We start from the raw sequence: 104,003 nt of genomic DNA on the forward strand, positions 1-104,003 counted from the left end.
GCCATTTGGTGGTCAGTGGAAATGCAAATGCTTGGTCAACGGGAATGCTTTTGGCGGTCAAATAGCGTGCAATTTTGCACCCACGCACAACCTTTCCTCCGTTTGGCCCTATAAGACCGCTCATTCTCACTGGCGACTTGCGGGGCTCTGATTCCTGGAAGAATAGAAGTCACGTCGCGACATACAGCTATCTCAGTCAATATATAAACCTTAAAAGTCGATACCAAACCGTTAAGGATGTTCATGTCAATGGGTCTTTGCTCAACCATTCAAGTTGAACTGGAGAACTCATCACTTGGCACATAAACATCCAACCCAAGCCCAAATCGGGCGCATGATCGCGAAACACCGGACCTAGCGTAATCTGACCCAAGAAGAGGTGGCTGAGCGCATGGGGATCGGCAGTGAAGCCATATCGCTCCTGGAGCGGGGTGTGGTGGAGCTTTCCGTGGTCAAGCTGATGCAGTTAGCGGATATTTTCGACTGCAGGATGGATGAACTGCTGACGGAGTTGAGCAATCGTCTCAATGACCAGGGCCAGATGATCGCGGGTCTGCTGAGCGGTCTGAAAGAAAGCGCCCCTGCCTTTATCCTGGCTACTGTCGAACAATTGGCTACTCATTTATGCACTCGCATTCGATATAGGGGCTGCCGAGGGGGGACGCCTTCTGCCTTGACGTCGTCCCACCCTCTCTGCTGTAGTGCCGCAGGATCATCGCCAACGGCGACCCAAGACCGACTCGCTCCGGGCAGCTCGGTCGAACTCTTAGAGTTCGGAGCCTTCTCTTCTGCGGGATGTCGTTCCCGTTTTGTGCTCGACCTGATCGTAGAGGCAGATGACCACTGTTGCCCTAGGGCAACAGTGGTCATCTGCTTCGGCGATCGTATTCAGTCCCGGAGCTCGCCGGGGAAACACTGGGCACCTTTTGTGCGCGGATGCGTGCCAGCACGTTCTGACCCAGGCCACGACAAGGGTCGGTTGGCGAATCATGGCGCAGTTAGACCAAGTTTTGCGAGGAGCTTGTGACTGCATAAGACCGCCAAAGGTGGCTTTTCTGTTCCTCGCCTGGCACCCCGCCAGGCCCACTCTTCACTTTCTTCAGTCCAGTGACTACCACTGTATTCCGGCCATAAAAAATCGGGTTGCAGCGTCTTGACGCTCCCCTGTGACAGGCTTATACAAAGGGCGTGGTTCGCTGTCGTTGACGGCCCAGCCCAGGTAGCTTGAACCTTCAAGGCTACGCCACATTCGTGGTGGTTTACCCAAGTGCGATCAGCGTTCGGAGGCTCGCACGGTTACCGCTTCAGCGGTGATGAATGCCCACTACCGCAAGTTCGCGGATCACTACCGCGGATTTTCTTCTGCTTCACCGCTATTCCCCAGACACATCGTTCTGATCGTCATCGGCTTGCCGGTGACGAGTCGCTCATCGCTTGCCTTCACCTTACCCACCCTGACGGGGGCTCACTTCCCCGTCAGGGACTGTGCGTCACCGTTTTCCCTTGAAACAGGAGAACCACCATGGTCCACGCCAACCACTCCCAAGAAGCAACTACATACTTCAATCTGCACACTGTCGGTATCGGTTACCTCAACCGTGTTCGTGAAGTACAAGTCCGCCGCGGCCAGCCGTTCATGGCCTGCGATATCGCCGCCCTGCACGGTGCCACCGATGCGGTCGAGTACACCCGCTTTGACTGCAAAGTCGCTGGGGGTGAAGCTGAACGTTTGATTCGTCTCTATATGGACGCCGTCAACGCCGAGAAAAAGGTCTTGCTGTCGTTCCGTATCGGCGATCTGTGGATCGATCCATTTCTCTACGAGAAAGGCGATAAACAAGGCCAACCGGGCGCCAGCCTGAAAGGTCGTTTGCTGTTCATCGACTGGATCAAGGTCAACGGCACGTTCGAGTACAAAGCGCCCGCCAGGCAGGAAGCAACAGCACCTGCAGAGCAAGCGCCGATCAATGAACCCTCTCCAACGTCGGTTGATGCCGAAGCTGAGGAGACCGAATACCCAACAGAGGCTCGGGTTGAACCTGAATCTCTACCCGCTCCACGCACGGCCCACCGTGATGCCACCCCTACCGTTCAGTCCGCCTGAACAAGCCACGATGTTCCTCATCAAGGCGCTCTCTCGAGCGCCTTTTCTGTAATCAGCACAGGAGAACCTACATGGAATCCTTCTGGCTTTGCGACGACTGCCTGTTCGCGGCTGCTTACGAGGACTACAGCACGTTATCGCTCTACTACACGACGGATGAAATCGGGAAGCGTATCGCCGGTATCCATCGTGGACTGGTTCGGTTATTGCCCTTCAGTGCCGACTTCGATCCCGAAACCGGCAGGGGAATCAAAGCCTTTTCCCCATTGCCCTGCGACGGTTGTGACTCACCCCTGCACGGTCAACGCCACCGATTCACTCGGCTGTAAACAGCGCGCAATCGGCTAATGCCGGCGACTCTCTATCCACCTCGGGGACACCACGCCCCTCGGGTGTGTACCCCTGATTGTTCCCTTCGGAGGTACCACCATGAGCACCCAACTCACACTCATTGAAACCTCGGATTTCGAGGCTGATCGTATCGCCCAAGAAAACCAGCTGATCGACGAAGCACTGCATATTCTAGATCGCCGGCTGTTCACCCGCGGCCCGAACCTAACATCGCCTGACGCTGTGGCCTCATACCTAAAACTGCACCTTGCGCAACAAGAGCATGAAGTCTTCGGTGTCATTTTTCTCGATGCCAAGCACCGGGTGCTGGCGTTCGAAGTGCTCTTTCACGGCAGCATTGATGGGGCCAGCGTTTACCCCCGCCAAGTCGTTAAGCGCACCCTAGTGCATAACGCTGCGGCCGCCATTTTTGTTCACAACCACCCCTCAGGTTGTACAGAACCCAGCCAGGCGGATCGCGCCTTAACCGCACGGTTGAAAGAGACTTTGGCCTTGATCGAAGTGCGCGTACTGGATCACTTCATCGTAGGTGAAGGTCACCCTCTCTCCCTTGCCGAACATGGCTGGCTTTAACCCTTACAGGCGCCTTCGGGCGCCTTGTTCATTTTCGTGGTCCAGAGAGTCACTATGAACTGCCCTCTCTTGAGATCAGAGTTGATCTCAACCGAGATCTGTAACGTTTGGCGTCCCTTTAATGGAGTCATTTGCGTTCGCTAGAAACGTTGAAATTGCCTGCGCCAATGCGTCGTAAAAAGCCTCCACTGGCTCGACACCCTGCGCACGCAGACTGCCGTGCAGCAAGCCTTTGCCCAGGTAGAGGCTGACTGGAACATGGTCAGCCTCAAGTGCATCCCGGTAGGCGTAGCCTTCGTCACGCAGAATGTCGAACTCGGCGACACCAATGAAAGCCGGTGCGAGCCCTCTAAAGTTGTCGGCCATCAGCGGCATTGCCGATGCCTCGCTACGCATTTGAACCGTAGGGAGGTAGCGTTCGAAAGAACCTGCCAGCCCCGTAGTCGACAGCAACGGCGCGTCGGTATAGAGGGTCGCCGAAGGCTGGAAGGTTTCGGTGGTCAATACGGGATAAACCAAGGCCTGCCCCAGAGGCTGTTGCTCGCCCTTGTCACGTAACGTCATGCACAGTCCCGCTGCCAACGTACCTCCGGCACTGTCGCCACAGACCACCAGTTGTTGGCGACTCAAATCATCCCCTAACTCGCCGGCCCGCAAGGCATTCCAGACCATCAGGCTGTCGTCCAGCGCCGCAGGATAGGGATGCTCGGGCGCCAAACGATAAGCCACCGCGACAATAACCAGGTTCAGCCGTTTGGCCAGCGCATAAACGAACCAGTCGTGGGTATCCAGGTGGCCTAGATCCCAGCCGCCGCCATGCAAGTAAAGCAGTACCGGCCAAGCTTGTTTTGGGGCAGCGCCCGAAGGCTTGTAAAGACGAATCGGCAGATTGCCAAGCGCCGTGTCGGTGATCTGCAGGCCCTGAGGTTTGACCGGGGTGAAATGCCGACAGCCTCGTAGAAACGCCTCACGTCTGGCGTTGAGGCTGGCGTCGGCAGCCGCGAAGCCTTGGTTGACGCGCACAAACTCCTGCATCTCGAGAGACAAAGGATAACGCTCACGTTGAGACACGCTCATGGGACGGATGGCCTGTGTAATGAGTAAGGGGGGAGTCGTATTCGACTGTTCTTTTAACCACGCCAGTCAGTGCACCTGGCCACCAAACCGTTCAGCTCTGGTCGAACACGAAACAGACGCCCCGACGCAGGGGCGTTGCCCAGGGTTTCCATGGTCAGGTCGTGACGAGAACTGGTGATGTACAACATGTCTTTTTCCGGCCCGGCAAACGCCAGATCGGTGGGGCTTGGCACCGGCAAACCGATCGTCCGGTCGAGCCCGCCGTCTTCGCTGAAGCGCACCAGGCTCCAGCCATCGCGCAAGGTCGTCCACACGCCCCCCTGATCATCCAGCGCCAAGCCGCTCAAGCGTCCCGAGCCTTTGGGTAGAGACGCGAACCGTCGCACCGAGCTTGCCCCCGTCTGCATGACAAACAAGGTGCCGGAGTCGGGGCCTACGGCAAACAACGACTCGCCTTTGGCATCCCAGCAAAACGCGCTGATGCGCTCTTGAAATTGCCACGACGAGCGCAGTTCGCCTTGGGTATCCAGCTCACCGAGCGTGCAGCCGCCGGCGTTGCTCCGACACGCCCAAAGCGCGCCAGAGGGATGACTGGCCAGGCCAAGCAGTTGCTTGCCGGGCCAGTTGACCAAAGGATGCTCCTGCCCTTGCTTGTCGAGCAGAGACCAACCGTTGGCATGGGCGATCAGCAAACCATCGCGATGCAGTTCCATGGCACAGATCGGGGCGTCGAGTCGCGCAAAGATGCGTTCACCCAGCGCGTCGAGCACCCAGATTGCCGGGGCCAGGGTGTCCGCCCAATACAGTCCTTGGCTCGCTTCACACCAACGGGGAAAAGCGCCATTGAATGACCAGGCGCCCTCCACCAACTCGACTTCACTGTCGGCGATGCGCACGCTGGACTCACTCAACTGCGCCCCCACCCGCCGCGCCGCATCGGCCAGTTCCGGGCCCAGCAATTCAAGACGATCGAGGGTCAGCCGGTAAGCGGGCCCGGCAACACTCAGCGCGCCGCGAACCTTGCCCGCGTTGTCACGAATGGCAGCAGCGACACAGCGTACCCCCAGCACTATTTCCTCGTCGTCGATAGCGTAGCCACGGGCCCGGGTGATTTTCAGTTCGGTGTGCAAGCGACGCCGGTCAATGATGGTCAGCGGGGTAAGCGCGGTGAGGGTCAGCCCCTTGAGAATTTCTTCGCGACTGACTTCGTCCAGCGCCGCCAATATCGCCTTGCCCTGTCCCGTACAATAGACCGGCTTGCTCTGACCCAATGCTGCGGCCGAGCGCTGTGTGTGCGCTCCGTCACAACGCTCCAGCGACATGACCTGATTGCCATCCAGTACCGCGAGGTAGGACGTTTCGCCGGTCAGGTCGCGTAACGAGCGCAACTCGAAACTGGCGGCGGCCACCAGATCCGGCATCAGGTAGGCGTTGCGCACCAGTTCCAAATAGCGGAACCCCAACCGATAAACCTTACGCAGCGGATCGCGGCGAATCATGCCGCGCTCGATCAAGCTAGCAATGATCCGGTACAGCGTGGTGCGTGGCAGACCGAGCTGAGCGCCGAGATCGGCCTGGGACAAGCCATCAGGCTGTGAACCAATGGCTTCAAGCACATCCATGGCTTTTTCGAGGGCGCCAGTGCCTTCAGAGGACGTAGTCATCAGAAATTCCCACTCGTTGGAACAAACCGGTCTGCGCAGAATAAACGTCGTTTTCCGCGAGTCAATTAAGTCTTAGCATCGAATCCACCCTGAGACCAAACACCGAAGATAAGTCCCAAATTGCGGGAATAAACATCCAGATGCGCGCTGCATTTGAGCGGCATGACTCAGCCAGGAGAACAAGAATGACGCAGATTCACCAATACGCTGACGCGTATGACAATTCCGCGAACCGCAAGGTAACGGTCAGCGATGAAGTGCTGACCATGCTCGCCGGCTGCAGCAGCGGCTCGCTGACCACCCAATTGTTCAAACTCGGTTTCCGCCAGCCGGCGCTGGTCGGCCTGCGCGCCCTGAGCAAAAACATCAAACCCTTCGCCGGGCGCGCCTACACCATGCGGTTCATCCCGGCACGGGAAGACATCGACACTTACGGCACCATGACCACCAAGCCTAATGGCGACAACCTGCAATGGCAGGGTGTAGAGCAGGTTCAGCCGGGGGATGTGCTGGTCATCGACAGCCAAAATGATCCGCGTGCGGCCTCGGCCGGCAACATTCTGGTAACCCGTCTGCTGGCTCGCGGCGCCAAAGCGATCATCACCGACGGAGCCCTGCGCGACGGCAGCGAAATCGCCGCCCTGCCGCTGCCCGCCTATGCCCGGGAAATTACCGCCACCACCCGTATCTCGTACCACCATGTGGCGGACTTGCAGGTGCCTATTGGTTGCGCAGGCGTCGCGGTGTACCCGGGCGATGTCATCGTCGGCGATGCGGACGGTATCACCGTGGTTCCCGCCCACCTCGCGGAGGAGCTGGCCGAGTACTGCTCGGTCCAGGACGATCTGGAAAACTACCTGGCCATGCGCATCGCCTCTGGCGAGGCCTTGTGGGGTGTTTATCCGCCAGGTCCGGAGGCCATCGCCGCTTACCATGCCTGGATCGCTGACGGTCGCAAACCGATTCCGAGCATCATCGCTCAGCAGGAGGGCAACTGATGTCAGCCCCCGCCGAACACCCATACGCCGCCCTGATCCGCCGCTACTTCGCTGCGTGCAATGCCGCCGATCACGACGAACTGGTGGCCTGCTTCACTCCGGACGCCGTGCATTACTTCCCCGCCGGCTTGCCGGAAATCCCTTGGCGCAGCGCCGAAACCATCGCCGCCAAGTGGGTCTGGTGTGTGGAAAATCTGGGCTCGCAATGGACCATCGAAAAAATTCTGGTCAGCCACGACAGCCACGAAGCGGTGATCGAATGGACCCACTGGAAAGGCAAGCTCGGCACGGCCTTGCGTGGGGATGAGTGGTACATCTTTGACCCGCACAGCGGACTGATCAAAGAGATCCGGGCGTACTACGCCTCGCCTGCAGACAAGGAAGTCGCCATCAATGAACTGGTGGACTTCGACTATCGAGCGCGCGGCTACCACCTCAACCCTCTCAATGGAGGCTTGAAATGAGCACGTCAGAACTGATTCAGATCGACCAAGTGGTCGCGCAAGCCGCCGACACAGCAACCTTCTGGGCACAATCCAGCCCTCAGGTTCGCGCGGCACTGCTCGAAGGTCTGGCCGCAGCGCTGGAAGGCCATCAAACGCGATTGATTGCGCTGGCTGATGAGGAAACTCACTTGGGCACGGCACGCTTGACCGGTGAAGTGACCCGCACGGCTTTCCAGCTCCGCGGGTTCGCCACTGAAGTGTTGAATGGCGTGCCTTATGCCCGTGTTGATGATCAAGCGGTAGCAGGCACGCCTCCAGTCGGTCGGCCACGGCTGACCCGCGTATCCGAACCGCTGGGGCCGGTGGCGATGTTTTCTGCGAGCAATTTCCCCTTTGCCTTCTCGGTGCTCGGAGGTGATACCGCATCTGCATTAGCCGCAGGCTGCCCGGTGGTAATCAAAGCCCATTCCGGCCATCCACAACTGTCGCGCGCCGTGTATGAGATCGCGTTTGGCGTACTCGCCGAACAAGGTTTACCGCAAGGCCTTCTAGGGCTGGTCGAAGGCGCTTCGCGGGCCGCCGGAGTTCGCTTGGTGGAACATCCGCAGATTGCTGCAGTGGCCTTTACCGGGTCCTTTCAGGGCGGCAGCGCACTGTGGAAAGCGACCAACCAGCGACCTCGGCCGATTCCGTTCTTTGGGGAGCTGGGCTCGATCAACCCGCTGGTGGCCCTTCCGCAGATTCTCGAACGTGACGGTGAACATCTGGCCAAAACGCTGGCGGGCTCAATCACCATGGGCTGCGGTCAGTTCTGCACCAGCCCGGGTGTGATCGTGTTGCTGGAGCACCCTGCCAGCGAGCGTTTCATCAAGCAACTGACAGACGCTTTGCAGCCTTTGCCAACGCATCCCATGCTGACGCCGAGCATGCGTCGCGGTTTCGATCACGGCATTGCCAGTCTGGAACAGGCCAGTGCCGCGCACTCACTGTTTACGCCTCACGCCAACGGCGAAGGCCCGGCACCACGACTGTTCGAAATAGCGGCGCAGGCATTTATCGAGAACGCCACACTACGCGAAGAAGTCTTCGGTCCCGCAGCCGTAGTGGTCAAAGTCGCCTCCATTGAGCAAGCAATCGAGGTGATCGAGGCGATTGGCGGAACATTGACAGTCACCCTGTGGGGTTTCGACAACCCCGACGAGCCGACCCGAAGCCTGTACCGCGCCGCCCGACGCATTGCCGGTCGGGTGTTGTTCAGCGGCGTGCCGACCGGTGTTGCTGTGACTCACGCACAACACCATGGCGGCCCATGGCCGGCGTCGACCCAACCGCAAACCACATCGGTCGGTTATGCCGCTCTGCAACGCTTTTTGCGGCCGCTGGCACTGCAAGACGCGCCGGCCTGGGCACTCGAAGAATAAGGAGCAAACAGCATGATGAAACACATTGTGATGTTCCGTCGTTTGCCCGACGTGAGCACCAACCTTGAACTCGAAGCCCGCCTGGTCCAGTGGATGCACGGCCTTCAAAAGGACATCGATTTCGTTCGCGACTGGAAAGTCTCGGCCAACGAACTGGACCGGCCAATTTGCTGGGACTACCTGCTCGAAGCCACGTTCGATGATGCCGAAGCGGTCCAGCGCTACCTGCCCCACCCTGCCCACGTGGCATTGGTGGCAGAGCTGAAAAAATACTTTGAATGGGCTGCCATCGATTACAGCGATTGACCTGTCAGTAGTCGCCAGAGCCCTCATCGGATTTCACCGAATGGAGGCTGATTCAAACGGACGTTCTCAAAAAGAACGTCCGTCGAGCGGATCGAACGAACACTACAAAAACAATAATCGGCATGCTCCAGATGCCGGCCGGAGATTCAACATGCACAAGAAAAAGAACTACCGCTGGACGATCCTGACGATGCTGTTCATCGCCATGATCATCAACTACGTGGACCGTGCTGCGCTGTCCATCGCCATGCCCTTCATCACCCAGGAGTACCACCTCACGCCTTCTGAAAAGGGCATGATCTTCAGCAGCTTTTTCATCGGTTATGCGCTGTTCTGCTTCGTCGGCGGTTATTTGGCCGACCGATACGGTCCCAAACGCGTACTCACCTACGCCATGAGCAGCTGGTCGATCCTCTGCGGTTTGACCGCACTGGCCTTCAACTTCTGGTCGCTGCTGATTGTTCGCGCGCTGTTCGGTGTGGGTGAAGGCCCGGTATCCACCACGGCCAACAAAACCGTGAACAACTGGTTCCCGATCAAGGAACGGGCGCGCGCCATCGGTATCAACCAGGCGGGCGGCCCTCTGGGCGGTGCATTGGCTGGGCCGATTGTCGGTTTCCTCGCTCTTTGGCTGGGCTGGCGCGTGGCCTTTATCGTGATGGCCGCCATGGGCTTGATCTGGGCTGTCTGCTGGTTCCGTATGGCAACCTCAACGCCCCAGGAACACCCGAAAGTCAGCGCCGAAGAAATCGCCCTGATCAACGCCGCACGCGATGTCCCGGTCATGACCGCTGCAGAAGCGCCACGTACGCCGGTGCTGGAAATCATTTTACAGCGCTCGGTACTGGTTACCGGCGTGTCGCTGTTTTGCTACAACTACATCCTGTACTTCTTTATGACCTGGTTCCCCAGCTATCTGATCGACGCCAAAGGCATCGATCTGAAGTCCATGAGTATCGTCACGGCGCTGCCCTGGCTGGTGGGCACCGTCGGCTTCCTGTGTGGTGGTGTGCTGATCGACTACATCTACAAGCGTACCGGCAAGCAGTTGTTCTCGCGCAAAGTCGTACTGGTGACCTGCCTGCTGATAGCAGCGTGCTGCATCGCACTGACCGGCCAGGTCGAAGACGTGACACAAAGCGTGGTGGTCATGACCGTCGCCATCGGCTTCCTGATGCTGACCGCCCCCGCCTATTGGTCGCTGATTCAGGACGCCGTGCCGGATCATCAAGTCGGTACCGCCGGCGGCTTCATGCATGGTCTGGCCAACCTGTCGGGGATCGTCGCACCAACCGCCACCGGGATCATCATCCAAACGTCCGGTACCTATGCCAGCGGCTTCGCCCTGGCTGGTGGACTGGGCATTCTCGGAGCGCTGATTGTGGCGATCTTCGTCGGCCAGCCAAAATCCTTGACCCCATCCCTTTCGCCGGCCTGAACCCTCGCTGAGCAATGCGCAAACACATTTGAGGAGCGAAACATGCAAACCATCCTGATTACCGGTGCCGCAGGCATTGTCGGCAAGGCACTGCGCCCCTTGTTGCGTGAGCACTACGCCCTGCGCCTGTTCGATCGCCTGCCGATCACCGACCTGGCGGAAAACGAAAGCGCCTTTTGCGGTGACCTGACCCGCACCGCAGACATCCTCGAAGCGGTCGAGGGTGTCGACGGCGTCCTGCACCTGGCTTGCGCTCACGGCACCGATATCCATTTCGAGAGCACCCTCAAGCCCAACTACAACGCGACTATGCAATTGCTTGAGGCCGCGCAAAAGTCCGGGGTGAAACGGTTTATCTTCGCCAGTAGTCATCATGTGCTGGGGCAATATCGCACTGATGCCGCCGAGTCGTTCGACGATTTGCCCGTGGCACCGGACAGCTACTACGCGCTGAGCAAAGTGTTTGGCGAGGCGTCCTGCGCAACCTATGCCCAACGCTACGACATGGCGATCTGCGCGATTCGCATCGGTAACGCCGACCCTCTGGTCAGCGATGCCCGCCGGTTGCGCCTCTGGGTCAGTTCCCGTGACCTGGCGCAGTTGGTGTGCATCGGCATGGAGCACCCGCAGATTCGTTACGAGGTGCTTTACGGGGTCTCCGAAAGCCCACAGCCATTTTTCAAAAACACCCGAGCCAGGGAGCTGGGCTATCGCCCGCTGGACAATGCCAAGGACTTCATCGCTCCCAGCTACCTCGACTACGACGCCATGTGCGCGCAAAGCTCCGGCCGAGACCTTCTCGGTGGGGCCTATGCGGTCAGCCCACTGGCCAGCTGCCTGGAGTCCGCATGATTATTCGCAAGGTTGATACTTTCATTGTCGAAATCCCTTTTCACGACGGAGGCAAAGGCCAAGGCATCACGCCCACCACCTGGCGCACGCTGGAAAATGTGCTGGTGCGCATCGAGGATGATCAGGGGCATGTAGGCTGGGGTGAAGCGTTTGGTTACTTCACTGCAGATGCCACCAAGGCCACCATTGATCGATTAATCGCACCAGTGCTGGAGGGCAGCACGGTCGAGGACATTGGCGCCTGGAACCTGAAGACCCAACGTCAGCTGCATCTGTTCGGCCGCTACGGCGTGACCATGTTCGCCATTTCCGGGGTGGATATCGCGCTTTGGGATCTGGCGGCCCAGCGTCGTGGCGTGCCGCTGCACCGACTCTTTACCAATAGGCTGCGCAGCCATGTGCCGGCCTACGCGAGCCTGGTACGCTACGCCGATGGCGACGTCGCACCCGCCATCTGCAACCAGGCACTGGACATGGGCTTCAAGGACATCAAGCTGCATGAGGTCACCTTGGGAGAAATCACCCAATGTCGGAACGCGATTGGCTACGACGTACCGCTGTCCACTGATGTGAATTGCGGCTGGTCGATTGCCGATACCCGCGCCTGGTTGCCGAAGCTTGCAGAACTGCAGCTGGCCTGGCTGGAAGAACCGATCTTCCCGCCGGAGGATTTCGCGACCTTGAACAGCTTGCGCGGCCAAGGTGTTTCGCTGTCTGCCGGCGAGAATTGGTGCAGCGCCTTCCAGTTTGAACAGGCACTCAAGGCCGGGGCGGTCGACTCGGTGCAGCCGAGCGTGACCAAAGTCGGCGGCATCAGTGAATGCTTGCGCATTGCCGAACTCGCACGGCAGTACAACACCCCAGTCTTGCCGCACTGCCCTTACTTTGGCCCCGGTTTCCTCGCCACCTTGCACCTAGCGGTCGCGCAAGAACAGGTTGCACAGATCGAGTACCTGTTCGTCGAACCGGACGCCTGGTTGTACGACATCCAAGGCATGCGTAAAGGCCATTTGTTCGAGATTCCGCAAGGCATTGGCCTGGGCCAGCAGATGGATCAAAGCGTCTTCGATCGCTTCCGTCGCGCGTGAATCAGGAGCAGACAATGTCGACCCGCTTTCAGCAACTGACCCTGCAAAACGCCGAACTGAGCCTGCAATTGCTCCCCGAGCACGGCGGCCGAATCGGTCGCCTGCAAGTGCGCAAGCATGCCCTGGAAATTTTGCAGCCGATCGATGCCTCTCAGTCGCTGGACCCACTGAACTGGCCCAAGGGCGGCGCCTATCCGCTCATCCCCTACTCCAATCGAATTGCTAACGCGCAGTTGCGCTTCGAGGGTCGGGACTATGCGCTGCCCGCTCATCCGCAGGCTTTGCCGCACACCTTACATGGCATCAGCCATACCCAAGCCTGGCAAGTTGATAGCCAGTCGACGACCCAGGCTAGCCTGAGCCTGGACTACAGCGGCCCACACTGGCCATGGCCGATTCGGGCCGAGCAGCATTTCGAGCTGAACGGCGGCAGTTTGCGGATCCGGCTTGCACTGTTCAATAAAGGGGAAACACCGATGCCGGCCGGTTTAGGTCTGCACCCGTATTTCCTCGCTCACCCGCAACTGCAAGCCAGTTTGAGTTGCACTCGCCAATGGCAGATCACAGCGGATTACCTGAGCACCGGACAGCACCTGACAGGTGACGTGGCGATGCAATTCGACAGTCAGTCCTGGCAAACCGAGACCTATGCCCATTACCTGTCGCAATGGGCCGGCAAGGTCGATCTCGACTATCCGCAGGGCCGCCTGCGCCTGACAGCCAGCCCTGAACTATCGCATCTGGTGGTGTTCGCTCCAGCAGGCTCGCCTTATCTGTGCATCGAGCCGGTTTCACACCTGGCGGATGGTTTCAACCTGCAACCGCTGCTTGGAGAACTGAGCGGCACCCAAGTCGTGGCGCCTGGGGAATGCTTCTCGGCCGACCTGTGTTTCGAATGGATCGAGCCCCCACAACGGCCCGGATAACCTCTCAGCCTGACCTTCAACCGTTAACTGACGCCTATCTGCCCGCCCGAGAATCTCGGGTGGTGAGTTCACTCATCTCTAAAAAGAACAAAAAAATGAAAATCAAACCCTCATCGCCTCACGCCATGACCCTCTGCATGACACTCTGCGCCATGCCATTGGCGGCCCATGCCGATTTCGTCAGCGACAGCAAAGCCACCGTGCTGATGCGCAATTTTTACTACAACCATGACCTTCGGGATTCAAAAGCTCCGGCTCAATCGAAGATCGAGGAGTGGGCGCAAGGCTTCATTCTCAAGGCTGAATCGGGTTACACCGAGGGCACGGTCGGATTGGGTCTGGACATGTATGCCGGTCTCGGGATCAAGCTCGACTCCTCGCCCGACCGCAGCGGCTCGGCCCTGCTCCCCGGCGCTTACAATCGCGCAGGCGGCCCACGCAATGCCGACCCAAGCGCTGTTGATGAGTATTCCGAGGCGACCGGTGCGCTAAAAATGAAAGTATCGAAAAGCGAACTGAAGGTCGGTGGCCTGTTCCCAAAAATCCCGCTGGTGTCTGCCGGTGACGCGCGCCTGCTGCCACAGTTTTTCGAAGGCGCGATGCTCAGCGTTCGCGAGTTCGACCATGTCGATATCGATCTCGGCCAGATGCGCGCGGTCAACTATCGTGAATTCAGCGGCAGCCGCAAGATGCAAACCGGTAACTACCTGTCGGTAGAAAGCGACCGTTTCAACTACCTTGGGGGGACCTGGCGGATTGCGCCGAATGCCTCGGTTGGCGTGTGGGAAGGCGAACTGAAAGACGTTTATCGTCAGACGCTCTACACCACCACCCTCAACCAACCGGTAGGCGCCTGGAAGCTCGGCGCCGTGGTCAATTACCTTGCCTCCAGCGAAGCCGGCGAAGAACTCGCAGGCAAGCTCGACAGTCGCATGGCGTCGACCCTGCTGTCTGCCAATCTGGGCCCACAAACATTCCGTTTTGGTTTGCAGTACAACGCGGGCGATAGCGCCTTGCCATTTCTTCACGACACCGACCTCCCCGGTGTGGCCAACGCAGTCCAGGTGCTGCGTTTCGATCGCGCGCAAGAGCGCTCATGGCAGGCACGTTACGACTTTGACTTTGCAGGCGTCGGCTTGCCAGGCCTGGTGGCAATGGCACGTTATGTTCATGGCGATAACTTCAAGATTAACGGACAAGACGGTCAAGAATGGGAACGTAACATCGACCTCAGTTACACCATCCAGGGCGGCACCTTCAAAGACCTGTCGTTCAGATTGCGTAACGTCGAACTGGTCGGTGATGCGACAGGACGTCGCGATGAGAATCGCTTTATCGTTTCCTATGCATTGGCGCTGTTTTGATCCTTGATATGCCCCCAAGTCGATCATTTGATCAAATCATGGAGGATGAATCGAACGCTCTCTTCTAAAGCGATTAGCTATGACTCGGTTTTATCACTGAATCACTCCATCACCTCATGTCAGGTTCTGCACTGAATCTGACATGAGGTTTTTTCCATGGAGCGTTTTTTCACGCCTGCCTGCCTGCTGGGCTTGTTGAGCGCCTGCACCGCGCAAATCCCCACCTCATTGCCGACCAATCCAGAAATCGACAGCGGCTCCAATCGACCCTATCTCTCGAAAGGTAAAGCCGAAGGAAGCTATCCGGGAGAGCTCCGCTATGGCCGCTATACGCTGGTCAGCACCGAGCCCACCACGGAACAACGAGATCTTCTCGCCCAAATCATCGACGTGAGTATCCCGTCCAACCTGAATCCTTCGGTACAGGAGGCAATGCACTACGTGCTGCAGCGATCGGGTTATTCACTCTGCCCTGCCGCCGATCCAGTCAAGGTACTTTTTACCCGGTCTCTGCCCGCAGCCCATTACCGGCTTGGCCCGATCTCTTTGCGCCGCGCGTTGCAAGTGCTGGCTGGCCCCGCCTGGCAACTCACGACCGACGAAGTCAGCCGTTCGGTTTGCTTCGAACAGCAGAAAATGGTTGCCGGGGTCGTGCAGGTCACACCCGTCTTGCCTCATCAGTCGGAGGCACGCCCGTGAAAGCCTCGACGTTTCAAAACTTCATTGTCGGACTTCTTTGCCTGGTAATTGCCGGCCTGAGTGGTGGTTTGTATAACCAGTATCAGCGCGTGGCCGAGCTACAGAGCACGAACACGCAATACCAACAAGCCCTGGACACCCTGCAACGTGATGCAAACGCACTCAAGGATGCACAGGAAAAACTGCAGTACGCGCTGAAAGACCTGAAGCAGGTGGTCGATTCCGGTGAGCAACAGACCAATACCCTCGATCCGATGCTGGATCAATGGGCACAAGAAATACAGGAACTGCACGACGGTCTGGCAGACCGCGCCACCGTGGCAGACCTGACATCGCTACGCGCACGTTTTGAGTACGTCGAGCAGCAGTTCCTGGACCTCAAGACCCAGCCATCCCCCCCACCACCAACGTCTTCCGCGACCAAGCCGAAACAGAAGACTCGCCCCAAACCCGTCCCGCTCTCGCCACCGTTCTCAGTGTTGAGTGTCGAGTCCCGCGGGGGTGAGCGTTTTCTGGCGGTTGCACCTCATGACAGTCGCTCGCTCACGGATGTCCGGCTGCTTCATAGCGGTGAGCAACTCGGCGCTTGGCGCCTGAAAGTGCTGGAGCTGAACTCAGCCATCTTCGCGGTGGCCGCTCAGCCAGACCAGACCGTGCAAGTCCCTTGAGCAGCAATCATGAACAGAGCGCCACTCCTCCCCGTCGTTTGTCTGGTTTCGCTGCTGACCACGGGTGTTGCGATGGGTAACCCCATCACCACACAGTCACGGATCCAGGACACACAGTCCGCTCCGCTGGAGAGCTCTCACTCTGAGCAGGCTGCGAGCTGGGGTCTGACGGAGCAGGAGTGGACGCGCTTTGAACAGATCCAAGCTGGCCCGCGCGGTTTCTGGAGCCCGAACCTCGATCCGTTGACCGCACTCGGAGTCGAAGCTCAGACCGACCAAGAGCGCCAGCGCTATGCCGAACTACAGGTAGCGCTGGAAGCCAAGCGCGCCGAGCGCGAGTTGGCCTACCAAAACGCTTACACCGCGGCCTGGGCCAAGCTGTTTCCTGGGCTGCTGCCGATCCAGGGCATGGCATCCCCGTCCCCCGCCAGCTCAGCGATCGCGCCGCGCCAAGCCCTGTTTGTGGAGGACCACTGCCCCGCGTGCACCGCCGAAGTGCAGCGTCTGCAAAGCAGTGACACGGCGTTCGATATCTACCTGGTGGGCAGCCAAGGCGAGGATGAACGCATCCGTAGCTGGGCTCGGCAAGCAGACATCGATCCGGCCAAGGTCCAACGCCGTCAGATCACCCTGAACCATGACCGTGGTCGCTGGTTCAGCCTGGGGGCTCCGGGGCCATTGCCTGCCACATTTCAACAGGTGAATGGACAATGGCAACGCCTCGACTGAGTGGTATTGCGCTCCTGCTGACGGTGCTTGCCGTCCAGGCTGACGAACTTCCGCCTCCTGCCTACCAACTGGCGGCGCACGACGCCGACATCCCTTCTACGGTGCTGTTCGCCATTGCCTTGCAGGAGAGTGGTATCCGCGTCCGTGGTCGATTGCTGCCCTGGCCTTGGACCTTGAACATCGCCGGAACTCCCTACCACTTCGCCACTCACCAGGCCGCCTGTCACGCCTTGCTCCAGGCGCTCAATCAGTATGACGCCAAGCGGGTCGATGCCGGACTTGGGCAAACCAACCTGGGCTACCACGGACAACGTTTTTCCAGGCCCTGCGAAGCCCTCGACCCCTACCGAAATCTTGCCGTGACCGCCACGCTGTTGCAGGAGCATCACATCGCCACCGGTGATTGGGTGTTGGCTGCCGGACGCTATCACCACCCGGCGGGAGGTATACCCGCCGCACGTTACCGTGCCGGCTTCTCCCGGCAACTCGAACGGTTGCTGGTTTCCTTCAAACAGGGCACACCACCATGAAACGAATCCCCATTGCCTGTTATTTCATCCTGCTCTTGGCACCTTTCGCCCAGCCGGAACTGACCGTAGCTGAGGATCAGCTTAGTGACTTCACCCGGCCCAATTTTCAAGTTTCCAGGCCACCCATAAACAACAAGATCCAGCCTGATCGGGCCATGCATGCGGACCTGTCCACGTTCGCCAATGAAGCCTGGATACTGCCCGTCCGCAGCTCTCACTTGAGCCCAGGCCCGGTCAAGCCTCGTTCCCTGAAAATGCCGGGGTTGCAGCCATTTTTCCTGGTCGGTGAGGATCCTCACTCACTGGTTTGGTTGCGTCAACGCGCGGCTAAACTGCAGGAAATGGGTGCGGCTGGCCTCGCCGTCGAAGTGGCCGATACTGAAGCCCTGGCCCGGATTCGAGCAGCCGCTCCGGGCATCACCATTTTGCCGGTCAACGGCAACGACATTGCCACCCGCCTACAGATTGAGCACTACCCCGTCTTGATCACTGCCACCTCACTGGAACAGTAAGTCCAGGTCATGGCCGAGCAAGCAATGGAGTCCAAGCTCCGGCCAGCGGTGGAGCTGTATACCGTAGCGATCTGCATCGCCGCCGCGGTGTTGTGCGTGTACTCGCCCTGGGCTGTGGCCCTGTCACCCGAGATCGGTCTGGTTGCCGCGCTGGCCTATGCCCTGTTCGGCCTGATCCGACTGCAACAAGCTTGGGAGGTGCTGCGCTATCGGCGCAATATCCGTCGGCTGCCCCGCTATGAGCTGACCAGCCGACAGATTCCAGTCAGCCGCAAGCTTCTGTTCATGGGCCGAGGCTTTCGCTGGACCCGCCTGCACACCCAGCGCTTGGTCGAGGCCCAGGATCCGGCAGTCGCCCACTATGTCGACCAACCGACCCGTTACCGCCTGGCACGTGGACTCGAACGGCGCCTGGAACATGCACCGTTTCCACTCTCGTCACTGGCGCGTGTCACTGCCTGGGACAGTGCCTTCAATCCGTTGCGCCCTTTGCCCCCGGTCGGTGGCTCGCCGCTGTTGCACGGGGTCGAGCCCGACGAAACGGAAGTCAGCCTGCCGCTGGGCGAACGGGTCGGGCATACCCTGGTGCTGGGCACCACCCGCGTCGGCAAGACACGACTCGCCGAGGTTTACATTACTCAGGACATCCACCGCATCGAACACGAGGTAGTGATCGTTTTCGATCCGAAGGGCGACGCTGACCTGCTCAAGCGGATGTACGTCGAAGCCAAACGGGCCGGTCGGGAAAAGGAATTCTATGTGTTCCATCTGGGCTGGCCGGAGATCTCCGCGCGTTACAACGCCGTGGGACGTTTCGGGCGCATCTCGGAAGTGGCGTCGCGCATTGCTGGACAGCTCAGTGGTGAAGGTAACTCTGCGGCCTTTCGTGAGTTCGCCTGGCGTTTCGTCAACATCATCGCCCGCGCCCTGATCGAGCTGGGCCGACGCCCGGATTACCTGCAGATCCAACGGCATGTCGTCAACATCGACGCCCTGTTCATCGAGTACGCCCAGCAGTTTTTCGCCAAGACCGACTCAAAGGCGTGGGAAGTGATCGTCCAGCTTGAAGGCAAGCTCACTGAGAAGAACATTCCCCGGCATATGATCGGGCGCGAAAAGCGAGTGGTGGCCATAGAACAGTACCTGGCGGTAAAGCGGGTATTTGATCCTGTAATGGACGGACTGCGTTCAGCGGTGCGGTATGACCGCACCTACTTCGACAAAATCGTCGCCTCGCTACTACCGCTGCTGGAGAAACTCACCACCGGCAAGACCGCCCAGTTACTGGCTCCCAACTACACCGATCTAGATGACCCACGGCCAATCTTCGACTGGATGCAGATCATCCGAAAACGCGGCATCGTCTACGTCGGTCTGGATGCGCTGACCGATGCCGAGGTCGCTGCCGCCGTGGGCAACTCCATGTTCGCCGACCTGGTCTCGGTCGCGGGCCATATCTACAAACATGGTATCGACCATGGTCTGCCTACATCGAGCAGGAGCACCGACAAGCTGCCGATCAACCTGCACGCTGACGAGTTCAATGAGCTGATGGGCGATGAATTCATCCCGCTGATCAACAAAGGCGGTGGCGCTGGCATCCAGGTGACGGCCTACACCCAGACCCTCAGTGATATCGAAGCGCGCATCGGCAACCGCGCCAAGGCCGGTCAGGTGATTGGCAACTTCAACACCCTGCAGATGCTCCGCGTGCGCGAGACCGCCACTGCTGAACTGCTCACCCAGCAGTTGCCCAAGGTTAACGTGCTGACCAAGACCTTGGTGTCGGGCGCCACCGACACCTCCGATCCAGAGGCCAACACGGACTTCACTTCGTCCTCACAGGATCGCGTCAGCAGCACCAGTGTGCCGCTGATCGAGCCTGCACACATCGTCAGTTTGCCCAAGGGGCAAATGTTCTCCTTCCAGGGCGGTGGCCAGCTCTGGAAAGTCCGCATGCCTTTACCTAAACCCTCTAGCGACGATGCCATGCCCAAGGACCTGCGGGAACTCACCCAGCTAATGCGGGCCAACTACAACGCGCAGGCGGGGCAATGGTGGAGCGCGAGTGGTGGCGGCCCAACAATTAACTTCGATTTAGATCTGGTGCGATAGCCCTACTCTGACTAGGTTTCGATTAAGCAAACACACATTCGGAAGGCGTCGGGACGGCATCAACTCTGCGGCGCGCAATGGAGTGAACGATGGCGACTTCCACACAAAACACGCCGCCACAACCGATCCAACATCCAGGGCTAATTGTCTCAACGATTAGCCTGATGCTGCGCATCATTGGTTTGCTGGTCGCCTCATTGCTGTTTTCGATCCTCATCGAATTCGTCGGTCTGTTGCTCTTCTGGAGAGATCAAGGCTGGCTGCATAGTCAGGCCATGCTAAGCAGCGAACTGGGCTGGCTCAGCGAGCACTTCAAATCGTCACTCATCCTCCAACAACCCGGGCAAACGATTGTCCAGTGGCTGGATTTCCTCAATCAGTGGCTGCTGGTCAAGACCGGCTTTGCGGATTTTGCCCTGCAGGCGCGGGTGTCGAGCCAGGGCAACGGCGTCTGGAGCTGGATCAACCAGCTCTACGTGAGCATTGAGGATTTCGTGCTGGTCGCGGTATATGTGACCTTCACTTTCGTCGTGCGCCTGACCATACTGGTCCTGGCCACCCCTCTGTTTCTGCTGGCAATGTTTACTGGTTTTGTCGATGGACTGATGCGCCGAGACCTACGAAAATTTGGCGCTGGGCGAGAAAGCAGCTTTGTCTACCATCGTGCTAAACGAGCCGTGATACCACTACTGATCGTGCCCTGGGTCATTTACCTGTCTCTGCCCTTTTCGCTCAATCCCACGGCCGTATTTTTGCCTTGTGCGGTGACGCTCGGCATCACTACGGCCATCACGGCAACTACATTCAAGAAGTATCTCTGATTCGGAAAAACCAATGTTTCATTTACATATCCCGATGCTTGGATAGTTATCCCGCGACCGAAAACTGATACACCACACGAATGCATATTAAGCTGCTAAAGGTCATTCTCAAATCCCACTATGAGTTAGAGCATCAGGTGAAATGCAGACGTCCAAGATTGGGAGGAGTATTAAGGATCTAACCACCAATTAATCTTCCGCAGGACTGGGTCAAGACTTGCATTCAGGACTTATCATTCTCATCCAGAAAAAAGGGCCTTTACAGGCCCCTTGTCATCAACTCGATTTCACTGAGTACGCCACGAGTCAACAACGTCTGCGCCAAACTCGGCTTTCCATTCCTTCAGTCGACGATGATTTCCTCCCTTGGTTTCGATCACCTCTCCAGAGTTCGGATTTTTGTAGATCTTCACTTCGCGAGCCTTACGGACTGCCTTTACGGGGGCGGCTACGGGTGTCGAGGTCCGACGGCCAGCTTCTGGATCCAGGATGCCAATGATGTTCTTCAAGCTGAAGCCGTACTCGCCAAGCAACGCACGTAGCTTGCTCTCAAATTCCATTTCTTTTTTCAGACCGGAATCACTTTTCATCGACTCGAGCTCTGCTAGCTGTTCGGCCAGTTGTTGCTCAAGCTTGCGAAATTCAGCCAAACGAGACATGTGAAACTTCCTTCAGGTTAGGGGAACGAGGAAACGAACATTCCCATACTAAGCGATGATCAGCTCTTCGTCACCCATGCAGCTTTCAAGCACGAGTTAATCTACTCATGCGGCATGAACGACGCATTATTAATGGGGAAGGATTGCTAAACTGGGCTCTCTTTTTCGCCCAATCAACAGCTGGCGTATGTGTGAGCAAACTTCTTCCGCACGGCTGCAAAAAAGCGATACATCCCATGTCACGTTTAATACTGAATAGTTCAACCTCTAACTTGATGCTGGCTCCATCTCCACGTGGGCCAGCATCATGTCGACTACCGTCTTTCGCTGTTCTTTACTCCTTTCACTGGCCTTCGTTCATGGCAGCAGCTATGCGACATCAACTGATGAGCAGATACAGCTCAGCCTAGTTCAGCAGCAACTCGATACTATCGAACGCCTTGCGACACAAGCGGAGACAACCAGCACGTCTGAACTAGACGAGCGCTATCGTTTCGACTACCCACGCCTGTCTCAGGACATTCAGCGCATCCGCCAAGGTGTACAGGACTATCTCTCTCCTTCCCGCGCTCAACCCCGCGATCCCACTGAACTGGTCGGCGATTACCGCCTCGACACTCCGTCCACGGAGCCTTCGCCATGAGCATGACTGACGCCCAGATCGCAGCCTTCCAAAACGCCTCTGGCTTTTCGGCGCAGAGCAGTTCGACGCTGTGGGTTTCCCTGGTTCTCGTCCTGACTTTGCTCTGGTGCGCCTGGGTGATGTGGACGGCTTACCGGGGCTGGGCCGCCGGCAACGTGCGCTTTGGAGCCTTCGGCGGCAGCGCCGCTCGCGTACTACTCACCTTGCTAGTTTTGATGTTCTTCACCCTGTCCTAATACCGGAGATCACCGTCATGCTTAAGTGGCTTGTCCCCCTGCAAAACAATCTGTGTGATCGTGCGAGCCAGCGCTTGATCGGTCTTCTACTGGTGCTCGGTCCAAGCCTGGCTTTTGCCGAGCTACCGACCATGGAAGCGCCTTCACGGGGTGAAGGTTCCGGGTTGATCGAGACCATCAAAAACTACGCTTACGACGGCGGCATCCTGCTCGGTTTACTGATCGCCCTGCTCGCTTTCTTGGGTGTGGCCTGGCATTCCCTGACCGTCTACGCCGACGTGCAGAACCAGCGCAAGACCTGGAAGGACCTCGGCGCGGTGGTTGGCATCGGAGCCCTGCTGGTGGTGATCATCATCTGGTTCCTGACCAAGGCTGCCGCGATTCTGTGAGGCTGGCATGAACGACACTATCGAACGCCTTGTCGACGGCACCTTGGTCTTTCTGCCTGAGCGACTCAATCGTGATCCCGCCGTATTACGCGGTTTGACCAATGATGAGATATGGGTAGCGCTTGGCACCGGCGCCCTCATTGGCCTGCTATTGGGCGTTCCTCTGGCGTTCGCCACCGCCTCCATTGCTGTGGCACCGACAAGCATGATCGCAAGCATGGCGGTGGTGTTATTGGTCGGAGGCACTCTACTGCGTCGGGCCAAACGGGCTCGCCCCGAGACCTGGTTGTACCGCAAGCTCGAATGGATACTCGTCAGCCGTTGGCGCCTGAGTCGCGGGAGTTTGATCCTGCACTCCGGCGCATGGACGGTCCGTCGTTCGCGTCGGCTGCGTCCTGCCCTGCCCCGGTGGCAGCGATGAGCCGATTTCGAAACAAGGTGGATGCCCAGCAGGCCCATATCTTCAGCCTGCGCCTGGCAGTGGTGATTCTGGCTCTGATCTGTGCCGGACTCTGGTATGGCTGGCGCTCGGCACCGACCGATCTGACCGTACACGTGCCACCGGATCTGCGCTCGGGCAGCACTCGCAAGTGGTGGGATATCCCCTCAGAGAATGTCTATGCCTTTGCCCTGTACATCTTTGGCCAACTCAACCGCTGGCCCTCGGATGGCGAGCTGGATTATCGACGCGCCATCTATGGCTTGCAGTCCTACCTGACACCCGCCTGCAAAGCCTTTCTCGACGGCGATTATGAGTACCGCAAGGCTGCTGGCGAGCTGCGCCAGCGGGTGCGTGGCGTCTACGAAATTCTGGGCCGTGGCTACAGCGAGGATCCAGAACTCAGGGTCAAGCAACTCGACCGCGACAGCTGGTTGGTCAAGCTCGACCTCAACGCCGATGAGTATTACGCCGCCGAACCGGTGAAACGGGTGGTGGTGCGTTATCCATTACGCGTAGTGCGTTTCGACCTGGATCCCGAGCGCAACAAGTGGGGACTGGCACTGGATTGTTATCAAGGCACGCCGCAAAAAATCTCCCTGCCTGGAGTTGAGCCATGAAGTGGATGTCTACCCAGGGACTCACCGTCGCACTGATGCTATGGGGAGCTGCAGCGCAGGCCGTCGAGCTGATGCGCTGGGAACGCCTACCCCTCGCGGTCCCGTTGGTGATCAATCAAGAACGAGTGGTCTTTATCAATGAGGATGTTCGAGTCGGCGTACCCTCAACCCTCACGGGCAAGCTGCGCGTGCAATCAACTGGCGGCACGCTGTACCTGCGCGCGTCGCAAGCCATTGCCCCGACCCGACTGCAACTGCAATCGGTCGCGACGGGCGAGATCATCCTGCTGGATATCGCGACCACACCTGGTGATCAACCACTGGAGCCAGTGCGTATTCTCAAGAATGCTCAGGTGCAGGCTACCGAGACGGAATCTAGCAACGTCCCTGTTCCAGATCGTACGCCGATCCCAGTCGCTTTGACGCGCTACGCCGCACAGAGCCTGTACGCGCCGCTGCGCACTGTAGAATCCCTGCCCGGCGTACACCGCGTACCGCTCAAGCTGCGCAGCGAACTGCCAACCCTGCTGCCAACCGAACACGTGTCCAGCACACCTATAGCAGCCTGGCGACTCGGTGATTACTGGGTGACGGCGGTGAAGTTGCGCAATCGTGGTTCAGCGACGGTGCAACTCGATCCGCGTCGGCTTCAGGCCAAGCTGTTCGCTGCGGCCTTCCAACATGCTTTCCTCGGGCCCGTCGGCAGTGCTGAGGACACCACGATCGCCTACCTCGTCACTCGCGGTGCCGACCTCGAACAAGCCGTGCTGCTCCCGCCCGTTGCGCGAGGTGCTGACGATGAAAGCTAACGCCTTGCTCAAATGGCTGGTACCGGCTGCGCTACTGGCCGTGGTGGTGATCATCCTGAAAACCTGGGTCGTGGGGAGTAGCACGCCCTCCCCAGAGCACCCAGTTGATCAGGGCAACCTTCAGTTATCCGCCGAGCAAGCCAAGTCGCTCGGCATTGCTGGCGATACCCCACGCGATACGGTCGCCACCCTGGTCGGTCAGGTGAAGGCCATGCGCAGCGACATGCTCGGGTTGAAGAAACACAACGATTCACTGCAGACGGAGAACAACCGCCTGCGCGAGCGGGAAAACAGCGTCGATTCGCGTATCCAGACCGCGCTTGGCAGCGTGACCCAGCAGGTCGACGAAGGCCGCCGACAAGCCAACGAGGCCCGACTCAAAGCGGAACAAGACAGCCGCCAGGCCCGTGGTCTGCTGACGCAATTGCAGGAACAGTTGTCGGGGCTGACCGGCAAAAGCAAGGACATGCCGATCGGATTGGGGCTTGAGCCTGGCGATGGGGCTCAGTTCGACGGGCAACATTCTGCCAATGATGCGCTGCAGTGGATTGAACCCTCGGATGCTCCGCCCACCGACGCCCGAGGCAAAACCAAGACCTCCTCCGCACTGAGTCTGCCTACCGCCTTCAACTCACTGGAGGGCTTGAAAGATAACGCTATTGATCGCAGCCAGAAACAGCTACGTGCGGTCACCCAGGGTGAACGTGACCTGACACGATCCGCTGATCGTACCGAAGGTGCGAAGCCGGTCTACACCATTCCTGAAAACGCGACATTGATGGGCTCGGTCGCCATGACCGCACTGATCGGCCGAGTCCCGGTAGACGGCACAGTGAATGATCCCTATCCCTTCAAGGTGCTGGTCGGCCCCGAGAACCTGACCGCCAACGGCATCGACCTGCCGGACGTCGCAGGTGCCGTAATGAGCGGCACGGCGTCCGGTGACTGGACTCTGTCCTGTGTGCGCGGGCAAGTCGAGTCAATCACCTTTGTGTTTACCGATGGCACTATCCGCACGGTGCCTCAGCCAAAGGTGGTAGCCAGCCGTAATGCCTCCAACACCCAGAGTTCAAGCACCGACAAGATCCGTGGCGGACTCGGCTACCTGTCCGATCCGTATGGCATTCCTTGCATCACCGGCGAGCGCCGCTCGAACGCCCAGCAGTACCTCGGCAGCCAGAGCCTGATCACTGCGGCTGGTGCGGGTGTCGCCGCCTTGCTCGGGGATGAGCAGAACAACAGCAGTGTGATTAGTTCGGGTGGCAGTACCCTCGGGGTTACCAGCAGCAGTGGCAACAGCGCGCTGAATTCAATTCTCAGTGGTGGGGTCAGCGACATCCGCGAGTGGGTCAACAAACTGTATGGCGAAGCCTTTGCTGCCGTGTATGTGCCACCTGCAGCACACGTCGCCCTGCACCTCGACCATGAGATCACCATCGACTACGAGCCCAAGGGCCGGAGCGTTCGCCATGAAAAAGACCATGCCTCCCTGCCTGACCTGGATTAGCGTGCTCTGCTGGGTCCTGACGGGGTGTTCCACCGACAAGGACACGCTTCTGCCCCATGGCGAGCAAACCATGCTGGACATCTGGAACGGTGCTGGTTCGCAAGGCACTCAGCAGCAACTGCTGGATGCTCGGCAGCAGCTACGCCGTCCGATGGCCCAGGCAGATAGCTCCATTTCTTTTCAGGAACCGTACACTCGCACCGCGGCGAACGAGATCCACAACCTGTTCCCTCGCCTGCCCAATCCCGATCTGGTGCTGTACGTGTATCCGCATTTGAGCGGTACCGAGCAGGCACCGGTCCCGGGTTACTCGACCGTCTTTCCGTTCTACCAACGTGTGCAGTACGCATTGCCTGGTGAACGTCAGGAAGACTTGTAGTGCGTACCGGCGATTCGGGCAACCGCACTGCCGCGTGGAAAGCCTGGCGCAATTCATTACGCCCTCGCGCCACGTTGGCCGATGAAGCCGCACTGTATGCGCATAACCCCAGCTTCACCGATCACCTGCCCTGGGTCGAGTACCTCGACACCGAACAGTGTTTTCTGCTGGATGACAATCGCTCGGTGGGTGCGGTGTTCGAGTTGCTGCCCATCGGCACTGAAGGGCGCGAACCCGATTGGCTGATGGCGGCCCGCGACGCCCTCGAAGACGCCCTGCAAGATAGCTTTGACGAGTTGGATCAAGCGCCTTGGGTGGCGCAGTTTTTCTGCCAGGACGACAACGACTTCACCCCCTACCTGACCCGGCTCACTGACTATATTCAGGACAGCGCGCGAGGCACGGTCTTCACCGAGGCGTATTTGGAGCTCAGCCGCCGTCATCTAAAGGCCATCGCCAAGCCCGGTGGTCTGTTTGAAGATAAGGTGGTTACCCGCCTACCCTGGCGCGGTAACAACCGGAGGGTGCGCCTGGTGGTCTATCGCTGGCTTGAGTCAGATGCGCAGGAGACGGAACTCACTCCGGTGCAATCCCTGCATCAGGCTTGCGAACGTGTCGCTGCTTCATTGCAGGCATGCGGGGTGCAAACGACGCGAGTCGATGGCAGAGGTCTTTATGCCTGGTTAGTACCCTGGTTCAATCCTGCGCCCACGCTCACCAATGATGCACCCGAGGAGTTCTACCGCCGTGTGGCCTATCCGGAGTCGGGTGACAGTGAGTCGCTGGATCTGCCCTTTGATCATGACTTTACAGAGCGACTGTTCTTCAACGAACCGCGTTCGGATGTCCAACGCGGACTCTGGTATTTCGACGACCAGCCCCACCGGGTCATGGTGGTGGACAAGCTGCGGCGGACACCATCGATTGGTCAAATCACCGGAGAAACCCGCAAGGGCGACGCGGTGAATGCCCTGTTCGACCAGTTACCCGTAGGTACGGTGATGAGTCTGACCTTAGTGGTCAAACCACAGGATGTACTCGAGGATCAGTTGAACCGCCTGGCCCGCAAAGCCATCGGTGAAAACCTGGCCTCGACCCAGACCCGCCAAGATGTTGAAGAGGCTCGTGCGATCATCGGTCGCCAGCACAAGCTGTACCGCGGCACCCTGGCGTTCTACGTGCGCGGTCACGATGAGCAGCAATTGCACCTGCGCTCTGTCAGCCTGGCCAACGCGCTGCTGGGGGCGGGGCTGCAACCGGTACGCGAAGGCGATGAAGTCGCCGCCTGCAACAGCTACCTGCGTTGGTTGCCGATGGCTTACAACCCGACCCGCGACACGCGCAACTGGTACACGCGCCTAATGTTCGCCCAGCACCTGGCGAACCTGGTTCCGGTCTGGGGCCGCAGCACCGGCACCGGCCACCCGGGCATCACCCTGTTCAATCGTGGCGGCTCGCCGCTGAGCTTCGATCCGTTGTCACGCCTGGACCGGGCCATGAACGGTCATCTGTTGTTGTTTGGGCCCACCGGCGCCGGCAAGTCGGCCACATTGGTCACCCTGCTGATGCAGGTCATGGCGGTGTACCGCCCTCGCCTGTTTATCGTCGAAGCCGGCAACTCATTCGGCTTGCAGGGCGACTACTTCGCGACACAGGGCCTGTCAGTCAACAAGGTCCAATTGAAACCTGGTGCCTCGGTCAGCCTCGCCCCCTTTGTCGATGCTTGGCGTCTGGTCGAGCAGCCAGATCAGGTGGCGAGTCTTTCCGTTGATGAGTGGGACGATGAAGCGGTAGCCAGTCACGAGGACCAGCGCGATGTTCTCGGCGAACTGGAAATCACCACCCGGTTGATGATCACCGGCGGCGAGGCCAAGGAAGAAGCCCGCTTGAGTCGAGCCGATCGCAGTCTGATCCGCGAGTGCATCCTGGATGCGGCGCAGACCTGTGTCGCAGCGGACCGCCAGGTACTGACCCGCAATGTGCGCGACGCCTTGCTGCAGGTCGCCGCCGACCCGCACTTACCGGAAAAACGCCGCGAGCGCGCCCAGGAAATGGGCGAGTCCATCGACTTGTTTTGCCAGGGTTTCGAGGGCGAACTGTTCGATCGCGAGGGCACACCTTGGCCCGAGAGCGATGTGACCATTGTCGATCTGGCCACTTACGCGCGGGAGGGCTACGAGGCACAGATGTCCATCAGCTACATCAGCCTGATGAACACCGTGAACAATCTCGCCGAGCGCGATCAGTATCTGGGCCGGCCTATCATCATGGTCACCGACGAAGGACATATCATCACCAAAAACCCACTGCTGGCGCCATTCGTGGTCAAGGGGACGAAGATGTGGCGCAAGCTCGGCGCGTGGTTCTGGTTGGCGACGCAAAACCTTGCCGACTTCCCCACTGCTGCGCAGACCATGCTCAACATGATCGAATGGTGGATTTGTTTAAACATGCCGCCCGCGGAGATTGAAGAAATCGCTCGCTTCAAGAAACTCACCCCGGCACAAAAAGCCCTGTTGCTTTCCGCTAGCAAGGAGCCGGGCAAATACACCGAAGGGGTCGTGCTTTCGAAAAAGCTCGAAACGCTGTTTCGGGCTGTGCCGCCCAGTCTTTACCTTGCCCTGGCCATGACCGAGCCTGAGGAAAAGGCCGAGCGCTGGACACTGATGCAGAACAACGGTTGCTCGGAATTGGAGGCGGTTTACCAGGTAGCTGAACGGATCGATAGAACGCGAGGAATAGAGCCAACATAAGGGGAAGAGGCTCCCGGCTTTGGCCGCCCCGGCTGTTAGCCGTTGGACACCTTTTCAACGTAGGCATCCATGAACCAGTCAGGGACCTCATCAACCTTGAATTCAAGGTCAGTCCCATCCGTAACTTCGGCAAGCAGCACCAGGTCAGCTCCGGAGTTATCGAAGATGTAGGCCCGGTTCGAAGCGGCAATGGCAGCAGGCAGTAAGCTCAGGCAACGGCCGTAGCGCTGGACAATTTTTTCTGTGGGAACTGGGTGCCCACCTGCCGCTACACGGTTCCTGACCCTGTTGATATTGATGTCGGGATCTTCAGTTGCCACGAAGTAGAGGTACGTGCGATATCCAGACGCTCTTGCCTTGAGCATAAAAGCGATTTTATCGTCGCTGGACATCACCGTTTCGAAGGTGAAAGACAGCTGCTCTTCGAGAAGTTTGTTCCGGATGAAGTCAGAAAGCACCGAGGCAAAATAGGAGTTCATCGCGACCGTCTGGAAATTCAGGCCGTTGCTACTAAAGCCTATTTTGGCCACCTCCTCATCGAGCTGGGAGGACTTGACCAGTCGATGTTCCCTAAGAAAAGCAAGGACTTCATCGCCCTCAGCTTCCAATTGAAAATCACTGAATTCCAGACGACCGCTCTCTTTGGCAGCCTTCTCGATTTCATCCGGGTTAATGTAGATACCAATCAGGTGGGAAGGGATGGCACTTTTCATCGTGCTCTTGCCGGAGCCGTTGGGTCCAGCAAAAACCCTCAACCGGGGAACCGTCATGAGCAGCGGCGCACCTTAATTACTCCACCCAGAGTTACTTTGTGCTTGGGTTTTGCCACCCGAATGACCTTGTGCTTACCATCGGCAGTCGTTTCAACAAGCATGCCGTTCATGACTTCCATCACACTGCGGCCGGCAGCCAGCGCGTTGATATAGGCAGTATTGATGGCGCCTTCAGCCATGACCGGGATCTTATCCTCCAGTCGACTCACCAGATCGTCACTCAACACTCTTTCAGCTTTCATATCGCGCTCCACGTTCTCAGAGCGTGCAGAATCTGCACTTAATCAGAATCTTAGCTACGTAAACCTGTTTGTAACAGGGCGAAAGCTACTTCTGTCAGCCCCCATTCTAGAGGAATGGCGTCTGGAACCATACCTTTCAAGAGATTTTCCCGTTCGATGCATAACCGGCGGCATTTGAGCTAAGTACCGCCCTCGCCCAATTGAGGAAAGTGCGATCCCCTGACGAGTCTTTCAGCCGTTGGACAAAACGTGCAGCTAGAAGCGACGATCGTTCTTAAACTGCAATCAGTTGGCCTGTACCGATATCGCCAGGTTGAATGCGAACGGACGATCAATACGATGCAATCGCCTATGAGCAACAGGGTTACTGTGGCACGCTCCGAAGCCGCTGCTGAATCCTCAACAGGAATGCGGCTTCAAACGCATCTTGGCAATCACCGATAGGAAAGGTCTTGCGTGTTTGTGCCAGCTCCCACCACAGTGGAATCTCGCCGGGCGCATCAAGCCAAGCCTGGGCGCATTGCACACCACGTTCGATCATTGGGGCGAATTCGTTGCCCCAAGGTGTCAGAAGACTTGGGCAACCATCCGCCGCAGGAATTGCAATATAGTTTTCGTCCATACACACCCTAGATTTCTGACTTTATTATTAGACGCTGGACCCAGCCTCGAAATCATAACGAAACCAAATGAATGCTTGATAACAGACTTCAGCATCAAATGGCCTAGATCACACCAATGTAGACTATATCCCGTGGATTGAGAGTCCCTCAAGGCGCAATTTGCGCGCATGACTCAAGACTACGAACAGCTTCGTCTTCATCTGGCGGAAAACATCCGCTTGATGCGGCGCGTGAAAAACCTGACCCAAGAGCAACTGGCACTCATGGCCGAGGTGGATCGCACCTACGTCAGTCAAATCGAACGATGCACGGGCAATCCGTCGCTGTTGGTCCTGTGCAAGCTCGCCAATATTTTCGAAATTACCGCCGATCAGTTACTTGTGGATTCCGATATCCTGCGCAGCGCCCTTCACGTCAAATAATAGTCTCGCGTCTCACAAATCCGATAGATCCACCTTCATAATTTCCACTGACAGTCTTCACTCCCTAACCGAACCTGCCCAGGCCATACACCGAGAGCCTGGATCATGCCTGTTGCCTGCTCGTCAATCCCGCCCACAAAGCTACGGCCCTTGGCGCTGAGCGTCCTGCTGGCATGCGGCCCAAGCATGGCGCTGGACACCGGTAGCATCACGTCCTCCGTGCTTTCTCCAAACTGTCTCGAATACAGGGTTGTCGGCATTTGTTTCTGGCTCCTCTGCACGCCCGTCGGCTGCAAGGTCAAAACCTCAACCAAGGTTCGTCATTTCATTCCGGAGCTCGTTGTCTCAAGCTACGCCACCACCGGCAACAACCCCTGGAACGAGATGGCGACCCTCTCCTCTCCTATCAGTGGTGCGGAGGGTGGCGGCAACCTGATCACGTCGAACACCCGCCGCGACAACCTATCCCGCTTCAAGAACGTCGATAGCATCGGCCATCCAGGTGGTTGGGCCGCCACGCAACTGGCCTCGCAGTCCGGCTATTCCTGCGCCAGTGGCGCCACCGCGCTCATGCCCTACTACTTGAGCACCCTGGACTCACTGGCCTGGCGTTATGGCATCCCAGAAGGTTTCTATCCCGAGTCGCTCATGCCGGGGATCCGTGAAATAGGTAGTCAGACCTCGGGAAACATGTGGGGCAATGTCTATCCCCGGCAGGGTATTCTGGTACAGCCCGACGATTTCAAGGCAGCAGCAGTCATGGCGCAACGGGCCGGCGATGTGATTACCCGCAACTGGCAGCCGCATGTGTATGTACCGCTCACACCCGCCAAGCACGACGGCTACTGGCCGCCTGGCCCGATCGTTGAAAACGACGCTTCGACCCACAAATGGCAATTGCTCTACCCTCAGGTTCAGCCCACGTGCGCCATCTTCCCCAGCGATCCGGCACAGAGCGTGGATGGCGGCTACGCCTGGTCGCTGTGGCGTCCTTACAGCTGCTGCAAACGTGAGGGGCAGACCTTTCTGTTCAGCATCGACTTCGAAGGCGGTGCATCATGAGTCGGCTTATCACACGACCATGGTTGGGCGTGCTGAGTCTGTTGCTCTGTGGACTGCTCGCTTTTGACACGCATGCCCACGCCGCCGAAGGCGATTACCGCCTGGGCACTCAAGGCGAAGTGCTCGACGACCGAGTGATGTACACCATCGGTGGCGGCTCGGCAGTGGGCTCACCGAGCTCGCTCTACCGACCCAGCGGTCTCGGTGTCGGCGGGTCATGGCGAGCAAACATGATGTGCGGCAACATGAGCCTCACCAACACCCTGCAAAACCAACTGAATGGCGTCACCGAAGGCTTCCAGCAGATCATGGGCAGCATCGTGCAGAACGCGACCCAAGCCGTGATGTCGCTGCCAGCGTTGATCATCCAGCGCGCCAATCCCGGCCTCTATGAGTTGTTGAGCAACGGGGTGATGCAGGGACGTATCGACTTCGACCGCTCCAAGCTGACCTGCCAAGCCATGGCCGAAAAGATGGCGGACAAGGTCGGTCAAGCCGGCTGGGGCGCGCTAGCCAAGAACCAGGAGATGCAGAGTAATCTGGAGCAAACCGGCGGTGATGCAGTGGCCACGGTGAAAAATACCGAGTCCCATAACGGCAATAATGGGGTGTCCTGGGTTGGCGGTTCGAAGGCTGGTGGGAATGGGCAGACACCCATTCGGGTGACCTCCGACGTAGTGCGCGCGGGCTACAACTTGCTGCATAACCGGACGGTGGATGACAGTACGTCGATTAGTAGTAGTGACTGTTTGGGTGGAGCCATTTGCCAGACATGGGCTTCGCCCCAAGAGGAATCCGAATGGGCCGTTCGCGTGTTGGGCGAGAACGAAGTCGCGACCTGCGACACCTGCGAAACCCTGCGTGCTACCGCTGGCAGCGGATTGACGCCACTGATTCAGGAGGCCTACAGCGAGCGGCTGAAAACCTTACAAGGAATGCTGTCAGGTTCACTGCCGCCTACTCCTGACAACCTGGCTAAAGCCTCTAGCCCGATGCTGCCAGTGACCCGTGGCGTGATTGAAGCCTTGCGCGACGATCCCGACCAGGATCTGTTGACGCGACGCCTGGCCAGTGAGACTGCTCTGTCCAGCGTGCTCGACAAGGCACTGCTGCTACTGCGCACGCTGCTGGCGGGTAGTCACGAACCGAACATCGCCTCCGCCGAGCCGGCACAGGCCGCCTTGACGAAAAACATCGACGCCTTGGAGAGCGAAATCCGCCTGCTGCAGACCGAACTGCAGGTCCGGCAGATGCTGGCCACCAATACCGCCAGCCTGGCGCTCGATCGGCATACCGGTGGTGCTGATGCTTCGCGTACCGTCAAGCAAGGCGACCCCGAGCCCGGTCGACTCAATGATGCTGATGCCAGGCGCAAGTGAGCCATGAAACGCTCACCGCTATTCACTTTGCTTGTGAGTTTGAGGATTGCCGCGGTGGTGATTTTAACCGCTGCGCTGGTCGCATGGATCGGCCGCACTGCGCTGGGTAGTTTCGAGGTCTGGCAGCAGGCATTCGAATCCGTACGGCCCTATCTGCGGTGGTGGCGTGCCCTGCTCTACAGCGCCCTCTTTGCGCTCTGGTGGGATCTGCTTCGGCGCTACCGACATCGACCACAGGATCGACTGCGCGTGAAGAGCATCGGAGCAATAGGGCTCGCGCTCTTTACCTGCGTCGAACTCACCCGATTGTGAGGCCACCACGATGCTCATGAGCACCAACAGCTACCTGGAGTTTTACCTCTCCCTGCTGGCCTGGATCATCAACAACGGCCTTTGGAGCGTCCTGTCCGATACCGGGCTGTTTGCCGCGCCCTTTGGTGCAATCATTTTGCAAGAATGGTTGTCGGCCCGTCAGCAAGGCGCGGATGAAGGCAACAAGGGTCTGCTATCGGTGCCGCGGATCGAGAACCGGCTGTGGCTGGCCTATATCGTCGTATTGTTCGGCTGCGCGCCCGTCTTTCCGTTGAGCCTCACCTCAATAGCGTTCGATGACGTGGCGAGTCAGCGCTGCGGTGTCAGTGTGGCCAAGCCAGCGGAAACTGCTTGGGGAGCGACCTTCAATACCATCGGCGAACGCTCCGCTAACGTGCCGATCTGGTGGTTTCTGGTGCATACCTTGAGCAAAGGCGTGACTGCGGCAGCTACTGCCTCTATCCCCTGCGCACCGGATATCCGGCAGATGCGCATGGAGATCGACAGTTCGCGCATCGACAGCCAGGTACTGCTGCAGGAAGTCGCCGACTTCACTCGCGACTGCTATGGCTATTCCCGTTCTCGACTGTTCACCAACCGTCCGCAGCTGGACAAGGCACAAAGTCACGACGCATCTTGGATCGGCTCAAGCTATTTTCTCGACACGCCCGGCTACTACGATACGGATCATTCACACACACCGCGAGTCAGCTGGCCGTATGACGAAAGCCGCGATGTTTCCTTACCTCGGCTGGAGAATGGCGCGGGCTACCCCACCTGCAAGCAGTGGTGGAGTGATAGCGGTGTCGGGTTGCGCGAGCGCTTGATTGAGCAGGTCGATCCTTCGTTGCTGACTCAGCTGAAAGGTTGGTTGACTGGTCATTCGAGCAACGAGATCGAGGATGCCACCCTGCGTGAGCTGGTCAGCCCGCGCCAGCAATCGATGTCCATGTCGCCCGGACAGGTGTACCAGGACTATGGCTCCAGCGCTCGCGGCGGCTCGATCAATCAGGGGCTCAATAATCTGGCCACCAATACCGGGTTGGCACTGGGTTCCTTCAGCAACTTCCCGGCGATGAATGCGTTACGCGCCGCGCTACCGATGGTGCAGGCTTTCCTGATCATGGGCGTCATCATCAGCTTGCCGCTGATTCTGCTGGTCAGTACCTACCAGCTGAAGACCGCCATGACCGTGACATTCGCGCTGTTCACACTGCACATGCTGAGCTTTTGGTGGGAACTGGCACGCTGGGTCGACTCCAGTATGCTCGACACCTTGTACAATCAAGTTTCGGCTTCCAATCAGGTGCTGTTGTCGCTGCCCACATCCGGCTTCATGGATGGGACGGTCACCGCGCAGGTAATTGAGTATGTGATGGGGGCGATGTTCATCGTGCTGCCGATGCTGTTTCTAGGGGCCATGAGTTGGGCAGGATATTCAGTTGGCAACGGAATTCAAGGCATGTTGGCGAACGGTAGCAAAGCCGCAAGTGATTCAGCGAGCAAAGGTACGGATCAAATATTGGGTGCTGCTAAGCGCTCAATTAGATGACTTGCTGTCACCTATATAATGCCCATTGTCGTCAAAGTCACCGATGTAGAGATCAGCACCTAGATAGTCTGGCCCTGGATTTTCCTCTTGATTATCGGAACCAATAAAGTCCCTGAACCATAGCAAAGTGATGACAGCCAGCGTCATCACAATAAAAGTAACCAGCCAAACACTGACAAAGAGCAGCCCCCCAACCAACGCCAATTTGGCAGTCAGGAAGCTCCCGCGAACAAGTAATTTACCTGCGGGCATACCTGCCGTCACCGCACGCTCAGCCACGCGGGACTCAAACGCTATCAACTTGAGATACCCGCGTTTTATCGACATGCCACAGGCATACGCCCAGCGGTGGGCACGTGAGTTCTGATCCGATTGCTGAGTCGGCATGGTCTCGCCCTCTTCTGAGCGTTTTCATGGTTGAGACAGGAGTAATAGCCTACTACTGAAAGCAGCCCATGCCTGACCGCTTATCAGTTTGCCCAGCCGAAAAACCCTCACTGGACAACGTAAGACAAACCTCGCAACACAGCTTCTCTGCGGAGGTTACCCCACATAAAACGCTCCACTAAATACAAGTACGGATCGCTATTATCGACAACACCCTGCCGTGGGCGACGTCACTGCGTAAGCTGGCTGCCGCTAATACTGCAAACTGTAACACCCCCGTCACCACCCCAATTGCTTATTAAAACCAAGGGCGTCGTAGTAGTCATGCTGCGTGAGAATCTTGCCGTTCTTGAGATGTATGAAACTAACGCCCTTAAAGCTGAGACGGCGCTGAGTGGCCGGGGTCTCGGTACTCCAGGGGCCGGTATTGGTACCGTTGAATTCCCATTCGAAGGCAATGCTCTCGCCGTTGACAATCGGCTCGCCGAACATTTTCCATTGCAGATCTGGCACTGCCTGCATGAACACTTCAATGACCTGAGTCTTGGCGTTTTCGCGACCAACCTGAGGTGTGCCCACCGAGGCGTCGAGGAACTCAACGTTGTCAGAAAAGTACTCGGCCGCGGCATCCGCATTATGAGCATTCCAAGCCTTCATGTAGTCATGGACCACATCAAGGGTTGTGTTTTGTCCAGCCGCAAAACTTGCATGACTGGCCAAAACCAGAAGCAGCCCGAACAGTAGTGAGTGGATTCGAAACATCATAGCCTTCAACCTTGTTGTCAGAAGATGGGGTTGCCTGCCGCGTTCAGCGGCAGGCATTGATGTCAATTAGCGGTTTTTCCAAGCATCCGAAGCTGGGGCCCTGCCCTTTTCATAAGGACGAAACAGGGTCATGTATAGGACACCGACGAGGATGACGATGGCACCGACAAGTGCGATGCCGTAGTTCACGTACCAGGGCGCATCCGGGGTACGCGGCCAGGACATATTGACGATGGCGAACATGCCATAGCAGAGGGCAGCGATGTTAACTACCCAACCCCACCGTCCCATGGTGAACTGGCCTTTGGGTCTCCACCCACGGATACGGGCGTACAATGCACCGCCAACAATCATCTGGAACGCCAGGTAGATACCGATGGCGGCAAAGCTCACCACCAGCGCAATAGCGTTCTGAAGGTAGAAGCCGACACACACAATGATCGCCGGCAGCACGCCACACACCACCAGGGCTGCGGTCGGAACGTGCGTCGTAGGCGAGAGCTTTTTCAGCACATTACTGCCCATGAGCATTTCGTCTCGAGCATAGGCATAGAGCAGACGACTGGCAGATGCCTGCAAACTCAGCACGCAGGAAACAAACGAAACCGTAATCACCGCCATGACGACCCGAGAGCCAACAGGACCGAACGCCGCGCCGAATATCGTGGACATCGGGTCCTTGTCTTGTCCGGAAATAACTGCGGCCATGTCAGGCACTGCCAGGATCAATGCCAAGGCCGCAAAGATCGAGGCGGCGCCGCCGATCCAAATAGTCATCCGCATGGCCTTTGGAACCTGGCGGCTAGGATTTGGAGTTTCCTCGGCTACATCGCCGCAGGCTTCAAAGCCGTAGTAGAGGAACATCCCCGCCAACGAGGCTGTAAGGAAGGCTGGCCAATAGGCCCCGTCGATGGAAATGTCAAAAGTGTCGAACAATACGCTCAAGGACTGGTGGCGTTCGAAGATCAGTAGGTATCCACCGATCAACAAAGCCCCGACCAATTCGCAAAGAAAACCAAACATCGCCACCCGAGCTAACAGCTTGGTACCACTGAGATTCAAGACCGTCGCCGTGGCCGTCAGAAATAGCGCGACCAACGTATTAGTCACCGGCGACGACTCGAAACCTAGAAGGTTAGCGATGTAGGGACCAGCACCCAGCGCGACGGCGGCAATGGTGACGCATAGAGAGATGGCATAGATCCACCCGACCATCCACGCCCACTTTTTGCCGACCAGACGACGGGCCCAAGGATAGACGCCACCGGAAATCGGGTATTGAGATACCACTTCGCAAAAAATCAGACACACCAGCATCTGGCCGAACCCCACCAGCAGGTAGGACCAAAACATTGGTGGCCCGCCGGCGGCCAAGCACAGGCCGAACAAGGTGTAGACCCCTACCACCGGGGACAGATAGGTAAACCCAAGGGCAAAGTTTTGCCACAGACTCATACTACGTTCGAAATTCGAGGTGTACCCAAGAGCACGGAGTTGCTCCGCGTCTTGGTCCACAGCCGCTGTGGGACTTATTGAGCTGTTCATTCCAACATCCTTCAAAAAGGAATTTGTTTTAGTAGGCGTTGATCGGACGGTGCAATCCCGCCCGTAGCGCGGTTAACTAGGGGTGCCTCAGAGTTGTATCCAGGTGGCCTTGATCTCGGTGTACTTATCAAAGGCATGTAGGGATTTGTCACGGCCATTACCGGACTGTTTAAAGCCGCCGAACGGCGCCATCATGTCACCGCCGTCATAGAGGTTGACCCAAACACTCCCGGCACGAAGTGCGCGGGCCATGTTGTGGGCTCGAGACAGGTCAGCCGTCCAGACGGCTGCTGCCAGTCCATAAGGGGTGTCATTGGCGATGCGTATCGCATCCTCGGCTTCGTCAAATTCGATCACTGACAGTACAGGACCAAAGATCTCTTCCCGGGCGATTTTCATCGAGTTGCTGACATTGTCGAACAGGGTCGGCTCGACATAACTGCCGCCGGTTTCTGCCAGTACCGCATGTCCACCCAGCAATAGCCGCGCACCTTGTACCTGACCCTCTTGGATGTATTGCAGCACCCCTTCCAGATGACGACCGTCCACCAGTGCACCGACATTAGTATCAGGGTCGAGCGGATGTCCCGGCTTCCAGCCCTTCATGGCCTCGACAACCATTGGTACAAAACGCTCCTTGATTGACGCCTGCACGAGCAAACGTGAACCGGCGGTGCAAACCTCGCCCTGGTTGAAGGCGATGGCTGCCGCTGCAGCTTCGGCCGCCACCTGCAGATCAGGGACATCGGCAAATACAATGTTGGGACTCTTGCCGCCGGCCTCGAGCCAGACCCGTTTCATGTTTGACTCACCCGCATAAACCAGTAATTGCTTGGCCACTTGGGTAGACCCGGTAAACGCCAAGGTATCAACGTCACCGTGCAAGGCCAACGCCTTGCCCACGGTGTTGCCATAGCCCGGCAGAACATTGAGGACACCCGCTGGCAGACCCGCCTCCAGAGCAAGCTGTGCGATGCGGATAGCGGTCAGCGGAGAACGCTCCGAGGGTTTGAGGATCACCGAGTTACCGGCAGCCAGCGCCGGCCCCAACTTCCAGGACGCCATCATCAGTGGGAAATTCCACGGCACGATAGTAGCGACCACCCCGACCGGCTCCCGGGTAACCAGCCCGAGCTGATCGACCGAGGTCGCTGCCACCTCATCGTAGATCTTGTCGATTGCCTCACCGCACCAGCGGATACTGTCAATGGTCCCCGGGAGGTCGACAGACAGCGAATCGGAAATCGGCTTGCCCATGTCCAATGTTTCCAGCAGAGCTAGCTCTTCGGCATGGGCCTGCAACAATTCGGAAAATCGCACCATCACGGCCTTGCGCATTGCAGGTGCTTGGCGTGACCAAACGCCGGACTCGAACGCCGACCGGGCGCTGGCTACCGCCAAATCGGCATCCGCCGCATCGCAACTCGCGACCAGGGCAAGCACACACCCATCGATAGGACTTATGCACTCGAAGGTTGCACCTGAACTGGCCGACACATATTCGCCATTGATAAAGGCTCGCCCTTCGATGCTCAGCGCCTTGGCTCTGGCTTCCCACTCTGATCGGGTCAACTGACTCATGGTTAAAAGTGCTCCTGGGTTCGGATGGATGCGATCTCAAATCGCCTTAAACCTATGGAACCATATCTTTTAATCCATGAGAACCCCAAAAAAGCGGGTTTAAGGTGATTTTTTTGACTTTTTATGCGTTAAAACTCTAGAATCACCACACGAACATGCACAAAAATAACATTAAATATGAAATAGAATTTTAAAAGAAACACACATCCGGACGCGCTTGACGCTACATCGGACTATTGCCACAGGCGTAAAACGGCGCCGCCCATGAATGAATCAACCATGAGCCCTACTTCAAGCCTCATACGCCTTAACCAGGAAGGTAAAACGGAGTCTGTTACCCGTCGCCTGATAGAAATGATCGATCTGGGTTTGTTCACAGAAGGCGAACAGCTCCCCAATGAAAGTGTCCTGGCCACACAACTCGGCGTTGCCACGGTCACACTGCGGGACGCGTTGGCGGTCTTGCGCGAGCGCGGGGTTATCGAAACCCGTCGCGGACGCAGCGGCGGGAGCTTCATCTGCGCCGCGCCGCAAACCTCAGATCAGTCTCTGTTCGATCAACTTCGTGAAATCAGCACGCTTGAACTGCGCGACCTCGCCGATGAACACGCTGCCATTTCAGGCGCGGCCGCCCGACTAGCGGCTCAGCGCGCCGGGCCTGAGCAACATGCAAGACTGAGCAGCTTTGTCGACGCTCTGGCCAACGCTCAAGAGCGGCGAGACCGCCGACGAGCCGACGCCAGATTCCATATCGAAATAGCCGTGGCAGCGCAGTCTGTGCGCCTGACTCACAGCGAAGCGCGCTTGCAGGCGGAACTTGGGGAACTGTTATGGCTGCCGTTTGCCGGTCAACCGGATCCACAGACCATCGAACGGGAACATAGAGCTATCCTGGAAGCCATCGTAGCGAACGACGCCAATCTGGCGGGCGCCCTGGCAGAAGCACATGTAACAAGAGGCGTTCGCCGCTTAAGCACCCTACGACTACAACAAATGGCAGAAGGCGACTTATGAATGGAACGAAAATTGCTGAATTACTCGCTCGCTATGCAGCACGGCGTCGCATACCTCGCCGACTGCAGGCACCGCATTGTCTTCTCTGAGTCATGAGGTAGAGCCATGGCTAACGAAATGTCAGCAAACGAGTTGTCCCAATGTGCCACGTTGATCAACGCTTCCATTAGTAACGTATTCAAGGGGCTCAACGATATGAGCGCCCAAGTATTGAGCATTTGGGAACATCTGTGTTGCAACACGAAGCGCCCCAGCCAAGGCGACCTCAAGCCATTGCTGCCTATTATCCGGAAAGTCCTGAACTCGGAGAGCCTCAAGTTTCATGGCGCCGGAGTTGTCTTCGCTCCTGGTGAGCTGGAAGATCGCGAGATGCATCTGGAGTGGTGGTGCCGAACCCAAAAAGAAGAGATCCAGCCTCTGACACTGAATTTTAATAGCCGTAGCGACCGTTTTTACGATTACCTGCACATGCCTTGGTACACCCGCCCCCAGCAAACCCGGCAGCCCTCCATAGACGGCCCGTTCGTGGATTTGTACGGCACGGAGCAGTACATCGTTGCCTTCTCGGTTCCTATTTTTTTCGCAGATCGCTTCATTGGTGTAGCGGCTGCCGATATTTCTCTGCACTCCCTGGAACCCTTGCTCGTGCGCAGCCTTATGCGGGTCAGTAACGAGGCGTTGTTACTCAATGCCGAAGGTCGAGTGCTGGCGGCTAACACACCGAGTTGGCTGGCCGGTGATTTGATCCGAGGTACCCTGAGCCTGGACAACGAACAGGGGCGCGTCCTGAGCCTTATCGACACATCGTCATATTGGAGCGTCGTGGAGCGGCCTGTGCCAAGGTGCTGATCAAGACTCCATCTTGGTTTGAAAAACCAAATCTCAACCCATGCGCTTCAGGAAGAATCCCGTCGAATGAAAGCTCCTGCCATGGATGGCTGGTGGTCGCCATGCACTCCGCTACCGAAAGCGCCCCCCATCCAGCCGCCTATCCCGTCAAGCTATTGCACCAGAACCAACTCAACCGACTTGGCAAGGCTGTGCTCGCTCGCCGCGGCAATGGAAAAACACCACCTCTAGAAGGACTGTCATTCGCGTAGCCGCAGGTGGTCGCGCAGCCACTGAGGTTCTTCACGAAGCCCGGGAACGACAGAAACAAGAACTTTGATGCGTCATGCCACACGTTTCCTGCCTGTCGGACCTGTCTAAAACCCGCACCGCGGTCAGATCATTTTTCGAAGAATGGAGCCAGAGGGCTGAGCTCAAATCGAGGCCGCTGCGGTGAACATGAATACAGCTTTTGACCTGGAGGTTAGCCAGCATTGCCTGAAAGCACGGTAGGCCTACAACCTTTTCTACGGGGTCATCAAATATGGCCGAGCAGGGATCAATCAGGTACGAGTCGACGAGACCAATCGACTGCATCACAACAAACCAGCCCTATTAGGTTATCAAGCAAGCCCGCTGTTTACTGCTGCGCAATCCAGAGAACCTGAAGAAGCCGGAACAACAGGTTCCTCTAGAGGCATTGTGAGCCGGGTTCATTGGTCAATGCACACCGGTCAATTAAAAGGAATAAATCATGGTCATCAAACGGATGGTGTACGGCTACCCGGACAGCGAACTCTTTTTCATGAAGATCAAGAGCGTCTTTCCCGGTAATCCGTGAAGAATCATTTTTTTACTCACGAAACGAAGGTCGTGGCGCGACCAGCACCCTGCGCCGCGCCGATGACCGATACGACTTTATGACACCAAGTGACGCTATCAGGAGTTGTGCGTGTAGCCCTCCCACTGATGCCACATGCTTTGGTTGACACCCAGGCCAAACCAGCGGTCTGTGTCGTCGAGTGCACGGCTGAAAATATCAACCACGAGCTGTATTTCTTCTTTCGTGGAAATCAACGGCGGGCAGAATGCGATCGAGTCTCCCATCGCCCTTGTGATCATGCCGTACTCCTGCGCACGTCCCGCCAGGTAGCGCCCCAGCTTCCCAACCGTATCCATCGGTTCCTTTGTCCGACGATCCGCAACGAGCTCCACAGCAGCGATCAATCCACAGCCCCTAACCTCCCCTACCAACGGATGATCAGCAAATTGAGCCAGTCCGGCTTGAAGTTGTTCGCCCAACTCGCAGGCGTGCTCGACAAGCCGCTCTTCTTGGATGATCTTTATGTTTTCCAGCGCAACTGCGGTCGCAACCGGGTGGCCGCTGCCGGTGAACCCATGACCCAGAGTACCGAAGGTGTGGCTTTGATCGGCAATCCCCTCGAAGACCTTATCGTTGATCAGGACTGCCGCGATCGGTTGATACGAAGAAGATAATTGCTTGGAAACTACCATGACGTCTGGCTTGATGCCGAAGGTTTCGCAGCCAAACATCTTGCCGGTACGACCGAAGCCGCAAATGACTTCATCCGCGACAACCAGCACATCATATTTGCGGCACACCGCCTGAACCTTGTCCCAATATGTGCGCGGAGGCACGATCACGCCGCCCGCCCCCATCAGCGGTTCGCCGTAAAAAGCGGCTACGGTATCAGGGCCCTCTCGGAGGATGACATTTTCCAGTTCAGTTGCCAGGCGATCAGCAAATTGTTCATCGGTCTCGCCAGGCTTGGCATTGCGATAGTGGTGCGGACAAGCGACGTGAAAGAAGCCGGGCAGCGGCACATCAAAGCCACGTTGGTTCGCCTGCAACCCGGTCAGACTGGCGCTGACAGCAGTAATGCCGTGATACGCATTGTGACGGCTGATGAACTTCTTTTTGCCAGGCTTACCAATGGCATTATTGCGATACCAGATCATCTTCACGACGGTGTCGTTGGCTTCAGAACCTGAGTTAGTAAAGAAGACCTTGCTCATCGGCACCGGGGCGAGTTCGATCAGCTTCTCAGCCAATTCGATACTGGGTGTGTGAGCCTTGTGGCTGAAGAGGTGATAAAAGGGAAGTTTGCGTAGCTGTTGCTCCGCAGCCTTGATCAGGCGCTCATTACTGAAACCCAGCGCCACACTCCAAAGACCCGACATCGCTTCGAGATAACGCTTGCCTTGGCTGTCATAGACGTAAACGCCTTCGCCACGTTCGATGATCAGCGGGCCTACTTCCTGGTGAAGTCGGGCATCCGTATAGGGGTGCAGTTGATGCTGAACATCCTTTTCGGCGAGAGAAAGATACGAGCGATTCATGTTAAGGAACTCCGGGGAATGGCGGCCATATGGCGTTGTTGCAGGCTTTGGTGGGTGTTCATTTCCACCCCTCTTGACGCTTGATGAATGTCCGCCGTGATCACACGCCGATACAGAGGTATTTGATTTCCAAGTAGTCCTCAATGCCATACTTGGAGCCTTCACGCCCCAGACCTGAGGCCTTGATGCCACCGAACGGCGCCACTTCGTTGGAGATGATCCCGGTGTTGACGCCGACAATGCCGTATTCCAGGGCTTCGCCCACACGGAACACCCGGCTCAGGTCGCGGGCATAGAAGTAGGACGCCAGGCCGAATTCGGTGTCGTTGGCCATGGCGATCACATCGGCTTCATCCTTGAAGCGGAACAGCGGTGCCAGCGGGCCGAAAGTTTCTTCCTTGGCAACGGCGGCGTTGCGCGGTACATCCACCAGCACGGTCGGCTCGAAGAAGGTCCCGCCCAAGGCATGCGGCTTGCCGCCGGCAACCACGCGAGCGCCTTTGCTCACAGCGTCTTCAATGTGCTCCTGGACTTTGGCCATGGCTTTGGCGTCGATCAGGGGGCCGGTGGTGATGCCGTGTTCCAGGCCATTACCAATGTTCAATTTGGCCACGGCCGCGGTGAGTTTTTCGACGAAGGCATCGTAGACACCATCCTGGATATACAGGCGATTGGCACAGACGCAGGTCTGGCCATTGTTACGGTACTTGGAGACCAGCGCGCCTTCGACGGCGGCGTCCAGGTCAGCGTCATCGAACACGATGAAGGGGGCATTGCCACCCAGTTCCAACGAGACCTTCTTGATGTCCTTGGCGCACTCGACCATCAACTGACGGCCGATTTCGGTGGAGCCGGTGAAGGTCAGCTTGCGCACGAGCGGGTTACCGGTCAGCTCGCTGCCGACTTCGCCGGCACTGCCGGTGACCACGCTGAACACACCTTTCGGAATACCGGCGCGCTCGGCCAGCTCCGCCAAAGCCAGGGCCGAGTAAGGAGTTTGCGAGGCCGGCTTGAGGACCATGGTGCAGCCGGCGGCCAGGGCCGGACCGGCCTTGCGGGTGATCATCGCCGAAGGGAAGTTCCACGGAGTGATGGCGGCGGTAACACCGATCGGCTGCTTGAGCACCATCAGTCGCTTGTCGACCTGGTGACCGGGGATCATGTCGCCATACACGCGCTTGGCCTCCTCGCCGAACCATTCCAGAAAGGAGGCGGCGTAAGCGATTTCGCCACGGGACTCGGTCAGTGGCTTGCCTTGCTCCAGGGTCATCAGGCGAGCCAGGTCTTCCTGGTTGAGCATCATCAGATCGAACCACTTACGCAGTTTGTTGGCGCGATCCTTGGCGGTCAGGGCGCGCCAGGCCGGCAGCGCCTTGTCAGCGGCTTCAATCGCGCGACGGGTTTCGGTCGCGCCCATCTTCGGCACGCTGCCGATGATTTCACCGGTGGCCGGGTTGTTGACCTTAAGCGTTTGGCCATTGTCGGCATCTACCCAGGCACCGTCGATATAGGCTTGCTGGCGGAACAGTTTCGGATCGTTGAGTTGCACGCGAAATTCCTCGTTAGCGGGTTGCGACGGAGGCCGCCATCGGGGCGGTCCGAGTGGAGTTGGCGGATTTGACAAAACTGACGCCTGTGCTGGCGAGCTGCTCGCGGACCTTATCGACGATGTAGGCGCCGATCGGGATCGCGGAGGTCGCTGCGGGCGACGGGGCGTTGCAGACGCTGACGCTACGGGCGGTGTTGACGAACAGGAAGTCGTCGATCAACTTGCCGTCCAGCGAGACCGCCTGGGCGCGGACACCGGCCGGGTAAGTGGTGAGGTCGCTCTTGTTGATGCTCGGGCAGTACTTCTGTACTTCCTTCAGGTAGCCGCCCTTGAACAGTGAGTTTTTCATCTCGATCAGGCCGGGACGCAGGTTCTTCATCAGCACCTTGAGAATGCCCGGGGTGGTCAGGGTTTCGAACATGTCCGACAGCGAGAAATCGGTCTTGAGATAGCCTTCGCGCTTCATTGCCAGCACCGCGTTGGGGCCGACGGTGACGGTGCCGTCGATCATGCGGGTCAGGTGCACACCGAGAAATGGCATGGCCGGATCCGGGATCGGGTAAATCAGATGGTTGACGATCTGATTATGCTGTTTGGGCAGCAGGTAATACTCGCCGCGAAACGGGCAGATGATGAAGTTGGGCTTGATCCCGAGCATGCGCACCACGCGGTCAGCCATCAGGCCCGAGCAGGTGATCAGGAAACGCCCGTGGTGTTCCAGAGTGTCAGTGCGCACCACTACTTCATCCGGACGCTCGTCGATGGCAACCACTTCGCTGTTGTAGCGGATCTCGCCACCGGCGGCTTCGAATTCGCGACCCATTGCTGCGGTGACCTCGGCGTAGTTCACGATGCCGCTCGAAGGCACGTAGATACCGCCCAGGCCGACGATATTCGGCTCGCGCTCGCGCAGCTCGGCGGCCGACAGCCATCCACGCCTCAGACCATTGGCTTCGGTGCGGTCCCACAACGCGCTCATGCGCTGCATTTCCAGCTCGTTGGTGGCCACCAGTAGCTTGCCGCACTCGTCGTAACGGATGCTGTGCTTGTCGCAGAAGGCCTTAGTGGCCTTGTTCCCTTCCAGGCAGAAACGTGCCTTCAGACTGCCGGGGGTGTAGTAAACACCGGCATGGATCACTCCACTGTTGTGGCCGGTCTGGTGCTTGGCCGGGCCGGACTCTTTCTCCAGCAGGAGGATTTGTGCGTCCGGGTAAACCTGGGTCAGTTGCATGGCCGTGGACATACCCACAATGCCGCCACCGATGATAATGAAGTCGTACGCAGCCATTAGCTTGCACCCACCTGAATTACGTTTTTGTTGGAAGCGCGACGAGGGCCACACGGGGTGGCCCTCGTCATTTCAGCGCTTGGCAAACCTTATTGGCCGCGTTGGTACATGGTCTTCTGGTAGCTGATGTATCCGCGCTGGCGCATCAACTCACGACGCAGGCCCGGGTGGGCAGTAAAGCGGTCACGGCCGTGCAGCCAGAACATGTTGTTGACCAGCACGAAGCTGCCGACCGGCACCGGTATCGAAACCTTCTTCTGGCTGCCTTCCAGGGATTCGCTCATGGCGGTCAGCCAGATGCCTTCCTCGAAGTCCTTGGGCTGCACAAACTGGTCGATGTAGCGCATGGTCGGGCGGCCTTCGGCGTCGTTGTCGAACACCGCGTGGAACACGTCTTCACGCACGTTCTTGCTCGGTGGCGCGGTGAAGCGCATTTCACGGCGGGCCAGCGGGTGCGTGTAGTAGTGGTTGAGGTCCTCCCAGTCGTCCAGGTGCAGCAGCAGGGTGTTGCCGCCTTCCATGTTCTGCTCGTCGATCTTCATCATCAGCACGTAGTCGGTACGTTCCTGAACGAAGGTGCCGTCGTTGTGCAGTTCCATGACCCGGTGTGGCTGGCGCAGGTAACTGTCGGAATTGTCGGTGTTGACCACTGCGAAGCGCGCGTAGAACTGTCCGCTCATGGCATCGAAGTTGGACCGACCGATCAGGTGGGCGACGGCGGAGGAGAACTTGACCATGTCATCGGCTTGGGTCACGTCATTCAAACCTTCAGGCGTGATCAGCATGCCGCCCGTGGCGCGGTCCAGAATGGTGTTGACCAACACCGGGCGCAAGGTGCCTTCGCACAGCTCGTCAAGGATCTGCCCGACCCGGAAACGCAGGAACGACTTGTACTCCAGAGCCTGGACCGGCCATTCAGCCACCGCCTTGACGAATGCGTCGACGGTTTCCTTGGCGAATTTCAGCTCAAGCAGGCGCGGCGACTGGCTGGAAGGGGTAAGGATGAAGCCCTTAGTTTCCGATGGGAGTGGCATCACAAGGTCCTGAATCTGAGTAAAGGCGTTCATGGCAGTTCCTGGGCAGAAGGTAGGGATTAGCCCCTCCAGCATTGATCTGGATCAGGCGCAGAGCAAAAATATCGCCATAAATAAATAATGTCTACGTTTTTATTGTTGATCGACAAAATCACATTCCGTCTTATATTTTTCGTATGACAGATGTTTAGGTATGATTGGACCTTGTCGATATCAGGAGCAGTACCTTTGGATAGCCTCGCCCCCAAGCAGAACTCTGCATTTAGCGGGTATGAGCGGCTCAAACAGGACATCATTCGTGGTGTCTTCAAGCCCGGTGAGAAGCTCCTCATGAGCGGGCTCAAGGAGCGTTATGACCTGGGTGTCGGCCCGCTGCGAGAGGCGCTTTCGCAATTGGTGGCCGAGCATCTGGTAGTGGTGATCAGCCAGAAGGGCTACCGGGTCGCGCCCATGTCGTTGCAGGAAATGCAGGACATCTACGATGCCCGCGCCAACCTCGAAGCGATGATCGTAGGCTTGGCTATCGAGCGCGGTGACGACGCTTGGGAGGCGCAGATCCTGGCCCAGTCCCACACCCTGTCCAAAGTCATGGACGTGAAAACCCGAGAGCAGGTCTTGGATGTCTGGGACGAACGGCACAAGGCCTTCCACACGGCCATCGCCGCCGGTTGTGGCTCAAAATACCTGTTACAGGCGCGCGGTTATTTGTTTGACCAGGCCGAACGCTACCGCCACCTTTGGCTGACCCGGACGGTCTTCTCCGAAGAAGCACTAGCGTTGAAGCGCAAGGAACATGCCGCGTTGGTTGAAGCTATTCTGGCGCGCGATGCGCAACGGGCCAGCACTATGATGCGCACTCACCTGATGACGCCGGTGCCGATCATCGCCGAGATCATGCTGGTGCAAGGAATGGGCAGCGCCGCATAAATTTGAGATTAAACGGGTCGGCCAAAGCGAGCATACCCGCCCTCTCTAGCTGAAGCATTGGCGACGCCTGCAACCCCCTTACTTCGCGCAGCCCTCCACGCAGGCTCCCCTGCCGGACAGCACTGCGTGGCTATCAATGCCGTAGCACAACGCCGCACTGCAACCGCATGGCCAGAGCGCATTGCCTGGATCGTAAGAGATGGTGTTGGCTTTGGTGACGTGCGAACGCAGTTTTTTGAAGGCTCGCCATGTGCTGCACAAAGCATTGCCAGTTGGGCAGCGGTATTCCTCAGCCTCTTCATTCCAGTGGAAGTTATTGCTCGAGAGACTGCCGTTGTTGCGCTCCGTTTTGTCCCACACCAGTACATGCTGCTCGACGCTTTTTTCCATCGACGCCGTACCATAGGTGGCGTCGCCGACGAGGTGCTCTGGCTTAATATCGAATGACTCTTCGACACGCTCAACCATGGTATTGGTACTTTCGACTCAGCCGTTCGATGAGCCGGTGTGGGTTCCACATCCACGATGACACTGTGCTCGGTATCGATCAGGTAGTTCGTAGAGTAGGCGAAATACTGGGCCGTCCGGAGTGGCGGTCCCGCGGGCTTGAGGATCTGTCCGCGATAGGCGCTTCGGTAGCATTTCGGTCAGGGCCTCCTCATCCAGTGCCTCAAGGTACTCATGCACAGCCCGGGAGCTCAGGGCCGGATCGCTCCAGTTAATCTGTTCATCTCCCGGTACACCGCGCTGCCGACTCGCATCCGCTTTGATGATGCTGGCATCCACGGCAGATCCTTCGCTTTTGGCCTGCGCCCATGTAGCGACGCAGCACTTCATTGGATAACAGCGAAACAGATTGCTGCCCCGAAAACAGCCGTGTCGATTTTTGGAAAAAAGTAGAGTGATTGGGTACTTCATTTCAAGGTTCAACCAGCAAAACCAGCGATACTTCAGATTCAAATGGTCCCCCGTAGTGACCTACTCCTGTTCAGGTCAAAAGCAATTTCACACTTGACCGTCTATCAGTTCACTCGCCTGGAAAATCCACTCTGGAAACGAGTAGACAACTTTCGTGAAATAGCTCCTCTGAAGTGGTTGATCCGCATAACCCCCTAAGCTAAATATGAGTACGGATCGCTGTTATCGACAGCACCTGCCCAGGTAGCCAGAGCCTTCAAGGCTACGTCACTTCCGTGGTGGTTCTCCCCAAGTGCGATTAGCGTTCGGTGGCTCGCACGGTGACCGTTTCTACGGTGATGAACGGCTACTGCTCTCCAGAGCGCCTTTCGAGCGCTGCTCGCCAAGCAAACCTTCTTGTTTTTCTTCAACCCACTGCCGGGAAATTCTTTCCCGCACGGGACAGGTTTCTTCGCGCTTTCAACGGAGGTACACCATGTCCGACTCACTTACACCGGATGCACTGAACACTCTTCGGTTGCCCATTGTGTTCACGCCTGGTGCTTGGCAACACGCAGTACTGCTCAAGCACTCCGTTCATCCTGAGAAGCTGCAGGTCGATCGGCTGAGTAACGTATTGCGCGCAGCCTTCGAGGCGCACCGGGCCTCTCCACATGAGCCTTATGTGGTGTTCGAGGTAGCCCACATCGCATCAACGGGTCATCCCCACCATGATCCGTTGCTGCAGCTGAGCCTCCGCCTGCTCCATGAGCCAGAGCAGCCTGACGCCTTGCTAATCGCTCTCGTGGGAGAGCATCAGCGCTAAACGCATACGACCGTACTCGGCCCCCAGATCCACACTCAGATGGTATGCAAGTCCTGCATCAATTCACCCATCACCCAACCGGGGAACCCTTCCCGACGGGCAAGGCGTTCCTCCGTTTTTGTCGAGGAAAATGCCATGCGCGATATCTACCAAGACGTGACTGATAAGATCGTTACTGCGTTAGACCAAGGCGTTGCCCCCTGGATCAAACCTTGGTCCTCAAGTGGCTCAGCTCACGTCGGTCATCATCACCCCTACCCCATTAACGCCATCACGCGGCGTCCCTATTCAGGGATTAATTTACCGTTGCTCTGGGCCGAGGCCAGATTGCAGGGATTCACTCAAGATGGTTGGCTGACCTTCAATCAAGCCAAAAAGGCCGGTGGGCACATCCGTAAGGGTGAGCACAGTACTCTGGCTGTGCTCTACAAGCCGATGGAGCGCGAGGAGCAGACCGAGTCTGGCCAACCCGTACTCGATGATAACGGTCAACCCAAGGTCACTCACTTCGGCATTCTCAGGACGCATTTTCTGTTCAATATCGAGCAAACGGAGGGGCTCGAAGCGCTCAATGAAACCCTGCTCAAGACGGAACCGAGTGATCCCTTCCAGCCCAACAGCGCCGCGGAAAATCTGCTATTGCGTTCGGGTGCGAACATCGTTCATCGATCTGCCGACGACGCCTTTTACCACCCGATCAGGGATCTCATCCAACTGCCGACAAAAGCGCAATTCCATGATGAAGGTGGGTACTACGCCACCGCACTTCACGAGCTGACGCACTGGACCGGGCATCACGCTCGGTTGCAGCGTGAAGGCGTGACGTCAGCCTGTCCGTTCGGCTCGCCAAGCTACGCGTTTGAGGAGTTGATCGCCGAAATGGGCGCTGCGTTTTTATGTGCCAACACCGGTATACAGGGAGAGCTGCGGCACGAAGGCTACATCGACTCCTGGCTCAGCCTGCTCAAGGCTGACAAGCGCGCAATCTTTCGTGCCAGTGGCCACGCTCGAACCGCCTCGGAGTATGTACTCAACCTGGAGCAGCAACTGAAGCAAGCGGTCTTGGATGATGCACTACGCAGGAACGATAGAGCTTACTTGTGACCTCACCGCTGCAATCGCTTCACAGGGCCCAACTCGAGTTGGGCCCTTTTTTCTGCGCTCAGAAAAAAGCCCCGCACTGCGAGACTCTGACGCGAAGAGCAACAGATGGGTAGCCCTGCAGCATGTCATTCCGTATCCAGGTTCTGCGCCAGAAAATCCACCAGCTCAAGTGGACTTCGGCTGTCGATCACTTTGTAGATCAGATCGCGTTTACTGCGCGGCAACTTCTTCACCACGCTCTTCGCCGAGGCCCTGACGGCTTCGTCGGTCCCATGGATACGTGCCGCGAGCAGCAACACGAGCGTGGCGTCAGTGAGGTTCATAGCAAGACCCAAAAAATATGCACCGCAGTGTACCGACTCTTTTCTTTGCAGTACCAGCCCCCCAACAAAACGATGTCTAACAGTATCCATATTCCGATTGCGGTACAAAGGGACACGAGCCAAAAGGGTGAGTAAGGGTTGGAAGGGAATGGGGACTCAAGGGTAAGAGCTCTATCCGAAAAGGCTAAAAGGCCACTGACCCAAGCACCTCCCGGAGGTCACGATGCTCAGCCTGTTTCGCCCCAAAAGGCAGAAGCCCCCTCCGCCGCCGACCGTGAACGTCGCCGACGGTTACCTGCCCATCGAGTCGGCCCACAGCTTGTTAGCAACGGAGCACCGCCGCCAGTTACTCGATCGCATCTGGCAGTACACCGCCCTCTCCCACGCCCAATTCACCCAGCTCTATTTAAATCCGATCCATCGCTACGCCGAACAGGTCCAGCAACTCCCAGCCAGCGAGACGCACCACCATGCGTATCTCGGCGGCATGCTCGATCATGGGCTGGAACTGGTCGCGTGCAGTTTGAAACTGCGTCAGTCGTATCTGCTTCCCACTGGCGCCGCGCCCGAAGACCAGGCTGCCCAGACCGACGCTTGGTCCGCAGGCATCGCCTATGGCGCCCTGCTGCATGACATCGGCAAGATCGCCGTGGACCTGCTGGTTGAACGCCAGGATGGCCGGCTTTGGCATCCTTGGCAGGGTCCCCTGGATCAGCCCTACCGTTTTCGTTACCTCAAAGGTCGTGACTACCACCTGCACGGTGCCGCCGCCGGCTTGCTCTATACCCAGATTCTCGACCGCCCGATCCTGGACTGGCTCAGTGGATTTCCGTTGCTGTGGGCCAGCTTGCTGTATGTCCTGGCCGGTCAGTACGAACGTGCCGGCGTACTCGGCGAGTTGGTCATTCAGGCCGACCGAGTCTCCACCGCACAGAACATTGGCGGCAACCCAAGCAAGGCGCTACAAGCGCCGATTCATTCGCTGCAACATCACTTGATCAGCGGACTGCGTCATCTGGTTCAGCACGAGCTGAAACTCAACCAGCCGGGTGCCGCGGGTTGGTTGACTCAAGACACACTGTGGCTGGTCAGCAAGACGGTCACGGACAAACTGCGAGCCTATCTGCTGTCGCAATCGATTGAGGGCATTCCCTCGTCCAACATTGCCGTGTTCGACGAACTGCAGTCGCATGGGCTGGCCGAGTCGACTTCAGAAGGCAAAGCCATCTGGACCGCTCTTGTCGCGCAGGGGGACTGGCAGCAGAGCTTTACGTTTTTGCGCTTTCAACCGGCGTTGATCTGGGGGAACGAAGACCGCCCAGAAGCTTTCAGCGGAACGGTGAGCGTGGCAGTCGATGACCACCCGACTGACGCTCCGGTATCACCACCGCCGAAGGCAGTCAGTACAAGGTCAACTCAAAGCCAATCGCAGCCCGATCCAATGACTATGGAAGATGCGGACTACTTAGGATCGTTGCTGGATATGTTCGAGGTAGTGAAGCCTGAGGCCTGTGATGCACCGTCCGCAATTGCTCTCAAAATCTCAAACCCTCCTGTGAATAACCCTGGTCAGGTTTTCCTGAATTGGGTTAGGGAAGGCATCCAGAGCCACAAGCTGATCATCAATGACAGCAAAGCGAAAATCCACACGGTGGGTGGCAGCGTATTTCTGGTAACACCTGGCCTCTTTCAACGCTATGCGCAGGAGTTTCCTGGAATCTCTCAGGGCGCCTGTCAAGAGATCGAAGAATGGCGTTGGGTGCAGAAGCAGTTTGAGAAACTGAAGGCCCACAGAAAACGTGACGATGGCTTGAACATATGGATCTGTCAGGTCGAAGGTCCTCGGAAGAAAGCAAATCTTAAAGGCTATTTGCTCGAGACTCCGGCGTTGTTGTTCAACATTGTGCCTGCCGACAATCCTTTTCTTAAAATCGTCAATGCTTAAATTTCCATAGCAGCCTATTGGATCCCTACGACATTCTGTATCGCTAGTACTTGCCAGCCTTGTCCACTCCACTCAGTCCTATCACGATCAATAACGGTCTTTGTGGCCTCATACTTTTTTCAATTCGATCCTTTAGCCACAACTGTACCTGCTGTCGAACTCTCACATCCCCCGAGTCGTCAAGCACCGCAACCGCTCATGCCCCTGGCTGTAGCGAAACCGACACTGCTGCCATTCACCTTGAACACTTGTCCAACCCGGAGAGCGGCTGTGATTAGCCTCTGAATTTCGACAGGCATGTTTGCCGTTCGCTTACAGAAAGCGTGCCTTGCTAACAGCGCCCTCCCCCGAAACCTTACTGTTCAACATTTCCGATGCTTGTCGAGCAGTACCTAACGTCACTCGATCACCACCTCGGGTCGGCTAGCACTAGAAAGCGATACGCAGTGGGTAGTGGAAGATAAGTCCTGCTACGGTAAAGTCCGAACGTCGCCAATTGAAGCGTAGCAATGTCGGCCACGCCCTCTTCGTCTGGACATTCTAGCTACTCATCCCCGCACGGCTTATGATGATGGCAGCTTGGCATTGCCCCGCTCCGTTCTCGGAGCGCTTCGGAGCTACGCGCCTTTTCTAACCACGGATGGATCCTAGGCTCCGCGCTTCGCGAAATAGTCCTCAGGCCTCTCGTCCGCCAAGAAAGTACGCTTTCCGCACAATGTCAGTCTCTCAATGCTAGGAGCAAAAATTGGCTGAAGACGCAGTGTCATTCATCACTCCAGAGGACGAAGCAGAGGTTCGAGAGGATAGAACTCAAGCTCCCGAGCTCTTCGCCCTCGATTCTGGCCAACTACCTTTCGAACGAATGGGAGATGCTCATTTTGAGCTTTTGGTCGCAGATGTCTTTCGCGCAGAGCTGCAAGCTGACTCTGAGGACTGGTACGACACCGTCAGTCGCTTGAATGACGGGGCCGACCAAGGACGAGACGTCATCTTGTTCAACGAAGGCAGTCCCGTTGGAGTAATTCAGTGTAAGCGCTTGAAGAAAACTCTTGAGCTCGATGCGCTTATTTATGAGATCTGTAAATTCTTTCTATACGCTCACATCAGACCACAAATCTCCTCTACGCCAGGAACTGCCTTTAGATATTACGTAGCAGTAGCAGACGGTGTCAGCGCCAAGCTTTTTGAATTTATGCAAGGAACAGGTCAAGCGCGCTTCGATGATTTGCGTGCGACTTTTCAGACGAAATGCGGCACCGTGCGTACTAAATCAGAAACTCTAAAAAAACACCCTTTGCTCAAAAACCTAACAAAACCCCAGCTATGCAATATCGTCTGGCAGTGGATACCTCATTTGCAGACTAGGGTGTTGAAAAAAGACAGCCTTTCAAGCCTGGTGGCTAAACACTCAATAGTAAAACGTACCTACTTCCAACTCGAATCGGACAGTACTGCGATCATCGAAAGCATTCGCGACTACCTAGTATCTCAAGGTGGGGCACTTTCAGGGGCTGACGAGCCTTACCTAAAAAAGATCCGTACAGAATACATTGATCGGGAGCTGCGTGAGGGCGATCAACTCAATATTGGACTTATCCAAGGTAAGGATTTAATTCCTTTTCTACAGGCCATGCTTGCTCCAGAAGTGGGGATGTTCGAGCAAAGTTTTGGTAACCGCCCCGTAGTGCTCGCGGCAGGTTCTGCAGGCGCTGCTCCTGGACAATGGAGTGATATAAATGCGCTTGTAGAAGCCTACCCAAATCCTCTCGTATTAGTAGTCGGATGCGGAGAGGTCACCGGGGCTATGCTGATCGGCTGGACAGCGACCGATGGAATGTCCTCCATTGACCCTTCTTGGAAGCCGGCACCCGCTCAAAAATTCAGGGCGGGATGGTGCTGGGTAACCGACCCTGCTGAAGGGCTAATCAACTGCTATGTTCTGGTGGAAAATGAACCCAATAACCCTGACTTTGATCGAGGTAACATTTCTCTGAGGCTTGCTTTCAAGGATCTTATCGTCTGGCCTACCTTGGGAAATGATTTCACTAATTCACTCCAGAATAAAAACTCTCAACTGCGGAGAATCATCGCGAGCCAAGCTGATGATCGGCAACGCCGGCACAATCTAATCTTGACTTCTCAGCACATCACAGACCTCAAGGGTATCGCGAAATCTCTGCCGGACTACTACGCAAGACGGTTGACCTCTTCGGTTGTGGTTGCGGCCGCCAACAGCGGGCAGCTGCAAAATTGTTCGATGAAAATTCACAGCGCAACCGGGATATTTCCAGCCGCAGACCGAGCGCAAAGTACCCGCTCAAGCCTACCTGGAATACAGCCTCCAAGCCGTGTCATGCGCAGAAGCACCAGTGGTGGAATGATGCTCACACTGACATGGGATGCTAATGGGTCTCTGGAGCGTGTGAAGGGCCTTAGACTGCAAGGTGGTGTAGTCCAAGATGACTTGGAACCAGCTGCACTCGAGTTCCACGAACTCTTCGACCGTCATCCACCCGACGCCTATTATCTTGATGTGGTAAAGGAAGAACTCAAGCGGCTTAACACACTTGTGCAAGCAGGAAGCATTAAAGACTCGCAGGACTTTACATATCAGACCAGGTACGGAGTGAAGCCAGATAACGATTTTACGTTAGACGAAATGGCCTCCTCAGGAAAATATGTGATGAGAGCGGTGAAAGCACTGAGCTACCTCAAGTCTCACAAAGACGCTGTCTGGATCACAGAACCAGGCACGAAAGGCCACCTCCAATTCAGCAACGCAGAAGGTGAGTACAACGTGCTTGCGTGGGCAAATGACGATTTCGGCGTGAGGGATATGGCTAACGATCTCTATCGATGGGCCAGAGGTACTGCAAACCATCCACAACTCGTTGTGTTCGCGAACGGAATTGGTCGTGTTGAGGATACAAAGCCTGGCGAATCTACCGACGATGAGGAAACCAGTCGAGAGCGCTTCGACATTTCAGACCCACCGCACAGAAAAGACTCCATCACCGATGTTGCAATGGTGAATAAGGTGTACTTCTTCGCTCTCGACGGGATCGAGTCGATGTACGACAAGGCAAAGGCCATTCCTGCTGAAGATTTTATGGACGACATATCTAATCGCAGGAAAACACTAGATGCTCAGTGACCTGATTACGCTCTTGGATGAGCGAGCAACCCAGGCCGGCTTCACTTCCCCCGAGAAGGGTGTTTTGGAGTTTACAGGCGACCCTCACTGGCCGGGCCCTCCCCCTACGACTCAAGTGAAATATTGGTCGACTACTTTTGCATCAGTGCTGCTTGTACACATCGACGGCGCTACCGCAGAGGAAGCCTGGAGAGAAACGAAGCATGCTGAAGCGTTTCTCGACGCCGGACTCCTGCGGCTGGAAAAAAAGGGTTCCGTCGTGGATGGCTACCTGGTTTTAGCGCTGGCGCAATCGAATGAAGAGCTCAAGCAATTCATTACTGACGTCGAGAAAGATACGAGGTTCGTCAGGAAGCACGTCGTGTACCAGGACGCCGAAGGCTGGCAACGGTGCCAACGTATCACCCCGCTTGGATTGGCAGGGCCGTATGAACAGGCTGACTACCCGCAATTCGTGCCTGAAAATGAAGAGATGGCTGACCTGCTGGCAACCCTATCAACGTCAAAAGGAAAGGAACTCGCTCGCAATCATGGAAAGAAGTGGGATTTGAATGAATAACTTACCTATTAAATTCATTTCGGTAGAGATCCAGAATTTTCGAGGCGTGCGAGATGTTCTACGAATCCCACTGAGCGCACCGCTGACGATCATTCACGCAGCCAACGGCACCGGTAAAAGCACCATATGCTATGCGTTGGAATGGTTGCTAACGAATAAAGTGAACGATCTTCCAACTACCACTGATTTTTCTTGCCATTGGGGATCTGGCGACACATTGGTAAGCGCTGAATGCGAGATCAACGGCGAACCGTATCAATTAGAACGGCTAAAGGGTAAAGCTTGGATCAAAAAACAGGGCGATCGCAAAAAGAAACCCATCAAAGACGCTAATCTGCTGGAGATGCTCACCCCCGGCTCCATTTCGGGTGGTAGCGCCCAAGCCACGACCAAAGCCCGCCGTGACTGGCTACGCAACTGCAGATGGCTATACGCAAACTCCCTGGCCCTTCTGGTAGATAACAGCGAGTCGGCGCTCCGACAGCAGATATTTGCGGACATATTGGGGTTGGGCCACCTTGCGAGCACACTTAGCAATCTGAAGGAATACCGGACTGAGCTACCCAAAACTCAAGGTCTGGAGACAAAACTGCAGGGGCTTTCGACCGAAATTAATGCACTTGAAGCAAGGCTTTCTGAAAGCCAACACGGGCACGACCAAGTGTCTATCAAGCTGAACGAGGTGCTAGCAGGTTTTCCAGGCACTCAGTTAACGGGAAATCTTCTAAACGATTTCAAAATTATTCAAATGAAGGTGGCCGGGCTGCTGCAGACTGCTAAGCACCAGAAGAACATACTGAGTTTGTTACTGGAGGGATGGGCAGAATACGAATCAGGTCTTCAGCAGCTCGGAATCAACCGGGACTTGCTCAGAGAGCTTACCGAGACCACCACGAAATTGAACAATGAGCACCGCCAGCTAGCTGAGCAGCTCGCTGCCCTCAATACACGAATGGGCCAAGCAAAAATCAGTATTGACTGGGCACGAAAAAATACTGAGATTCTCGATCGCTGGGACGCCATCATTGCGAATCCCGTCTTCATCCAGCAGTTCCCTCAACCCGATATTTCCTTCGATCATCTGCAGCAAAGCTTCGTTGAACATGGCTGGGATGCAGACCGGCAAACGCGATGGCAGAATGCCCTTGAATACTTGATCAGCAACAAGAACACCCTGCTGGATCTCCTACAACGTAAAGAAGATCTGCTGCGCAGCCCTGTCTTACCCCCAGCGAATTTCGTTCAGATATCAAAATCAGCAGATGAGGCGAAGCAAGCGAGAATTAAAGCTCAAGCCGAATTCGACGCTTTATCGAACGTGATAGAACGCCTGAGATCGCTCGGACATGAAGCGGTGAATTCCCTTACGAGCGGCCATTGCCCCCTATGCAGCCATGACTGGAAATCAGCTGACGCATTGCGCCAGCGTCTCACTTACGCTGCTACGACACCAGAGCTGCAGGCTGCAAAAGAAAAACTAGATATTGCTCAGGCGACCGAGAAGCTCTGCGACTTGTCATTACAAACCGCTAGCCAACAGCAATCTGCAGCTGAGAATTACTCTGGCCAGCTTAAGTCTGCAAACGATAAATTGAAGTCATTTGACGAAAAAACAAGCTATCTAGCTACCATGAACAAAGCTGAGTTTTCAGGTTCTGACGTCAGCAGTTTTGAACACCTACTCACCCGCATCAAAATCACGATCGACACAAAAATAATCGCTGAAACCATGCCAAAGGTTGATGAGTTCTTCAAGTTGCCATCCCCTGCCAACGCGAGAGATGGGGTATCCGCTGCGAGAAAGGCGCTGATCGATTACACCCAGCATTTTGAGCAACAGCTTAGGTCAGATAATGCAGAGCAGCCGATTCTAACCCGCTCCGTGAACGAGAAGCTCCAAAACATTCAAGCCAAAACCCAAGAATCTCACCAGGTAAATGCCAGGATCGCGGCGGCTTCTCAAATAGTGAATCGTTTCCAAAGCCAGTGGAACGAAGTCAACAGTGGTCTCCCAATCTCCGTGGAATTGCACTCCGCCACACAAACGCGCGTGGACGAAGAACTCGCGAGGGCGAAAGGCTATGAGATTGAGATTAGCGAATGCAAAATTTTCCTGAGTGTCGATGAAGACTCTGAAAAACTGATGAAGCTTCTGAAAGAAAAACAGGCGGTGACAGAAAAGCTCAAGGCGGGCCAAAGCCACATAACAGCGGCAGACAGCGCGATCGGCCTGTACAGCAATCATGTTCGTGACGCGACCGTTTCTAGCCTATCCCCGCTCCTGGGCCCGGCGACTGAACTGTTCTCTCGGATGCACGCAAACGAGGTGTATCACAAGCTGAGCGTTTCTGGGGACGATTTGAACTGGATGGTACTCGCTGAGGGTCACGACACACCGTTGGAAGCTCAAGAAAAATTGAGCCAAGGACAGCGGCAAGACCTGGCGCTATCGCTATACCTTGCCAGGGCAAAAAGTACCGGTGGCAGTTTCCTGTTGGATGAACCGATCGCTCACCTGGATGACCTGAACCGAGTGGCCATGCTGGATATTTTCAGGCTCGCCGCGACATCAATGCCAAACATGAACTTGATCCTTACGACCGCAAGCGACAGTTTAGCCCGACACCTGATGCAGAAATTTTCGAGCGTTTCGGATAGGCAGCTATTGAACACAATCTATCTGGAAGGAAATCCGAGAACGGGTGTGAAAGCGTCAGTGAATGGGGTTCCAACCGATACAGCGGCACCTGTCTAGAACTGGGAGAATCCACTGGGCCGGGAGATTGAGCATCTCCAGACTCAGAGGCCGAAGCTGATCCCTCCCGTGAAAAAAATGAAACCACATGGTTGACCTGACGATGTAACTCCAGGAAATCAAAAATGGGTCGAGGCAAAGAGTTCTTTCGAGGAATGACGAAAACCCGGCTGAAGGAGGCGATTCGGGAGGAAATCGCGGCAGTTGATTTCGGACAGGAATTTGAGTCCGCCCTCATTGCCGACCTCATACTCCAGAAGCATTACCACTGCGCGGCGCAAAGCCTTCGCCCAAGTCTCTTTCGAAAACTACACCGGCCCGGAGCGGCTTACGACTTCCAAGGCTACTTTCCAGACCATGGCTGGCATGGGGTCTCATGGACGCAATGCATTGAACCTCGAGACGAAATGGCCTGGTTGGATCGCGCACTCCGGGATGCTGCGCACCCCATAATTTCGAGCTATAGGGCGATGCATCCAATATGCGAACGGTGCGGGAACCACCCGTCAACGGAAGTTGACCACGTTCTTCCCGAGTTCAACATTATGGTCACTCAGATTATTCAAACGCTCAGCCTCTCCCAGGTCGAGGAGATATTTTCTCGCTTCGACTGGCTGGACAAAGAGCCATTCTCTCTTCCGCCAGGACACGCTGCTTTGCAGCTCATCGATGAGGCTCATCAGACTGCAATACTCCAAGCTGTATGCAAACCCTGCCATATGCTCAACGCGAATGAGCGGCGGCGCTGAGCGATTCGGAGACTGGGGATGAAACCAAGCTGGCTACTTCCTCGTGCGTAATCCTCAGCAATTGGACTTGCTGACACACAAGCCCGCTTATGAAGGTGTCTACGAAACCCGGGGCGATTCAAACTTCAGGTGAGCGGTCAGCTAGCGGGCTTGTGCTTGCCCGTTCCCTGCGCTGGTCAAGGTACGACAATGCGATCTCCAAGCCACTTTCGGACGGCTTCTCTCAACTGGACTTTGCCGAGATCGTCGAGAATAGAGGCTGAAAGAGGTTCGGAAGCCTTCAACAATTGACGTCCGGGATGATCCGGTTCAAGCAGATCGAGGATTCGATCGGCAGTCGTACGATCACGCCTGGCCATAGCGTTGGCGCCAACCAGCAGCAGAGCGCGTCGCTTGTTCGAGTTGGCGACCCGCTCAAAGAGTTTAAGGGCAGTTTCCTCGGAAGCATGGGCGCCGATGAGTTGAGCCGCTGACGCGGCAAGAATTGGCGGCGTACTCAGCAGAAACGCGGATGTCAGATGCGCGACAATGCTAGGGTCTACAGAATCGGCGTCGGCCAGGGCATCAATGGCGTCGAGGCGTATCCAACGGGCTTCCGGAATATTGACGAGGTTCGATATTTTCTGTTGGATTCTCGCGCTGCAGCAATTCGCTGCGACGATCAGGGCATTTCGGCTAAGCGCGCGGTCGACCGTTGTGGCGGCAAGATCGAGCAGAGTATTCCCGATTGTATCGGATAAGGGACCGTTCACTGCAAGGGCAACGACCGCCTCTTGCGCAATATCAAAGCTCTCGGGCTCATCGTAGTGCGGTTCGGCGCTCGACCAAGTGTCATGTATCAGAAACAACAGCGTTTTGAGGTGATCCGGGTGCGGCCGTTCTGCAAGCAGGGCGACTAGGGCGCGGCGAACGCGGCTTCCAGGATCGGATGCCATTGCGAGGATTCTAGGCGGCAAGGGGTCCGGGAATGTCGGCGCGAGATGAAACAGCGCCGTACGGCGCGCATCGGCGCGCTGGTGGCAAAGCGCAGCCTCAACAAGGACGGTATCGCCAATCGCAATCGCCGCCTCGGTCGCACTGACGGCATGTTCTGTACGGCTGGCAAGGGTCAGCCACTGGATGATCGCTGGCGAGGCATCGCCACTGCTTTCGATGATGACCGGCACGACAAGGTCGAGCGCATCCGCATCGAGTTGCGAGGCACAAGCCGTCAGGAATAAGAGCGTCTGACCGTTGACCTTGCGAGCTTTCCGCTTCCTGGTCGGGAGCGCTTTGTAGATTTCCTTTAGTTCCCTTGGAAGTGCGCCTGTAATCAGACTTAGTGTGGCCGCGTGGCTGTCTTTCCCGAGTTGCCGGCGGGCGCGCTGCATGGCAGTTAGCAGGGTGACTTGTCGATCAGGCCGTCCACTATTCACCTGGAATGCGGCGACCAGGGATTTTGGTGCGACTTTCAAAGCTGTGAGCGCAAGCTCGTCACACAGATCCACCTCAGAGGGGACTGAGCTGATCCGCGCCGTAAGCGTAGGCTCCAGCGCTGTGCGCCAGTGCTCTCGCGCTGCCGCCCAGACATATGGCTCCTCATCCATACCCTTGCCCGCTACGAGAATGGCTCGAAGCTCGCCTTCACCCACCGGTCCGGGGGAGGTTAAGAGCGCCTGTGCCCAGGCACGGACCAACTCCGATACGCGCGGATGGTTGGCAAGGAGCAGCCAGCGACCCTCTACACGAAGCTGGCGGATGTAGGCGTCGATGAAGACGCCGGATGTGTAACCGTCGCCTTCATGGTTCGACTGCGCGGCCTCTTCAGCGGCATGGTCCCGTTCGCCATCCTCAATTGCACGCCATTCCTCTAGGCCACTCTTAGCGTGTTGACAGTGGATGCTCGCGAGGTCGTCCAACGCAGCCTGCACTATCCTCTCGAACCCTGCTAGATCGCGTACGGCGCCAGCCGCGACGGCGTTGGCGTTAAGCTCGAAGCCGTGGCCGACCATCTCGTGCGCGGCGTCGAGATAGGCGGCGCTCAGGTTGGGTGCGAAGCGATCGAGCCGCTTGGCGAAGTCTGCTCCGTAGTCCCCTCGGTCGAAGCCAAGCTCCTCACGAATAAATCGGGCGGCGACTTTGGCCGCGATGGGGCTCGCGGACACAGTGTCGTACCAGGCATCGTCAAAGACCGGCGGCTGCCAGTTATGGGTGAAGAAGGAAGCCCCCCGCTGTGTACCTTTCAACAGCCATCGCGCCACGCGGCTTGGTATCGAGGCATCGCTACCTACCTCGGACGCCAGCTCCAGCAATGGTGCGAACTTGGAGTCGGGGGCCATGAGGCTTTCGTCCAGCCAGGCATCGATCGCTTCCTGGCTGTCGGAGTCAATTGCGAAGGCTTGGTCAACGTCCTGTCGGCCAGCGAACGTGCGAGCAACTTCATAAACTCGGGCTGCCGTTTCCATGCCCCAGCCGCGATGCGTTGACGGCAGCTGAACGAGCGCGGAGATCAGGGTCTCGATCGCAAACTCGCTCTGCCCCCAGCAGCCCCTTGCGAAGGCCTCAAAGCCTTGGCGGACGCTCGGATGAGCGAAGGCGATCGTGCGGGCCGGCTGCCGCAGATGGCGGGCCGCGACCATACGGTCTACGAGGCGATCCAAGCCATCGCCTAGCGCTCGATCAAGTCCACGTAGGGCGCGTTGAAGAGCGTGAAGTCGGGCGCGGTCGAACTGGCCGCGCGCCGCCAGCAGCACCCAAACGATGGCTGAGGTTCCGCAAGTGTCGATGGATGATAGAGCTCTGACGACGACACCTTCCACTGCATCGCGCTGCGCCAACTCGAGCAGCCGGTGAAAGAAGATATGGTCTTCTTCCCCGGCATCGGGGCCGGTTTGCATGTGGGCGAAATACAGCTCTATCTCGAGCGGCGTCCCAAGCTTGTCTAGCACCTCATTGCGAAACGCGTACGCCTTGGTTTGCAGAGCGGCCGGTAACTGATCCATGCGATTGTCATGAATGTCGCGGAGTTGACCATCCCGATACTGGCCGGCATCCAACTCGACCGACCACGTATTGAGACTCACCCCGACTTTGGCGCTCTGCATCATGTCGCTGCGGGACGTGATGACGAACTGGTGATCCGGCGTGGCCTTGGCGAGCAGGCGCGGCAGCTGCTCGGTCCATGCTTCGCTGCCCCCGCGTAGGCTAAATTGGCCCCACGGATCATCGACATAGAAGAGTGTCGATCCGTTGTTAACGACCTTACGCACGTTGGTCGGCGAATCGTCCGCGCCGATGGTAACGACTTCCAGCGCACCATCGCGCCGTCGCGCGATATCGCATAGCTTGAGCGCCGCTTGCGTCTTGCCCGTACCTGAAGGGCCCATAATCACGACTGCATTCTTGTCGTTTAGGATTCTGAGCATCTCATCGAAGTTAGCAGGCGCCACGAAATGCTCGAGGCTGGCAGAGCTGGCCAGGAACCCGCCGTGCGTCCTTACCGTCGCGAGAAGATCGTCGCTCGTCCATAGACCGGGCGTGCTGCCTCGGGTCCTCCGCTTGGCTTCGAGACGCAGCTTTGCGATCAGATTTTGCTGCTCGACCTTCGGGACATGCAGCAGGTCCGACATCAGTTCCCGGATATCTGATGCGAGCTGCTTTTCGGTAAGCTTGCCCCAGATCGCGACGCGGCCTTCGGGCGAAGCTTTCAGTGTGGCATGAAGGCTCGGAGGGAAGCTTGCCTTGTCGGATACCTCTTCGAAGCCTTCGACCAGCAGGTTACGCGCGACCCCCTTGACGTCGGCATTGGTCACGAGCAGATAGCGGGTGCTCGGATCGTCGAGATGATGCAGTGCTTTTCGGCGCCCACCTTTTTTGTCGGAGCCGTGCTTGAGCAGACCCTCGAAATCCTCAACCGACCAGGGCTCGCCGTTGTCCATTTTGATCTGGATGACAAGCTTATATCCGCCAGAGACAATCGCACTGGGTTGTACGCGTCCTGGCACGTTGGACTCCAGATCTGCCTCCAGATCTTCCTCGTTTGCCGGTTCCAGCACCAGGCGCGTAGCCGCTTTGGAAATGAGGAGGAGTTGCAGGGCTGCGAGGATCGAGACGTCGAGCTGATAGTCGAAGCCGGCTTGAGCGGCGGCCGCGCCCCGCAGGGGACGCCTTGCTTCCGCGCTATCGGAGAAGGATGTGTCCGACGCGTCGGAGTGCGATTGCTTGATGTCTCGACGATTATCTGTCGACATCGTCGAACACCGAGCGCTTTGTCACGACGGGGGTGGAAGGCGGAGCTTCCTCCTTCTTTTGCGTCACGATGTGCGTCCAATCCGCTTCGTCTTCGGAGCCTTCATCATGCTGGCGCTTGCGCTCTTCAAGCGCCTCGACTGAGCGTTTCACGTGATCGCGCGCATTGTCGATCAAAGCCGTGGCGTCCGCGTCGACACCAGTCGTCTCAATGCGATCAAGCACGCCGAGAAGCTTTTTAAAGTGGTTGTCAGGCTCTTCGTCCAAGTCAGCGTCGGCGGCGATCTCATCGATCCTCTCTTCGAGCGAAGGCAGCACAGTTGTCCGCAGCGCCAAGCCCACACCGATAAGCCTTAGCGGCGGTATAACCGCTAGCATCTGTGGCTCGTCGAAGAAGGAGACGTCGAGACCATTGAGCACGGCTGATTCCAGCCTGCCGGCTACCTCAGAGCGAAGATCGTTAGGCAAGACGCTGAGGTGATAAGCACGTGCATAGGTTGCGATCTGGGGATCGTTGCTAGTGAGATCAGATTGCCAGCATGGCCGTCGAAGTAGATTGGGAAATTGCTCGACGGCTTTGACGAACACGGCCTCGCTCGAACGATAGGAAAGGAAGTGGAACAGCATCCAATTGCGGTGTAATTCGTCGGGCGTGCGGCCAAGTCGTGCGACCAGAGCGTCATCGAGCGTTGTCTGGATGACAAGCGCATCTCGAATGAGCGGAGAACCCTCGCACGTGAAGCTGCTAAGAATGGTGTCGATAGTCGCGCCTCGTATGAGCGCCGCCATCATATGGGGCTTCTGGCGCAGAATCTCCGTTAGGGCGTCGGAGATCGTCGGATGGGCGAAGGTCCATTTTGATCCGGAAAGCTTCAGGAACGAGCCTTTCAGCTCAGCGAAACAATCCTGAATCTTAGTGAGAGTGTACCCAGTCAGCTCAGCGACCGCCTGTGCGGCCGAAGCGTCATGATCGCTAGGATCGAATCCGGCCTGATGGACATACACGAGGATGAGCGCGGCCTGCAGCTGATCATCTAAGGCGTTGACGGTATCAATCAGATGCTCTGTCGGCTCCTCCATAAAGCGTACGAGTGAGCTTTCGCGGGGCGCTAGGCCCTTGGTGAAGTTTGGGTCGCCGAGACGTTCGGCGATCCCAGGGAGAAAATCGCGAACCGCAGCGACAGCGGCTAGATGCGGTTTTATGCTCGATCGCCAGCTCTGGCTCTGCTCACCAAAATTTACATGATTATAGAGAATCTGCGTCTTCTCTTCGTACGTCAACTCGCCAACATCCACCACGGCGCTGCCGTCTACGAATTGGGCAAGGTTGCGCTGCCCGAGCCGGCGCCGCGCCGCTTCATAGATATGTTTTCGGGAAGTTAGAAGAAATCGATTGCCATGCTTGATCGCGGCCCGCAGCTTGGAGAAGGCAGACGTCCAGTCTTGCACATAGTCGTCGCGTAGCACATTGGAACCGAAGGCATCGTCGATCCAGAAGAAGCGCCCCGGATCATTAGGATTCCAACCGGCCTCAAAGTCGCGTGGGCTGGTCAGAGCAAGTACGGTGTTGTCTGGATTTTCCGACGCTATGGTCGACACGATGGCGCCAATCGCCGATTTACCGCTAGAAGGATTACCGAGTAGCAGCACCACGCCGTGCTCAGAGATCGCGTTGACCGCATCGCGATGAGCCTGGGTAGGCACATAGGTGCGAAGCTTTGGAATCCAGCTGTCAAGCAATGCCCGGCTCTGCTCGCTGAGCCGCTCATCTACGATCGAGGTGAGGTCGCCTAGGCCGTAGACCTGCGGAACGAGGGCCCGGAGGCGCGCGCTGCTCCTGATAACACGGACGATATACTGGCGACCGAGAATGTGCGGCTTTCGCACGCCAAGCGCGCGGAGTTTGGCACGCATTGCGGCTGCGATGGGCGCATCTACGCTCATGTTCGTCATGAAGACGTAGGTTTCTGCTTGGCCGGCTTTGACCAGTTCCTCGACATGAGCGATCTCGGCGGTGAGGTCACTGAGCTTCAACGCCTTTGCGGCATCGGACGTATGCTTGCATTGCACGGTTCCGATCAACAGGGCGTCGTTTTCTGCAGAAATGAGGAAGACCGCGTCCTGACCGCCGTCTTGAGCTTCGCGGAAGATTTCCACGGGCCGACCGAGCACGACCTCGCATACCTGCGAGCATAGATCCTGAAACGCGCGCCAGCCGATGGTATGGAGCGCTAGATCGCTCCAAGGGCCGTTTGCTCTACGTTCGGGCAGCACAGAAGTCTCGATTAGCACACCCTAGTCCTTCGTGCAGTGGCAACAACACGTAGAACGCCGACCGGCGTAGGATGGATTTCCGCGTCTGAGACGTCCCAATTTGCATCCAAATCAAGACGGTATTTGTCGAAGCAGCACTTTGCCACCTCTCTAGCTGACGGCAGACTATTAGGAGGATCCATGGAAAGCCCAGCGCCGCAGACCACTAAAAGGCTGCCGGCGTTCATAGAGGCTAGTAGTCGAGTGATTGTCTCAGGCGTCAAGCACCCCCCCACGGAGAAATATCTCGCCTACCTGATTCAGCTGCGATTTTGTCGATCCTGTTGATCGCATTAGTAGCACTCACCGTTGTTCCTCACTTTGGCTTTCTCAAAGCTCTTCTTGACCTGATCAATGATCGAAGGAGTCATGCCGCAGCGCTTCATTCCTTGGTCTCCTCAAATCTATCCTGTCCGACCTTGATCGCATAGCCTGACTTCAGGTTGCCAATCAGCAGATACCCGCTGCGCGCTCAGAAAATCCGTTGAAGGTCGCCCGATTTGCGGCATGTAAATGTGTACTTAAAAACCGTGACTGGAGATAGATTCCAATGGAATCCAGAAAACGAAAAAAGCGGCTAAAGACCGCTATTTCCGTGGCATCCAGGCGTTCAGAGGGCCTTAGTGGAAGCAAATATGGCGCAGCGGACGAGACTCGAACACAAATACGCCTCTCAGATGGCAGCGCTACCAAGATCCATGATTTCCGTGGGAGTAAATGTGGGAGTAATTTTGTAGACATGAAAAAGCCCAACCTTTTCAGATTGGGCCAAGTCATTGAAAAATATGGTCGGGACGGAGTGATTCGAACACTCGACCCCTAGCACCCCATGCTAGTGCGCTACCGGACTGCGCTACGCCCCGACTAGGCGTGAAACCTGTCCCTCATCTCGAGGAACGCTTAAGAATATATCGCAAGCTTTTGAAAACTGGAAGTATTTAAAAGCAGGAATTTATTTCTTGAGCACCACCAGAACATCTTCGAGCTCGGCGATCATCTGGCGGATCATTTGCTTGTATTGGGTTGTGTCGTCTTTGGCTTCATCGCCGGACAAACGCAAGCGTGCGCCGCCGATGGTGAACCCCTGATCGTAAAGAAGCGCGCGGATCTGCCGGATCATCAGCACGTCCTGGCGCTGATAATACCGGCGGTTTCCGCGGCGTTTGACAGGGTTGAGCTGAGGAAACTCCTGCTCCCAGTAGCGCAGCACGTGTGGTTTGACCGCACACAGCTCGCTGACTTCACCTATGGTGAAGTAGCGTTTGCCCGGGATGACGGGGAGCTCGTCGTTATGACTTGGTTCCAGCATAAGCCTCAACTCGGGCCTTCAACTTCTGCCCTGGACGAAAGGTGACCACACGGCGAGCCGTGATCGGGATTTCTTCCCCCGTTTTCGGATTGCGGCCAGGCCGCTGGCGTTTGTCCCGAAGGTCGAAATTGCCGAAACCGGACAATTTGACTTGTTCGTTGTCTTCGAGCGCGTGCCTGATTTCTTCAAAAAACAGTTCGACCAATTCCTTGGCCTCCCGTTTGTTCAGGCCCAGCTCTTCATACAGACGTTCCGCCATCTCAGCTTTCGTCAGAGCCCCCATACGTCACTTCCTTAACGTGGCGTTCAACCTTTGTTCGAGCGAGGTGAGGATGTTTTGCGTTGCGGTATTCACCTCATCGTCATTAAGAGTGCGCGATGGATGCTGCCAGGTCAAGCCGACTGCGAGGCTTTTTCTATCAGGATCAATGCCTTTACCCTGATACACGTCAAATAGCCTGAGGTCTGTCAGCCATTCGCCTGCATTTTCACGGATTACATCCAGCACAGCCGTGGCTGCGACGTCTTTGTGTGCAATCAGTGCAAGGTCACGACGCACTTCAGGAAAGCGCGATAACTCGTGGAATTCAGGCATCTTGCCCAGCGCCACTTCCGCCAGAACCAGCTCGAAGACGAAGACCGGACGGTCGAGACCGAGGTTTTTCGACAATTCAGGATGGATAGCGCCAATGAAGCCGACCAGACGACCTTCACGCTCGATGCGCGCGGTTTGACCCGGGTGCAACGCCGGGTGCTTGCCCGGTACGAAAGTGAAGGAATCCAGCGCACCGGCAAAACCCAGAACTGCTTCGACATCGGCCTTGACGTCGAAGAAGTCGACGGTATCGCGACCCTGCGCCCAGCCTTCCGGCAGGCGGCTACCGCAGACAACACCCGCCAACATCGGCTCTTGCTTCAGGCCTTCGAGCTGGCCAACGAAACGCAGGCCGCTTTCGAACAGACGCACGCGATCCTGCTGACGGTTCAGGTTGTGCTGAAGCGCCTTGACCAGACCCGGCCACAGGGACGAACGCATGGCGGCCATGTCGTTGGAAATCGGGTTGGCGAGCAGCAATGGCTCCGCGCCTGGATTAAACAGCTCGAACTGTTTCGGATCGATGAAGCTGTAGGTGATCGCTTCCTGATAACCACGGGCCACCAGCAGGCGGCGCAGTTCAGGCAGATCGCTGCGCGCTTCGGCCTTGGCTTGTGGCGCCAGACGGGCTTGCGGGTAGCGAACCGGCAGACGATTGTAACCGTACAGACGGGCCAGCTCTTCGATCAGGTCGACTTCCAGGCTGATATCAAAACGGAAGCTTGGCACTTCAACGCGCCACTGCCCTGCCCCATCGGCAGTAATGGTCAGGCCCAAAGCACCGAGCAGACGCTCGACTTCGGCCGAATCCATTTCCATGCCCAGCATCTGGGTGATGCGTTGGGCGCGCAGGGTGATCGGCGCGATCGACGGTAAGTGTTGTTCGCTGACGGTTTCGACAATCGGGCCCGCTTCGCCACCGGTGATTTCCAGCAGCAGGCCAGTGGCGCGCTCCATGGCTTCACGGGCTAGCTTCCAGTCCACGCCACGCTCGTAGCGATGCGAGGCGTCGGTATGCAGGCCATAGGAACGGGCCTTGCCAGCGACGGCGATCTGGTCGAAGAACGCGCTTTCCAGGAATACATCGCGCGTGGTCGCGGACACACCGCTGTGCTCGCCACCCATGACACCGGCAATCGCCAGAGCGCGGGAATGGTCGGCAATCACCAGCGTATCGCTACGCAGGCTGACTTCCTGACCGTCGAGCAATACCAGCTTCTCGCCTTCTTCGGCCATGCGCACACGGATGCCACCGTTGATTTCGGCGAGATCGAAAGCGTGCAGCGGCTGACCCAGTTCCAGCATCACGTAGTTGGTGATGTCGACGGCGGCGTCGATGCTGCGCACTTCGGCGCGACGCAGGCGCTCAACCATCCACAGCGGCGTAGGCCGGGACAGGTCGACGTTACGAATCACACGACCCAGGTAACGCGGGCACGCGGCGGGTGCCAGCACCTCTACCGAGCGCACTTCGTCGTGCGCGGCAGGAACCGGAGCCACCACCGGACGGACTACCGGCGCTGCGTACAGCGCACCGACTTCACGCGCCAGACCCGCCAGGGACAGGCAGTCACCACGGTTCGGGGTCAGATCGACCTCGATGCTGGCGTCTTCCAGATCCAGGTAAACACGGAAATCCTCACCCACCGGCGCATCGGCCGGCAGTTCCATCAGACCGTCATTGCCTTCACCAACCTGCAGCTCGGTTTGCGAGCACAGCATGCCGTTGGATTCAACGCCACGCAGCTTGGCCTTCTTGATCTTGAAGTCGCCTGGCAGCTCGGCGCCGATCATGGCGAAAGGAATCTTCAGGCCCGGGCGCACGTTTGGCGCACCGCAAACAACCTGGAAGGTTTCCGAACCGTTGCTGACCTGGCACACGCGCAGCTTGTCGGCGTCCGGGTGCTGCTCGGTGCTCAACACCTCGCCAACGACCACGCCGCTGAAAACACCGGCGGCCGGCGTAACGCTATCGACCTCAAGACCGGCCATCGACAGACGAGCAACCAGCTCGTCGCGACTTACCTGCGGGCTAACCCAGCCACGCAGCCATTGTTCACTGAATTTCATCCTGCTCTCCTAAGAATTCGTTACGACTAGCGAAATTGCGCAAGGAACCGCAAGTCGTTGTCGAAGAACAGACGCAAGTCGTTCACGCCGTAACGCAGCATGGCCAGACGCTCAACGCCCATGCCGAAGGCAAAGCCCGAGAACTCTTCCGGGTCGATACCGGACATGCGCAGCACGTTCGGGTGAACCATGCCGCAGCCCATCACTTCCAGCCAGCCGGTCTGCTTGCAGACGCGGCAGCCTTTACCGCTGCACATCACGCATTCCATGTCGACTTCAGCGGATGGCTCGGTGAACGGGAAGTACGAAGGACGGAAACGCACGGCCAGTTCTTTTTCGAAGAACACCCGCAGGAACTCTTCGATGGTGCCTTTGAGGTCGGCGAAATTGATGTCGCGATCGACCAGCAGGCCTTCGACCTGGTGGAACATCGGCGAGTGGGTGATATCGGAGTCGCTACGGTATACGCGGCCTGGGCAGACGATGCGGATCGGCGGCTGTTTCGACTCCATGGTGCGGACCTGTACCGGCGAGGTATGGGTGCGCAACAACATGTTCGCATTGAAATAGAAGGTGTCATGCATCGACCGGGCCGGGTGATGGCCTGGGATGTTGAGCGCTTCGAAGTTGTGATAATCGTCTTCGACCTCAGGGCCTTCGGCGATGCCGTAGCCAATACGGGTGAAGAACTGTTCGACGCGTTCCAGAGTGCGGGTGACCGGATGCAGACCACCGGAGGTCTGACCGCGGCCAGGCAGGGTCACGTCAATGGACTCGGCAGAGAGTTTGGCAGCCAGGTCGGCTTCTTCAAACAATGCCTTGCGCGCATTAAGGACCTCTGTGACACGTTCCTTGGCAACGTTGATCAGAGCACCGACCTGCGGACGCTCCTCTGCCGGCAAATTCCCCAGGGTCTTCATCACCTGAGTCAATTCACCCTTCTTGCCAAGGTAGTGAACCCGGATTTGCTCCAGGGCATTGATATCTTCAGCGCTTTGCACAGCCTCTAGAGCTTGAGAGACGAGCGCATCCAGGTTTTCCATGTACAGACTCCAGATACAAAATAGGGGAAGAGCTTGAAGGCTCTTCCCCTATTTATGACGTTTAACACCTGACCCCACAGATGCGAGGCCGGGTGACTGTCGGGGGTACTTAAGCCAAGGTGGCTTTAGCTTTCTCGACAATCGCAGCAAACGCCGCTTTTTCGTTCACTGCCAGATCAGCCAGAACCTTACGGTCGATCTCGATGGACGCTTTTTTCAGGCCGGCGATGAAACGGCTGTAGGACAGACCGTTGATACGAGCACCAGCGTTGATACGAGCGATCCACAGAGCGCGGAACTGACGTTTTTTCTGACGACGGTCACGGTAGGCGTATTGGCCTGCCTTGATTACCGCTTGCTTGGCAACACGGAATACGCGCGAGCGAGCGCCGTAGTAGCCTTTAGCAAGTTTCAGAATTTTTTTGTGACGTTTACGGGCAATGACGCCACGCTTTACACGAGCCATGAGTTACTTCCTCTATTCTTGACTAAAATTAACGAAGGCGCAGCATGCGCTCGACTTTTGCCACGTCAGACGGATGCAGCAAGCTGCTACCGCGCAGTTGACGCTTACGCTTGGTCGACATTTTGGTCAGGATGTGGCTCTTGAAAGCGTGCTTGTGCTTGATACCGTTAGCAGTTTTCAGAAACCGCTTAGCAGCACCACTTTTGGTCTTCATTTTTGGCATGTTCGGATACTCCGCATTCAGTTGATAAACATAATCAGAAGGCCTGCCGTGCCCTGTTGATTACTTCTTCTTTTTCGGGGCGATGACCATGATCAGCTGGCGTCCTTCCATCTTAGGATGCTGTTCGACCGAACCGTACTCGAGCAAGTCACCTTCAACTCGCTTGAGGAGTTCCATCCCCAGCTCCTGGTGGGCCATCTCACGGCCGCGGAATCGCAAGGATACCTTGGCCCTGTCCCCGTCACTCAGGAAACGTACCAGGTTGCGCAGTTTTACCTGGTAATCCCCTTCCTCCGTCCCTGGACGAAACTTGATTTCTTTAACCTGAATCTGCTTCTGGTTTTTCTTGGCCGCAGCAATCTGCTTCTTCTTTTCGAAGATCGATTTGCCGTAGTCCATCAGTTTGCAAACAGGTGGTACTGCATCGGCGGAAATCTCCACCAGATCCAGCTTGGCCTCTTCAGCCTTAAGAAGCGCGTCTTCGATTGACACAATCCCGAGCTGTTCACCTTCAGCCCCAATTAACCGAACCTCGCGTGCCGAGATATTCTCGTTGATCGGGGCTTTCGGTGCAGTTCGTTTATCTTGTCTCATTTCACGCTTAATAATAATTACTCCGAATCTTGGCGACCACGCCGGGAAACCGCTTGGGCGAGGAACTCAGCGAACTGGGCGACGGGCATCGAGCCCAGGTCAGCACCTTCACGAGTACGCACAGCGACAGTCTGCATCTCGACTTCCCGATCTCCGATAACCAAGAGATAAGGAACCTTGAGCAAAGTATGCTCGCGGATTTTAAAGCCGATCTTTTCATTTCTCAAGTCGGACTTGGCACGAAACCCGCTTTCGTTGAGAGTTTTTTCGACTTCGGCGGCAAAATCTGCCTGTTTATCAGTGATGTTCATCACCACTGCCTGGGTCGGAGCCAGCCACGCCGGGAATGCGCCCTCGTAGTTCTCGATCAGAATTCCGACGAAACGCTCGAAAGACCCCAGGATCGCCCGGTGCAGCATGACCGGGTGCTTGCGGCTGTTATCTTCGGAGACGTATTCGGCTCCCAGACGGACAGGCAGGTTAAAATCGAGCTGCAGGGTACCACACTGCCAGACGCGACCGAGGCAATCTTTCAGCGAGAACTCGATCTTCGGACCGTAGAACGCACCCTCGCCCGGCTGCAGATCGTACGGCAGGCCTGCGCTATCAAGGGCTGCAGCCAATGCCGTTTCGGCGCGATCCCAAAGCTCATCGGAACCGACGCGTTTTTCCGGACGAGTGGACAGTTTCATTTCGACTTCTTTAAAGCCGAAGTCGGCGTAGACGTCCATGGTCAGCTTGATGAACGCAGCGGACTCGGCCTGCATCTGCTCTTCAGTACAGAAGATGTGGGCGTCGTCTTGAGTGAATGCACGCACGCGCATGATGCCGTGCAAGGCACCCGACGGCTCGTTACGGTGGCAGGCACCGAACTCGGCCAGGCGCATCGGCAACTCGCGGTAGCTTTTCAGGCCCTGGTTGAACACCTGCACATGGCAAGGGCAGTTCATTGGCTTGATCGCGTAGTCGCGGTTTTCCGACTGCGTGGTGAACATGTTGTCGGCGTAGTTGGCCCAGTGCCCGGATTTCTCCCACAGGCTGCGGTCAACGACTTGCGGCGTCTTGATTTCGAGATAGCCGTTGTCGCGCTGAACCTTGCGCATGTACTGCTCGAGAACCTGGTACAAAGTCCAGCCATTGGGGTGCCAGAACACCATGCCCGGCGACTCTTCCTGGGTGTGGAACAGGCCCAGGCGCTTGCCGATCTTGCGGTGATCGCGTTTTTCGGCTTCTTCAATGCGCTGGATGTAAGCCGCCAGTTGCTTCTTGTCCGCCCAAGCGGTGCCGTAGACGCGTTGCAATTGCTCGTTCTTGGCATCGCCGCGCCAGTAGGCGCCGGACAGTTTGGTCAGCTTGAAGGATTTCAGGAAGCGAGTGTTCGGCACGTGCGGACCGCGGCACATGTCGACGTATTCTTCGTGATAGTACAGACCCATGGCCTGCTCGTTCGGCATGTCCTCGACCAGGCGCAACTTGTAGTCTTCGCCACGGGCCTGGAACACTTCGATCACTTCGGCGCGCGGAGTGACTTTCTTGATCACGTCGTAATCTTTCTCGATCAGCTGCTGCATGCGCTGCTCGATGGCCGCCAGGTCGTCCGGGGTGAAAGGACGTTCGAAGGCGATGTCGTAATAGAAACCTTCGTCGATGACCGGACCGATGACCATTTTGGCGGTCGGGTACAACTGCTTGACCGCGTGGCCAACCAAGTGGGCGCAAGAGTGGCGAATGATCTCCAGCCCCTCTTCATCCTTTGGCGTGATGATTTGCAGCGACGCGTCGCTGTCGATGATGTCGCTGGCGTCGACCAGCTTGCCATTGACCTTGCCGGCGACGGTGGCCTTGGCCAGGCCTGCACCGATGGATGCGGCGACCTCGGCTACGGAAACCGGGTGATCGAATGAACGTTGACTGCCGTCGGGAAGAGTAATAGTTGGCATGGCGCCTCCTCTCCTAGTGGTGACCCCTACCAAAGGTCACGTGGGTTGGGATGAGCCAGTACAAGATCCGGTCCAGGCCATTCAATGACGAACGCCTGCCTTACAGCGGCAGGAGCCTTGCGGCCAACCGGAAAACCGAACCAGAGTGACTGGGATTCAAATCAGGGTTAATCGCGCATCTGCCGCTACCGGGACTGAAGGTCCGTCGGAGCCTGCAAACGCCCGAGCGAGGCATGCTAGCACAGATGAACGGTTATCGACTTGCACGCATTCAGACCGTGAAGATTTACTCACTCTTATGACGCAGAGTGAACTTGAGATGTACGAGTCGCCTCAAATTGACTGAGAATCGCCACAGATACCGATCCCAAGGAGTTCATGTCATGCGCCTTACCCGTCTTTTTGCCGTTGCCGCCCCACTTGCCCTGCTGTTGCCGCTGAGCGCCCACGCCGCTTGGCCAGCAGGCGTGAAAGCGCAGTACATGGGCGATTGCACAAAAGCCGCAAGCCAAAGCATTAATCCGGCCGAAGCAAAGAAACACTGCGCATGCGGCGCCGACGTGCTGGAAAAGAAATTCACCACACAAGAGATCGCGCAACTGATGGACAAAAACAACCCGCCAAGCGCTGATCTGGGCCAGCGCGCCCTGAAAGAAATTTCGGTGTGCAGAGTCCAGAAATAGAGCTTTGCAGGACGTTTTTGAGGAGTCCAGGGGGCCAATACAGCCAAATATCGGCTGATTTGCATAATTTACGCAGCTTTTACGGGTTTTTTTACTCCCCTATTTTGTAGCGCAAACCCCCTGAAACCGGGGCTCTCAGCCATTCACGACAGTGAAAGACGTGCAATATGAAAGCAAACAACACGTCTGGGGGGGTCCCAAAGCGAACATTTCGACTATGATACTCGGGTGTGCCCAGTTGGCCTGAGCAGCACAGTACTACTGAAAATATATGTTTCTTGGAGATACACCATGTCTAATCGCCAAACCGGCACCGTTAAATGGTTCAACGATGAAAAAGGCTTCGGCTTCATCACTCCTCAAGGTGGCGGTGACGACCTGTTCGTACACTTCAAAGCTATCGAAAGCGACGGTTTCAAAAGCCTGAAAGAAGGCCAGACCGTTTCCTTCGTGGCTGAGAAAGGCCAAAAGGGTATGCAAGCTGCTCAAGTTCGCCCAGAGTAATTTCCAGGCGCACTAAAAAAACCCCGTCCATGTGACGGGGTTTTTTATGGGTGAAACAAAAGCCGAAGGATCAGCCGCAGTTGACGCGGGTGACCACCCTGTTGGCATCGGTGTTCAGGTTCAGGCGATCGGAACGGTACTCCAGCGTCACCATGTCGGTTGGCAGCAGGAACCGTGCGTTTTGTGCCCCTGCGCGGGTACGCGCCTGCTCAAGCAACTGCGGCGATGCCTGCTTGCCGATGGTGAACTCGGCAGCCTTCGCTTCACAACGGCTGTGACCCGTGTCAGTCGTCGCAACATCAGTTGTTGCCGACTCCGTAGAGGCGGTACTGCAACCGGCCAGCGTGGCAACGGCCAACAAAGTACCCAATGACGCGAGCTTCCAAGGCATGAAGCCTCCTTTTTTCAAAGATTATGCTGAGATCGTGCGACCACCAGACTGGCGTTTGGTTTCACAGGCGGTGCCAGCACCCTGCCTGCAATCCGGACGAGCCGCGATTTTGCCTGAGCAGCGCCCTCCCCTTGATCACTGAATCGTGACTGAATATGAACGACGCTCAATAGACGTCGATATAGTCGTAAGGCGGATTGGGCCAGTTTGCTTTCAAGGCGTTGAAGATTTGCATGACCCAGACTTCATCGCTGGCCGCGACCCGCCCGACATAACCGGAGCCCTTGGCCCAGGTTTCGAGACGAAACAACAGCCCGTCGATATCGGTACCGCCCACGACGCCCGAGGAGATGTAGGCAATGCCTCCCTTGGTGACCCGCAACTGAGTGTGCTCATCGTCACTGGCGCTGGCCAGCAACTGACGCACAGCCTCAAGGGTCAGGCCATCTGGAGAGTTCAGATCGATCTGCACAGCGCATTCCTTGAATATTGATCAAAGACCAAGTGTCGCATAGCACTCCTTTCCTGCCTAAGTCGGCGTGTCAAAAGCCCCGCGAAATGGTTAACTCGGCACTCAGACTTCTCCCCGACTTCACGAGTGCCAACATGACCACCGTAAGCATCGACGCTGACATCAAGGCCAAGTGGCAGGACGGCCACAGCTCCTACAGTCCAAGCAGCACGGAAGAGCTTGCCATTATCGGTATCGACCTATTGGTCAGGGACCTTGGAACCGAAGCCGCCCAATCGTTCATCGAGCAGATTTTCGAGAAACACCGGTCGGCCCAGAAGGCCTGAGCTGTCAGCGGGCGGGAGTGAAACCCGCAAGCGGGCACCTGCGGGACATGCTGCCTACTTCAGGCGGGCCAGACGCTCGACCAGCAGGTCGAAAAAGCCCTGGGCATCGCCATTTTCAACCCAGAAGGCATTCCTTGGCGCTTTCAAGCCGTCATACCAGTCAACGATGGTTTGCCCGAAGGTCGGTCCTTCGCGGCTGTCGACCACCACGTTGACCGAGCGACCGCTGAACAATTGCGGCTTGAGCAGGTAAGCGACAACCGTGGCGTCATGCACCGGACCGCCCGGAATGCCGTAGTGCTCCATGTCGCCCTTGATGTATTCATTGAGAATGTCGCCCACCAATCGGCTGGCGTTGTTATTAAGCGCGGCAATCTGTTTCAGGCGCGCTTCGCTGGTGAGGATCTTGTGGGTCACGTCCAGCGGCAGGTAGGTCAGCTTCACGCCACTGTTGAGCACCACTTCGGCGGCGTGCGGATCGGCGAACAGGTTGAACTCGGCCACCGGCGTGATGTTGCCGCCATTGAAGTGCGCACCGCCCATGACCACCACTTCCTTGATGCCCTGGACAATTCCCGGCTCCTGGATCAGCGCCAGGGCCAGATTGGTCTGCGGCCCAAGCATGGCGATAGTGATGCTGTGGGGCCTGGCCGATTTAAGGGTCTCAATCAGATAAGTGATGGCGCTGCCCTTGGCCAGCTCCTGCCTGGGCTCATGCACGGCAATGCCCGACAACCCTTCCTTGCCATGAATGTCCTCGGCGTAGACGGGTGCACGCATCAGGGGCCTGGGTGCCCCCGCATAGACCGGCACCTCTTCGCGCCCCGCCCACTCCAGGGCCAATCGCGCATTGCGCGAGGTCTTGTCCAGGCGAACGTTGCCCGCAACGGTGGTCAATGCCCGAACATTCAGCTCGTCCGGCGATGCCAGGGCGAACAACAAGGCAACGACATCGTCGGCCCCTGGATCGGTGTCGATGATCAAGTCGATCTTTTGCGCCGCCTGGGCGTTCGTTGCGGTCATCAGGGACAAAAGCGGAAGACTCCGGAGCAGTGGGTGCAGTTTCCGAACATGGCGATACGTGGCGCACTCCTTGCGCCGGGAAAATCAAAACGCGGGCCGTCAGTCAAAATGTTACGCCAGCGACCAGCACAATGTTGCAGTACGGCTGGCACTCACCGGTACGAACAATCGCTCTCGCTTGTCGGCTCAGGACCTTGAACTGTTCATGGGTGAGCACCTCGCGCCGACCCAGCGCACCTTCGCCGTCCAGCTCATCCAGTGCGACAAGGGTCGTCGGCTTTTTATCGAAGATTTCCTGAGCCAGCACATGGCTTTCAACCTGCATCTCACTGAGCACCACCTTCAAGGTGCTGACAAAATCCGGAATGCCATGGGTCAAGGCCAGGTCGATCAATTCAACGCCTGGAGGAACCGGCAGCCCTGCATCCCCGATGACGACCCTGTCGCCATGCCCCAATGAGGCGATCAGCCGCGACAGCGCAATGTTAAGCAGTGGGGTCTTTTTCATGGTGTTTTAAACGCCTGCACTTCGCTCAAGGCGGGAATCGAAGGTTGTGCACCGGCACGGGTGACCGACAGCGCTGCGGCCACCTGTCCGAAGCGGATCGCCTGCGCCTCGTCTTTACCCGCGGCCAGCGCCGCAGCAAAACCGCCCACGAACGTATCGCCCGCCGCGGTGGTATCGACAGCCTTTACGGCGGGCGCGGGGAAATGCTCGAAGCGTTGGCCATCGGCAAACAGCGAACCTTGCGCACCGAGAGTGATGATCACCTTGCCGGCGCCCAGGGCAATCAGCCGGGTTGCTGCGGCTTGCGCTGCCTCCAGGGAGTCGACCGCAAGACCGCTCAGGGCCGACGCTTCGCTCTCGTTGGGGATCAGGTAATCGATAGACGCGTACCAGTCCGATGGCAGCGGACGGCTGACCGGTGCCGGGTTGAGGATAACCGTCTTGCCCAGCTCGCGGCCGCGCTTGAGCGCATGGCCAACAGACGCATCGGGCACTTCCAGCTGACAGATGAGCACGTCCGCCGCCTGAATCACCGAATCAAAACGGCCAATGGCTTCAGCGGTCAATGCACCGTTGGCACCGGGGACGATCACGATGGAGTTCTGGCTGCTGTCGTCGACCACAATCAACGCCACGCCGCTGGAACCGTCAACGGTGCTGACTGCCTGGCAATCGATCTGCTCAGCCAACAGCGCACCGCGCAGCGCCTCACCATACGCGTCATTGCCCACGCACCCGATCATCGACACCTCGGCTCCCAGCCGCGCAGCAGCCACGGCCTGATTGGCGCCCTTGCCGCCGGAGACGGTGGCAAACGACTGACCAATCAATGTTTCACCGCCCTTGGGCAAGCGCGGCGCCCGGGTCACCAGGTCCATGTTCAAACTGCCTATTACCACTACTTTTGCTGGCATACATTGCTACTCATCGATTCTGTTTCGGCGGCGCTGTTGGGTCAGCGGCTTTCTGTTTTCAACGGCTCTCTGTTTCAACGGAATTGGGCAAACACGCCGGCCAGCGGCGCAGTCGATTCACGCATGACGATACTCGGCGTCACGATCCGCTGATCGGTCACCAGGTCCGGCGTGGCGATGCGCCGTAACAGCACTTCGGCGGCCATTTCGCCGAGTTGCAGGATCGATTGCCCGACCGTGGTCAACGACGGGTAGACATACCGACTCATCTGGATATCGTCGAAGCCGATCACCGACAACTCGCTTGGTACGCGGATATTGCGCTCGGCGGCGGCCCGCAGTACGCCGATGCCGATCATGTCGTTGGCGGCAAAAATGGCGCTAGGCGGATTGCTTTCCAGCAAAACCGCGGCAGCGCTGTAGCCGCCAGTGCTGGTGAAATCGCTTTCCAGCATGCGCCCGGGAGAGACTTCGACACCCGCCTCTCTCAAGGCCCGGCAATAACCCGCCAGACGCATCTGCGCCACACTGGTGTTTTCCGGCCCGCTGATCGTGGCGATATCCCGATGCCCCAACTCCAGCAGGTGCCTGGTCGCCAGGTACGCGCCGTATTCATGGTCGATGCGCACCAGGTCCGCATCGACACCGTCCAGTCCACGGTCGACGATCACCATGGGTGTGCGCACGCCTTTCAGGCCTTGCGCCAGGCCAATGTCACCGCCGGCCGAGGCGACAATCAGGCCGTCGATGCGTTTTTCCAGCAGCACACGCAGGTAGCTGCGCTGCTTGTCCGGATTGTCGTCGGAGTTGCACAGGATGACGCAGTAACCGTTTCGCTCGCAGTAATCCTCGATACCCCTGGCCAGTTCGGCGAAATACGGGTTGAGGTTGTTGGGGACCAACAGGCCGATGGTCGCCGTGGTTTTGGCCTTGAGTGAACGGGCCACGGCACTGGGAACGTAGTCGAGGGTCTTGATCGCCGCCTCGACCTTGATCCGCACCTCTTTACTGACCGGGCGGGTCTTGTTCACCACATGGGAAACCGTGGTGTAGGAAATGCCCGCCAGGGCTGCCACATCTTTGATAGTCGCCATGACTCAGGTCCGCCGGCTTGCGCGTTGACTGCGATAAGTGTCCAGCACAACCGCCACCACAATCACCGCGCCGGTAATGATGCGCTTGGTCGGCTCGGTTGCCCCGATCTGCGCCAGCCCCGCGGCCAGCACGGAAATGATCAGGACACCAAAAAACGTGCTGATCACCGAGCCGCGGCCGCCCATCAGGCTGGTCCCGCCGATCACCACGGCTGCAATCACTTGTAACTCAAGACCGGAGCCGGCGTTCGGGTCGGCGGCTTCCAGGCGAGAAATCTGGAACAACGCAGCAATACCGGCCAGCAACCCCATCAGGCTGAAGACCAGGATTTTATAGGGTTTTGGATTGATCCCCGCCAGCCGCACGGCCTCTTCGTTGGTACCGATACCGATCAGGTAGCGTCCGAACACCGTGCGGGTCAACACGGCCTGAGCAATGAAAATGATCAGCAACGCAATGATGAACGACGGCGAAATGCCGAAGGCGATCGGATTGGACAACCAGGCGAATGCATCGCCGATGTAGGCCGTGCGCGAGCCGGTCATCTGATACGCCAACCCGCGAGCCATTTCCAGCACGCCCAGGGACACGATGAATGACGGTATCCGCCACGCCACAGTGATCGAACCGGTGATGGTACCGGCGAGCGCCGCGATGGCCATGCCCAGCAGCGCCGCCGGCAGAACGCCCCAGCCCCAGCCAAGAATCGCCACGCTCACGGTCGAGGCCGCCAGCGCCAGCACCGAGCCTACCGACAGGTCGATGCCACCGATGATCAACACGAAGGTCATTCCGACCGCCAACACCATCAGGTCCGGAATCTGGTTCGCCAGGGTGCTGAAAGTATCGTACGAGAGGAAATGACTGCTCAGCACCGAGAACAGCACGATCATCGCCAACAAGGCACCCGCCAGGCCCAGATAGGTGCCCAGGCCGTAGAAGCTGGCATTACGTTTGCCGGCGAAAGAAGCGGTATTCATGGAAGATCCCTAGGCGCGGCTTCAAAGAGCTGCGCATCACGTTTTTGGTAGCCGGCGAAAGCCGCGGCAAGCAACTCATCCTGGGTCCAGCTATCGCGATCGAATGTATCGATCAGGCTTCCTGCCGACAGCACACCGATCCGGTCGCAGATCAACATCAGCTCGCGCAAGTCGCTGGAGACCACCACCAGCGCCTTGCCTTGGCGGGTCAACTCACCGAGCAGGTTGTAGATATCGAACTTGGCGCCGACGTCGATGCCTCGGGTCGGCTCGTCGAACAGCAGCACCGAGCAGTCGCGCTCCAGCCAACGACCGATGACGACTTTCTGCTGATTGCCGCCGGACAGCTCGGACACCAACTGTGCCGGACCGGAGCTGCGAATGCGCATGGCGTCAATCTGACGCTGGGCCAGGGCGCGCTCCTTATCGTTGTCGACAAAGCCCGCGCCGGAGATGCCGGGCATGTTGCCCAAAGCGATATTGGCGCCGATTGACTGCGTCAACAAAAGGCCTTCGCCCTTGCGATCCTCTGTGATCAACGCGATGCCATGCCCGACCGCATCCACTGGCGAGCGAATGCTGACGACTTGCGCCGGCGCGCCCAGGGCGATCGTACCGCTGTCGGCGATATCGGCACCGAAGATCAGTCGCAGCAACTCGGTGCGACCCGCGCCGATCAAACCGGAAATGCCGAAAATCTCACCGGCACGGACTTCGAACGACACGTCGCGAACCTTGTCGGCACGGGACAGGCCCTTGACCGTCAACACCGGAGCGCCGATCTTGCGCACGCCCATATCGATGTGTTCGCCGAGCTCGCGCCCGACCATCAAGGTGACCAGTTGCTCGCTGTTGTAGTTGGCCATCGGTTCGACACAGACCAGGTTGCCATCGCGTAGCACGGCAATGCGCTGCGCGACCCGCGCCAACTCTTCGAGGCGATGGGAGATGTAGATGATCGATACGCCGCGAGCCTGCAGGCGGGTGATCTGCTCGAACAGCATTTCGACTTCGCGCGCAGTGAGCATCGCCGTCGGCTCATCGAGAATCAGCACCTGACAATCGCCAATCAGGTTGCGGGCGATCTCGACCATTTGCTGGTGGCCGATGCCCAGCTCACCGACCAGGGTGTCCGGGTCAATGGCGTCGAGTCCGACCTGAGCCATGGCCTCGATGGCAGCGTTGCGTAACTGCTTGCGACTGATCCAGCCGCCGTTGCTCGGCAGATTGTGGAGAAACAGGTTTTCCGCCACCGACAAGGTCGGCAGCAGGTTGAGTTCCTGCATGACCATGCGGATACCCAGCTCTTCAGCCTGAGCCCGGCTACCCGGGCGGTAGTCCTGCCCTTGAAACTGCATGTGACCGGTGGTCGGCGTGACCAGCCCGCCAATAATCTTCGAAAGCGTGCTTTTGCCTGCGCCGTTCTCGCCAGTCAACGCCAGCACTTCACCGCGCATGAGCGTCAGGTCAATGCCGGCCAGAACCGGTTGGGCGTAGGTCTTGCCGATACCGCTGACCGAGAGGACAGCGTTCGTAGCGCAAGCGGACATAAAAATTCTCCATGCGCCCGTCCGGCTGGACGAGCGCCGTTGCGTCGCCAGAAGCTTACTTGGTAACCAGCTCTACCGGTGTTTCGATCACGCCATTGGCGCCGCCGTCGACCTTGTCGCCCTTGAGAATTTTCAATGCCGTCTCGATGCCGAACACTGCTTGCCTGGCCGCAAACTGGTCTGCCGTGGCCAGCACACGACCATCCTTGAGCATTGGCTGGATGGCGTTGATGTTGTCGTAGCCGACCACTTGCACCTTGCCGGCCTTGCCCGCGGCGCGCACCGCAGACACCGCACCGACCGCCATGCTGTCGTTGCCGGCCAGCAGGGCCTTGGTTTGCGGGTATTCACTGAGAATCGACGCGGCCACCTTGTTACCTTTGTCGATCTCCCAGTCACCGGACTGCAGGGACACGACCTTGATCTGCGCCGCTTCCATCGCATCCTTGAAACCTGCGGTCCGCTGCTGGGCATTGGTGGTGGTGGACACGCCTTCGATGATGCCGACTTCGTCTCCGGCCTTCAGCTGTCTGGCCAGGTAATCGCCCACCAGTCGTGCACCCTTGCGATTGTCCGGGCCCACGAACGGAACGTTGATGTTTTTGCTTTTGACGACGGCGGGGTCCAGCTGGTTATCGATGTTGATCACGGTGATGCCGGCATCGATGGCTTTCTTGATCACCGGAACCATGGCTTTGGAGTCTGCTGGCGCGATGACCAGTGCATTGACCTTGGCCAGGATCATTTGCTCGACGATGCGCGTCTGGCCTGCGGTGTCGGTTTCATCCTTGATGCCGTTGGAGATGAGCTCGAATTCGCCGGAGTGATCCTTCTGGTAGGCCTTGGCGCCGTCCTCCATTGTCAGGAAGAACTCGTTGGCCAGGGATTTCATGACCAGTGCGACTTTCGGTTTTTCAGCAGTTTCGGCAAAAGCCGAAGAGACAGGCAGTGCAGCGGATGCGGCCGCCAGCATAGCGACAGCAAGAAGGCGTCCAGCGAATGGCAGCTTCATGGGTTCACTCCGATCTTATGATTATTGTGAGCAACGCGTGCGCTGGCGTAAGTTCCACGACCCACCGCGATGAATAGTCATCACTAGAGCCGCGCAAACGTTTGCGCGAACCGAACTATGCGAACCCTGCCGCTATTTGTCAACGACCTGAAAAATGCTTTCAGAGATGTTCTGCGAAAAAAACGGCATTCAGCTCATGCCGTGGTGTTGACCACCGATCCCGTGCCAGAACCCTTGGTCAGCTCTTTGATCAGGCTCGCACTCACTTGCAGGATGGCGCCGTTGGTGTCGGCAACCTGCCCCTGAATGGCGGCTACCGCGGTGGTCCTGGCTTCCGGAGTCGGATAGGACGCCGCCTGGGCCTGCGCCAGTTGCTGCTGTTGCTCACGCAATTGCTGTTGCAGCTCCTTCAGTCGTTTAAGCAAGACCTTCACCGCAACGCTGGTGTTGTCGCTCGTTTGCGTTTCGGCCTGTGCGCCGGCACTCCCTCCCAACCCTATTGGGCCCGTTTTAACCCGGGTGCCGCCTTCCTTTGTCCCCTGCGCTTGAGCAGCCACATCCTCTGTCGCATCGCCCAAAGCACGAATGGTGGTCGCAGACTTTCCCCCGATGGTGATGCCCGCGGCATTTGGGAAGCCAATAGTTAACGACATGTGAACTCCTGCAGAAAAAGATCCCTTGAAGGAGCATCGACCGACGCACGCGTTTCTTTAGTCATTAACGACGTTTTGATGCGTTGAAATCTTAAACAGGACTGCCATCCGTTTCGGAGAGCCGAACGCAAAAGCCGAACATGTTCGGCAATCCGAACATCCAGCCTCGAAATCACATCGGACACAAACAGCAATACCATTACAAATCATTAAGTTACGCGTGTTTTTCGATTCAAAGTATTACTGGTACAGATCCTGCTCTTCTCCTCGTACCCCGGCGCTCAGATTCGCCAGGGGCATATCTAGATGAACCTGCATCAGCACCGTCTCACAACTAGAAGAGAAAAATAATGACATCTGCACTCAAGACCTTTGTTCCGGGCGCCTTGGCCCTCCTGCTGCTTCTGCCCACTGCCCTTCAGGCCAAAGAAGCCGAAACCCGACAGAAACTGGCCAACGTGGTGATCCTGGCCACCGGCGGCACCATTGCCGGCGCTGGCGCCAGCGCCGCCAACAGCGCGACCTACCAGGCGGCGAAAGTCGGCATTGAACAGTTGATCGCCGGCGTTCCTGAACTGAGCCAATTGGCTAACGTTCGCGGCGAACAGGTCATGCAAATCGCCTCCGAAAGCATCACCAACGAAAATCTGCTGCAACTGGGTCGCCGCGTAGCCGAGCTGGCCGACAGCAAAGACGTTGATGGCATCGTGATCACCCACGGCACCGACACCCTGGAAGAAACCGCATACTTCCTGAACCTGGTGGAAAAAACCGACAAGCCGATCATTGTCGTGGGCTCCATGCGCCCGGGCACCGCGATGTCCGCCGATGGCATGCTGAACCTGTATAACGCGGTGGCCGTGGCCGGCAGCAAAGATGCACGGGGCAAAGGCGTGCTGGTGACCATGAACGATGAAATCCAGTCGGGTCGCGACGTCAGCAAAATGATCAACATCAAGACCGAAGCGTTCAAAAGTGCCTGGGGTCCGCTGGGCATGGTGGTAGAAGGCAAATCCTACTGGTACCGCCTGCCGGCCAAGCGTCACACCATGGATTCCGAATTCGACATCAAGACCATCAAGAGTCTGCCTGACGTCGAGATCGCCTATTCCTATGGCAACGTCAGCGACACCGCCTACAAGGCCCTGGCTCAGTCCGGCGCCAAAGCCATCATCCACGCCGGCACCGGCAATGGCTCGGTATCGTCGCGAGTGGTCCCCGCCCTGCAAGCCCTGCGCAAGGATGGCGTGCAGATCATCCGCTCCTCCCACGTCAACGCCGGCGGTTTTGTATTGCGCAACGCCGAACAGCCTGACGACAAATACGACTGGGTCGTGGCCAACGACCTGAATCCGCAAAAAGCCCGGGTCCTGGCGATGGTCGCGTTGACCAAAACCAATGACAGCAAAGAGCTGCAACGGATGTTCTGGGAATACTGATTCACCCTCGCCCGACCGGATCCGGTCGGGCACCACGTGCGCCATTCGCCAACCCTGGCGAGTGGCTGCCACTGGATCTGACAAAAAACTCCCTTCGCCTTACGCCAAATGCAACAAACCGTTGTCAGAGGATTTTCTCGATTTTTAAGCAGTTGCGAAATGGCCTACAGTTAAATACTGTATGCACGTACAGCTTAATAAGGAAAACTCCGTGGACACCACCTCTACCTCTCCTGACACCTATGTACGCATGGGCCTGCGCGTTCAGAAAATCATCAACTCTCCCACCGCACAAAAGGCCAGGGCAGCGCTGATCTTCCGCCTTCCTGATGAGCCGGTGGATGAATGGGAACGCTTGCTGGAAGAAATCGACGAGAACGACAACGTCACCCTCGCCTATCGCGACGATGGCGGCGTGCAGATTTTCTGGGTTGTGCCGAAGGAAGATTGAGTCGATGAGTGTCCGCTGGCTTGCTGTGTTGTTTCTGTTTTTTGCCATGGGCGCGCAAGCCGATGCTCCGCGCACGTTCACCGAAGCGAAAAAGGTCGCATGGAAGCTCTACGCCCCCCAATCCACCGAGTTTTACTGTGGCTGCAAGTACACCGGCAACCGGGTAAACCTGGCCGCCTGCGGTTATGTGCCACGTAAAAATGCCAAACGCGCATCCCGCATCGAATGGGAGCATATCGTTCCGGCCTGGCAAATCGGTCATCAACGCCAGTGCTGGCAAGCGGGCGGCCGCAAGAACTGCACCCGCTACGACCCGGTTTACCAGAAGGCCGAGGCTGACTTGCACAACCTGGTGCCCAGCATTGGCGAGGTCAATGGCGATCGCAGCAACTTCAGTTACGGCTGGCTGCCCGAGCAGTCGGGGCAGTATGGCTCCTGCCTGACCCAGATCGACTTCAAGGCCAGGAAGGTCATGCCCCGCCCTTCGATTCGCGGCATGATCGCCCGCACCTACTTCTATATGAGCAAGCAATATGGCTTGCGCCTGTCGAAACAGGATCGGCAACTGTACGAAGCCTGGGATAAAACCTATCCGGTACAGGCCTGGGAGCGCCAACGCAACCAGAGCGTGGCGTGCGTCATGGGGCGCGGCAACGAGTTCGTCGGCCCGGTAGACATGAAGGCCTGCAGCTGAATCCAGGCTACGCCTGAAACCAAAAAGGCCTCGGAACTGAACACCCGAGGCCTTTTAGTTTATTCAACGTCCGCGCTACAGGATGTTATTGAGCGGCCGGACGCTCAAGCACCAGCAATTCGATGTTCTGCTTCTTGGCGCGAGTGAGCGCCGCACGGACTTCATCCTGCTTGGCTTCGGCCTCGGCTTTCGAATTGAACGGCCCCATCAGGATTCGCGTATTGCCATTGTCCTTGACGACGCTGGACATGAAACTGTGCTCGATCAGCCAGCCACTCAAATCGCTGACTGCCTGAGGGGTTTCACCCCGCACTTCAAGCTCCCATTGTGGGCCGGACACTGCCGCAGGTACGGCAGCCATGGCCGGTTTAGGCTTCGGCGCATCCACACTACTGCCCTCGCCGCACCCCGCCAGTGCCAATATCGCGATTACCAGAACCATTTTGCGCACGGCGTTTCCCTCTGAATGCATAAAGCGGCGATTTTAACATCCATGAATACTTAACGAGTGCCGTAAAATGGGATCAAAACTACGAGAATGATGGTTGCGGCCTCTGTATAGTTACGCCTTGGGAATTAATGCTGCATCTGCGCGTCAGAAAGAGGCACCCAAACCGTGAGACTTCGCACTAATCTATACATACCACCGACCTCTGCACTGTCCGAATCAGGTGCCCCACATAGCAATCAAGGAGAAGACCATGCTGATACTCACCCGCAAAGTCGGTGAAAGCATAAACATAGGTGATGACATTACGATCACCATTCTGGGCGTAAGCGGCCAGCAAGTCAGGATCGGCATCAACGCTCCGAAGGACGTTGCAGTGCACCGTGAAGAAATTTATCAGCGCATTCAGGCCGGCCTGACCGCCCCGGAAAAGCCGCAATCCTGAATTCTGTTGCAGTCAGTAGCCAGCCCGTTCGGTCCGGAATCACGGCTGGCTAAAGATTCAGCATCGCATCGCTTCGCTTCCGCTTGCTTTCCCACACAAGCTTCCAGGGGTCGATACTAGCGACAAGCTCAACACCCTGGCTGTCAGACCTTTCTGGTTTGCACCAAGGAAGGACGCGTTCGCTCCGTGGTTAACCGAACATCACGCCACGCGCCATGCCAGTCGCCGCCACCACCATCAACAACACCAGCAGCGCCTCGACATGACTGATCCGTGCAAACAGCTTCGCACGGCCAGTATCGAAAGCCACTTTACGCCCCAGCGCTATCCGCCATTTGATCAACGTCACCATTGGCGCAATTTCCAACAGCAAGATCAGGACGAACAGCGTCATCTTCAGATGAAACAGCGGCTGATGCAGGTAATAGTCCGTGCCTTTCTCGTACCCGCCAAAGGCTCGCATCCCCCCGCTGATCAGCAAGACGACAGCTGAAATACCCCAGATATTGTCCGCTACCAGAACACTGCGCACTTGCGCGGCCCCATCGGCCAAGCGCCGAAAAGCGCTGCCGCGAACCAGCACCGCCCAAAATCCCAAGGCAACTGCCAGAAGATGAACCGCCGCGAGTAACCAGTGAGTCAGCATCGAGAAACTCCTGCCAGATCGAAGTTGTATGAGCCTGTCAGTAGTAGCCCATGAAATGGCTGCTTGCACGGCATCCGTGGACAATGCCCGGAACACAATATGACAGACCAACTAAACTCCACTTCGCTGGTATTGAGCATCCGCGGCAGTACCAGCCCCCAACAGCAACTCACTCCCACCTCATTGAACTGAGTAAACAAAATCATGTGTAAATCATGTGATTCAAGCTCTGCTTCAAACACAACAGGCCGCCGTCGTTTTCTTCAAATTGCCGGATTGAGCGCAGGCGCCCTGCTGCTGACCGGTACTCTGCCCGGCCAGTTCATCCAGGCAGCCGAAAAAGCGACAGCCCCACCAAAACCTCAAAACGTAATCAGTCCCGATATGGCATTGAAAAGACTGATGGAGGGCAATGAACGCTATGTAAGCGGCACTTCCACGACACACGATTTCAAGGCTGAGCGAGAGGCCCTGGTATCCGGTCAAAATCCGTTCGTGGCAGTACTGAGCTGCTCTGACTCGCGGATCGCCCCGGAATACGCGTTCGACACCGCGCGCGGCGATCTTTTCTCCATCCGTGTCGCGGGCAACTTCGTGACCCCGGAAGGCCTGGGCAGTCTTGAATACGGGGTTGCGGTACTTGGCGCCCCGTTGATTCTCGTACTGGGGCATGAGAGCTGCGGCGCCATCGAGGCAGGTATCAAGGCAGTGAAGGATCATACGGTATTCCCGGGCCATATCCCGAAACTGACTGATGCACTCAAGTCGGCTATCGAGACAGTGCTGAAGCAGCCCGGGAGCCTGATGGAAAACGCCACCGCGCAGAACGTCAAAAACACTGTCAACAGCCTGAAACATGCTTCGCCCTTGCTGACCGACGCACAGAGCAAGGGCATGCTGAAGATCGTGGGAGGTATCTATCGCCTGGCGAGCGGCAAGGTAGAACTGATCGCCTGAACCGCAATACGCACGTCGCCCGCATCGGAGTACAACCCCGCATGCAAAGAGCCCAGCGCGGTGGCTGGGCTCTGTTTATCTTCGGTTTTCCATCATTTTGTCAGCAAGGGTTTTGGCCCTCTCGATCAACAGGTTTTGCCTGTCTTCGTGAGTAGCCCCGCCAACAACCGGGGCAGTCAAATTGCTTTCGGCAATCAATGCAGCGCAGAAGTATTGATCCCAAACAGTCTTGTCCACAGATGCCTGCTTGATGATTTGATCGGCGTTCATGGGCGGCTCCTTTCAATGAGGCAGCACTACTAGTTTACGCCGGAATGACAAAGAAACCGGGCTATCACCCACAGTGGCCCGCCATTCGTCGCCTGCGAAAATCCAGCGCAGAAATCACTCGCATCCGTGGCTTGAGGATTGCAAAGTACGCGCGTAGCAGCGCGGGAACGACATGATTCTGACGCCGCAGCCATTCAATCAATGCTTAAGGACTCCAGCGATACGCTTGGTCAGTCACCGGGAGATGTAACGTGTCAACGCTCAACGAAATCGCAATGAACCACGCGAGAATGGCTAAGGAAAAGGCAGCAGAGACGACCGAACTGAGCGAGCGACACCTCCAGATCGTAGGGAGCTTCGAGGTACCGTCCATTGAAGTACAGCAGAACATTCCAATGCACCTGATCGCCGGAGCGCAGGAGGTCCATCTTGCTCATGCGACGGGTTTCTCACTCTGACCTTTCATGAGGCAGGCGAGACCCCGGTCGATGTACCCGACAACAGGTAAGCGAGGGCAGCGCTGGCAATGGAACATGCCATCTGCATGCAACCTGCCTGACCAAATGTTCATAGCGTCCGCACCGATCAAACAATCGGTGCGGCGCTGACCGCCAACGGCGGGATGAATTCAGGACGCGGATGATCGCCGCGAGTCAGTACTTGAAGAACGATTAGCCAAAACGTGGGCACCAATCACAATGAGGCTAGCGGCAATGGCTCGTGCACGACCTACTCCCCATTCAAGCGCGGTGGTCATCGTATCGTTTGGCAAATTATCGTGTGTCTCTTCAAAAACGGGCCACCCGCTTTTGTCGTAAATGCCAATGAACAGTTGCGTTTGTCCCTTGCTGGAAACCCTGGTCTGAACATCAATGACATTGCCGTCCCAAAACACCTCGTCGTGCGACCGACAGTGCAATTCGCAATCCGCCCAGTGCCAAAACCTGGAACTTCTACGCATCATCATTGCGGCCTCCTTTCTGTTCAAGTTTCGACGAGAACAATGGAGGGGAAAAAAATTGGTACGCCATTTCCGGGGTCTCAATTCCCGAAAAGATGCCACTTGTCAGACACTTTTTCGTACGAAATCACCCTGAAAGCCACGCTCTGTCGCCACGCAACACAGAGCATCATCATGGCAAAAGTACTGACCCAAATTACGCTCAAGTTGCCGCGCCTCATGCAGGCAAGCGAATACGGGAAACTGCGGCATGTCGGCAGAAAGGAGCAGGAGATTGCCCCGGGCATCAGCGGTGAACGGAAGATGATGTCAGGCACCCGGCACAGCGACAAGCTGCGCGATCCCGAAGACCTACCGAGCGATACTCGGTGATTGTTTTGTCCAGAGGAGGTTTATGGCATCAGTTTCAAGCATCAGGTTGTTACCGACCCTGAGCCAGAACAGTATGTCGTTAGGCGTTGATACACTGAAAAAGATCCAGTGCCCTGACCCATCGACCTTTTCCTCTACCTCTGCAACGTACAACGCGACCTCGCTTTCGCTAAGTTCCAGGGCATCGGAGATTTCTCGCTGTGTCGGTTTTCTTACGCTGCTCATGGTGAAATCCATTTCTTGAACATAGTGCTCAAAGCATAGCCGCACACCAAAACCTGGTATCTCCACCTGTCGCTTCAGAAAAGTTCGCCATGACAGGTATCGAAACCTGAACCTTCAGCTACTGCGGGGGCATGGTGTCCAATGCCTGCGTGTAAGCATCAATCATCACTTGAAGGGCATTTGACACATGCGGATGTCCAACCCAGCGGTATGAGGCATTTCCAAGCAAGCCGGCAGCCGCGTTGTCCATCAGGCTTTTTACATCAAGCCCGCTGGCGACGGCCGCTCCAAAAATTGCTACAAGCGCTTGCTCAAGTGCAATTTCACGATCGGTGACCATTTCATCTCCTTGACCCGGCTCCATGCCGGCCATAGAAATAAATAGCTCACAAGCAATCAAAGTGCCACTACACCTCGTCGAATCCGGTTACGGAGGTCGGTGCCTGAGCCACCCTCACCTATTGGACTGAACCAAACATAAGGCACCCGCAAAGCAGCTGCCTCTGACCGGATCAATATGGAAAAGAACACGCTGACGGTATCCCCCGGGAAGACCCAGGGCTACGGCAACCCTTTCCACCTGAAGATCACCTTGGGCGCGGCTCTGCGTGAGCCAGGCCGCCCAGCAGAGCGGATCTTGTTTGTCAGACACGACTCATTGTTTGACCGCTGAAAGTTACTTCACCACGTACTTCGCGCCGTGTGGATCGTTGAGTTTTGCCTGCAACATCCCCCACTCGCGCTGAATGATCGAGTAAGGAATAAAGATGCTGAGCCTCTCAGCCCCCTTTACGCCGGGGTGATCGCTCACATCGTTCAGTGTGGTTGAGTAGAAGCCGACATTGATGCCGACAATACAGCCGTCGCTGGCAAGAACCGGCCCACCCGACATGCCCTTGACCAGCGGGGCATCATGAATGGCATAGAGATCACCGCTGTGTTCATCGGCATTGATGAATGGCGTTTGGTACACCTTGCCTTTCCCGGCAGCGGTCATGAGGTAAGGACTCGCCCCAGCGGCAGTTATGCTCTCGCCCACACGCGGTGCGCGCCATGATGGGTAATGGCCGTTGGCCTTGTGCTGGATGAAGACGAGATCGCAGCCTGTGCTGCAACTGTACTTCACGTTGGGGATGAACGGAGTGTGGCGCGTGGTTACGGCGTAGTCCTCGTTCCATTGCACGGCCGAGGCCATGTATAGATACGGCACAGGGAAGCCCGAATAGACTGAAAAATATGAATCATTAGTAGGCCCCGAAAAGTCGGGTTTAACGATGCCGTTGCATCCTGCAGTTACAGCTCCAATTAAAAAGTAGGCCATGATCTTGATCATGATATATCACCGACTTAATAGGGAGAATGTGACTGTTTTTTGTTGTCAGTATTTTGACTTTTATCGGGTTGCAGTACTCCTCGCCACTTGTTCTAGTTCGACGTTTTCATACTTATGGCTGAGATCGCAATGACGCGTATGAATAAATCGCACTAAGGTCAATCGCTTTTCGAACAACTGTAAAAGTTCAAATATTTGGCGCCTGAAAAACATTAAACACGAGGAAATAAAACAAGAGTGGCTATCGTTAATGGCGTCCACCTGAGAGTGGGTCAGAAGGTTTAAACCTTATTCAGGACGAGACAAGGCAAAGAAAAAAGGGGAACCCTTTCGGATTCCCCTTCACACCGTCCAGCAGTGCGGATTTTGTTTGGCAGGCGCGATTGGGCTCGAACTAACGCCCCCTACCCTGTCAAGGCGACCCGAAACGAAGAACCCATCAAGATGATGGAGTGACTTTTCCATGTCACAGCCCTGGTTACCGAACCCCCCATCCAGACGCACTGCGCAGCCAATCCCCCTAACCAAAACAAACGTACGTTCGCGGCTTTTTAAAGATTTTACTAAAGATGAAACGTATCATCAGCGAAATTATCGAGTCAGCCACAAAGTACCCGCGCTTTGATCTGCGCCACCACCCGCCTCAACACCTTCCGAATATCGCTCCTGCCCGGAGCGATGTGTGCGAGCAGGTCCATGAGCCAACGGATGCAAAGAGACAACGCCATCACAATGATCGTAGATAAAAAAACACCAACACCCGCCTTCGACTTGCCAAGCCCTGTTGAAAAAAACAACTCCCTCGAATCACTCATGGCGAACCTGCAACCCTGGTCGTTCAACAAACCAGAATGCTTGCTGATTGGCGATGAAACGACTATCAACCTGACTCCCACGGAATGCATAGTACTGGACTTATTAGCAAGTGGAACTGAACGCGTTGTAAGTAACGAAGAAATCCTTGTAAGGTTAAACAAGGACCCTGGCAACTATAAAGGATTGCGCATGTGCCTAAGCAGGCTACAAGCAAAGTTCAAGAAAGTTACCAAGGGCGATAACCTCTTTCGGCCAGTAAGAAATCGTGGTTACTGCCTCACCCAGGTAATACATCCTGATTGAGCCCGATATCTCAGGGGCATATGGCGCAATGATCGCCCCGGCCTGGCTCACCTACGTGTACTGCTACAAGGGGCCATGGCGGCAAGGGTTCGCCCCGCCAGCCACTTCAGGAGGGGAGCTGCGTTTGACGCAGCTGGCGAGGCAAACGATTAAACGCTAGCTGAATTGCTTAGCCAGGCGCCTTCATCCTGTCTGAATTGGTGCCCACCCTGACCAGTTGCTGGCCATTCAGTAATCCATCTGAAACACACCAGGCCGGGCGAGCGGTCATGACTTTACCCAGCGCAGCGCCAAGTGTCCCGAACACAATCCTGAACAAAATTAACATTGAGTCTGCCGGTGAACGGCAGGCAAGGTCCCGGGAAGACACAGAACCATGGGAAGCCAGTGCACCTGGAGCTTGTCATGGACCAGGCGCTGCGGAAGGTGGCGCTGGAGTGCGTGAAGTCGCCGAAGGTCTACCCACTACTCGCCGAAGATGTGCAAACGCACCCGGATGGACGCCAAGCTACACTGGAACGCAGTGACACCGGACCACCCGACCAAGTCGCTTGTCCAGGCGCAGGACGACTCGAAGGCCTACGATGAGTTGCCGGCCGGTGAGCGCCTTACTTTCCATGAAATCCGCGCGCTCGGTGCCCAGCTGTATGAGCAGCAAGGTTTTGAGCAGGAATACATTCAGGGTCTGATGGGGCACCGAGCATTATCAGCCTGGACACAGTGATGATGAGGTGGCTTACAGGAAGGTGAAGACTGATTTGAAACCTTGAAAAGTGGTTCGTCTTTCCAAATCGATTCCAACGCTTTTCCAAATGACAACAAAAAAGGGCCCACCTTTCGGTGAGCCCTTCCAGACCGCCCAGCAGAGCGGATTTTGTTTGGTAGGCGCGATTGGACTCGAACCAACGACCCCCACCATGTCAAGGTGGTGCTCTAACCAACTGAGCTACGTGCCTGCTGTGAGGCGGCATTCTACGGAATTCCGGAGGGGTGTCAACACCTTTTTTCGAGCTAACCCTATGAATATGCAAAATATTTAATTTCACGGGTACAAAGAAGATTTTCCGGGTGGCTGGCGGCCGATTTTCAACTCGGGTAGGATCAACGCACTCGTAAAATATATTAAACAGAGGCTGCAGGATGGCGAACACCCCCTACCCAGAGTCCTACTACGCCGCATCGGCCAATGCGGTTCCGCCGCGCCCGGCGTTGCAGGATGACGTCGAGACCGATGTCTGTGTAATTGGCGCCGGTTATACGGGGCTGTCCTCTGCCCTGTTCCTGCTGGAGAGCGGCTTCAAGGTCACGGTGCTCGAGGCCGCCAAGGTGGGTTTCGGGGCGTCCGGGCGTAATGGCGGCCAGATCGTCAACAGCTACAGCCGCGATATCGATGTCATCGAGCGCACGGTCGGCCCCAAGCAAGCTCAGTTGCTGGGGCAGATGGCCTTTGAAGGTGGCCGGATCATTCGTGAGCGCGTCGCCAGATACAACATTCAGTGCGACTTGAAGGACGGTGGCGTGTTCGCCGCCATGACTGCCAGGCAGATGGGTCATCTCGAATCCCAGAAGCGCCTGTGGGAACGATTCGGGCATACCCAGCTCGAGCTGATGGATCAACGCCGTATTCGCGAAGTAGTGGCTTGCGATCAATACGTCGGCGGCATGCTCGACATGAGTGGCGGCCATATCCATCCGCTTAACCTGGCGCTGGGAGAGGCCGCAGCGGTGGAATCTCTGGGCGGGACGATTTATGAGCAGTCGCCGGCCATACGCATCGAGCGCGGCGCCACCCCGGTCGTGCACACGCCGCAAGGCAAGGTCAGGGCCAGGTTCATCATCGTCGCCGGCAACGCTTATCTGGGCAATCTGGTGCCGGAACTGGCCGCCAAGTCGATGCCTTGTGGCACTCAAGTGATTACCACCGAGCCACTGGGCGAAGAGCTGGCGAAGGCCTTGCTGCCTCAGGACTACTGTGTCGAGGACTGCAACTACTTGCTCGACTACTACCGTCTCAGCGGCGACAAGCGCCTGATTTTCGGTGGCGGCGTGGTATACGGCGCGCGGGATCCGGCGAACATCGAAGCGATCATTCGACCGAAGATGCTCAAGGCGTTCCCGCAACTCAAGGACGTGAAGATCGATTACGCGTGGACGGGCAACTTCCTGCTGACCCTGTCGCGCCTGCCTCAGGTCGGACGCCTGGGCGACAACATTTACTATTCCCAGGGCTGCAGCGGCCATGGCGTGACCTACACGCACCTGGCGGGCAAGGTCCTGGCCGAAGCCCTGCGCGGCCAGGCCGAGCGTTTTGACGCGTTTGCCGACCTGCCCCACTACCCGTTCCCTGGCGGACAAATGCTGCGCACCCCGTTCGCGGCGCTGGGTGCCTGGTACTATGGATTGCGGGACAAGCTCGGCGTGTGACCGATAGATGCAAAAAGGGCCGCAATGCGCGTGACCCACACTGTAGGAGCGAGCTTGCTCGCGATGGACTCAAGAGCGCTGCGTTTAGCCAGTAAACACGCGTTATCGTTAATGACCATCGCGAGCAAGCTCGCTCCTACAGTGTGGGTCACGCACATGGTGGCCCTTTTTTGTTCAGCGATGTTTTACAACCGGTCCCGCGCGATACCGCTGCGAATCCGCAGGATGTCCGCCAGCACCGCCAGGGCAATCTCCGCTGGCGTCTTGCTGCCCAGGTTCAGCCCAATTGGCGCATGAATCCGCCCCAACTCGACGTCTCCGAGCCCACCAATGCGCCGCAACCGCTCGAAGCGCTTCTGCGAGGTCTGCATGGAGCCCATCACGCCGATATAGAACGCCTCGGTGCGCACCGCCTCCATCATCGCCAGGTCATCGATGCGCGGATCGTGGGTCAAGGCCACCACCGCCGTATCGCTGTGGCAGCCACCATCGGCAATGAACACCGACGGCAGTTGGCGGCGAATCTCCACGTTTTCCAGTACGACGCCCTCCAGCACTTCGTCTCGCGGGTCACACAGAATCACCTCGAACCCCAGGCCCACGGCAAACTCGGCACAGGCCTGAGCGACACTGGAATACCCGGCCAGCAGCAAGCGCTGGGCGGCGCCGACACGCACACGCACCCGATCGATTTCACGCTCGATACGCACACCCTGCTCACGATCATCGAACAGACTGCGCGCACCGCTGATCAAATCAACTTCGCGGATCAACCGGCGTCGACCCAACAGTGCCGACTCCAGTTCGCGCAGGTGCGCCTGCACCTCGCAATCGGCGTCAAGCTTCTCGACCAGCACGTCCAGCACCCCGCCGCACGGCAGGCTGACGCGGGAACGTGGATCGTCGCCTTCACCGTAACGAACAACGCTGACCGACTCCAGGAACGCGCCCTCGGCGACTCGCTCGAGAAAGTCTTCCTCGACACAGCCACCCGACAGCGAGCCAATCCAGTGCCCATCAGTGTTCACCGCCAGCAGCGAGCCCGGTGCGCGCGGTGCCGAGCCATAGGTGGCCAGCACCGTACACAGCCAGATGCGCTGACCGGTCGCCGACCACTCCAGCGCCCGGCGCACGACTTGCAGATCGAGATGCTGCATATCAATGCGCCTTGTGCTCGAGCGGCGGCGCATCGGCCCGCAACTTCTGCACGTCATTCACCGCCAGATCATTCGGCTGACCGCCCCAGCCCTGGCGCAGGTAGTTCAACAGATCCGTGAGTTGCTCGGCGCTCAATTTCTCGGCGAACCCTGGCATCGGCTGCATGCGTTCGAAACCGGAGAATTTTTGCTCACCGATACCGTCATCGATCACCCGCACCAGGTTACGCGGATCTTCCAGGCGCAACGTGGTGTTGCCGCGCATGGCCACGGCGATGTGTGGTTTACCCTCGCCGCCAGGCGCATGGCATCCGGCGCAGACGTTCAAATATTCCTGACGGCCGCGCTGGGCACTTGGGCTCAGCTTGTCCAATGGCACTTCGGTGAGCACTTTCGCCGCTGGTGGCTGATCGCCGAGCAGGAAAGTCGCCATCGCCGCCAGATCCGGATCGTTGAGGCCCTGGGTGCTGTTGTGGAACACCGGGAACATCTCGTTGAACATCGTGCCCTGGGCGCTCATGCCGTGCTTGAGGAACGAGCTCAGGTCCTGATGATTCCAGCCACGAGCCGCCAGGTCAGTGGCCAGCAGGCTTGGCGCCAGATAACCATTGAGAAGGCCACCGGTCATGCGCTTGTCCTGCTGCATGGCACCCGGCAAGCCGCGCGGCGTATGGCATTCGCCACAGTGACCCAGCACGTCGACCATGTACTGGCCGCGCTTCCAGGCTTCGCTCTTGCCCTCGGCAGGCTCCAGCTTCACATCCTTGCCGTACATCATGTTCCAGCCCATCAGGCCCAGGCGCACGTTGAACGGGAAGCTCAGGCTGGTGACCGGCGCTGCACGCTCGATCGGCTCGACGGTTTTCAGGTAGGCATGGATCGCGTCCGAGTCGGCACGAGGCATCAGGTGATACGAGGTGTACGGCATCGCCGGATACAGGTTGGCGCCATCGCGGCGCTTGCCTTCGGTCAGCGCGGCAAAGAACTCGTCATCGCTGTACAGGCCGATGCCGTGCTCTTTGCTCGGGGTGATGTTGGTGCCGTAGATCGTGCCGAACGGCGAAACGATCGGCAGGCCGCCGGCAAAGGGCGCGCCACCCGGTGCGGTGTGGCACGCCATGCAATCGGCGGCGCGGGCGAGGTATTGGCCTTGCTTGACCTGCGCATCATCGGCGTGGGCCAGCAATGCAGGCGCAGCCAGGCCGACCGCCAACGCCAGGCGGCTAAGTAGAAGTTTCATCCTTAACCCTCCTTGACCAGGCCGAGATCGGTCAGCACGTTGCGTGTGGCGCTGTAGTAGCGCACATATCCGGTGCAACGGCAGATGTGATGACCGAGGCTGTCCTCGATGACTTCTTCCAGCTGGCTTTTGACGATGGGCTGACGCTGCAGCTTTTCCACCAGCACGGTCGCGGCATTCACGAAGCCCGGCGCGCAGTAGCTGCACTGGAAGGCGAATTCATCGACGAAGCGCTGCTGGATCGGGTTCAGCTCGGTGACCTTGCCCTGCTCGTCGCGGGTCGCATGGCCTTCGATGGTCCGAACCTTCTTGCCAGCGAAGAAGTGCGCACCGGTGATGCAGGTGCGCACTTCTTCGCTGGTGCCATCCGGGTTGTCGACGATCACCACGCAAGCGTGGCAGATGCCCTGGCCGCAACCCAGGCGCGAACCGGTGAGGTTCTTGTACTCGTGCAGGTAGTCGATCATCGGCAGGTCATCAGGGATGTCCACTGGGCCGACGGATTGACCGTTGAGGGTCAGTTGAAGCGGACGGTTAGCCATTGAGGGCCTCCTTGATGCGTGCAGAAGTGATAGGCAGGTCGCGGACACGTTTACCGATGGCATGGGCCACGGCGTTGCCGATGGCACCGACCACCGGGATCATCACCACCTCGGCGATGCCCTTGGACGGGTCGCTCGGCGACAGTGGCGGCAGGATGTCCGCGGTCTGTTTCCACACCGCAACGTGACGCGCCATTGGCAGGCGGTAACGGTTGAAGTTCCAGTCACCCTCCCCCGGCCCGCCCTCATACAGCGGCATCTCTTCCATCAACGCATGGCCGATGCCCATGGCGATACCGCCCTCGAGCTGGCCCTTGACCAGTTCTTCCACCAGCACCCGACCGCACTCGACCCACGAGTGATGATTGAGCACCGACACTTCTGCCGTACCTTTGTTGACCTTCACTTCCACCAGCGTCGCGACCGGGCTGTAGTAAGTCACTGCCGCGTTGTTCAACTGGGTCGCCGGGTAGGCGATGTTCTGCCGATCCAGCAAATGGAAACCGGCGCTGTTCATCTGCGCCTGCTTGGCCTTTGGCGCACCGTCGCCATACTTGACCGCCAGCCCGTCGAGCGGCAGACGCTCACGCACGCCGTCGATGCTGAATTCAGCCTCGGCCCAGCTCCAGCGGTTGAAGCCATGCACGGTCGCGCCAGTCACCAGCCCGCGCTCGTGGGCACGCTTGGCCAGCATCGCAAACGGCAACGGTTCCATGCCGTTGGCGGTGAGCTTGCCGTCGACCCAATGGGCGTCTTCGCGACGCACCACGTATGGGTTGGCCTGACCGCCATAAGGGCCTTGTCGCCAGATCTCCAGCGCCGCCGGCCACAGGCCGTGGTTGAACAGCACGCGCGCCGCTTCACGGGTGGCGTGGCTGAAGTAGTAGGCGGAGTTGGTCGCCGACGACGCCGAAGCGATTTTGCCGACCCAACGCGGGTTACGCAGGAAGTTGTCCTGCTCGGCCTGGCTCATGATGTAAGGGTTGCCGCCGGTGATCAGCTGCATTTCCTTCCAGTCGGTTTCGCCGGTCTTCACTTCGTGCGCAGGCAGACCGAGGAAGTCGGCCACTACCATCGCTTGTGAAGTGGACATGCCGGTGCCGATCTCGATGCCGATGTGACGCAAGTTGATGCGCCCTTCAGCGGTGAATTCGATGCTGGCCATCGGTGCTTCCGAACCGGTACCGAAGTCTTTCTGGCAGATGGCGAAGCCCACCCCATACCAGTTGTCCGGATCGGCGGCTTCGCGCTGCTGCTTGATCGCGTCGCGGTTTTTCCAGGTGTCGTGGACGGCCGCCTTGTCGAGAATCTCGTGCAGGCGCAACGCACCGGCCGGGATTGCACCCTGGGTGTTTTTCATACCCGAGCGCAGTGCATTCTTGCGGCGCAGCTCAATGGCATCGACGCCGAGGCGATCGGCGATTTCGTCGACCATCATTTCGGTCGACGCCATGCTCTGCAGGGTGCCGTAGCCACGCATCGACCCGGCTTCTACCGCGCGGGAATGGTAAGCGGTGACCTGCAGATCGTTCTGCGGCATGTAGTAGATCGACTGTGCTGCCGTGGCGCCCACTGCAGCCACCGAAGGGCTGTAGTTGATGCGCCCGCCACCGTCGACGCTCATTTCAGCGCGGAAGATCTTGAAGCTGTAGTCGTTCTTGTCCACCGCCAATTGATAGCGAATGTCGAACGGGTGACGCTTGATGCCGCTCTGGAACTGCTCATAGCGGTCGTTGGCCAGGCGCACCGGCACACCGGCGCCGTACAACGCCGCCAGCGCTGCGTAGTAGACGAAGATGTTGTGGTCTTTGGAGCCGTAACCGACGGTATAGCCCGGGTGCATGTTCAGGTTGGCCAGGCCGAAACGCGACGGCGCGATCATTTTCGCGGTTTCGGTCGCTGCTTCCAGCGGGCATTGGGTGGCGACGACGAAATGCAGGGTCTTGGTGGCCGGGTCGTACCAGCCGTTGCCGTTGTCCGGTTCCATGGCGGCCGGTTCGATCGACGGGGTCTTGTAGCGCTCATCGAACACCAGCCAGTTGTCCGGCGGCGCATCGATCTGCTGCTTCATGCGCTCGGCGTAGAACAACCCGCGCTCGGTCAGGTTGCCATGCAGGTTCGGCTGGGAGTTCCACACCGGACGACGGTTTTTCAGCATCGGGAACAGGATCGAGTCCTTGAGGCTGGCGAACTCGTCTTCGTCCGCCGAGGTCGCCCCGCCAACGCGCACGTAACGGAAGCTGCCGTACGGATCGCCTTCGTAGAACGGCACTTTGTCGCCGTAGCGGATTGCCTTGTCATTGAACTTGAGCTTGTTCTTGGCCTGACGGAAACGCTCGAAATCGTTCCAGATCAGGATCGCCACGGGGTGCCCGATAAACATCGGCACCTTGCCGGCCGGCAGCAGTGGATCCGGAGCGTGTTCCTCAGGGAACACGATACCGTCCTTGACCAGGTCTTCGGCGGTAACGATGCGGTCCGGCTGCAACTCGGCACCGAGCCATGACAGATCGATGCCTGCAAAGATGTGGTCGGCCTTGATGGTTTTGAGCAACATGGCGTGGCCTTGTTGCTGCGGCCAGCCCGGCATGTCCTTGGCTCGGATGTCGCGGGCAAAGACTTTGCTGCCGCAGACCTTGGACAAGGCATCGTTACGGGCGCGCGCCTTGCCATTGTTGCCGAGCCACTGCTCGGACGGCACGGTCACGCTGTTTTCCATCAAGGCGGCCAGCGCCTGGCTGCTCAATGGCGTGAGCGTCACGCTCACACCCGCTACCAGCCCGCCCTGAAGGAACGAGCGCCGGGATATATCACGGTTGGACATGGATCATCCTCTGGGCGGTCATGGGGTCCGCCCTTCTGATTATGTACTGGAAATCTCGAGTCTTGCAGAAGCCCTTCTGGACGTGGCAAAGGGCTGTAATGACAGTGCAAAGCTGACCGAAAGGTTAAGTTTATAGACTTACGACCCTGCGGAAAACCAAAAACTGACCAGAAAATCAAAAAAATGCGACTTTTTGGCGCAGTGCATTGAGGGTATCGACGGAAGACGAGAACAAGATTCGCCCTGCCCGAGAACAGGCAAGCAGAAAGGGCTGAGAGGAAAAATACAGGAAGGGAAAAATCAAATTTCAGAAACAAAAAACCCCGGTCTTTCGACCAGGGTCTTTGCTATCGACTCGAAGCAGCTAATGGCTTCTTCGTAGCTCCAAGGCGTTCAGTGGGCCTCGGGGCAGATATGGCGCAGCGGACGGGACTCGAACCCGCGACCCCCGGCGTGACAGGCCGGTATTCTAACCGACTGAACTACCGCTGCG

At 57.4% G+C, this 104,003-nt stretch carries 101 protein-coding genes, 3 tRNA genes and 2 pseudogenes; 57 read left to right on the plus strand and 49 right to left on the minus strand.

The genetic code is table 11. The annotated features are described in order from the left end of the window. Positions 1–391: 391 nt before the first annotated feature. Positions 392–448: pseudogene (locus tag ACCD00_RS04005) on the plus strand (XRE family transcriptional regulator); the annotation flags it as partial. Positions 449–466: 18 nt separating this feature from the next. Here ACCD00_RS04005 and ACCD00_RS04010 read toward each other — a convergent pair. Further along, positions 467–622 carry a hypothetical protein gene (locus ACCD00_RS04010; protein ID WP_413422262.1) on the minus strand — a complete coding sequence of 52 codons (156 nt, stop codon included), beginning with the start codon at positions 620–622 and terminating at the stop codon, positions 467–469. A 900-nt stretch (positions 623–1,522) separates the two neighbouring features. Between ACCD00_RS04010 and ACCD00_RS04015 the strand changes: the two genes are divergently transcribed. From ACCD00_RS04015 to radC, 3 genes are all read left to right on the plus strand, one after another. Beyond that, positions 1,523–2,104, plus strand: coding sequence for an STY4534 family ICE replication protein (locus ACCD00_RS04015; RefSeq protein ID WP_413422098.1), 582 nt, complete (start codon positions 1,523–1,525; stop codon positions 2,102–2,104). Between the two features lie 71 nt (positions 2,105–2,175). Next, positions 2,176–2,433, plus strand: coding sequence for a hypothetical protein (locus ACCD00_RS04020; protein WP_413422100.1), 258 nt, complete (start codon positions 2,176–2,178; stop codon positions 2,431–2,433). A gap of 100 nt (positions 2,434–2,533) precedes the next feature. Next, the gene (gene radC, locus ACCD00_RS04025; protein ID WP_413422102.1) at positions 2,534–3,028 is read left to right on the plus strand and encodes a RadC family protein; all 495 of its coding nucleotides are present in this window, start codon (positions 2,534–2,536) and stop codon (positions 3,026–3,028) included. 87 nt (positions 3,029–3,115) lie between these two features. Here the strand turns inward: radC and ACCD00_RS04030 are convergent, their stop codons facing one another. Together ACCD00_RS04030 and ACCD00_RS04035 are read right to left on the minus strand one after the other, a co-directional pair. Beyond that, positions 3,116–4,105 carry an alpha/beta hydrolase gene (locus ACCD00_RS04030; RefSeq protein WP_413422104.1) on the minus strand — a complete coding sequence of 330 codons (990 nt, stop codon included), beginning with the start codon at positions 4,103–4,105 and terminating at the stop codon, positions 3,116–3,118. Positions 4,106–4,158: 53 nt separating this feature from the next. After that, positions 4,159–5,769: an IclR family transcriptional regulator C-terminal domain-containing protein gene (locus tag ACCD00_RS04035; protein WP_413422106.1), complete on the minus strand. Its 1,611-nt coding sequence runs from the start codon at positions 5,767–5,769 to the stop codon at positions 4,159–4,161. A gap of 185 nt (positions 5,770–5,954) precedes the next feature. Between ACCD00_RS04035 and ACCD00_RS04040 the strand changes: the two genes are divergently transcribed. The 16 genes from ACCD00_RS04040 to ACCD00_RS04115 all read left to right on the plus strand — a co-directional run bounded on the left by ACCD00_RS04040 (position 5,955) and on the right by ACCD00_RS04115 (position 20,682). Continuing rightward, on the plus strand, positions 5,955–6,767 hold the full coding sequence (locus tag ACCD00_RS04040; protein ID WP_413422108.1) for a ribonuclease activity regulator RraA: 813 nt from the start codon (positions 5,955–5,957) through the stop codon (positions 6,765–6,767). Further along, a complete protein-coding gene (locus ACCD00_RS04045; protein ID WP_413422110.1) occupies positions 6,767–7,231 on the plus strand; it encodes a nuclear transport factor 2 family protein in 465 nt (154 codons plus the stop codon). Before ACCD00_RS04040 ends, ACCD00_RS04045 begins: the two co-directional genes overlap by 1 nt. Further along, a complete protein-coding gene (locus tag ACCD00_RS04050; protein ID WP_413422112.1) occupies positions 7,228–8,634 on the plus strand; it encodes an aldehyde dehydrogenase (NADP(+)) in 1,407 nt (468 codons plus the stop codon). Before ACCD00_RS04045 ends, ACCD00_RS04050 begins: the two co-directional genes overlap by 4 nt. A 12-nt stretch (positions 8,635–8,646) precedes the next feature. Beyond that, entirely contained in the window at positions 8,647–8,940 is a 294-nt protein-coding gene (locus ACCD00_RS04055; RefSeq protein ID WP_413422114.1) for a Dabb family protein, read from the plus strand. 151 nt (positions 8,941–9,091) lie between these two features. Next, a complete protein-coding gene (locus ACCD00_RS04060; RefSeq protein WP_413422116.1) occupies positions 9,092–10,378 on the plus strand; it encodes an MFS transporter in 1,287 nt (428 codons plus the stop codon). Between the two features lie 42 nt (positions 10,379–10,420). Next, entirely contained in the window at positions 10,421–11,230 is an 810-nt protein-coding gene (locus ACCD00_RS04065) for an NAD-dependent epimerase/dehydratase family protein (RefSeq protein WP_413422118.1), read from the plus strand. After that, positions 11,227–12,318: a mandelate racemase/muconate lactonizing enzyme family protein gene (locus ACCD00_RS04070; protein ID WP_413422120.1), complete on the plus strand. Its 1,092-nt coding sequence runs from the start codon at positions 11,227–11,229 to the stop codon at positions 12,316–12,318. Before ACCD00_RS04065 ends, ACCD00_RS04070 begins: the two co-directional genes overlap by 4 nt. 14 nt (positions 12,319–12,332) lie before the next feature. Beyond that, complete coding sequence (locus ACCD00_RS04075; RefSeq protein ID WP_413422122.1) at positions 12,333–13,244, plus strand: aldose 1-epimerase; 912 nt, start codon at positions 12,333–12,335, stop codon at positions 13,242–13,244. A 95-nt stretch (positions 13,245–13,339) separates the two neighbouring features. Continuing rightward, positions 13,340–14,608, plus strand: a complete 1,269-nt coding sequence (locus ACCD00_RS04080) for an OprD family porin (protein ID WP_413422124.1) — start codon at positions 13,340–13,342, stop codon at positions 14,606–14,608. Between the two features lie 156 nt (positions 14,609–14,764). Further along, a complete protein-coding gene (locus ACCD00_RS04085) occupies positions 14,765–15,307 on the plus strand; it encodes a PilL N-terminal domain-containing protein (protein ID WP_413422126.1) in 543 nt (180 codons plus the stop codon). Beyond that, on the plus strand, positions 15,304–15,975 hold the full coding sequence (locus ACCD00_RS04090; protein ID WP_413422128.1) for a chemotaxis protein: 672 nt from the start codon (positions 15,304–15,306) through the stop codon (positions 15,973–15,975). The genes ACCD00_RS04085 and ACCD00_RS04090 overlap by 4 nt, the downstream gene beginning before the upstream one ends. A gap of 9 nt (positions 15,976–15,984) precedes the next feature. After that, entirely contained in the window at positions 15,985–16,704 is a 720-nt protein-coding gene (locus ACCD00_RS04095; protein ID WP_413422130.1) for a TIGR03759 family integrating conjugative element protein, read from the plus strand. Continuing rightward, entirely contained in the window at positions 16,686–17,234 is a 549-nt protein-coding gene (locus ACCD00_RS04100) for a lytic transglycosylase (protein WP_413422132.1), read from the plus strand. The genes ACCD00_RS04095 and ACCD00_RS04100 overlap by 19 nt, the downstream gene beginning before the upstream one ends. Continuing rightward, complete coding sequence (locus tag ACCD00_RS04105) at positions 17,231–17,746, plus strand: integrating conjugative element protein (protein ID WP_413422134.1); 516 nt, start codon at positions 17,231–17,233, stop codon at positions 17,744–17,746. Before ACCD00_RS04100 ends, ACCD00_RS04105 begins: the two co-directional genes overlap by 4 nt. 9 nt (positions 17,747–17,755) lie before the next feature. After that, positions 17,756–19,861: a type IV conjugative transfer system coupling protein TraD gene (traD, locus tag ACCD00_RS04110; protein WP_413422136.1), complete on the plus strand. Its 2,106-nt coding sequence runs from the start codon at positions 17,756–17,758 to the stop codon at positions 19,859–19,861. Positions 19,862–19,950: 89 nt separating this feature from the next. Continuing rightward, positions 19,951–20,682 (plus strand): TIGR03747 family integrating conjugative element membrane protein, encoded by a 732-nt coding sequence (locus ACCD00_RS04115; protein ID WP_413422138.1) that lies wholly within the window; start codon positions 19,951–19,953, stop codon positions 20,680–20,682. A 287-nt stretch (positions 20,683–20,969) separates the two neighbouring features. Here ACCD00_RS04115 and ACCD00_RS04120 read toward each other — a convergent pair whose 3' ends face one another. Continuing rightward, positions 20,970–21,341: a histone-like nucleoid-structuring protein, MvaT/MvaU family gene (locus tag ACCD00_RS04120; protein ID WP_222585622.1), complete on the minus strand. Its 372-nt coding sequence runs from the start codon at positions 21,339–21,341 to the stop codon at positions 20,970–20,972. Between the two features lie 307 nt (positions 21,342–21,648). On the opposite strand from ACCD00_RS04120, the gene ACCD00_RS04125 reads away from it, so the two are divergent. The 9 genes from ACCD00_RS04125 to ACCD00_RS04165 are packed head-to-tail and all read left to right on the plus strand — an operon-like array spanning position 21,649 to position 29,116. Beyond that, positions 21,649–21,984 (plus strand): RAQPRD family integrative conjugative element protein, encoded by a 336-nt coding sequence (locus ACCD00_RS04125; RefSeq protein ID WP_413422140.1) that lies wholly within the window; start codon positions 21,649–21,651, stop codon positions 21,982–21,984. Continuing rightward, the gene (locus tag ACCD00_RS04130) at positions 21,981–22,220 is read left to right on the plus strand and encodes a TIGR03758 family integrating conjugative element protein (protein ID WP_413422142.1); all 240 of its coding nucleotides are present in this window, start codon (positions 21,981–21,983) and stop codon (positions 22,218–22,220) included. Before ACCD00_RS04125 ends, ACCD00_RS04130 begins: the two co-directional genes overlap by 4 nt. Positions 22,221–22,237: 17 nt before the next feature. Continuing rightward, positions 22,238–22,609 (plus strand): TIGR03745 family integrating conjugative element membrane protein, encoded by a 372-nt coding sequence (locus tag ACCD00_RS04135; RefSeq protein ID WP_413422144.1) that lies wholly within the window; start codon positions 22,238–22,240, stop codon positions 22,607–22,609. A gap of 7 nt (positions 22,610–22,616) precedes the next feature. Then, the gene (locus tag ACCD00_RS04140; RefSeq protein WP_413422146.1) at positions 22,617–23,030 is read left to right on the plus strand and encodes a TIGR03750 family conjugal transfer protein; all 414 of its coding nucleotides are present in this window, start codon (positions 22,617–22,619) and stop codon (positions 23,028–23,030) included. Continuing rightward, the gene (locus tag ACCD00_RS04145) at positions 23,027–23,668 is read left to right on the plus strand and encodes a PFL_4703 family integrating conjugative element protein (protein WP_413422148.1); all 642 of its coding nucleotides are present in this window, start codon (positions 23,027–23,029) and stop codon (positions 23,666–23,668) included. Before ACCD00_RS04140 ends, ACCD00_RS04145 begins: the two co-directional genes overlap by 4 nt. Next, a complete protein-coding gene (locus ACCD00_RS04150; protein ID WP_413422150.1) occupies positions 23,665–24,477 on the plus strand; it encodes a TIGR03749 family integrating conjugative element protein in 813 nt (270 codons plus the stop codon). Before ACCD00_RS04145 ends, ACCD00_RS04150 begins: the two co-directional genes overlap by 4 nt. Next, the gene (locus ACCD00_RS04155; RefSeq protein WP_413422152.1) at positions 24,467–25,984 is read left to right on the plus strand and encodes a TIGR03752 family integrating conjugative element protein; all 1,518 of its coding nucleotides are present in this window, start codon (positions 24,467–24,469) and stop codon (positions 25,982–25,984) included. Before ACCD00_RS04150 ends, ACCD00_RS04155 begins: the two co-directional genes overlap by 11 nt. After that, a complete protein-coding gene (locus ACCD00_RS04160) occupies positions 25,947–26,363 on the plus strand; it encodes a TIGR03751 family conjugal transfer lipoprotein (protein WP_413422154.1) in 417 nt (138 codons plus the stop codon). Before ACCD00_RS04155 ends, ACCD00_RS04160 begins: the two co-directional genes overlap by 38 nt. Beyond that, the gene (locus tag ACCD00_RS04165) at positions 26,363–29,116 is read left to right on the plus strand and encodes a conjugative transfer ATPase (RefSeq protein WP_413422156.1); all 2,754 of its coding nucleotides are present in this window, start codon (positions 26,363–26,365) and stop codon (positions 29,114–29,116) included. Before ACCD00_RS04160 ends, ACCD00_RS04165 begins: the two co-directional genes overlap by 1 nt. Before the next feature lie 35 nt (positions 29,117–29,151). On the opposite strand, the gene ACCD00_RS04170 is transcribed toward ACCD00_RS04165, so the two are convergent. The 3 genes from ACCD00_RS04170 to ACCD00_RS04180 all read right to left on the minus strand — a co-directional run bounded on the left by ACCD00_RS04170 (position 29,152) and on the right by ACCD00_RS04180 (position 30,753). Further along, positions 29,152–29,886: a zeta toxin family protein gene (locus ACCD00_RS04170; protein ID WP_222585612.1), complete on the minus strand. Its 735-nt coding sequence runs from the start codon at positions 29,884–29,886 to the stop codon at positions 29,152–29,154. Then, entirely contained in the window at positions 29,883–30,131 is a 249-nt protein-coding gene (locus ACCD00_RS04175; protein WP_413422158.1) for a hypothetical protein, read from the minus strand. The genes ACCD00_RS04170 and ACCD00_RS04175 overlap by 4 nt, the downstream gene beginning before the upstream one ends. Before the next feature lie 364 nt (positions 30,132–30,495). After that, positions 30,496–30,753 carry a LasR-specific antiactivator QslA gene (locus ACCD00_RS04180; protein ID WP_222585611.1) on the minus strand — a complete coding sequence of 86 codons (258 nt, stop codon included), beginning with the start codon at positions 30,751–30,753 and terminating at the stop codon, positions 30,496–30,498. A gap of 168 nt (positions 30,754–30,921) precedes the next feature. On the opposite strand from ACCD00_RS04180, the gene ACCD00_RS04185 reads away from it, so the two are divergent. The 5 genes from ACCD00_RS04185 (at position 30,922) to ACCD00_RS04205 (ending at position 35,481) form a co-directional block, all read left to right on the plus strand. Then, positions 30,922–31,176: a helix-turn-helix domain-containing protein gene (locus ACCD00_RS04185; RefSeq protein ID WP_222585610.1), complete on the plus strand. Its 255-nt coding sequence runs from the start codon at positions 30,922–30,924 to the stop codon at positions 31,174–31,176. Positions 31,177–31,281: 105 nt separating this feature from the next. Next, positions 31,282–32,238, plus strand: a complete 957-nt coding sequence (locus ACCD00_RS04190) for a TIGR03756 family integrating conjugative element protein (RefSeq protein ID WP_413422161.1) — start codon at positions 31,282–31,284, stop codon at positions 32,236–32,238. Further along, positions 32,235–33,617, plus strand: a complete 1,383-nt coding sequence (locus tag ACCD00_RS04195) for an integrating conjugative element protein (RefSeq protein ID WP_413422163.1) — start codon at positions 32,235–32,237, stop codon at positions 33,615–33,617. Before ACCD00_RS04190 ends, ACCD00_RS04195 begins: the two co-directional genes overlap by 4 nt. A gap of 3 nt (positions 33,618–33,620) precedes the next feature. Then, complete coding sequence (locus ACCD00_RS04200) at positions 33,621–33,929, plus strand: hypothetical protein (protein ID WP_413422165.1); 309 nt, start codon at positions 33,621–33,623, stop codon at positions 33,927–33,929. Positions 33,930–33,939: 10 nt separating this feature from the next. Next, a complete protein-coding gene (locus tag ACCD00_RS04205) occupies positions 33,940–35,481 on the plus strand; it encodes a conjugal transfer protein TraG N-terminal domain-containing protein (protein ID WP_413422167.1) in 1,542 nt (513 codons plus the stop codon). On the opposite strand, the gene ACCD00_RS04210 is transcribed toward ACCD00_RS04205, so the two are convergent. From ACCD00_RS04210 to ACCD00_RS04225, 4 genes are all read right to left on the minus strand, one after another. Continuing rightward, positions 35,470–35,868, minus strand: a complete 399-nt coding sequence (locus ACCD00_RS04210; protein ID WP_413422169.1) for a DUF3742 family protein — start codon at positions 35,866–35,868, stop codon at positions 35,470–35,472. The genes ACCD00_RS04205 and ACCD00_RS04210 overlap by 12 nt on opposite strands. Before the next feature lie 279 nt (positions 35,869–36,147). Then, the gene (locus tag ACCD00_RS04215) at positions 36,148–36,633 is read right to left on the minus strand and encodes an ester cyclase (protein WP_413422171.1); all 486 of its coding nucleotides are present in this window, start codon (positions 36,631–36,633) and stop codon (positions 36,148–36,150) included. A gap of 66 nt (positions 36,634–36,699) precedes the next feature. Further along, on the minus strand, positions 36,700–38,178 hold the full coding sequence (locus ACCD00_RS04220) for an APC family permease (RefSeq protein ID WP_413422173.1): 1,479 nt from the start codon (positions 38,176–38,178) through the stop codon (positions 36,700–36,702). 87 nt (positions 38,179–38,265) lie between these two features. After that, positions 38,266–39,759, minus strand: a complete 1,494-nt coding sequence (locus tag ACCD00_RS04225) for an aldehyde dehydrogenase (protein ID WP_413422175.1) — start codon at positions 39,757–39,759, stop codon at positions 38,266–38,268. Between the two features lie 279 nt (positions 39,760–40,038). Between ACCD00_RS04225 and ACCD00_RS04230 the strand changes: the two genes are divergently transcribed. Both ACCD00_RS04230 and ACCD00_RS04235 read left to right on the plus strand, forming a co-directional pair. Continuing rightward, entirely contained in the window at positions 40,039–40,773 is a 735-nt protein-coding gene (locus ACCD00_RS04230) for a FadR/GntR family transcriptional regulator (protein WP_222590372.1), read from the plus strand. A 105-nt stretch (positions 40,774–40,878) separates the two neighbouring features. Continuing rightward, positions 40,879–41,622 carry a histidine kinase gene (locus ACCD00_RS04235; RefSeq protein WP_413422177.1) on the plus strand — a complete coding sequence of 248 codons (744 nt, stop codon included), beginning with the start codon at positions 40,879–40,881 and terminating at the stop codon, positions 41,620–41,622. A gap of 918 nt (positions 41,623–42,540) precedes the next feature. Here the strand turns inward: ACCD00_RS04235 and ACCD00_RS04240 are convergent. The 4 genes from ACCD00_RS04240 to glaH form a co-directional block, all read right to left on the minus strand. Next, positions 42,541–43,962: an aspartate aminotransferase family protein gene (locus tag ACCD00_RS04240; RefSeq protein ID WP_413422179.1), complete on the minus strand. Its 1,422-nt coding sequence runs from the start codon at positions 43,960–43,962 to the stop codon at positions 42,541–42,543. A 100-nt stretch (positions 43,963–44,062) separates the two neighbouring features. Next, on the minus strand, positions 44,063–45,511 hold the full coding sequence (gene gabD, locus ACCD00_RS04245) for an NADP-dependent succinate-semialdehyde dehydrogenase (RefSeq protein ID WP_413422181.1): 1,449 nt from the start codon (positions 45,509–45,511) through the stop codon (positions 44,063–44,065). A 13-nt stretch (positions 45,512–45,524) separates the two neighbouring features. Next, positions 45,525–46,799, minus strand: coding sequence for an L-2-hydroxyglutarate oxidase (gene lhgO / locus ACCD00_RS04250; RefSeq protein ID WP_413422183.1), 1,275 nt, complete (start codon positions 46,797–46,799; stop codon positions 45,525–45,527). Between the two features lie 89 nt (positions 46,800–46,888). Beyond that, a complete protein-coding gene (gene glaH, locus ACCD00_RS04255) occupies positions 46,889–47,866 on the minus strand; it encodes a glutarate dioxygenase GlaH (protein ID WP_413422185.1) in 978 nt (325 codons plus the stop codon). Between the two features lie 195 nt (positions 47,867–48,061). Here glaH and csiR point away from each other — a divergent pair, with 195 nt between their 5' ends. Continuing rightward, positions 48,062–48,760, plus strand: a complete 699-nt coding sequence (gene csiR, locus ACCD00_RS04260; RefSeq protein WP_413422187.1) for a DNA-binding transcriptional regulator CsiR — start codon at positions 48,062–48,064, stop codon at positions 48,758–48,760. 192 nt (positions 48,761–48,952) lie between these two features. On the opposite strand, the pseudogene ACCD00_RS04265 reads toward csiR, so the two are convergent. Further along, positions 48,953–49,723, minus strand: a pseudogene (locus ACCD00_RS04265) (IS5/IS1182 family transposase); the annotation flags it as partial. Between the two features lie 430 nt (positions 49,724–50,153). Here ACCD00_RS04265 and ACCD00_RS04270 point away from each other — a divergent pair. Next, positions 50,154–50,483, plus strand: a complete 330-nt coding sequence (locus tag ACCD00_RS04270) for a hypothetical protein (protein WP_413422189.1) — start codon at positions 50,154–50,156, stop codon at positions 50,481–50,483. Between the two features lie 135 nt (positions 50,484–50,618). Continuing rightward, positions 50,619–51,587, plus strand: a complete 969-nt coding sequence (locus ACCD00_RS04275; protein WP_413422190.1) for an ArdC family protein — start codon at positions 50,619–50,621, stop codon at positions 51,585–51,587. A gap of 125 nt (positions 51,588–51,712) precedes the next feature. Here the strand turns inward: ACCD00_RS04275 and ACCD00_RS04280 are convergent, their stop codons facing one another. Then, positions 51,713–51,910 carry a hypothetical protein gene (locus ACCD00_RS04280; RefSeq protein WP_032803416.1) on the minus strand — a complete coding sequence of 66 codons (198 nt, stop codon included), beginning with the start codon at positions 51,908–51,910 and terminating at the stop codon, positions 51,713–51,715. 223 nt (positions 51,911–52,133) lie between these two features. Here ACCD00_RS04280 and mobH point away from each other — a divergent pair, with 223 nt between their 5' ends. From mobH to ACCD00_RS04305, 5 genes are all read left to right on the plus strand, one after another. Continuing rightward, positions 52,134–53,855, plus strand: coding sequence for a MobH family relaxase (mobH, locus tag ACCD00_RS04285; protein ID WP_413422192.1), 1,722 nt, complete (start codon positions 52,134–52,136; stop codon positions 53,853–53,855). Between the two features lie 745 nt (positions 53,856–54,600). After that, a complete protein-coding gene (locus tag ACCD00_RS04290; protein ID WP_413422194.1) occupies positions 54,601–57,009 on the plus strand; it encodes an ABC-three component system protein in 2,409 nt (802 codons plus the stop codon). Continuing rightward, entirely contained in the window at positions 56,999–57,568 is a 570-nt protein-coding gene (locus ACCD00_RS04295; RefSeq protein ID WP_413422196.1) for a hypothetical protein, read from the plus strand. Before ACCD00_RS04290 ends, ACCD00_RS04295 begins: the two co-directional genes overlap by 11 nt. Beyond that, a complete protein-coding gene (locus ACCD00_RS04300; RefSeq protein WP_413422198.1) occupies positions 57,561–60,323 on the plus strand; it encodes an AAA family ATPase in 2,763 nt (920 codons plus the stop codon). Before ACCD00_RS04295 ends, ACCD00_RS04300 begins: the two co-directional genes overlap by 8 nt. A 125-nt stretch (positions 60,324–60,448) precedes the next feature. Beyond that, entirely contained in the window at positions 60,449–61,072 is a 624-nt protein-coding gene (locus ACCD00_RS04305) for a hypothetical protein (protein ID WP_253397488.1), read from the plus strand. 176 nt (positions 61,073–61,248) lie between these two features. On the opposite strand, the gene ACCD00_RS04310 is transcribed toward ACCD00_RS04305, so the two are convergent. The 11 genes from ACCD00_RS04310 to thrS all read right to left on the minus strand — a co-directional run bounded on the left by ACCD00_RS04310 (position 61,249) and on the right by thrS (position 75,852). Then, a complete protein-coding gene (locus tag ACCD00_RS04310; protein WP_413422200.1) occupies positions 61,249–65,301 on the minus strand; it encodes a hypothetical protein in 4,053 nt (1,350 codons plus the stop codon). Beyond that, entirely contained in the window at positions 65,288–67,591 is a 2,304-nt protein-coding gene (locus ACCD00_RS04315) for a hypothetical protein (RefSeq protein ID WP_413422202.1), read from the minus strand. Before ACCD00_RS04315 ends, ACCD00_RS04310 begins: the two co-directional genes overlap by 14 nt. A gap of 807 nt (positions 67,592–68,398) precedes the next feature. After that, positions 68,399–68,475, minus strand: a tRNA-Pro gene (locus tag ACCD00_RS04320). Positions 68,476–68,564: 89 nt separating this feature from the next. Continuing rightward, entirely contained in the window at positions 68,565–68,921 is a 357-nt protein-coding gene (locus ACCD00_RS04325) for a MerR family transcriptional regulator (RefSeq protein ID WP_003179985.1), read from the minus strand. Further along, positions 68,902–69,204: an integration host factor subunit alpha gene (gene ihfA / locus ACCD00_RS04330; RefSeq protein ID WP_002553164.1), complete on the minus strand. Its 303-nt coding sequence runs from the start codon at positions 69,202–69,204 to the stop codon at positions 68,902–68,904. Before ihfA ends, ACCD00_RS04325 begins: the two co-directional genes overlap by 20 nt. A gap of 3 nt (positions 69,205–69,207) precedes the next feature. Further along, positions 69,208–71,586 (minus strand): phenylalanine--tRNA ligase subunit beta, encoded by a 2,379-nt coding sequence (gene pheT, locus ACCD00_RS04335; protein WP_413422204.1) that lies wholly within the window; start codon positions 71,584–71,586, stop codon positions 69,208–69,210. A gap of 26 nt (positions 71,587–71,612) precedes the next feature. Further along, complete coding sequence (gene pheS, locus ACCD00_RS04340; RefSeq protein WP_007992477.1) at positions 71,613–72,629, minus strand: phenylalanine--tRNA ligase subunit alpha; 1,017 nt, start codon at positions 72,627–72,629, stop codon at positions 71,613–71,615. Between the two features lie 109 nt (positions 72,630–72,738). Next, positions 72,739–73,095: a 50S ribosomal protein L20 gene (gene rplT, locus ACCD00_RS04345; RefSeq protein ID WP_007905879.1), complete on the minus strand. Its 357-nt coding sequence runs from the start codon at positions 73,093–73,095 to the stop codon at positions 72,739–72,741. Positions 73,096–73,123: 28 nt separating this feature from the next. Then, entirely contained in the window at positions 73,124–73,318 is a 195-nt protein-coding gene (gene rpmI / locus ACCD00_RS04350; RefSeq protein WP_002553160.1) for a 50S ribosomal protein L35, read from the minus strand. A gap of 60 nt (positions 73,319–73,378) precedes the next feature. Continuing rightward, positions 73,379–73,930: a translation initiation factor IF-3 gene (gene infC / locus ACCD00_RS04355; RefSeq protein WP_172435703.1), complete on the minus strand. Its 552-nt coding sequence runs from the start codon at positions 73,928–73,930 to the stop codon at positions 73,379–73,381. Beyond that, positions 73,930–75,852 carry a threonine--tRNA ligase gene (thrS, locus tag ACCD00_RS04360; protein ID WP_413422206.1) on the minus strand — a complete coding sequence of 641 codons (1,923 nt, stop codon included), beginning with the start codon at positions 75,850–75,852 and terminating at the stop codon, positions 73,930–73,932. The genes infC and thrS overlap by 1 nt, the downstream gene beginning before the upstream one ends. Before the next feature lie 383 nt (positions 75,853–76,235). Between thrS and ACCD00_RS04365 the strand changes: the two genes are divergently transcribed. Both ACCD00_RS04365 and ACCD00_RS04370 read left to right on the plus strand, forming a co-directional pair. Continuing rightward, positions 76,236–76,535 carry a hypothetical protein gene (locus ACCD00_RS04365; RefSeq protein ID WP_413422208.1) on the plus strand — a complete coding sequence of 100 codons (300 nt, stop codon included), beginning with the start codon at positions 76,236–76,238 and terminating at the stop codon, positions 76,533–76,535. A gap of 291 nt (positions 76,536–76,826) precedes the next feature. Then, entirely contained in the window at positions 76,827–77,039 is a 213-nt protein-coding gene (locus tag ACCD00_RS04370) for a cold-shock protein (protein WP_003179963.1), read from the plus strand. Positions 77,040–77,109: 70 nt separating this feature from the next. Here the strand turns inward: ACCD00_RS04370 and ACCD00_RS04375 are convergent, their stop codons facing one another. Together ACCD00_RS04375 and ACCD00_RS04380 are read right to left on the minus strand one after the other, a co-directional pair. After that, complete coding sequence (locus tag ACCD00_RS04375) at positions 77,110–77,430, minus strand: I78 family peptidase inhibitor (RefSeq protein ID WP_057396100.1); 321 nt, start codon at positions 77,428–77,430, stop codon at positions 77,110–77,112. 166 nt (positions 77,431–77,596) lie between these two features. Then, positions 77,597–77,902 carry a hypothetical protein gene (locus tag ACCD00_RS04380; protein WP_413422210.1) on the minus strand — a complete coding sequence of 102 codons (306 nt, stop codon included), beginning with the start codon at positions 77,900–77,902 and terminating at the stop codon, positions 77,597–77,599. A 134-nt stretch (positions 77,903–78,036) separates the two neighbouring features. Here ACCD00_RS04380 and ACCD00_RS04385 point away from each other — a divergent pair, with 134 nt between their 5' ends. Continuing rightward, positions 78,037–78,228, plus strand: a complete 192-nt coding sequence (locus ACCD00_RS04385; protein WP_057396101.1) for a hypothetical protein — start codon at positions 78,037–78,039, stop codon at positions 78,226–78,228. 54 nt (positions 78,229–78,282) lie between these two features. Here the strand turns inward: ACCD00_RS04385 and ACCD00_RS04390 are convergent, their stop codons facing one another. From ACCD00_RS04390 to ACCD00_RS04425, 8 genes are all read right to left on the minus strand, one after another. After that, the gene (locus ACCD00_RS04390) at positions 78,283–79,251 is read right to left on the minus strand and encodes a nucleoside hydrolase (RefSeq protein ID WP_413422260.1); all 969 of its coding nucleotides are present in this window, start codon (positions 79,249–79,251) and stop codon (positions 78,283–78,285) included. A 103-nt stretch (positions 79,252–79,354) separates the two neighbouring features. Further along, complete coding sequence (gene rbsD, locus ACCD00_RS04395; RefSeq protein ID WP_413422213.1) at positions 79,355–79,759, minus strand: D-ribose pyranase; 405 nt, start codon at positions 79,757–79,759, stop codon at positions 79,355–79,357. Further along, positions 79,756–80,673, minus strand: coding sequence for a ribokinase (gene rbsK, locus ACCD00_RS04400; RefSeq protein ID WP_413422215.1), 918 nt, complete (start codon positions 80,671–80,673; stop codon positions 79,756–79,758). Before rbsK ends, rbsD begins: the two co-directional genes overlap by 4 nt. Positions 80,674–80,747: 74 nt before the next feature. Continuing rightward, positions 80,748–81,767, minus strand: coding sequence for a LacI family DNA-binding transcriptional regulator (locus tag ACCD00_RS04405; RefSeq protein ID WP_413422217.1), 1,020 nt, complete (start codon positions 81,765–81,767; stop codon positions 80,748–80,750). A 3-nt stretch (positions 81,768–81,770) separates the two neighbouring features. Further along, positions 81,771–82,748: an ABC transporter permease gene (locus ACCD00_RS04410; protein ID WP_413422218.1), complete on the minus strand. Its 978-nt coding sequence runs from the start codon at positions 82,746–82,748 to the stop codon at positions 81,771–81,773. Next, positions 82,745–84,298: a sugar ABC transporter ATP-binding protein gene (locus ACCD00_RS04415; RefSeq protein ID WP_413422220.1), complete on the minus strand. Its 1,554-nt coding sequence runs from the start codon at positions 84,296–84,298 to the stop codon at positions 82,745–82,747. Before ACCD00_RS04415 ends, ACCD00_RS04410 begins: the two co-directional genes overlap by 4 nt. 55 nt (positions 84,299–84,353) lie before the next feature. Further along, positions 84,354–85,310, minus strand: coding sequence for a sugar ABC transporter substrate-binding protein (locus ACCD00_RS04420; RefSeq protein ID WP_413422222.1), 957 nt, complete (start codon positions 85,308–85,310; stop codon positions 84,354–84,356). 194 nt (positions 85,311–85,504) lie between these two features. After that, a complete protein-coding gene (locus ACCD00_RS04425) occupies positions 85,505–85,963 on the minus strand; it encodes a hypothetical protein (RefSeq protein ID WP_413422224.1) in 459 nt (152 codons plus the stop codon). A gap of 350 nt (positions 85,964–86,313) precedes the next feature. Between ACCD00_RS04425 and ACCD00_RS04430 the strand changes: the two genes are divergently transcribed. The 3 genes from ACCD00_RS04430 to ACCD00_RS04440 all read left to right on the plus strand — a co-directional run bounded on the left by ACCD00_RS04430 (position 86,314) and on the right by ACCD00_RS04440 (position 88,547). Further along, positions 86,314–87,402, plus strand: a complete 1,089-nt coding sequence (locus ACCD00_RS04430) for an asparaginase (RefSeq protein WP_413422226.1) — start codon at positions 86,314–86,316, stop codon at positions 87,400–87,402. 181 nt (positions 87,403–87,583) lie between these two features. Beyond that, positions 87,584–87,853, plus strand: coding sequence for a DUF1654 domain-containing protein (locus tag ACCD00_RS04435; protein ID WP_057396111.1), 270 nt, complete (start codon positions 87,584–87,586; stop codon positions 87,851–87,853). A 4-nt stretch (positions 87,854–87,857) separates the two neighbouring features. Then, positions 87,858–88,547, plus strand: a complete 690-nt coding sequence (locus ACCD00_RS04440) for an endonuclease (protein ID WP_413422228.1) — start codon at positions 87,858–87,860, stop codon at positions 88,545–88,547. A gap of 85 nt (positions 88,548–88,632) precedes the next feature. On the opposite strand, the gene ACCD00_RS04445 is transcribed toward ACCD00_RS04440, so the two are convergent. Beyond that, the gene (locus ACCD00_RS04445) at positions 88,633–88,998 is read right to left on the minus strand and encodes an SPOR domain-containing protein (RefSeq protein WP_413422230.1); all 366 of its coding nucleotides are present in this window, start codon (positions 88,996–88,998) and stop codon (positions 88,633–88,635) included. Between the two features lie 250 nt (positions 88,999–89,248). Between ACCD00_RS04445 and csrA the strand changes: the two genes are divergently transcribed. Next, the gene (csrA, locus tag ACCD00_RS04450; protein WP_007975691.1) at positions 89,249–89,440 is read left to right on the plus strand and encodes a carbon storage regulator CsrA; all 192 of its coding nucleotides are present in this window, start codon (positions 89,249–89,251) and stop codon (positions 89,438–89,440) included. A 190-nt stretch (positions 89,441–89,630) separates the two neighbouring features. Here the strand turns inward: csrA and ACCD00_RS04455 are convergent, their stop codons facing one another. Continuing rightward, positions 89,631–90,086, minus strand: a complete 456-nt coding sequence (locus ACCD00_RS04455) for a DUF2214 family protein (RefSeq protein ID WP_413422233.1) — start codon at positions 90,084–90,086, stop codon at positions 89,631–89,633. A gap of 204 nt (positions 90,087–90,290) precedes the next feature. On the opposite strand from ACCD00_RS04455, the gene ACCD00_RS04460 reads away from it, so the two are divergent. Further along, complete coding sequence (locus ACCD00_RS04460; RefSeq protein ID WP_413422235.1) at positions 90,291–91,043, plus strand: carbonic anhydrase; 753 nt, start codon at positions 90,291–90,293, stop codon at positions 91,041–91,043. Positions 91,044–91,118: 75 nt separating this feature from the next. Here the strand turns inward: ACCD00_RS04460 and ACCD00_RS04465 are convergent, their stop codons facing one another. Continuing rightward, the gene (locus ACCD00_RS04465) at positions 91,119–91,313 is read right to left on the minus strand and encodes a hypothetical protein (RefSeq protein WP_007993363.1); all 195 of its coding nucleotides are present in this window, start codon (positions 91,311–91,313) and stop codon (positions 91,119–91,121) included. A gap of 251 nt (positions 91,314–91,564) precedes the next feature. On the opposite strand from ACCD00_RS04465, the gene ACCD00_RS04470 reads away from it, so the two are divergent. Together ACCD00_RS04470 and ACCD00_RS04475 are read left to right on the plus strand one after the other, a co-directional pair. Next, positions 91,565–91,771 (plus strand): hypothetical protein, encoded by a 207-nt coding sequence (locus ACCD00_RS04470; protein ID WP_413422237.1) that lies wholly within the window; start codon positions 91,565–91,567, stop codon positions 91,769–91,771. A 224-nt stretch (positions 91,772–91,995) separates the two neighbouring features. Next, positions 91,996–92,646: a hypothetical protein gene (locus tag ACCD00_RS04475; protein ID WP_413422239.1), complete on the plus strand. Its 651-nt coding sequence runs from the start codon at positions 91,996–91,998 to the stop codon at positions 92,644–92,646. A gap of 343 nt (positions 92,647–92,989) precedes the next feature. On the opposite strand, the gene ACCD00_RS04480 is transcribed toward ACCD00_RS04475, so the two are convergent. Both ACCD00_RS04480 and ACCD00_RS04485 read right to left on the minus strand, forming a co-directional pair. Beyond that, positions 92,990–93,211 carry a hypothetical protein gene (locus ACCD00_RS04480; protein WP_413422241.1) on the minus strand — a complete coding sequence of 74 codons (222 nt, stop codon included), beginning with the start codon at positions 93,209–93,211 and terminating at the stop codon, positions 92,990–92,992. A gap of 336 nt (positions 93,212–93,547) precedes the next feature. After that, positions 93,548–94,204 (minus strand): serine protease, encoded by a 657-nt coding sequence (locus ACCD00_RS04485; protein ID WP_413422243.1) that lies wholly within the window; start codon positions 94,202–94,204, stop codon positions 93,548–93,550. Positions 94,205–94,900: 696 nt separating this feature from the next. Between ACCD00_RS04485 and ACCD00_RS04490 the strand changes: the two genes are divergently transcribed. After that, positions 94,901–95,323 carry a winged helix-turn-helix domain-containing protein gene (locus tag ACCD00_RS04490; RefSeq protein WP_413422245.1) on the plus strand — a complete coding sequence of 141 codons (423 nt, stop codon included), beginning with the start codon at positions 94,901–94,903 and terminating at the stop codon, positions 95,321–95,323. Positions 95,324–95,819: 496 nt separating this feature from the next. Beyond that, positions 95,820–96,047 (plus strand): hypothetical protein, encoded by a 228-nt coding sequence (locus ACCD00_RS04495; protein ID WP_413422247.1) that lies wholly within the window; start codon positions 95,820–95,822, stop codon positions 96,045–96,047. A 155-nt stretch (positions 96,048–96,202) separates the two neighbouring features. Here ACCD00_RS04495 and ACCD00_RS04500 read toward each other — a convergent pair. Further along, a tRNA-Val gene (locus ACCD00_RS04500) sits at positions 96,203–96,279 on the minus strand. A 184-nt stretch (positions 96,280–96,463) separates the two neighbouring features. Between ACCD00_RS04500 and ACCD00_RS04505 the strand changes: the two genes are divergently transcribed. Then, complete coding sequence (locus tag ACCD00_RS04505; RefSeq protein WP_413422249.1) at positions 96,464–97,747, plus strand: NAD(P)/FAD-dependent oxidoreductase; 1,284 nt, start codon at positions 96,464–96,466, stop codon at positions 97,745–97,747. 185 nt (positions 97,748–97,932) lie between these two features. On the opposite strand, the gene ACCD00_RS04510 is transcribed toward ACCD00_RS04505, so the two are convergent. From ACCD00_RS04510 to ACCD00_RS04530, 5 genes are all read right to left on the minus strand, one after another. Next, complete coding sequence (locus ACCD00_RS04510; RefSeq protein ID WP_413422251.1) at positions 97,933–98,904, minus strand: XdhC family protein; 972 nt, start codon at positions 98,902–98,904, stop codon at positions 97,933–97,935. Position 98,905: 1 nt separating this feature from the next. Beyond that, complete coding sequence (locus ACCD00_RS04515; protein WP_413422253.1) at positions 98,906–100,144, minus strand: c-type cytochrome; 1,239 nt, start codon at positions 100,142–100,144, stop codon at positions 98,906–98,908. Positions 100,145–100,146: 2 nt separating this feature from the next. Then, entirely contained in the window at positions 100,147–100,686 is a 540-nt protein-coding gene (locus tag ACCD00_RS04520; RefSeq protein ID WP_413422255.1) for a (2Fe-2S)-binding protein, read from the minus strand. Then, on the minus strand, positions 100,679–103,510 hold the full coding sequence (locus ACCD00_RS04525) for a xanthine dehydrogenase family protein molybdopterin-binding subunit (RefSeq protein WP_413422257.1): 2,832 nt from the start codon (positions 103,508–103,510) through the stop codon (positions 100,679–100,681). Before ACCD00_RS04525 ends, ACCD00_RS04520 begins: the two co-directional genes overlap by 8 nt. A 415-nt stretch (positions 103,511–103,925) precedes the next feature. Further along, positions 103,926–104,002: transfer RNA gene (locus tag ACCD00_RS04530), tRNA-Asp, on the minus strand. Position 104,003 lies beyond the last annotated feature (1 nt).

It is taken from the genome of Pseudomonas sp. Pseusp3, assembly GCF_047304225.1.
Taxonomy (GTDB): Bacteria; Pseudomonadota; Gammaproteobacteria; order Pseudomonadales; family Pseudomonadaceae; genus Aquipseudomonas; species Aquipseudomonas fluorescens_CD.

Coding starts and splice junctions, on each gene's coding strand:
- radC (WP_413422102.1), top strand. CDS start 2,534: ATGAGCACCCAACTCACACTCATTGAAACCTCGGATTTCGAGGCTGAT.
- rplT (WP_007905879.1), bottom strand. CDS start 73,095: ATGGCTCGTGTAAAGCGTGGCGTCATTGCCCGTAAACGTCACAAAAAA.
- ACCD00_RS04295 (WP_413422196.1), top strand. CDS start 56,999: ATGCTCAGTGACCTGATTACGCTCTTGGATGAGCGAGCAACCCAGGCC.
- ACCD00_RS04465 (WP_007993363.1), bottom strand. CDS start 91,313: ATGAACGCCGATCAAATCATCAAGCAGGCATCTGTGGACAAGACTGTT.
- pheT (WP_413422204.1), bottom strand. CDS start 71,586: ATGAAATTCAGTGAACAATGGCTGCGTGGCTGGGTTAGCCCGCAGGTA.
- ACCD00_RS04055 (WP_413422114.1), top strand. CDS start 8,647: ATGATGAAACACATTGTGATGTTCCGTCGTTTGCCCGACGTGAGCACC.
- csrA (WP_007975691.1), top strand. CDS start 89,249: ATGCTGATACTCACCCGCAAAGTCGGTGAAAGCATAAACATAGGTGAT.
- ACCD00_RS04515 (WP_413422253.1), bottom strand. CDS start 100,144: ATGAAACTTCTACTTAGCCGCCTGGCGTTGGCGGTCGGCCTGGCTGCG.
- ACCD00_RS04155 (WP_413422152.1), top strand. CDS start 24,467: ATGAAAGCTAACGCCTTGCTCAAATGGCTGGTACCGGCTGCGCTACTG.
- ACCD00_RS04105 (WP_413422134.1), top strand. CDS start 17,231: ATGAAACGAATCCCCATTGCCTGTTATTTCATCCTGCTCTTGGCACCT.
- ACCD00_RS04065 (WP_413422118.1), top strand. CDS start 10,421: ATGCAAACCATCCTGATTACCGGTGCCGCAGGCATTGTCGGCAAGGCA.
- ACCD00_RS04280 (WP_032803416.1), bottom strand. CDS start 51,910: ATGAACCTCACTGACGCCACGCTCGTGTTGCTGCTCGCGGCACGTATC.
- ACCD00_RS04235 (WP_413422177.1), top strand. CDS start 40,879: ATGGCTAACGAAATGTCAGCAAACGAGTTGTCCCAATGTGCCACGTTG.
- ACCD00_RS04160 (WP_413422154.1), top strand. CDS start 25,947: ATGAAAAAGACCATGCCTCCCTGCCTGACCTGGATTAGCGTGCTCTGC.
- ACCD00_RS04030 (WP_413422104.1), bottom strand. CDS start 4,105: ATGAGCGTGTCTCAACGTGAGCGTTATCCTTTGTCTCTCGAGATGCAG.
- ACCD00_RS04220 (WP_413422173.1), bottom strand. CDS start 38,178: ATGAACAGCTCAATAAGTCCCACAGCGGCTGTGGACCAAGACGCGGAG.
- rbsK (WP_413422215.1), bottom strand. CDS start 80,673: ATGCCAGCAAAAGTAGTGGTAATAGGCAGTTTGAACATGGACCTGGTG.
- ACCD00_RS04405 (WP_413422217.1), bottom strand. CDS start 81,767: ATGGCGACTATCAAAGATGTGGCAGCCCTGGCGGGCATTTCCTACACC.
- thrS (WP_413422206.1), bottom strand. CDS start 75,852: ATGCCAACTATTACTCTTCCCGACGGCAGTCAACGTTCATTCGATCAC.
- ACCD00_RS04050 (WP_413422112.1), top strand. CDS start 7,228: ATGAGCACGTCAGAACTGATTCAGATCGACCAAGTGGTCGCGCAAGCC.
- rbsD (WP_413422213.1), bottom strand. CDS start 79,759: ATGAAAAAGACCCCACTGCTTAACATTGCGCTGTCGCGGCTGATCGCC.
- ACCD00_RS04040 (WP_413422108.1), top strand. CDS start 5,955: ATGACGCAGATTCACCAATACGCTGACGCGTATGACAATTCCGCGAAC.
- ACCD00_RS04185 (WP_222585610.1), top strand. CDS start 30,922: ATGACTCAAGACTACGAACAGCTTCGTCTTCATCTGGCGGAAAACATC.
- ACCD00_RS04455 (WP_413422233.1), bottom strand. CDS start 90,086: ATGCTGACTCACTGGTTACTCGCGGCGGTTCATCTTCTGGCAGTTGCC.
- ACCD00_RS04020 (WP_413422100.1), top strand. CDS start 2,176: ATGGAATCCTTCTGGCTTTGCGACGACTGCCTGTTCGCGGCTGCTTAC.
- ACCD00_RS04125 (WP_413422140.1), top strand. CDS start 21,649: ATGTCGACTACCGTCTTTCGCTGTTCTTTACTCCTTTCACTGGCCTTC.
- ACCD00_RS04195 (WP_413422163.1), top strand. CDS start 32,235: ATGAGTCGGCTTATCACACGACCATGGTTGGGCGTGCTGAGTCTGTTG.
- ACCD00_RS04035 (WP_413422106.1), bottom strand. CDS start 5,769: ATGACTACGTCCTCTGAAGGCACTGGCGCCCTCGAAAAAGCCATGGAT.
- glaH (WP_413422185.1), bottom strand. CDS start 47,866: ATGAACGCCTTTACTCAGATTCAGGACCTTGTGATGCCACTCCCATCG.
- ACCD00_RS04525 (WP_413422257.1), bottom strand. CDS start 103,510: ATGTCCAACCGTGATATATCCCGGCGCTCGTTCCTTCAGGGCGGGCTG.
- ACCD00_RS04205 (WP_413422167.1), top strand. CDS start 33,940: ATGCTCATGAGCACCAACAGCTACCTGGAGTTTTACCTCTCCCTGCTG.
- ACCD00_RS04175 (WP_413422158.1), bottom strand. CDS start 30,131: ATGAAAGCTGAAAGAGTGTTGAGTGACGATCTGGTGAGTCGACTGGAG.
- ACCD00_RS04370 (WP_003179963.1), top strand. CDS start 76,827: ATGTCTAATCGCCAAACCGGCACCGTTAAATGGTTCAACGATGAAAAA.
- ACCD00_RS04150 (WP_413422150.1), top strand. CDS start 23,665: ATGAAGTGGATGTCTACCCAGGGACTCACCGTCGCACTGATGCTATGG.
- ACCD00_RS04505 (WP_413422249.1), top strand. CDS start 96,464: ATGGCGAACACCCCCTACCCAGAGTCCTACTACGCCGCATCGGCCAAT.
- pheS (WP_007992477.1), bottom strand. CDS start 72,629: ATGGAAAACCTGGATGCGCTCGTCTCTCAAGCTCTAGAGGCTGTGCAA.
- ACCD00_RS04180 (WP_222585611.1), bottom strand. CDS start 30,753: ATGGACGAAAACTATATTGCAATTCCTGCGGCGGATGGTTGCCCAAGT.
- ACCD00_RS04225 (WP_413422175.1), bottom strand. CDS start 39,759: ATGAGTCAGTTGACCCGATCAGAGTGGGAAGCCAGAGCCAAGGCGCTG.
- mobH (WP_413422192.1), top strand. CDS start 52,134: ATGCTCAGCCTGTTTCGCCCCAAAAGGCAGAAGCCCCCTCCGCCGCCG.
- ACCD00_RS04100 (WP_413422132.1), top strand. CDS start 16,686: ATGGCAACGCCTCGACTGAGTGGTATTGCGCTCCTGCTGACGGTGCTT.
- ACCD00_RS04485 (WP_413422243.1), bottom strand. CDS start 94,204: ATGATCAAGATCATGGCCTACTTTTTAATTGGAGCTGTAACTGCAGGA.
- ACCD00_RS04430 (WP_413422226.1), top strand. CDS start 86,314: ATGACATCTGCACTCAAGACCTTTGTTCCGGGCGCCTTGGCCCTCCTG.
- ACCD00_RS04325 (WP_003179985.1), bottom strand. CDS start 68,921: ATGCTGGAACCAAGTCATAACGACGAGCTCCCCGTCATCCCGGGCAAA.
- ACCD00_RS04045 (WP_413422110.1), top strand. CDS start 6,767: ATGTCAGCCCCCGCCGAACACCCATACGCCGCCCTGATCCGCCGCTAC.
- ACCD00_RS04230 (WP_222590372.1), top strand. CDS start 40,039: ATGAGCCCTACTTCAAGCCTCATACGCCTTAACCAGGAAGGTAAAACG.
- ihfA (WP_002553164.1), bottom strand. CDS start 69,204: ATGGGGGCTCTGACGAAAGCTGAGATGGCGGAACGTCTGTATGAAGAG.
- ACCD00_RS04365 (WP_413422208.1), top strand. CDS start 76,236: ATGCGCCTTACCCGTCTTTTTGCCGTTGCCGCCCCACTTGCCCTGCTG.
- ACCD00_RS04215 (WP_413422171.1), bottom strand. CDS start 36,633: ATGATGTTTCGAATCCACTCACTACTGTTCGGGCTGCTTCTGGTTTTG.
- ACCD00_RS04135 (WP_413422144.1), top strand. CDS start 22,238: ATGCTTAAGTGGCTTGTCCCCCTGCAAAACAATCTGTGTGATCGTGCG.
- ACCD00_RS04520 (WP_413422255.1), bottom strand. CDS start 100,686: ATGGCTAACCGTCCGCTTCAACTGACCCTCAACGGTCAATCCGTCGGC.
- ACCD00_RS04015 (WP_413422098.1), top strand. CDS start 1,523: ATGGTCCACGCCAACCACTCCCAAGAAGCAACTACATACTTCAATCTG.
- ACCD00_RS04080 (WP_413422124.1), top strand. CDS start 13,340: ATGAAAATCAAACCCTCATCGCCTCACGCCATGACCCTCTGCATGACA.
- traD (WP_413422136.1), top strand. CDS start 17,756: ATGGCCGAGCAAGCAATGGAGTCCAAGCTCCGGCCAGCGGTGGAGCTG.
- ACCD00_RS04060 (WP_413422116.1), top strand. CDS start 9,092: ATGCACAAGAAAAAGAACTACCGCTGGACGATCCTGACGATGCTGTTC.
- ACCD00_RS04490 (WP_413422245.1), top strand. CDS start 94,901: ATGAGCCAACGGATGCAAAGAGACAACGCCATCACAATGATCGTAGAT.
- ACCD00_RS04305 (WP_253397488.1), top strand. CDS start 60,449: ATGGGTCGAGGCAAAGAGTTCTTTCGAGGAATGACGAAAACCCGGCTG.
- ACCD00_RS04435 (WP_057396111.1), top strand. CDS start 87,584: ATGCACGTACAGCTTAATAAGGAAAACTCCGTGGACACCACCTCTACC.
- ACCD00_RS04145 (WP_413422148.1), top strand. CDS start 23,027: ATGAGCCGATTTCGAAACAAGGTGGATGCCCAGCAGGCCCATATCTTC.
- ACCD00_RS04410 (WP_413422218.1), bottom strand. CDS start 82,748: ATGAATACCGCTTCTTTCGCCGGCAAACGTAATGCCAGCTTCTACGGC.
- rpmI (WP_002553160.1), bottom strand. CDS start 73,318: ATGCCAAAAATGAAGACCAAAAGTGGTGCTGCTAAGCGGTTTCTGAAA.
- ACCD00_RS04210 (WP_413422169.1), bottom strand. CDS start 35,868: ATGCCGACTCAGCAATCGGATCAGAACTCACGTGCCCACCGCTGGGCG.
- ACCD00_RS04140 (WP_413422146.1), top strand. CDS start 22,617: ATGAACGACACTATCGAACGCCTTGTCGACGGCACCTTGGTCTTTCTG.
- lhgO (WP_413422183.1), bottom strand. CDS start 46,799: ATGGCTGCGTACGACTTCATTATCATCGGTGGCGGCATTGTGGGTATG.
- ACCD00_RS04115 (WP_413422138.1), top strand. CDS start 19,951: ATGGCGACTTCCACACAAAACACGCCGCCACAACCGATCCAACATCCA.
- ACCD00_RS04375 (WP_057396100.1), bottom strand. CDS start 77,430: ATGCCTTGGAAGCTCGCGTCATTGGGTACTTTGTTGGCCGTTGCCACG.
- ACCD00_RS04095 (WP_413422130.1), top strand. CDS start 15,985: ATGAACAGAGCGCCACTCCTCCCCGTCGTTTGTCTGGTTTCGCTGCTG.
- ACCD00_RS04480 (WP_413422241.1), bottom strand. CDS start 93,211: ATGGTCACCGATCGTGAAATTGCACTTGAGCAAGCGCTTGTAGCAATT.
- ACCD00_RS04510 (WP_413422251.1), bottom strand. CDS start 98,904: ATGCAGCATCTCGATCTGCAAGTCGTGCGCCGGGCGCTGGAGTGGTCG.
- ACCD00_RS04010 (WP_413422262.1), bottom strand. CDS start 622: ATGAGTAGCCAATTGTTCGACAGTAGCCAGGATAAAGGCAGGGGCGCT.
- ACCD00_RS04085 (WP_413422126.1), top strand. CDS start 14,765: ATGGAGCGTTTTTTCACGCCTGCCTGCCTGCTGGGCTTGTTGAGCGCC.
- ACCD00_RS04425 (WP_413422224.1), bottom strand. CDS start 85,963: ATGTCGTTAACTATTGGCTTCCCAAATGCCGCGGGCATCACCATCGGG.
- ACCD00_RS04070 (WP_413422120.1), top strand. CDS start 11,227: ATGATTATTCGCAAGGTTGATACTTTCATTGTCGAAATCCCTTTTCAC.
- ACCD00_RS04170 (WP_222585612.1), bottom strand. CDS start 29,886: ATGACGGTTCCCCGGTTGAGGGTTTTTGCTGGACCCAACGGCTCCGGC.
- ACCD00_RS04270 (WP_413422189.1), top strand. CDS start 50,154: ATGTCCGACTCACTTACACCGGATGCACTGAACACTCTTCGGTTGCCC.
- ACCD00_RS04495 (WP_413422247.1), top strand. CDS start 95,820: ATGGACGCCAAGCTACACTGGAACGCAGTGACACCGGACCACCCGACC.
- ACCD00_RS04190 (WP_413422161.1), top strand. CDS start 31,282: ATGCCTGTTGCCTGCTCGTCAATCCCGCCCACAAAGCTACGGCCCTTG.
- ACCD00_RS04420 (WP_413422222.1), bottom strand. CDS start 85,310: ATGAAGCTGCCATTCGCTGGACGCCTTCTTGCTGTCGCTATGCTGGCG.
- ACCD00_RS04385 (WP_057396101.1), top strand. CDS start 78,037: ATGACCACCGTAAGCATCGACGCTGACATCAAGGCCAAGTGGCAGGAC.
- ACCD00_RS04310 (WP_413422200.1), bottom strand. CDS start 65,301: ATGTCGACAGATAATCGTCGAGACATCAAGCAATCGCACTCCGACGCG.
- ACCD00_RS04120 (WP_222585622.1), bottom strand. CDS start 21,341: ATGTCTCGTTTGGCTGAATTTCGCAAGCTTGAGCAACAACTGGCCGAA.
- ACCD00_RS04275 (WP_413422190.1), top strand. CDS start 50,619: ATGCGCGATATCTACCAAGACGTGACTGATAAGATCGTTACTGCGTTA.
- ACCD00_RS04075 (WP_413422122.1), top strand. CDS start 12,333: ATGTCGACCCGCTTTCAGCAACTGACCCTGCAAAACGCCGAACTGAGC.
- ACCD00_RS04130 (WP_413422142.1), top strand. CDS start 21,981: ATGAGCATGACTGACGCCCAGATCGCAGCCTTCCAAAACGCCTCTGGC.
- ACCD00_RS04390 (WP_413422260.1), bottom strand. CDS start 79,251: ATGACCGCAACGAACGCCCAGGCGGCGCAAAAGATCGACTTGATCATC.
- ACCD00_RS04300 (WP_413422198.1), top strand. CDS start 57,561: ATGAATAACTTACCTATTAAATTCATTTCGGTAGAGATCCAGAATTTT.
- ACCD00_RS04460 (WP_413422235.1), top strand. CDS start 90,291: ATGTGTAAATCATGTGATTCAAGCTCTGCTTCAAACACAACAGGCCGC.
- ACCD00_RS04415 (WP_413422220.1), bottom strand. CDS start 84,298: ATGTCCGCTTGCGCTACGAACGCTGTCCTCTCGGTCAGCGGTATCGGC.
- ACCD00_RS04240 (WP_413422179.1), bottom strand. CDS start 43,962: ATGAATCGCTCGTATCTTTCTCTCGCCGAAAAGGATGTTCAGCATCAA.
- ACCD00_RS04200 (WP_413422165.1), top strand. CDS start 33,621: ATGAAACGCTCACCGCTATTCACTTTGCTTGTGAGTTTGAGGATTGCC.
- ACCD00_RS04440 (WP_413422228.1), top strand. CDS start 87,858: ATGAGTGTCCGCTGGCTTGCTGTGTTGTTTCTGTTTTTTGCCATGGGC.